The 110,181-nt window shown below is 60.0% G+C and carries 114 protein-coding genes, 1 tRNA gene and 4 pseudogenes (1 of these 119 running past the window's edge); 24 read left to right on the forward strand and 95 right to left on the reverse strand.

Annotated elements, in window-relative coordinates; genetic code table 11:
• On the reverse strand, nucleotides 1-249 hold the 5' portion of the coding sequence (locus tag AFIDRAFT_RS06155; RefSeq protein WP_002718150.1) for a LysR family transcriptional regulator. Its footprint begins 699 nt before the window's first position; only the first 249 of its 948 coding nucleotides appear in the window; it begins with the start codon at nucleotides 247-249; its stop codon lies beyond the left edge, outside the window.
• Between the two features lie 115 nt (nucleotides 250-364).
• On the opposite strand from AFIDRAFT_RS06155, the gene AFIDRAFT_RS06160 reads away from it, so the two are divergent.
• Nucleotides 365-910 carry a carboxymuconolactone decarboxylase family protein gene (locus AFIDRAFT_RS06160; RefSeq protein WP_002718149.1) on the forward strand — a complete coding sequence of 182 codons (546 nt, stop codon included), beginning with the start codon at nucleotides 365-367 and terminating at the stop codon, nucleotides 908-910.
• A gap of 39 nt (nucleotides 911-949) precedes the next feature.
• Nucleotides 950-1,312 carry a DUF488 domain-containing protein gene (locus AFIDRAFT_RS06165; RefSeq protein WP_002718148.1) on the forward strand — a complete coding sequence of 121 codons (363 nt, stop codon included), beginning with the start codon at nucleotides 950-952 and terminating at the stop codon, nucleotides 1,310-1,312.
• On the opposite strand, the gene AFIDRAFT_RS20510 is transcribed toward AFIDRAFT_RS06165, so the two are convergent.
• Together AFIDRAFT_RS20510 and AFIDRAFT_RS20180 are read right to left on the reverse strand one after the other, a co-directional pair.
• Nucleotides 1,236-1,643 carry an OsmC family protein gene (locus tag AFIDRAFT_RS20510; RefSeq protein ID WP_430642169.1) on the reverse strand — a complete coding sequence of 136 codons (408 nt, stop codon included), beginning with the start codon at nucleotides 1,641-1,643 and terminating at the stop codon, nucleotides 1,236-1,238. The two genes, AFIDRAFT_RS06165 and AFIDRAFT_RS20510, sit on opposite strands and share 77 nt — an antisense overlap.
• The gene (locus tag AFIDRAFT_RS20180; RefSeq protein WP_002718147.1) at nucleotides 1,579-1,806 is read right to left on the reverse strand and encodes a hypothetical protein; all 228 of its coding nucleotides are present in this window, start codon (nucleotides 1,804-1,806) and stop codon (nucleotides 1,579-1,581) included. Before AFIDRAFT_RS20180 ends, AFIDRAFT_RS20510 begins: the two co-directional genes overlap by 65 nt.
• Before the next feature lie 251 nt (nucleotides 1,807-2,057).
• On the opposite strand from AFIDRAFT_RS20180, the gene AFIDRAFT_RS06175 reads away from it, so the two are divergent.
• Both AFIDRAFT_RS06175 and AFIDRAFT_RS06180 read left to right on the forward strand, forming a co-directional pair.
• On the forward strand, nucleotides 2,058-2,657 hold the full coding sequence (locus AFIDRAFT_RS06175) for an MFS transporter (RefSeq protein WP_002718146.1): 600 nt from the start codon (nucleotides 2,058-2,060) through the stop codon (nucleotides 2,655-2,657).
• A 468-nt stretch (nucleotides 2,658-3,125) separates the two neighbouring features.
• The gene (locus AFIDRAFT_RS06180; protein ID WP_040297853.1) at nucleotides 3,126-3,407 is read left to right on the forward strand and encodes a hypothetical protein; all 282 of its coding nucleotides are present in this window, start codon (nucleotides 3,126-3,128) and stop codon (nucleotides 3,405-3,407) included.
• A gap of 270 nt (nucleotides 3,408-3,677) precedes the next feature.
• Here AFIDRAFT_RS06180 and AFIDRAFT_RS06185 read toward each other — a convergent pair whose 3' ends face one another.
• From AFIDRAFT_RS06185 to AFIDRAFT_RS06225, 9 genes are all read right to left on the reverse strand, one after another.
• Nucleotides 3,678-4,463: an ABC transporter ATP-binding protein gene (locus AFIDRAFT_RS06185; protein ID WP_002718145.1), complete on the reverse strand. Its 786-nt coding sequence runs from the start codon at nucleotides 4,461-4,463 to the stop codon at nucleotides 3,678-3,680.
• The gene (locus AFIDRAFT_RS06190; RefSeq protein ID WP_244597787.1) at nucleotides 4,463-5,323 is read right to left on the reverse strand and encodes an ABC transporter permease; all 861 of its coding nucleotides are present in this window, start codon (nucleotides 5,321-5,323) and stop codon (nucleotides 4,463-4,465) included. The genes AFIDRAFT_RS06185 and AFIDRAFT_RS06190 overlap by 1 nt, the downstream gene beginning before the upstream one ends.
• On the reverse strand, nucleotides 5,307-6,272 hold the full coding sequence (locus tag AFIDRAFT_RS06195) for an ABC transporter substrate-binding protein (RefSeq protein WP_002718143.1): 966 nt from the start codon (nucleotides 6,270-6,272) through the stop codon (nucleotides 5,307-5,309). The genes AFIDRAFT_RS06190 and AFIDRAFT_RS06195 overlap by 17 nt, the downstream gene beginning before the upstream one ends.
• 36 nt (nucleotides 6,273-6,308) lie before the next feature.
• Nucleotides 6,309-6,692 carry a cupin domain-containing protein gene (locus AFIDRAFT_RS06200; protein ID WP_002718142.1) on the reverse strand — a complete coding sequence of 128 codons (384 nt, stop codon included), beginning with the start codon at nucleotides 6,690-6,692 and terminating at the stop codon, nucleotides 6,309-6,311.
• A 97-nt stretch (nucleotides 6,693-6,789) separates the two neighbouring features.
• Entirely contained in the window at nucleotides 6,790-7,788 is a 999-nt protein-coding gene (locus AFIDRAFT_RS06205; RefSeq protein WP_002718141.1) for a carbon-nitrogen hydrolase family protein, read from the reverse strand.
• A 57-nt stretch (nucleotides 7,789-7,845) separates the two neighbouring features.
• Nucleotides 7,846-8,541 carry a GntR family transcriptional regulator gene (locus tag AFIDRAFT_RS06210; protein WP_002718140.1) on the reverse strand — a complete coding sequence of 232 codons (696 nt, stop codon included), beginning with the start codon at nucleotides 8,539-8,541 and terminating at the stop codon, nucleotides 7,846-7,848.
• Between the two features lie 119 nt (nucleotides 8,542-8,660).
• Entirely contained in the window at nucleotides 8,661-9,719 is a 1,059-nt protein-coding gene (locus tag AFIDRAFT_RS06215; protein ID WP_002718139.1) for a tartrate dehydrogenase, read from the reverse strand.
• Nucleotides 9,719-10,660 carry a ketopantoate reductase family protein gene (locus AFIDRAFT_RS06220; protein ID WP_002718138.1) on the reverse strand — a complete coding sequence of 314 codons (942 nt, stop codon included), beginning with the start codon at nucleotides 10,658-10,660 and terminating at the stop codon, nucleotides 9,719-9,721. The genes AFIDRAFT_RS06215 and AFIDRAFT_RS06220 overlap by 1 nt, the downstream gene beginning before the upstream one ends.
• A gap of 82 nt (nucleotides 10,661-10,742) precedes the next feature.
• Nucleotides 10,743-12,077, reverse strand: coding sequence for an MFS transporter (locus tag AFIDRAFT_RS06225; RefSeq protein ID WP_002718137.1), 1,335 nt, complete (start codon nucleotides 12,075-12,077; stop codon nucleotides 10,743-10,745).
• 90 nt (nucleotides 12,078-12,167) lie between these two features.
• On the opposite strand from AFIDRAFT_RS06225, the gene AFIDRAFT_RS06230 reads away from it, so the two are divergent.
• Nucleotides 12,168-13,220, forward strand: a complete 1,053-nt coding sequence (locus AFIDRAFT_RS06230; protein WP_002718136.1) for a molybdopterin-dependent oxidoreductase — start codon at nucleotides 12,168-12,170, stop codon at nucleotides 13,218-13,220.
• A 139-nt stretch (nucleotides 13,221-13,359) separates the two neighbouring features.
• Here the strand turns inward: AFIDRAFT_RS06230 and AFIDRAFT_RS06235 are convergent, their stop codons facing one another.
• From AFIDRAFT_RS06235 to AFIDRAFT_RS06255, 6 genes are read right to left on the reverse strand one after another with little or no spacing between them, the layout of a single operon-like run.
• Complete coding sequence (locus AFIDRAFT_RS06235; protein WP_002718135.1) at nucleotides 13,360-14,055, reverse strand: glutathione S-transferase N-terminal domain-containing protein; 696 nt, start codon at nucleotides 14,053-14,055, stop codon at nucleotides 13,360-13,362.
• Between the two features lie 15 nt (nucleotides 14,056-14,070).
• Nucleotides 14,071-14,313, reverse strand: coding sequence for a hypothetical protein (locus AFIDRAFT_RS06240; protein ID WP_156786851.1), 243 nt, complete (start codon nucleotides 14,311-14,313; stop codon nucleotides 14,071-14,073).
• Entirely contained in the window at nucleotides 14,294-14,569 is a 276-nt protein-coding gene (locus AFIDRAFT_RS19375; RefSeq protein ID WP_349509552.1) for a DUF2798 domain-containing protein, read from the reverse strand. Before AFIDRAFT_RS19375 ends, AFIDRAFT_RS06240 begins: the two co-directional genes overlap by 20 nt.
• Nucleotides 14,570-14,616: 47 nt before the next feature.
• Nucleotides 14,617-15,921 carry an MFS transporter gene (locus AFIDRAFT_RS06245; RefSeq protein ID WP_002718134.1) on the reverse strand — a complete coding sequence of 435 codons (1,305 nt, stop codon included), beginning with the start codon at nucleotides 15,919-15,921 and terminating at the stop codon, nucleotides 14,617-14,619.
• Between the two features lie 54 nt (nucleotides 15,922-15,975).
• Nucleotides 15,976-17,178 carry a pyridoxal-phosphate-dependent aminotransferase family protein gene (locus AFIDRAFT_RS06250; protein WP_002718133.1) on the reverse strand — a complete coding sequence of 401 codons (1,203 nt, stop codon included), beginning with the start codon at nucleotides 17,176-17,178 and terminating at the stop codon, nucleotides 15,976-15,978.
• Between the two features lie 33 nt (nucleotides 17,179-17,211).
• A complete protein-coding gene (locus AFIDRAFT_RS06255) occupies nucleotides 17,212-17,904 on the reverse strand; it encodes a glutathione S-transferase family protein (RefSeq protein WP_002718132.1) in 693 nt (230 codons plus the stop codon).
• 91 nt (nucleotides 17,905-17,995) lie between these two features.
• Here AFIDRAFT_RS06255 and AFIDRAFT_RS06260 point away from each other — a divergent pair, with 91 nt between their 5' ends.
• Nucleotides 17,996-18,928, forward strand: a complete 933-nt coding sequence (locus AFIDRAFT_RS06260; RefSeq protein ID WP_002718131.1) for a LysR family transcriptional regulator — start codon at nucleotides 17,996-17,998, stop codon at nucleotides 18,926-18,928.
• A 74-nt stretch (nucleotides 18,929-19,002) separates the two neighbouring features.
• Here the strand turns inward: AFIDRAFT_RS06260 and AFIDRAFT_RS06265 are convergent, their stop codons facing one another.
• The 5 genes from AFIDRAFT_RS06265 to AFIDRAFT_RS06285 all read right to left on the reverse strand — a co-directional run bounded on the left by AFIDRAFT_RS06265 (nucleotide 19,003) and on the right by AFIDRAFT_RS06285 (nucleotide 23,004).
• On the reverse strand, nucleotides 19,003-19,230 hold the full coding sequence (locus AFIDRAFT_RS06265; RefSeq protein ID WP_002718130.1) for a DUF2798 domain-containing protein: 228 nt from the start codon (nucleotides 19,228-19,230) through the stop codon (nucleotides 19,003-19,005).
• Between the two features lie 8 nt (nucleotides 19,231-19,238).
• Nucleotides 19,239-20,309, reverse strand: a complete 1,071-nt coding sequence (locus AFIDRAFT_RS06270; RefSeq protein ID WP_002718129.1) for a ketopantoate reductase family protein — start codon at nucleotides 20,307-20,309, stop codon at nucleotides 19,239-19,241.
• A 58-nt stretch (nucleotides 20,310-20,367) separates the two neighbouring features.
• Nucleotides 20,368-21,099 carry a haloacid dehalogenase type II gene (locus tag AFIDRAFT_RS06275; RefSeq protein WP_009338381.1) on the reverse strand — a complete coding sequence of 244 codons (732 nt, stop codon included), beginning with the start codon at nucleotides 21,097-21,099 and terminating at the stop codon, nucleotides 20,368-20,370.
• 67 nt (nucleotides 21,100-21,166) lie between these two features.
• On the reverse strand, nucleotides 21,167-22,690 hold the full coding sequence (locus AFIDRAFT_RS06280; protein ID WP_009338382.1) for a solute symporter family protein: 1,524 nt from the start codon (nucleotides 22,688-22,690) through the stop codon (nucleotides 21,167-21,169).
• Nucleotides 22,687-23,004 carry a DUF485 domain-containing protein gene (locus AFIDRAFT_RS06285; RefSeq protein ID WP_002718126.1) on the reverse strand — a complete coding sequence of 106 codons (318 nt, stop codon included), beginning with the start codon at nucleotides 23,002-23,004 and terminating at the stop codon, nucleotides 22,687-22,689. The genes AFIDRAFT_RS06280 and AFIDRAFT_RS06285 overlap by 4 nt, the downstream gene beginning before the upstream one ends.
• A gap of 205 nt (nucleotides 23,005-23,209) precedes the next feature.
• Between AFIDRAFT_RS06285 and AFIDRAFT_RS06290 the strand changes: the two genes are divergently transcribed.
• Nucleotides 23,210-24,130: a LysR substrate-binding domain-containing protein gene (locus AFIDRAFT_RS06290; RefSeq protein WP_009338383.1), complete on the forward strand. Its 921-nt coding sequence runs from the start codon at nucleotides 23,210-23,212 to the stop codon at nucleotides 24,128-24,130.
• Between the two features lie 203 nt (nucleotides 24,131-24,333).
• On the opposite strand, the gene AFIDRAFT_RS06295 is transcribed toward AFIDRAFT_RS06290, so the two are convergent.
• The 6 genes from AFIDRAFT_RS06295 to AFIDRAFT_RS06320 form a co-directional block, all read right to left on the reverse strand.
• On the reverse strand, nucleotides 24,334-25,239 hold the full coding sequence (locus AFIDRAFT_RS06295; protein ID WP_002718124.1) for a halocarboxylic acid dehydrogenase DehI family protein: 906 nt from the start codon (nucleotides 25,237-25,239) through the stop codon (nucleotides 24,334-24,336).
• Between the two features lie 36 nt (nucleotides 25,240-25,275).
• Nucleotides 25,276-27,411 carry an acetate--CoA ligase family protein gene (locus AFIDRAFT_RS06300; protein ID WP_009338384.1) on the reverse strand — a complete coding sequence of 712 codons (2,136 nt, stop codon included), beginning with the start codon at nucleotides 27,409-27,411 and terminating at the stop codon, nucleotides 25,276-25,278.
• A 295-nt stretch (nucleotides 27,412-27,706) separates the two neighbouring features.
• Nucleotides 27,707-27,940, reverse strand: a complete 234-nt coding sequence (locus AFIDRAFT_RS06305) for a DUF2798 domain-containing protein (protein WP_002718122.1) — start codon at nucleotides 27,938-27,940, stop codon at nucleotides 27,707-27,709.
• A gap of 96 nt (nucleotides 27,941-28,036) precedes the next feature.
• Nucleotides 28,037-29,440, reverse strand: coding sequence for an NAD(P)(+) transhydrogenase (Re/Si-specific) subunit beta (locus AFIDRAFT_RS06310; RefSeq protein WP_002718121.1), 1,404 nt, complete (start codon nucleotides 29,438-29,440; stop codon nucleotides 28,037-28,039).
• A 14-nt stretch (nucleotides 29,441-29,454) separates the two neighbouring features.
• On the reverse strand, nucleotides 29,455-29,775 hold the full coding sequence (locus AFIDRAFT_RS06315; RefSeq protein WP_002718120.1) for a proton-translocating transhydrogenase family protein: 321 nt from the start codon (nucleotides 29,773-29,775) through the stop codon (nucleotides 29,455-29,457).
• An 11-nt stretch (nucleotides 29,776-29,786) separates the two neighbouring features.
• Complete coding sequence (locus tag AFIDRAFT_RS06320; protein WP_002718119.1) at nucleotides 29,787-30,914, reverse strand: Re/Si-specific NAD(P)(+) transhydrogenase subunit alpha; 1,128 nt, start codon at nucleotides 30,912-30,914, stop codon at nucleotides 29,787-29,789.
• A gap of 139 nt (nucleotides 30,915-31,053) precedes the next feature.
• Between AFIDRAFT_RS06320 and selD the strand changes: the two genes are divergently transcribed.
• Nucleotides 31,054-32,127, forward strand: a complete 1,074-nt coding sequence (gene selD / locus AFIDRAFT_RS06325; RefSeq protein WP_002718118.1) for a selenide, water dikinase SelD — start codon at nucleotides 31,054-31,056, stop codon at nucleotides 32,125-32,127.
• A gap of 34 nt (nucleotides 32,128-32,161) precedes the next feature.
• Here selD and AFIDRAFT_RS06330 read toward each other — a convergent pair.
• From AFIDRAFT_RS06330 to selA, 3 genes are all read right to left on the reverse strand, one after another.
• Nucleotides 32,162-32,257, reverse strand: a tRNA-Sec gene (locus AFIDRAFT_RS06330).
• A gap of 1 nt (nucleotide 32,258) precedes the next feature.
• On the reverse strand, nucleotides 32,259-34,199 hold the full coding sequence (selB, locus tag AFIDRAFT_RS06335; RefSeq protein ID WP_002718117.1) for a selenocysteine-specific translation elongation factor: 1,941 nt from the start codon (nucleotides 34,197-34,199) through the stop codon (nucleotides 32,259-32,261).
• Entirely contained in the window at nucleotides 34,196-35,569 is a 1,374-nt protein-coding gene (gene selA, locus AFIDRAFT_RS06340) for an L-seryl-tRNA(Sec) selenium transferase (protein WP_002718116.1), read from the reverse strand. Before selA ends, selB begins: the two co-directional genes overlap by 4 nt.
• Before the next feature lie 510 nt (nucleotides 35,570-36,079).
• On the opposite strand from selA, the gene AFIDRAFT_RS06345 reads away from it, so the two are divergent.
• Together AFIDRAFT_RS06345 and AFIDRAFT_RS06350 are read left to right on the forward strand one after the other, a co-directional pair.
• Nucleotides 36,080-37,186, forward strand: a complete 1,107-nt coding sequence (locus tag AFIDRAFT_RS06345) for a transglutaminase-like domain-containing protein (RefSeq protein WP_002718115.1) — start codon at nucleotides 36,080-36,082, stop codon at nucleotides 37,184-37,186.
• Nucleotides 37,187-37,229: 43 nt separating this feature from the next.
• Nucleotides 37,230-37,805 (forward strand): carboxymuconolactone decarboxylase family protein, encoded by a 576-nt coding sequence (locus tag AFIDRAFT_RS06350; RefSeq protein ID WP_002718114.1) that lies wholly within the window; start codon nucleotides 37,230-37,232, stop codon nucleotides 37,803-37,805.
• A gap of 102 nt (nucleotides 37,806-37,907) precedes the next feature.
• On the opposite strand, the gene AFIDRAFT_RS06355 is transcribed toward AFIDRAFT_RS06350, so the two are convergent.
• The 6 genes from AFIDRAFT_RS06355 to AFIDRAFT_RS20185 form a co-directional block, all read right to left on the reverse strand.
• Nucleotides 37,908-39,437 (reverse strand): solute symporter family protein, encoded by a 1,530-nt coding sequence (locus tag AFIDRAFT_RS06355; protein WP_002718113.1) that lies wholly within the window; start codon nucleotides 39,435-39,437, stop codon nucleotides 37,908-37,910.
• The gene (locus AFIDRAFT_RS06360; RefSeq protein ID WP_002718112.1) at nucleotides 39,434-39,802 is read right to left on the reverse strand and encodes a DUF485 domain-containing protein; all 369 of its coding nucleotides are present in this window, start codon (nucleotides 39,800-39,802) and stop codon (nucleotides 39,434-39,436) included. Before AFIDRAFT_RS06360 ends, AFIDRAFT_RS06355 begins: the two co-directional genes overlap by 4 nt.
• A 124-nt stretch (nucleotides 39,803-39,926) precedes the next feature.
• Nucleotides 39,927-40,907, reverse strand: a complete 981-nt coding sequence (gene trxB, locus AFIDRAFT_RS06365; RefSeq protein ID WP_002718111.1) for a thioredoxin-disulfide reductase — start codon at nucleotides 40,905-40,907, stop codon at nucleotides 39,927-39,929.
• Nucleotides 40,908-41,153: 246 nt separating this feature from the next.
• Nucleotides 41,154-41,906 carry a haloacid dehalogenase type II gene (locus AFIDRAFT_RS06370; RefSeq protein WP_002718110.1) on the reverse strand — a complete coding sequence of 251 codons (753 nt, stop codon included), beginning with the start codon at nucleotides 41,904-41,906 and terminating at the stop codon, nucleotides 41,154-41,156.
• A 54-nt stretch (nucleotides 41,907-41,960) separates the two neighbouring features.
• A complete protein-coding gene (locus tag AFIDRAFT_RS06375; RefSeq protein WP_002718109.1) occupies nucleotides 41,961-42,188 on the reverse strand; it encodes a glutaredoxin family protein in 228 nt (75 codons plus the stop codon).
• Between the two features lie 15 nt (nucleotides 42,189-42,203).
• Complete coding sequence (locus AFIDRAFT_RS20185) at nucleotides 42,204-43,562, reverse strand: glycine/sarcosine/betaine reductase selenoprotein B family protein (protein WP_240679513.1); 1,359 nt, start codon at nucleotides 43,560-43,562, stop codon at nucleotides 42,204-42,206.
• Between the two features lie 269 nt (nucleotides 43,563-43,831).
• Between AFIDRAFT_RS20185 and AFIDRAFT_RS06390 the strand changes: the two genes are divergently transcribed.
• Both AFIDRAFT_RS06390 and AFIDRAFT_RS06395 read left to right on the forward strand, forming a co-directional pair.
• Nucleotides 43,832-44,533, forward strand: coding sequence for a Crp/Fnr family transcriptional regulator (locus AFIDRAFT_RS06390; RefSeq protein WP_245258127.1), 702 nt, complete (start codon nucleotides 43,832-43,834; stop codon nucleotides 44,531-44,533).
• A gap of 103 nt (nucleotides 44,534-44,636) precedes the next feature.
• Nucleotides 44,637-45,710 (forward strand): hypothetical protein, encoded by a 1,074-nt coding sequence (locus AFIDRAFT_RS06395; RefSeq protein ID WP_002718105.1) that lies wholly within the window; start codon nucleotides 44,637-44,639, stop codon nucleotides 45,708-45,710.
• 384 nt (nucleotides 45,711-46,094) lie between these two features.
• Here the strand turns inward: AFIDRAFT_RS06395 and AFIDRAFT_RS19730 are convergent, their stop codons facing one another.
• From AFIDRAFT_RS19730 to AFIDRAFT_RS06415, 3 genes and pseudogenes are all read right to left on the reverse strand, one after another.
• Entirely contained in the window at nucleotides 46,095-46,823 is a 729-nt protein-coding gene (locus AFIDRAFT_RS19730) for a hypothetical protein (RefSeq protein WP_147293865.1), read from the reverse strand.
• A gap of 18 nt (nucleotides 46,824-46,841) precedes the next feature.
• Complete coding sequence (locus AFIDRAFT_RS20190; RefSeq protein ID WP_244597782.1) at nucleotides 46,842-47,306, reverse strand: glycine/sarcosine/betaine reductase selenoprotein B family protein; 465 nt, start codon at nucleotides 47,304-47,306, stop codon at nucleotides 46,842-46,844.
• Between the two features lie 304 nt (nucleotides 47,307-47,610).
• A pseudogene (locus AFIDRAFT_RS06415) lies at nucleotides 47,611-48,171 on the reverse strand (hypothetical protein); the annotation flags it as partial.
• A gap of 237 nt (nucleotides 48,172-48,408) precedes the next feature.
• On the opposite strand from AFIDRAFT_RS06415, the gene AFIDRAFT_RS06420 reads away from it, so the two are divergent.
• A complete protein-coding gene (locus tag AFIDRAFT_RS06420) occupies nucleotides 48,409-48,576 on the forward strand; it encodes a hypothetical protein (protein ID WP_244597780.1) in 168 nt (55 codons plus the stop codon).
• Nucleotides 48,577-48,628: 52 nt separating this feature from the next.
• On the opposite strand, the pseudogene AFIDRAFT_RS20195 reads toward AFIDRAFT_RS06420, so the two are convergent.
• Nucleotides 48,629-48,820, reverse strand: a pseudogene (locus AFIDRAFT_RS20195) (hypothetical protein); the annotation flags it as partial.
• Between the two features lie 347 nt (nucleotides 48,821-49,167).
• On the opposite strand from AFIDRAFT_RS20195, the gene hemA reads away from it, so the two are divergent.
• The 3 genes from hemA (at nucleotide 49,168) to ccmB (ending at nucleotide 52,364) form a co-directional block, all read left to right on the forward strand.
• Nucleotides 49,168-50,403, forward strand: coding sequence for a 5-aminolevulinate synthase (gene hemA / locus AFIDRAFT_RS06425; RefSeq protein WP_002718101.1), 1,236 nt, complete (start codon nucleotides 49,168-49,170; stop codon nucleotides 50,401-50,403).
• Nucleotides 50,404-50,944: 541 nt separating this feature from the next.
• Entirely contained in the window at nucleotides 50,945-51,574 is a 630-nt protein-coding gene (ccmA, locus tag AFIDRAFT_RS06430) for a heme ABC exporter ATP-binding protein CcmA (protein ID WP_002718100.1), read from the forward strand.
• A 127-nt stretch (nucleotides 51,575-51,701) separates the two neighbouring features.
• Nucleotides 51,702-52,364, forward strand: a complete 663-nt coding sequence (gene ccmB / locus AFIDRAFT_RS06435) for a heme exporter protein CcmB (RefSeq protein ID WP_002718099.1) — start codon at nucleotides 51,702-51,704, stop codon at nucleotides 52,362-52,364.
• 99 nt (nucleotides 52,365-52,463) lie between these two features.
• On the opposite strand, the gene AFIDRAFT_RS06440 is transcribed toward ccmB, so the two are convergent.
• From AFIDRAFT_RS06440 to AFIDRAFT_RS06490, 11 genes are all read right to left on the reverse strand, one after another.
• Nucleotides 52,464-52,943, reverse strand: coding sequence for a cytochrome c-type biogenesis protein (locus AFIDRAFT_RS06440; RefSeq protein WP_002718098.1), 480 nt, complete (start codon nucleotides 52,941-52,943; stop codon nucleotides 52,464-52,466).
• Nucleotides 52,940-54,934, reverse strand: a complete 1,995-nt coding sequence (locus AFIDRAFT_RS06445) for a heme lyase CcmF/NrfE family subunit (protein WP_002718097.1) — start codon at nucleotides 54,932-54,934, stop codon at nucleotides 52,940-52,942. Before AFIDRAFT_RS06445 ends, AFIDRAFT_RS06440 begins: the two co-directional genes overlap by 4 nt.
• Nucleotides 54,931-55,422, reverse strand: a complete 492-nt coding sequence (gene ccmE / locus AFIDRAFT_RS06450) for a cytochrome c maturation protein CcmE (protein ID WP_002718096.1) — start codon at nucleotides 55,420-55,422, stop codon at nucleotides 54,931-54,933. The genes AFIDRAFT_RS06445 and ccmE overlap by 4 nt, the downstream gene beginning before the upstream one ends.
• A 3-nt stretch (nucleotides 55,423-55,425) precedes the next feature.
• Nucleotides 55,426-56,541 carry a c-type cytochrome biogenesis protein CcmI gene (ccmI, locus tag AFIDRAFT_RS06455; RefSeq protein WP_002718095.1) on the reverse strand — a complete coding sequence of 372 codons (1,116 nt, stop codon included), beginning with the start codon at nucleotides 56,539-56,541 and terminating at the stop codon, nucleotides 55,426-55,428.
• A 212-nt stretch (nucleotides 56,542-56,753) separates the two neighbouring features.
• Nucleotides 56,754-57,377, reverse strand: a complete 624-nt coding sequence (locus AFIDRAFT_RS06460; protein WP_002718094.1) for a DsbE family thiol:disulfide interchange protein — start codon at nucleotides 57,375-57,377, stop codon at nucleotides 56,754-56,756.
• 159 nt (nucleotides 57,378-57,536) lie between these two features.
• Entirely contained in the window at nucleotides 57,537-58,310 is a 774-nt protein-coding gene (locus AFIDRAFT_RS06465) for a heme ABC transporter permease (RefSeq protein ID WP_002718092.1), read from the reverse strand.
• Nucleotides 58,311-58,458: 148 nt separating this feature from the next.
• A complete protein-coding gene (locus tag AFIDRAFT_RS06470; protein ID WP_244597776.1) occupies nucleotides 58,459-59,073 on the reverse strand; it encodes an acylphosphatase in 615 nt (204 codons plus the stop codon).
• Nucleotides 59,074-59,104: 31 nt separating this feature from the next.
• Nucleotides 59,105-60,154: a DUF7482 domain-containing protein gene (locus AFIDRAFT_RS06475; protein WP_245258128.1), complete on the reverse strand. Its 1,050-nt coding sequence runs from the start codon at nucleotides 60,152-60,154 to the stop codon at nucleotides 59,105-59,107.
• Nucleotides 60,155-60,261: 107 nt separating this feature from the next.
• A complete protein-coding gene (locus AFIDRAFT_RS06480) occupies nucleotides 60,262-60,837 on the reverse strand; it encodes a cytochrome P460 family protein (protein WP_002718089.1) in 576 nt (191 codons plus the stop codon).
• A gap of 9 nt (nucleotides 60,838-60,846) precedes the next feature.
• Complete coding sequence (locus AFIDRAFT_RS06485; protein ID WP_002718088.1) at nucleotides 60,847-61,485, reverse strand: cytochrome P460 family protein; 639 nt, start codon at nucleotides 61,483-61,485, stop codon at nucleotides 60,847-60,849.
• A gap of 580 nt (nucleotides 61,486-62,065) precedes the next feature.
• Complete coding sequence (locus AFIDRAFT_RS06490; protein ID WP_244597774.1) at nucleotides 62,066-63,325, reverse strand: sensor histidine kinase; 1,260 nt, start codon at nucleotides 63,323-63,325, stop codon at nucleotides 62,066-62,068.
• 1,237 nt (nucleotides 63,326-64,562) lie between these two features.
• Here AFIDRAFT_RS06490 and AFIDRAFT_RS06495 point away from each other — a divergent pair.
• Nucleotides 64,563-65,114: a cytochrome b gene (locus AFIDRAFT_RS06495; RefSeq protein ID WP_009338385.1), complete on the forward strand. Its 552-nt coding sequence runs from the start codon at nucleotides 64,563-64,565 to the stop codon at nucleotides 65,112-65,114.
• Nucleotides 65,115-65,872: 758 nt separating this feature from the next.
• Here AFIDRAFT_RS06495 and hemC read toward each other — a convergent pair.
• The 6 genes from hemC to AFIDRAFT_RS06525 form a co-directional block, all read right to left on the reverse strand.
• Nucleotides 65,873-66,850, reverse strand: coding sequence for a hydroxymethylbilane synthase (gene hemC, locus AFIDRAFT_RS06500; protein ID WP_002718085.1), 978 nt, complete (start codon nucleotides 66,848-66,850; stop codon nucleotides 65,873-65,875).
• Nucleotides 66,851-67,303: 453 nt separating this feature from the next.
• Entirely contained in the window at nucleotides 67,304-67,738 is a 435-nt protein-coding gene (locus AFIDRAFT_RS06505; RefSeq protein ID WP_002718084.1) for an acyl-CoA thioesterase, read from the reverse strand.
• Nucleotides 67,739-68,371: 633 nt separating this feature from the next.
• Nucleotides 68,372-70,906, reverse strand: a complete 2,535-nt coding sequence (locus AFIDRAFT_RS06510) for an SPW repeat domain-containing protein (RefSeq protein ID WP_002718083.1) — start codon at nucleotides 70,904-70,906, stop codon at nucleotides 68,372-68,374.
• Between the two features lie 465 nt (nucleotides 70,907-71,371).
• Complete coding sequence (gene cueR / locus AFIDRAFT_RS06515) at nucleotides 71,372-71,836, reverse strand: Cu(I)-responsive transcriptional regulator (RefSeq protein WP_244597773.1); 465 nt, start codon at nucleotides 71,834-71,836, stop codon at nucleotides 71,372-71,374.
• A 2-nt stretch (nucleotides 71,837-71,838) separates the two neighbouring features.
• Nucleotides 71,839-74,241 (reverse strand): heavy metal translocating P-type ATPase, encoded by a 2,403-nt coding sequence (locus AFIDRAFT_RS06520; RefSeq protein WP_002718080.1) that lies wholly within the window; start codon nucleotides 74,239-74,241, stop codon nucleotides 71,839-71,841.
• Complete coding sequence (locus AFIDRAFT_RS06525; protein WP_002718079.1) at nucleotides 74,228-74,494, reverse strand: heavy-metal-associated domain-containing protein; 267 nt, start codon at nucleotides 74,492-74,494, stop codon at nucleotides 74,228-74,230. The genes AFIDRAFT_RS06520 and AFIDRAFT_RS06525 overlap by 14 nt, the downstream gene beginning before the upstream one ends.
• A 450-nt stretch (nucleotides 74,495-74,944) precedes the next feature.
• Here AFIDRAFT_RS06525 and AFIDRAFT_RS06530 point away from each other — a divergent pair, with 450 nt between their 5' ends.
• Nucleotides 74,945-75,394 (forward strand): DUF6789 family protein, encoded by a 450-nt coding sequence (locus AFIDRAFT_RS06530; protein WP_002718078.1) that lies wholly within the window; start codon nucleotides 74,945-74,947, stop codon nucleotides 75,392-75,394.
• 299 nt (nucleotides 75,395-75,693) lie between these two features.
• The gene (locus tag AFIDRAFT_RS06535) at nucleotides 75,694-76,020 is read left to right on the forward strand and encodes a hypothetical protein (protein ID WP_002718077.1); all 327 of its coding nucleotides are present in this window, start codon (nucleotides 75,694-75,696) and stop codon (nucleotides 76,018-76,020) included.
• Between the two features lie 127 nt (nucleotides 76,021-76,147).
• Here AFIDRAFT_RS06535 and AFIDRAFT_RS06540 read toward each other — a convergent pair whose 3' ends face one another.
• The 12 genes and pseudogenes from AFIDRAFT_RS06540 to AFIDRAFT_RS06600 all read right to left on the reverse strand — a co-directional run bounded on the left by AFIDRAFT_RS06540 (nucleotide 76,148) and on the right by AFIDRAFT_RS06600 (nucleotide 85,646).
• The gene (locus AFIDRAFT_RS06540) at nucleotides 76,148-76,816 is read right to left on the reverse strand and encodes a hypothetical protein (protein WP_002718076.1); all 669 of its coding nucleotides are present in this window, start codon (nucleotides 76,814-76,816) and stop codon (nucleotides 76,148-76,150) included.
• Between the two features lie 105 nt (nucleotides 76,817-76,921).
• Nucleotides 76,922-77,650, reverse strand: coding sequence for a cytochrome c biogenesis CcdA family protein (locus AFIDRAFT_RS06545; protein ID WP_002718075.1), 729 nt, complete (start codon nucleotides 77,648-77,650; stop codon nucleotides 76,922-76,924).
• Between the two features lie 22 nt (nucleotides 77,651-77,672).
• Complete coding sequence (locus AFIDRAFT_RS06550) at nucleotides 77,673-78,071, reverse strand: thioredoxin family protein (RefSeq protein WP_002718074.1); 399 nt, start codon at nucleotides 78,069-78,071, stop codon at nucleotides 77,673-77,675.
• A 181-nt stretch (nucleotides 78,072-78,252) separates the two neighbouring features.
• A complete protein-coding gene (locus tag AFIDRAFT_RS06555; protein ID WP_002718073.1) occupies nucleotides 78,253-78,915 on the reverse strand; it encodes a TIGR04282 family arsenosugar biosynthesis glycosyltransferase in 663 nt (220 codons plus the stop codon).
• A 2-nt stretch (nucleotides 78,916-78,917) separates the two neighbouring features.
• Entirely contained in the window at nucleotides 78,918-79,577 is a 660-nt protein-coding gene (locus AFIDRAFT_RS06560; RefSeq protein WP_002718072.1) for a TIGR04283 family arsenosugar biosynthesis glycosyltransferase, read from the reverse strand.
• On the reverse strand, nucleotides 79,574-80,281 hold the full coding sequence (locus AFIDRAFT_RS06565) for a TVP38/TMEM64 family protein (RefSeq protein WP_244597769.1): 708 nt from the start codon (nucleotides 80,279-80,281) through the stop codon (nucleotides 79,574-79,576). Before AFIDRAFT_RS06565 ends, AFIDRAFT_RS06560 begins: the two co-directional genes overlap by 4 nt.
• Nucleotides 80,281-81,735, reverse strand: a complete 1,455-nt coding sequence (locus tag AFIDRAFT_RS06570) for a dihydrolipoyl dehydrogenase family protein (protein WP_002718070.1) — start codon at nucleotides 81,733-81,735, stop codon at nucleotides 80,281-80,283. The genes AFIDRAFT_RS06565 and AFIDRAFT_RS06570 overlap by 1 nt, the downstream gene beginning before the upstream one ends.
• The gene (locus AFIDRAFT_RS06575; protein ID WP_002718069.1) at nucleotides 81,722-82,660 is read right to left on the reverse strand and encodes a radical SAM protein; all 939 of its coding nucleotides are present in this window, start codon (nucleotides 82,658-82,660) and stop codon (nucleotides 81,722-81,724) included. The genes AFIDRAFT_RS06570 and AFIDRAFT_RS06575 overlap by 14 nt, the downstream gene beginning before the upstream one ends.
• A 386-nt stretch (nucleotides 82,661-83,046) precedes the next feature.
• Nucleotides 83,047-83,704: pseudogene (locus AFIDRAFT_RS20200) on the reverse strand (phosphorylase family protein); the annotation flags it as partial.
• Between the two features lie 39 nt (nucleotides 83,705-83,743).
• Nucleotides 83,744-84,346 carry a TlpA disulfide reductase family protein gene (locus tag AFIDRAFT_RS06590; protein ID WP_002718067.1) on the reverse strand — a complete coding sequence of 201 codons (603 nt, stop codon included), beginning with the start codon at nucleotides 84,344-84,346 and terminating at the stop codon, nucleotides 83,744-83,746.
• Nucleotides 84,343-85,014, reverse strand: coding sequence for an NrsF family protein (locus tag AFIDRAFT_RS06595; RefSeq protein ID WP_002718066.1), 672 nt, complete (start codon nucleotides 85,012-85,014; stop codon nucleotides 84,343-84,345). Before AFIDRAFT_RS06595 ends, AFIDRAFT_RS06590 begins: the two co-directional genes overlap by 4 nt.
• The gene (locus AFIDRAFT_RS06600; protein ID WP_002718065.1) at nucleotides 85,011-85,646 is read right to left on the reverse strand and encodes a sigma-70 family RNA polymerase sigma factor; all 636 of its coding nucleotides are present in this window, start codon (nucleotides 85,644-85,646) and stop codon (nucleotides 85,011-85,013) included. Before AFIDRAFT_RS06600 ends, AFIDRAFT_RS06595 begins: the two co-directional genes overlap by 4 nt.
• 376 nt (nucleotides 85,647-86,022) lie before the next feature.
• On the opposite strand from AFIDRAFT_RS06600, the gene AFIDRAFT_RS06605 reads away from it, so the two are divergent.
• The 5 genes from AFIDRAFT_RS06605 to AFIDRAFT_RS06625 all read left to right on the forward strand — a co-directional run bounded on the left by AFIDRAFT_RS06605 (nucleotide 86,023) and on the right by AFIDRAFT_RS06625 (nucleotide 89,675).
• Nucleotides 86,023-86,370: a BufA1 family periplasmic bufferin-type metallophore gene (locus AFIDRAFT_RS06605; protein ID WP_002718064.1), complete on the forward strand. Its 348-nt coding sequence runs from the start codon at nucleotides 86,023-86,025 to the stop codon at nucleotides 86,368-86,370.
• Between the two features lie 64 nt (nucleotides 86,371-86,434).
• Nucleotides 86,435-87,325, forward strand: a complete 891-nt coding sequence (bufB, locus tag AFIDRAFT_RS06610; RefSeq protein ID WP_002718063.1) for an MNIO family bufferin maturase — start codon at nucleotides 86,435-86,437, stop codon at nucleotides 87,323-87,325.
• Nucleotides 87,309-88,109 (forward strand): HvfC/BufC N-terminal domain-containing protein, encoded by an 801-nt coding sequence (locus AFIDRAFT_RS06615; protein WP_002718062.1) that lies wholly within the window; start codon nucleotides 87,309-87,311, stop codon nucleotides 88,107-88,109. Before bufB ends, AFIDRAFT_RS06615 begins: the two co-directional genes overlap by 17 nt.
• A 1-nt stretch (nucleotide 88,110) precedes the next feature.
• Complete coding sequence (locus tag AFIDRAFT_RS06620; protein ID WP_002718061.1) at nucleotides 88,111-88,635, forward strand: DoxX family protein; 525 nt, start codon at nucleotides 88,111-88,113, stop codon at nucleotides 88,633-88,635.
• Nucleotides 88,636-88,757: 122 nt separating this feature from the next.
• Nucleotides 88,758-89,675, forward strand: coding sequence for a LysR family transcriptional regulator (locus AFIDRAFT_RS06625; RefSeq protein WP_002718060.1), 918 nt, complete (start codon nucleotides 88,758-88,760; stop codon nucleotides 89,673-89,675).
• Here AFIDRAFT_RS06625 and AFIDRAFT_RS06630 read toward each other — a convergent pair.
• The 24 genes and pseudogenes from AFIDRAFT_RS06630 to AFIDRAFT_RS06745 all read right to left on the reverse strand — a co-directional run bounded on the left by AFIDRAFT_RS06630 (nucleotide 89,672) and on the right by AFIDRAFT_RS06745 (nucleotide 110,121).
• A complete protein-coding gene (locus tag AFIDRAFT_RS06630; RefSeq protein WP_002718059.1) occupies nucleotides 89,672-89,899 on the reverse strand; it encodes a DUF2274 domain-containing protein in 228 nt (75 codons plus the stop codon). The two genes, AFIDRAFT_RS06625 and AFIDRAFT_RS06630, sit on opposite strands and share 4 nt — an antisense overlap.
• Nucleotides 89,896-91,092: a TraB/TrbI/VirB10 family type IV secretion system protein gene (locus AFIDRAFT_RS06635; RefSeq protein ID WP_002718058.1), complete on the reverse strand. Its 1,197-nt coding sequence runs from the start codon at nucleotides 91,090-91,092 to the stop codon at nucleotides 89,896-89,898. The genes AFIDRAFT_RS06630 and AFIDRAFT_RS06635 overlap by 4 nt, the downstream gene beginning before the upstream one ends.
• A complete protein-coding gene (trbG, locus tag AFIDRAFT_RS06640) occupies nucleotides 91,089-92,162 on the reverse strand; it encodes a P-type conjugative transfer protein TrbG (protein ID WP_002718057.1) in 1,074 nt (357 codons plus the stop codon). Before trbG ends, AFIDRAFT_RS06635 begins: the two co-directional genes overlap by 4 nt.
• On the reverse strand, nucleotides 92,159-92,848 hold the full coding sequence (gene trbF / locus AFIDRAFT_RS06645) for a conjugal transfer protein TrbF (RefSeq protein ID WP_002718056.1): 690 nt from the start codon (nucleotides 92,846-92,848) through the stop codon (nucleotides 92,159-92,161). Before trbF ends, trbG begins: the two co-directional genes overlap by 4 nt.
• Before the next feature lie 3 nt (nucleotides 92,849-92,851).
• Nucleotides 92,852-94,212: pseudogene (gene trbL, locus AFIDRAFT_RS06650) on the reverse strand (P-type conjugative transfer protein TrbL).
• Nucleotides 94,209-94,535: a putative entry exclusion protein TrbK-alt gene (gene trbK-alt / locus AFIDRAFT_RS06655; RefSeq protein WP_002718054.1), complete on the reverse strand. Its 327-nt coding sequence runs from the start codon at nucleotides 94,533-94,535 to the stop codon at nucleotides 94,209-94,211. The pseudogene trbL and the gene trbK-alt overlap by 4 nt, the downstream one beginning before the upstream one ends.
• 9 nt (nucleotides 94,536-94,544) lie before the next feature.
• Nucleotides 94,545-95,282 carry a P-type conjugative transfer protein TrbJ gene (gene trbJ / locus AFIDRAFT_RS06660; protein WP_002718053.1) on the reverse strand — a complete coding sequence of 246 codons (738 nt, stop codon included), beginning with the start codon at nucleotides 95,280-95,282 and terminating at the stop codon, nucleotides 94,545-94,547.
• Complete coding sequence (gene trbE, locus AFIDRAFT_RS06665) at nucleotides 95,279-97,717, reverse strand: conjugal transfer protein TrbE (protein WP_002718052.1); 2,439 nt, start codon at nucleotides 97,715-97,717, stop codon at nucleotides 95,279-95,281. The genes trbJ and trbE overlap by 4 nt, the downstream gene beginning before the upstream one ends.
• A 7-nt stretch (nucleotides 97,718-97,724) precedes the next feature.
• Nucleotides 97,725-98,000 (reverse strand): VirB3 family type IV secretion system protein, encoded by a 276-nt coding sequence (locus AFIDRAFT_RS06670; protein ID WP_002718051.1) that lies wholly within the window; start codon nucleotides 97,998-98,000, stop codon nucleotides 97,725-97,727.
• The gene (locus AFIDRAFT_RS06675) at nucleotides 98,000-98,341 is read right to left on the reverse strand and encodes a TrbC/VirB2 family type IV secretion system protein (RefSeq protein ID WP_002718050.1); all 342 of its coding nucleotides are present in this window, start codon (nucleotides 98,339-98,341) and stop codon (nucleotides 98,000-98,002) included. The genes AFIDRAFT_RS06670 and AFIDRAFT_RS06675 overlap by 1 nt, the downstream gene beginning before the upstream one ends.
• Nucleotides 98,338-99,351, reverse strand: coding sequence for a P-type conjugative transfer ATPase TrbB (gene trbB / locus AFIDRAFT_RS06680; RefSeq protein ID WP_002718049.1), 1,014 nt, complete (start codon nucleotides 99,349-99,351; stop codon nucleotides 98,338-98,340). The genes AFIDRAFT_RS06675 and trbB overlap by 4 nt, the downstream gene beginning before the upstream one ends.
• Nucleotides 99,352-99,569: 218 nt before the next feature.
• Nucleotides 99,570-100,439 (reverse strand): helix-turn-helix domain-containing protein, encoded by an 870-nt coding sequence (locus AFIDRAFT_RS06685; protein ID WP_002718048.1) that lies wholly within the window; start codon nucleotides 100,437-100,439, stop codon nucleotides 99,570-99,572.
• 4 nt (nucleotides 100,440-100,443) lie between these two features.
• Complete coding sequence (locus tag AFIDRAFT_RS06690; protein WP_002718047.1) at nucleotides 100,444-101,034, reverse strand: ComF family protein; 591 nt, start codon at nucleotides 101,032-101,034, stop codon at nucleotides 100,444-100,446.
• Between the two features lie 98 nt (nucleotides 101,035-101,132).
• Nucleotides 101,133-101,579: a hypothetical protein gene (locus tag AFIDRAFT_RS06695; RefSeq protein WP_002718046.1), complete on the reverse strand. Its 447-nt coding sequence runs from the start codon at nucleotides 101,577-101,579 to the stop codon at nucleotides 101,133-101,135.
• 7 nt (nucleotides 101,580-101,586) lie between these two features.
• Nucleotides 101,587-103,569: a conjugal transfer protein TraG gene (locus tag AFIDRAFT_RS06700; protein ID WP_002718045.1), complete on the reverse strand. Its 1,983-nt coding sequence runs from the start codon at nucleotides 103,567-103,569 to the stop codon at nucleotides 101,587-101,589.
• A 41-nt stretch (nucleotides 103,570-103,610) separates the two neighbouring features.
• Entirely contained in the window at nucleotides 103,611-105,350 is a 1,740-nt protein-coding gene (locus tag AFIDRAFT_RS06705; RefSeq protein WP_002718044.1) for a relaxase/mobilization nuclease domain-containing protein, read from the reverse strand.
• Nucleotides 105,351-105,704: 354 nt separating this feature from the next.
• On the reverse strand, nucleotides 105,705-106,421 hold the full coding sequence (locus tag AFIDRAFT_RS06710; RefSeq protein WP_002718043.1) for a lytic transglycosylase domain-containing protein: 717 nt from the start codon (nucleotides 106,419-106,421) through the stop codon (nucleotides 105,705-105,707).
• A gap of 4 nt (nucleotides 106,422-106,425) precedes the next feature.
• Nucleotides 106,426-106,761: a DUF736 domain-containing protein gene (locus tag AFIDRAFT_RS06715; RefSeq protein WP_002718042.1), complete on the reverse strand. Its 336-nt coding sequence runs from the start codon at nucleotides 106,759-106,761 to the stop codon at nucleotides 106,426-106,428.
• A gap of 35 nt (nucleotides 106,762-106,796) precedes the next feature.
• Complete coding sequence (locus AFIDRAFT_RS06720; protein ID WP_002718041.1) at nucleotides 106,797-107,342, reverse strand: S26 family signal peptidase; 546 nt, start codon at nucleotides 107,340-107,342, stop codon at nucleotides 106,797-106,799.
• Nucleotides 107,339-107,857 carry a DUF2840 domain-containing protein gene (locus AFIDRAFT_RS06725; RefSeq protein WP_002718040.1) on the reverse strand — a complete coding sequence of 173 codons (519 nt, stop codon included), beginning with the start codon at nucleotides 107,855-107,857 and terminating at the stop codon, nucleotides 107,339-107,341. The genes AFIDRAFT_RS06720 and AFIDRAFT_RS06725 overlap by 4 nt, the downstream gene beginning before the upstream one ends.
• Nucleotides 107,854-108,108, reverse strand: coding sequence for a hypothetical protein (locus AFIDRAFT_RS06730; protein WP_002718039.1), 255 nt, complete (start codon nucleotides 108,106-108,108; stop codon nucleotides 107,854-107,856). The genes AFIDRAFT_RS06725 and AFIDRAFT_RS06730 overlap by 4 nt, the downstream gene beginning before the upstream one ends.
• On the reverse strand, nucleotides 108,105-108,743 hold the full coding sequence (gene parA, locus AFIDRAFT_RS06735; RefSeq protein WP_002718038.1) for a ParA family partition ATPase: 639 nt from the start codon (nucleotides 108,741-108,743) through the stop codon (nucleotides 108,105-108,107). The genes AFIDRAFT_RS06730 and parA overlap by 4 nt, the downstream gene beginning before the upstream one ends.
• Entirely contained in the window at nucleotides 108,740-109,855 is a 1,116-nt protein-coding gene (locus AFIDRAFT_RS06740) for a replication initiator protein A (protein WP_002718037.1), read from the reverse strand. Before AFIDRAFT_RS06740 ends, parA begins: the two co-directional genes overlap by 4 nt.
• Before the next feature lie 14 nt (nucleotides 109,856-109,869).
• Nucleotides 109,870-110,121, reverse strand: a complete 252-nt coding sequence (locus AFIDRAFT_RS06745; protein WP_002718036.1) for a helix-turn-helix transcriptional regulator — start codon at nucleotides 110,119-110,121, stop codon at nucleotides 109,870-109,872.
• Between the last annotated feature and the right edge of the window lie 60 nt (nucleotides 110,122-110,181).

Consider the following 110,181-nt stretch of genomic DNA (forward strand, 5'->3'; position numbering starts at 1 on the left):
GGCCTGAGATTCCGCCTCGTCAACTTGTTCCAGGATGCGTTTGCAGGCGGCAATGTAGGCGAGACCCGCTTGGGTCAGTGACAGTTTCCGAGTCGATCGGACCAGTAGCCGGGTGTTGAGGTGTGCCTCCAGTTCAGCGACCTTCCGACTGACGGTTGGTAGGGGAACGCCAAGCTGCCGCCCGGCCGCGGAAAAGCTGCCGGCCTCGGCCGACGCTACCAAAATCGACATTGCTTCAAGCCGGTCCATCTTCTCTCACATTCCGAGAGGTCGTTTCTCACGGTTATCGGATTATGCCGCCGAACGATAGGGGCTATCAGTGTGGTTCAAAGACCAAGCTGGCCGGCGTGCAATGGAGAGGAACATGTCCCGCATCGATATCCCGGGGCGCGACGACGCGCCCGCGGAATCCCAAGCAATTCTCGACAACATCAACAAGATGCTCGGCTTCGTGCCGAATCATTATCGCTTGATGTCAATCAGTCCGAACGCCCTCGGCGGTTGGGCTGGCCTGATGGGGCCGGTGTCGAAGACCCTCGACCTGAAGACCAGGGAGGGGATTGCGCTCGCAGTCTCGGAGGCTAATGGTTGCGACTACTGCCTTGCCGCGCACAGCTACGTCTCGACGAACATGGCAAAGATCCCTCCGGAGGAAATCGACCTGAACCGGCAGGGCCTCTCCAGCAACCCCAAGCGCCAGGCTGCGGTCGCCTTCGCGAAGGCGCTTATCGAGACGCGCGGCAAAGTCACCGACGCCCAGTTCGCAGCGGTCAAAGACGGCGGGTGGACCGACGCCAACATCGTCGAGATGATCGCGCTGACTGCTCAGTTCCTGTTGACCAATTTCATGAACAACGCGATCCAGACCCCGATCGATTTTCCTGCGGTCAGTCCCGCCAAGGAAGCCTAACGGAAGTGCCCTCCTTGGAGGGGAGAGCTGGAGAATTCAATGTCTCGACGGTCAATGCGGCCTGGTGTGAAACGCGTCTACGAGCAGCCCGAGGCCTCCGACGGCATGAGAGTACTCGTCGACCGCATCTGGCCGCGCGGGCTTACGAAGGAGCATGCCAGCGTCGACGTGTGGCTAAAGGACATCGCCCCGAGCGCCGGCCTCAGGACCTGGTTTGGCCATGACCCGAAACGCTGGCGCGAATTTCACAATCGATACTTTGAAGAACTCCGCGCCAATCAAGTCGCGGTTGAAGAGCTGACGGATCTTATATCAGCTGGCAAAGTCACGTTGCTCTTCGGTGCACACGACACGGAACGTAACAACGCAGTGGCGCTCGCAGACTATCTCGCGGCATACTAGTCGGGGTCGATGTTCGGGATTGAAGCTCGCTCAAGTCGTCTTCATATCTTGCCGCTCGCCCACCGCTGATTTTGTCGTTCGTACGGATGTCAGCGCTGAGGCCCAGCATTCGTCCGACGGGACACATGTCCGCGGCCTGCATCAGTTGGGCCCGCTCCTCATCGCGCAGCTTTCCTTCGAGCCTGATGGAGCGCTCGAACGAGTCCCGGCCGCCGTCCGCTCCGTGGTGATAGGACACAGCGACCTCGACATGAGAAAGCGGGAACTTACGCCTTCGCGCCTGAAACCGTATCGTCATTGCCGTGCACGCAGCGAGCGAAGCGCTCAGCAACTCGTAGGGATTCGCCCCCGCCGCCGTGCCCCCCCTTGCCGTCAGGGCCGCCGATCGAGAACACCGATCCGCCGGCACGGCCGTTGAGCCTGCCAGCGCCGTCAAGATCGTCGGCCACCTCAGCATGTGGGCGGGGAGCGCCATCATTGTTCGAATTTATCATCGTGCTTTCCTTTCAGACTTTGACAGAGCTCTTGGCTGGCTCGTCAGAGCAGGTCGCGGCAGTCGATCAGTTTACACGGCACTTTGCGGGAGCCTCCGTGACGCCGCTCGTCATTTCGCCGGGGCTCCTTGATCGTATGTCGTCGCTACCGTCTCGCGAGGGTGACCCTGGCCCCTCCACGGCTCGCGTCTGGGTGAACGCTCGGTCGAACTCACAAATGGTCGGGCCTTGCTGACGGAGCCGTGTCAGGCGTGGAGGGTCTCGCCGCCCTTGGCGTCTGCGTGGTACTGATGGGCGCGCTCTTTCGCCTGCCTTTCGTGCTGATTTACACGCACAACTATTCTGCCGCTGCGGCAGGAGCAGCATTCCTGCCATTTTCCGTAATCATGGCCGCTGGCTCGCGTGCGGCTGGAGGTCTTGCGCAACGCCTCGGGAACCGCACGATGCCTGCGGCAGGAGGCGTGATCACTGCCTCCGGCTACGTCGTATTCGCATTGTCCGCCGCGCGACCGGAGTACTGGCTCGGGTTCCTACCTGGCCTTGTCTTGACAGGGATAGGTAAGACGGCGCGTGTGGCGCCGCTTACAACCGCAGTCTTGGACGCCGCGCCGAGCGATCTGGGCGGATCGGCGTCCGGCATGAACAACGTAGCCGCGCGTCTTGGCGGCCTCCTTGCGGTCGCAGCCCTCGGATTAGCCTTCGGCGGGACCTCCGCCTCGAATGTCGCGTCGGTCGCAGTTGTCCAGACGTACGGGCGCGTGATGTGGACCGCAGCAGCTCTTGCCGTGGCCACCGCGTTGATGGCAATCGCGTGCCTTGGAAGTGATCCTCCCAAACGTCAGGCAAGCTGAGCCTGCCCGTCCCAGCGGACGACGGCGCAGAGGTCGCCCATCATGACCGATGCCCGACGAGTTGAGCCGATCCTTAAACGCGGACGAACTAACCTTGCCGATCTATCATGTGCACCTGTTCGACGAAGAAGACTTCTTCGTTGTTCTGCGTATCCCCTTCCCTTTTCGACGATATGGTCAAGGACGGTCGGATGCCTTCACCGCGTGTGATTAATACGGACACTGTCTGGGATCGAATTGAAGTCGATGAAGCTTTCGAGGCATTGCCGCAACTTTTGCGCTCGGCTCCGGTGGGAAAGTCACCACGATGTCCGATGCCGGATTGAGGCGTGCCATCGCCGAGGCAGCGAGTACTTTCTGAGCAGTACATCGGGACCATTCCTCCTAAGAAGGTAGGTTCGAGACCGCAAATCATCCCCCATTCTGTCGCCGTCGAGCAAAGCGGAGAAGCGGCCGATTAATCTCCAGGTGACGTTCGAACAAACGATCGAGGTGCAACTCCCGACAATCGACGCGAAAGACGAACTCGATGATATCGACTTCTCGGATCTGACGCGTGCCGAACTCGCCAAGATGCCAGCTCTTGAAAGCGGGTGGAGTAATTCGCCAGCGTCCCAGGTCGTCAGTTTTCTGCGCGAGACGCGGGAAGCACTTGAAGATCATGTTTCCCAAGCTGGTTGGCATCAGACTCTTGGCGGTCTGGCCGAAAGTGACCAACACCGATCCGACATTTCCGCCGAGCGTTGCTGATGGATGAAAAAACAGCTATCTGAACCGGAGGAAACGTCTCGGGACGGCAATAAGGAGGGCGCCAAGCGGCCCCTCACCGCCGCGTGCTAGAAAGTCCGCTTTGTGGCGCAGAGCTGCCGTCCGCAATTTGAAGAATGGATGTCGTCTTCGGGTCGATATCTGTCATTCGCACAGAGGTAACTGATGAGCTTACTCTGAGAAGCCGGTCAGTCGGCGCACTGGAAAGGCCCAGCTGATAATTGCCGAAGTGTTAGAGCAATGAATTGCCGACTACGATGTCATAGAATGAGCCGACGTAGATCTGGCGGATTTCATGCTTTCACGAATTTCGGAGGCAACATCGGCATGTGTTCCACCGTGGGCAATCAAGTCTTTGGCTCTAATCTCTGAAAGAACCCGCCCCGGTCTCCCAAATACCAAAATTCGTTCGGCCAACTCGGCAGCTTCAGTGACAGAGTGAGTGATGAAGATCGTCGTCTTTTTCTCTTCCCCGATCATGTTCAGCAAATCATTACGAAGCGCGGTCGCAGTAATTTCATCGAGCGCTGAAAACGCTTCATCCGCAAGCAAGAGGGGCGAATTGAGTGCAAATGTCCTTGCAATCGATACACGCTGGCGCATGCCGCCTGATAATTGGTGCGGATACGAATTTGCAAACCTCTCCAGTCCGACGCGGGCAAGCCAGTGCATGGCACTTTGTATACGCTCGGACTTCGAGATATGCAGAATTTCCATTCCGAATGCGACATTCTCGATCGCTGTGCGCCACGGAAGCAGACGATCATTCTGGAAGATAATACCGAGCCTGCCCTTCAAGGCATGGAATTCCTTGAATGGATCGATCGCGAGAACTTGTACCGAGCCGCGACTGGGTTCCTGAAGGCCGAGCAACAACGACAAGGCGGTCGACTTTCCACAGCCAGTTTCACCGACGATGGCAACTACCTCTCCGGGCTGAACTGTAAAAGACAAATCGGAACATGCTGTGAACGACACACCATCTTTGACGAAGGTCTTTGTTACGCCGGAAAATGCAACGATTGGATTCTCAGTCATCACGCCACCTCGCTTCGCGGACGCCAGGCAAGCAGGCGGCTTTCGACCAGACTGATAATGCCCTGATAGACGAACAACACGGCGACGAGGCTGAGCGTCCAGGCCACGGCTCCCGCCATATCGAATACGGCCTGTGCTTGCAGTAGCTGGAAGCCAACACCCGTGGTAGACCCGATCAATTCGGCGATCACGGCGACGCGAACCGCATTACCCAGATTCACTGTCCACGCGCTCATGATCTCAGGAACGATCGCCGGCATGATGATTTTGGTCAAAATCTGAAGACGATTGGCACGGAGCGCCTGACCCAAATGGATCAGATCCAGATTCACCGATTTGACCGCACTGTCGATATACAGAGCAAAGGCCGGGAGCGTGCCGATAATCAGAATGAAGGCAATGCGAATTTCAACCTGCGCAAACCAGATCACGGCAAACACGACCCAGGATAGTGCTGGCACACCTTGAATCATATGCAGCAACGGCCGCGCATAGGTTCTGATGCCGCTAAAGAGTCCCATTGTTACTCCCAACGCCGCTCCTAGGACGAAGGAGATGGTCAGACCGGCAACAACACGCAGTGACGTTGCCAGAAGACTGACAAGGTTGTCCCCTTGGGAAAATATCTTCCAGATCGCATCGCCGATATCCTTGAGCGGCGGCACGATGGCAGGGGAGAAGTAATGGGTAGAAATCTGCCACAGGGCAGCGACCGCAATAAGATCAATGATCGCGGGTCGATGCTGGGCCAGTCGCGACCACAGAGTCCTTCGCTCAACTGGCTGTATGGCAACTGAGCCGGTTATCTTACCGTGCATGATATCGACCTCCTGGTGCACGTCATCAGTTTCGGGGGTCATACAAGATGCCGTCAGTGGGTTTGGTTTTCAGATAACCTTCGCTAATCGCGGCGTTAAAGACTTCATCAGCTGCGTGCTTGTTGTCGGAGGCCCAATACAGGTTCAAGCGGAGCCGATCGGATGAAAGCAAATCCTCGATAACCGGGGCGCTGACCTTGAGGCTCTTTGCAATCAATGCAGACGCCTCTTTGGGGTGACTTTTGATGAACTCTGCCGCTTTTTGATAGGTGGCAAACAGCTTCGGAATGACGGCTTTGTTCTGATCGACCCAGGCTTCGTGGGCGGCGATGCCAAGATAAGGAAAGGCATTCTCGTTCGTTTTTTCCTTCCACCGCGACATTACGTCGATGCTACGGAAATCATGATTGCCGTAGGTAAGAATGGTGTAGGCCGGCTCCCACAGTTGAACGGCATCCGAACGCTTGCTTTTCGCCGTCGGTACCAACGATGACGAATCCGCATTGCGGAGCTGCACGGAATTCACGTCAAGACCGCCGAGCTTCGCCAGATAACGAAACATCGGAAAATTTGCGGTGGGTAGGGACGCGGTAAGCGTCTTTCCCTTCAGATCGGTGATAGCGCGAATGCTGCTCTCCTCCGGCACCACCACAGTGGCCCAGAAATCGAAGACATTAAAGAGATAGGTGACTTTGAGCCCCTTATCTCTCAGCAGCGCAGCGTCGGCCAGCAACGTCCCACTCCCTCCCAGTTGGTCCGTACCAGCCGCGAAGTCGGTTCTATAGGTCGCGGTTGGCTTCTGCTGGAAGGTAAGATCGAGCCCGTTTTGCTCGTCAAACTTCTGTGCCTTGATCACCGGGCCCATAAAGGCACCGAGCGAAGGTGCAGGCAACGTAGGGATCGTCAGCTTGACCAAATCCGCCTTTGCCGTTCCAACGGAGAACACAAAAGCTGCGGCAAGAATCGCACGAGCGTACTTTGGAAAAGTCATCAGTTGGCCTTTCGCTTGTCGATGAAGGAAAGTTCCTTAGCTCTTGTTCGTCTTCACAAAGTCGTAGCCAGTCCACGGCGCATGAATCAGCAGAAAGCTGAAAGGCTCTGTATCGCTTAGATTGCAGACTTCATGTTCGTAGCCGGGAGGCATTGCGCAGAACGCGCGCGCCGGCATCGGCACCACACCTTCGCCCTCCTCGCCCTTGTAACGAATTTCGCCCTTCCCCGAGATCACCATGAATAGATCCCAGGTCCTGGTATGGATGTGGCGCGCGAGCTTTTCACCCGGATGCACGCTGAACAGGCTGGTTTCAGACTCAGGAACCTGATGCAGGACAGCCTTGGAACAATTGCCGTGCGCATTGTGACCGACGGATTCCAATACGTCTTTGACAGAAACAAGTGACGGACCGCTCATATATTCCACTCCCCGTGATGAGAACTGCTATCTCAATTTGTCATGTCAGTTACAAGCCGATATTGCGAGCATCAGCAGCTTCATTTTCAGGCAGGCCTCAATCAATGCCCGCGACGACTGAATTAACTGCACGCTTCTCATTTTTGTCGACGTTCAATGAGAAAACGTCGGGACGGCTGTAGTGTCCAACTGGATCGAAATCGTAGAGAGCGCGCGTCACTTGTGCGACGTCGATCTCTGCGGTGATGATGCCCTCCTGATCCCATAAGGGCCCAGCCAATATGTTTCCCAACGGATCGACGATGCAACTTCCGCCACGCGAGACGATCGCATCAGCCTCCATCGGCAGGTCGGACGGATAGTCGACAGGATAATCGCTGCGGCGGCAAAACTGGTTACTCGACAGCACGAAACAGCGCCCTTCGAGCGCAATGTGCTGCATCGAAGGAGCCCATGTCGGACGGCCATCCGCCGTGGGCGCACAATAGATCTGGATGCGCTGCGCATACATAGCGGCCCGCATCATCGGCATGTAATTTTCCCAGCAGATGACCGAGCCAAGCTTTCCGATTTCAGTGTCGTAGACCGGAAGCGTCGAACCATCACCGAAGCCCCAGACCAACCGTTCCGATCCTGTCGGCATTAGCTTGCGGTGCTTCCCAAGAAAGCGTCCATCGGGCGCAAACGTGAGAACGGTACAATACAAGGTGCCGCCATCGCGCTCGATTACGCCGATGACCAGATGAATGGAATTTTGCTTGGCTATACTTGCCAGCACTTCCACCGCCGGCCCCGGCACATCGATCGACGACGCATGATAGCGCCGAAACATCTCCCGTCCTTCGGCGGTGCGAGCGCCAATTGTCGCGCCGAAATTCGCACCGCGCGGATAGGCCGAGACGAATGCCTCGGGAAACAGAACAAGTTTCGCGCCTTGCCGCGCGGCATCGGCGGAAAGATCCTGCGTTTTTTCGAGAGTTTTCTGCAGGTCGAAAGCCACCGGCGCAGCCTGAACACAGGCCGCCAAGTACTTCGGCTCGGCCTGCATATTTAGGCGGTTCAGCGCCTGCGTATCGTTGTCTGTCAATTTATTCATTGTCATTCACCTAGCGTAACATTTCAACCTGACATGTCAATTTAGATAAACGCAACGCTATTTGCGCCGCAATGTTCTTTCCCGCTTCTCGCTGTCAGTCAGCGTAGCCAGGATGGCGCTCTCGGTCGTCATTACATGCGTACGCAAAGCATTTTTCAGCACCTTGGCATCACGCTTCTCGAGCGCCTTAACAATCGTCTCATGTTCACGATGACGCGCATCGGCAGCTTTCTTGTCAAATCCTCTACGCAAAAGATATGTGACGATTTGCAATTGAATTTGAAGTTGTGAAAAGAATCGAACCAGAAACGGATTTCCTGCGGCCGCGACAATCAGCGAATGAAATTCGACGTTCGCACGCACAAATTCCGCAGTGGTGTTCGATCTTCCCAATTTCTGAAGACACTTCCTGATCTCGGAAATATCCTTAGTGGTCGCATTCTCCACCGCCCCCTCTGCTGCAAAATCTTCAAGCGCGCGACGCAGGGCGAAAAGCTGCTGGGTCTGCTCGCGGTCAATGCGATTGACCATGGTTCCGCTTCGGCCCGCTACCGAGAGCAGACCTTCCGTTTGCAGACGCGTAATTGCCTCCTTTACGGGGGTACGGCCAATATCCAGACGCGCGGCGAGAAGGTTGACAGAAGTGCGTTCGCCTGGCCGCAATTCGCTGTTCAACACCAGATCGATAATGCCACCGTAAGCAAGGTCAGCCGCCGATAAGTCCCTTTCGCTATTTGGGGCTCGCTGCAACATCTGGATCCTACTGCCTCCGTAATCCCGCCAGCTTCCTGGCTACAATTCGATATGAATTCATTTTCGAATAAATCCTACCGTAAGCCAATCGCCGGATTTCGGGAAGTGGCGAGTTAACCTCAAGAAATCGCAGCCGCGATTGCCGAACCCACCTCTTCGGTCGAGGCCTTGCCCCCCAAGTCAGGATTATGTGGCCCTTCGCGCAGAACCGTCTCGATTGCAGCCACCACAGCCGCACCAGCCTCCGGATGACCGAGATGCTCAAGCATCATAGCCCCGGACCAAATTTGGCCAATCGGATTGGCGATTTTCCTGCCGTAGATATCCGGTGCCGAACCGTGAACAGGTTCGAACATCGATGGGAATTTCCGCTCCGGATTGATGTTGGCCGCTGGCGCGATGGCAATTGTGCCCGCACAGGCCGGACCCAGATCGGAAAGAATGTCCCCGAACAGGTTGGATCCCACCACAACATCAAAATATTGCGGATTGCGAACAAATTGCGCAGTCAAAATGTCGATATGGTACTGGGCGGTCTTGATGGCTGGGTATTGTTCGGCCATAGCCGCGAACCGTCGGTCCCAGTACGGCATAGTGATCGCGATGCCGTTCGACTTCGTCGCTGACGTAACGTGCTGACGCCGTTTTCCTGCAGCCTCAAAGGCATATTTCAGGATTCGATCGACGCCTTTGCGGGTGAAGACGCTTTCCTGAACCGCGCGCTCATTCTCACCGCCCTCATCCTTGACGCCGCCGATCGACGAATACTCGCCTTCAGTATTCTCGCGGACGATCACCATATCGATGTCCTTAGAGGTACGGTCCGCAAGCGGGCTGCGCACACCAGGCATCAGGCGCACCGGCCGAACGTTGGCATATTGATCGAATTCACGACGAATCGGAATGAGCAGCCCCCAAAGGGAGACATGGTCAGGGACGCCTGGATAACCGACGGCTCCCAGGTAAATAGCGTCATGCTCCTTGATGAGATTGAGTCCATCCTTCGGCATCATCTGCCCGGTCTTATTAAATCTCTCGCAAGACCAGTCCAGTTCGTCCCATTGGAAACCTATGCCGAATTTACTTGCGGCAGCTTCCATGACCTTGATGCCTTCCGGCATCACTTCCTTGCCAATTCCGTCCCCAGCGATGACCGCGATCCGATAAGTCTTGGCCATTACGCCACCGCCTTTGCCTGCAGTGCCGCACGGCGCTGTTCGTAAGCCTGAACATGAACGAAGATGAACTGATGGAGCACGAAATCGACGCCGTGGTGCTTGGCTTTGTTCAGCATGAAACCAAGAATATGATCAGCCTCGATCGAGCCGCCGCGCTCGATGTCACGCAGCATCGAGGCCATGTAGAGCGACGACGTGTCATGAAACAACTGACGGTACTCGGCCAGAAATGCCTCTGATGGTGCATGCCCTTCGCGCCCTGCGATTTCAGCATTCCGCTCAAGAAGCTGTATCATCATTGCAGTGCCATCCTGCGTGCGCGCAATATCGCCGACACTGGCGCGCATTGCACATGTCATCCCCGCGACGGTCGAGAGATGGACCACTTTCTCCCACATCATCTGCATGATGTTTGGAACTGCCGTCGCAAGGACGGAGGTTTTATCGAAAGCCGCCTTGAGACTGAGAACGCGGTCGCTCATCTCCCCGTTTTGCTCACCCATCGTGATGTAGCGCCAATCGTTGAGATGCTTGATCGTGCCGTCGGACGCGAGTGTCGCCGAAATCTTCGCTACGCCACCTAGAACTCGTTCGCGTCCAAATTTTTCGTTCAGAACTTCCATATGCGCAACGCCATTCAACAACGGCAGCACGGCGGTGTTCGACCCGACAAATGGAGCAATGGTCGCAATCGCGCCAGGCAAATCATACGCCTTGCACGTCAGCAGAACTATGTCGTACTGGCCCTTCGCTTCATTCGCGGTAACCGCTTTGACATTCAGATGGCAGTTTCCATACTTGCTCTCTATCCGGAGTCCATCGGTCGTAATTCGCGCCTTTCGCGCTTCACGTACAAGAAATTCGACGTCAGCTCCACTCTCTACGAGTCTACCGCCGAAATAGCCGCCGAGGGCGCCCGCGCCTAAGCAAAGAATGCGCATAAAAACAACTCCTGAATTCCGTTAGCTAAGCTGATCTATATCGTGGATATTAACATGTCAATTTGGCATGTTATTGAAAAGCTCACTCGTCCAGTCTCGCGCCCTTTGTTTCGCCAGCAGCAAGCGCCCCGACCACAAATAGCGCACAGGCCCCACAACAAAATATCGCGAGTGACATAGGGATATTCGCTGTCTCGCGGCTCACGAGCGAGACGACCGTCGGCATCATCCCCCCTAGCGCAAAGCCGATATTCCAGGACAGGCCCGTGCCACTCGCTCGGAGCGCCGTTGGGAAGCGCTCATTGAGAAAGATCGGAACCGGCGCGAGCACCGCGTTACCGAAGAACGAAATGACGAACGCATAAATGGCGATCGTGGTGACGTCCTGTGTCTGGGCCATCCACAGATACATCAGCGGCAGCAGAATAAGACCCGGCAATCCGACTGCGAGGAACGTCGCCCTTCGTCCGATCAAATCGCTGATGAAGCCGACAATGGGTCCACTGATTGTCGCAATGAGGGCCGAACCGATCAAAATAGCCGATATCGAAGAATTCGGTATTTTGCTGATCACCTTTAGGAAGGTCGGCAAATAGCCGGACGTTACATAATACGCTGAACCAGCGCCCGTAGTAATAAGGAGGTTGATCAGCAAGGTGTTTCGAAGCGGCCCTGAAAACAGTTCCCCGACCGGGGATTTTGCCTTTTGCGATCCTCGCGCCGCTGCGCGACGCGAGCTTGCGGCAAGCCAAACCGGCGATTCCTCAAGGTATTTGAAGATCAGAAGACCCAAGGCAGAACTGAGAATGCCTGAATAGAACATCACCCGCCAACCCCAGACATCGAAGTCCGAACCGGGAAAAAGTGTCGTGGCAAACCAGAATGCCAGAGACGCCATAAGCGCACCCAAGCCGGCGCCGCCCCCACCAACCAATCCGGAAACCGCACCGCGCCATTGCTCAGGAACCGATTCCGTCCCAACCGTATGAGTCGTAGCAACGACGCCGCCGACAAAAACGCCCTGGACAAGGCGCAGAACGAGGAAAAGGATAGGAGCGAAAACGCCGGCCTGGGCCAGCGTCGGAAGCAGACCGAAGGCCGCCGTTGCAAGGCCGACGCCGGACACCGCGACGAACATCGCAGATTTTCTGCCATGCCGATCAGCGTAGTTGCCAAAAATTGCCGACCCCACCGGACGCATCAGCAGTGTTACCGTAAAGGACGCATAAACTGCAGCCAGCGAAAGCGTCGCGTGAGTGGAGGGAAAAAACAACTTTCCGATCACCGGCGCGACATAAAGCAAAACGAAAAGATCGAAAAGATCCAGCGACCAGCCAAAACAGGACGCGAATACGGCCATTAGTCGCTGCCGATCCGTCACCCTAACGACTTCGGCCCCATCCGTTGCACTAACCATGCTCATACCTCCCTATTGGCAATCGATAGCTAGACATGAGGATCCTTCAATGTCAAACTAACATGTCAGATTTTAGGTAAGGAGCATATATTGAAGGGGAGAAACCCCACCCCGGACGAAATCAGGGCGGCTCAGCATGACCGGCCGGTTATCGAAGAGATTCGACCAGACCGCACAATTCGCCATATTCCATTGCAGCCCCATCAACTTACGGAGCGGATAACACCGAACGACGACGTATTCATATTAGGCCATGTTGGCGTACCGCGCGCCAAAGCTCAGGACTGGTGGCTTGATATTGCTGGCCTTGTGGAGCGTCCACGGCGCTGGAATCATTCAGAGCTTTCCGCCCTGCCTAAGCGCACGGTGACAGCACTGCATGAATGCGCAGGATTTCCATTGAGACCAGACATTGCAACCCGTCGCTACGCCAATGTCGTATGGGGCGGAGTCGATTTGGCTTCCCTCCTCCACGAGACAGGAGTCAAGCGGGAAGCCAGCTTCCTGTGGTCGTTCGGAGTCGATAAGGGTGTTTTCGAAGACGTGATATCGGGCGTGTATTTGAAAGACATGCCGCTCCACAGACTCGCTGCGGGCGATATCCTTCTTGCTTATGAAATGAACGGAAAACCGCTGGACCAAGAACACGGCTTTCCGTTGCGACTCGTCATTCCCGGCTACTACGGCACGAACTTGGTGAAATGGCTCTACAGGCTCGAGCTCTCAGACCGACGGCCCGACGGTCCTTACACTACGAAATATTATAATGATCCTATACCCCCAAACGCTGATTACCCGTTGGGTGGCACCACACCGCTTTGGGAGCTTCCGCCAGAATCCGTCATCGTATCGCCATCGCCACAGGATAAGCTGGAAAGAACCAACATAGCGATTTGGGGCTGGGCCTGGGCCGGTGCCGGTCTCGCGCAGGTGGAAGTCAGCGTTGACGGAGGAAACCACTGGGCTGCAGCCGAACTTGAGCCTGAAGCCGGCTGGGCATGGCGCCGCTTTACATTTTCATGGCGCCCCGCCAACGTCGGATCTTATTCTCTCGCCTCACGCGCGTTCGATAAACGAGGCCTCAGCCAACCGGTGGATAAGGCACGCAATGCAATTTATTATGTGATGGTGGCGATAGGGTAGTTTTCTGCCGACGTCTTGCGCGAGCCAAGAACACAAGGAGTCGAGCCTGTGACACCGCCAGAGAGAAATTGCGCCGGCAGGTTAGCTCATCAACATCTTGAAACCAGCAGAAGATAGGCTCGCTCTTCGCCGAGGTTCATCATTTCAAGGCGGTCTGTCCGAATAGAATTTTCTTAGACTGCTCATTTACTGTCGGCGCATTTGTGGGATTTATTCTCTTCGCAACATCATACGCCCGGATAGTTGCGGGCCGCGCCTTGATCGTTTCAAACCATCGCCTCAGATATGGAAAATCGTCGAGTTTCTGGCTCTGGCGCTCATAGGGAACGATCCATGGATAGATTGCCATATCCGCAATCGAATATTCTCCTGCGACGAACTTTCTCTCAGACAAGCGCTTGTTTAAGACTCCGTATAGTCGATTAGTCTCGTTCACGTAGCGGTCGATCGCATACTGAATCCTTTCAGCAGTATATCCTGCGAAATGATGGTTCTGCCCGGCCATGGGCCCCAGCCCACCCATCTGCCACATTAGCCATTGCAGGACATCGAAACGTTCGCAGGTCCGAGTCGGCAGAAATTTGCCGGATTTTTCTGCAAGATAAATTAAGATCGCGCCAGATTCGAACAAGGCCAATGGCTCACCGCCATGAATCGGATCATGATCGACAATGGCTGGAATTTTGTTGTTCGGTGAAATCGCCAAATACTCAGGCCTGAATTGTTCACCCTTCCCGATTTCTACGGGCTTCACCAAATAACGCAGGCCCATTTCTTCAAGGCAAAGCGAAATTTTATGCCCGTTTGGCGTGGTCCAATAATAGAGATCGATCATCGTCGCCACCTGCAGTCAATAGTCCCAGATTGGATCAGTTGATATTTCGGCCAAATCAATCACGTTCTGTCCGCCTTGTTCTGATGAGACCGAAGAAACGACACGTAGCCGCCGCGTCGTTTCGTTTTTGATTGGCGAGTCGCAAATATCCATTTTCATCGACTGCTCCATCCCAGCCTCATCGGCAGCTTTAACTAACTTCAAATAACTCACTCGTCTCATTTGCAATACTCGTAAATCAAACTCGAGGCGCATCATCAGCAACAACGAGAAGAGTCAGGCGTCTGATCAGAGGGGCCGCAAGTAACACGAATGGCACCATGATTATCCAGGATATCAACCATGCTTTAGACCACCGAGTGAAGAAGCCCCCTTCTTCAAGTGCATTCAAACTCGCAATACCGCTCGCGACGCCGCTGGTTATTCCAGATTGAATCATCCCGTAGACGAAATGACCAAGCCCACTCGACAACTTCCTCATGTAGTGCGCAACTCGGCTTCTGCGAAACAGCATGCGGGCTTCATTTTGTAGAGAGCGGCCAGGCCGTTTGACACCAGCATCTATTCCTTCGACGGAGAGATAATAAGCGGCACATCAGGCCGCAGCAGAATGACCGCTAAACTTCCGGCAAGCAGGATCCCAATGCCCGACGCAAAAGGCACATTCCAATTTCCCGTACGGTCGATAAGCCAGCCAAAAACCACTGGCGATACGATACCGGAAATGCCAACGCCCATGATCACGTAAGCACTTCCAAGGCCCGCGTAGTCTTTCGAGATATCCATCGGAATGGCGTACATTGGTGCAATCGTCAGCTCGAGAAAGAACATTGCACAAGCTAGCAATGGGACGACGTAGTACAAATCGTTGATGAACATCGTTGGTGTAATGAAAACAGCGGCTCCAACGAGAGATACGGCGATCACGCTGCATCGAGCCAACCGATTGCGTCCCGTTTTTCGTAGGATTCGATCTGATACGACGCCTCCTACGGTGTTACCGATGAGCCCGGCGAAGAACAAAGCGCTCGTCAGAAGTGCTGAGTTTTTTAGATTGGTCCCGTGCTGGTTTACGAAGTAAAGCGGTAGCCAAGATACAAACACCCAGTACGTCCAACCGTACGCGAACATCACCAGCGTTACCGGAAACATACGCTTGGTGAGAACCCATAACGGCGTTTTGGCGCGACGATTGGGCAGTGAGACTGTGAGACCTTCAAGACATCGGGGATCTACACGCGGGTGAGTTCTGGGATCATCCTGGAAAGTCGACCACCAAAAAAAGCACCAAATGAGCGCGCTGGTCCCGCACACGACGAAAGAGACCCGCCAGTCTGCCCAAATGATCAGCGCAGCCACGATGGGAGGAGCAAGTGCCGCTCCAAGGCGCGAAGCGCTATGCGTAATGCCTTGGATATAGCCGAAGCGGTCGGGGGGATACCAATTCCGCATAGCCTGAGTTGCCGCGGGGAACGCAGGACCCTCGCCCAATCCAACGACAAGTCTGGCCACGAAGAGAGTTATAAGACCGCCTGCGAGTCCCGTCGCGATCGTTCCGATGCCGACGACGATCACGCAGACAATCAGAGTTGATTTGGCGCCGAACTTTCTCGCGCCCCAGCCGCCAAATAGGACCGATGCCAAGTAGGCCCAAGAAAATCCGCTGAATATGATGCCCATTTCCGCATTCGTGAGGGAAAAATGATCCTTCACAGAGGCGGCGGCAGCAGAGATATTCACCCGGTCGAGATACATAATCGCAAAGAGAATGCAGAGAAGCGTCGTAACCAGGGTATGAGCACTTATGGATGAGCTTGGTGATGCGGCATTTGCCGCTACACCTTCCGCCTCCCGCGTAATAGCCATTGTTTCTCTCCCGACATATTTTTGATTTTCAAATGCATTGCAGAAGGTGGCCGACTACTCGGCCGCCTCTCCCATTTTGTTGCTCGGAGGAAGATTTCCGTTGAGAGTCTCGATGGCGGCATCGAGACCTCCAGATCGGTAGGGAATTCCGGTCGCCTTCAGACCGACTTCAACGGCCGCAAGTGTGCCCAGCACCGAGGCCGCATTGAAGTCGCCAAGGTGGCCGATGCGGAATACTCGATCCGCAAGAATTCCCAGTCCATTACCCAGCGAAGTATTGGTTCGCTCCAAAATTTCCTTGCGTAACCGGTCAGCGGAATGACCCTCAGGCAGTCTCACCGCCGTTAGCGACGATGAATACTCGGCCGGATTGCGGCACTGAATTTCGAAGCCCCAATGCTCAACCGCGCGGCGTGTCGCCGATGCAGCACGGTCATGCCGAGCGAACACTTCGTCGAGCCCCTCTTCTTCGATCAGGTCGAGCGCGACCTTCAACCCCTGAAGGAGGTTCGTGGATGGTGTGTAAGGGAAATAGCCGGTTGCGTTGGCTGCGAGCATCTCGTTCCAGCCCAAAAAGCTGCGGGGCAACTTTGCCTGCTTCGACGCCTCCAGCGCTTTGTTCGAAATCGCATTGAAGGCAATGCCTGGCGGAAGCATCAATCCCTTTTGCGAACCACCAACTGTGACATCCACACCCCACTCATCATGACGAAAGTCGATCGATCCAAGCGAGGAGATAGTGTCAACCAGTAACAATGCCGGGTGCTTGGCGTTGTCGATGGCCCTTCGTACCGCCGCTATATTAGACACAGCACCCGTGGAGGTTTCATTGTGGACGACTGCCACCGCTTTGAACTTGTGCGCTGTATCGGCGAGAAGAGCAGATTCGAGCGCCTTTGCATCAACGCCGCTTCGCCAATCACCTTTGATAAACTCGGGCTTCAAACCAAGAGCCAAAGTCATCTTGCTCCATAAAGTGGAGAACCATCCGGTTTCATACATCAGCACGTGGTCGCCAGCGGACAACGTATTGACGAGTGCCGCCTCCCAAGCTCCAGTTCCAGAGCAGGGATAAATAATGACGGGCCCCTTCGTCTTGAACACGCCGCGGATACGTTTCAGAACATCCAGGCCGAGTTCACCAAACTCTGGACCGCGATGATCAATCGTTGGTTTTGCAATCGCTGCAAGAATGGGTAGAGGCGTATTCGTCGGCCCCGGAATTTGTAGAAAATGACGTCCCGGCATATGTTTCATGTTTTCCTCCCAGATCGCTGATAACCACTACGCTTACGGCAGCCCGTTTCGGCCGTGCTTGCGGAACGCTGGCCGCTCCGTCATCAGTTCGTAATAAGCAGCGACAGCGGGGTAATCCGGCCGTTTCAAACCGGGATGGGTGAGGTTGAACCAGCGGTTGACGACTAGGCCCACGGGAATATCTGCGATCGTAAAGCGATCGCCCATCACATAGGGCCCGTTCTCCGAGAGGTGCTTGTTCAAGAGACCCATAACGTGAATGAGCTCTTTCTGGCCTTGCTCGATGTACCAAGGATGATCGTACGGGGCTTCCCTTAGTTGACCGCCAAGAAATGCTCCGCGAAGTGCATGCGTGACGTCGTATGCGACCCAATCCATCCACTCCTCGATCGCCTGCCGACCAGCCGGATGTTCTGGGTACAGGTCGGTGGCGCCATGTTTGGCGGCGAGATAGCGAACGATAGTGTTCGACTCCCGCATCACGCGATCGCCGTCGATAATCACCGGGACTTGACCCGTCAGATTAAGCTCGAGGAACTCCGGCGTGTCAGTCGGCATGAAGCCGCGGCCGTAATCCTCTCGCGTGAACGGGATTCCGATTTCGTCGCAGACCCACAAAACCTTGCGAACGTTGAAGGAGTTTGAACGTCCAAGAACGCGAAGAGGGGCTGCTGATTTTGAATGAGAAGTCTGAGGAGACTTACTTGGAGTCAGTGTATCGATCATGAGGTATCTCGCTTCGTTGAGAACCTCCATTGAATGATGAGGTCATTTCAATGTAAAATTGAAAGATCGCATCAACTCATGAGTTTTTATTATGAATGTCGGATTACGTCAGCTGAAGGTGTTTTTGGCAGTTGCCAGACACCGCAGTTTCAGCCGCGCAGCTGAAGACATTGGCTCGTCGCAAAGCGCCGTAAGCCTTGCGATCCGGCAAGTCGAAACCGAACTAGGTGTTAAACTGCTCGACCGCACAACACGACAGGTCCGGTTGACGTCCGTTGGTGAAACATTAGTGGCAACAAGCGCCCGCTTACTCAATGAACTCGACACTGTTTTGCGGGAATTGCGCGATATTGGGGTTCAGCACCGAGGCACAGTTGCAATGGCCTGTGTACCCTCAATTGCACGCAGCTTAATGCCAAGGTGCATCGAATATTGCTCGACGAAATGGCCGAACGTCTCTTTTTCAATAGAAGACGTCGCTGCCAAGGAAGTCGTTCAAAAGGTAGTACGCGGAGAGATTGAGTTTGGAATCTCCAGCGGCTTCATTGCAGAATCTGATCTTGAGATTCATACGCTCATGAACGATCCATTCTTAGTGGTTTGTCGTCGCGATGATGTTTTCGCAAAAAAGCGCGCTATTCCGTGGCCTCGACTGGGCGATCGTCAGCTTGTTATGCTGAACAATACCTCAGGTAGCAGACAGCAAATTATTGACACTCTCGCGCGCCTGAAGATTAACGCGCATATCGTTCTGGAACTTGCTCAGCCGAGCTCCGTCCTGGGAATGGTGGAGGCTGGCCTTGGCGTAGCTGTCGTCCCAGAGATGGTGGCGCCCTACGACAGTCACCCTACCTTAACCACCCGACCGCTGATGCGCCCTCAAACGAGTCGGAATATTCTGCTTTTCAAAAGAAGGGACCGATCACTGTCTCCAGCTGGGCTGGTGGTCTGGCAGACACTCTTTGAGCTCTTTGGAAGCGACACGAAGGGAAAAACAAAAGGAGGCATGGCCCGGAAAAAATGAGGCATGGTGTTTAGCGTTAGAAACGTCGCGGTCGGGTTAAAAATTTGTCCCACGGTTGAGCCTGCCAATGTCCGCTAAGGTCTCTCCCGCGTCAGAGTCAAAGTAAGACGCTGAATAGCCGGTGCAGCGAATAGCACCAAGGGCACCATCAGGGTCCAAGAAATCAGCCAAGACTTCATCCAGTGCGCAAAGAGTCTTTCTCCCTGATAACCGAACGTGGCCACGCCGGCAGCCAAGCCACTCGTGACCCCCGACTGAATCATCCCAAAGACGTAATGACTGTATTTACGTGGGACCAACATCGCTTGCCCTAAGCCGCAGCCTTCTTCCGATTCGCCTCCAAACGCTTGTCGACAAGGGCCACGATGGCGTCGAGCACGGGGTGGCTCATGCCAATCTCGCGGGCCGTCAACTGCACCAGCTTGTCGGCCCGTTCGATGTTCGGCGCGCCGTTGTTGAGCGCGCGCGCGGCGGAGGCCGGGCGTGACAGACTTTCCGCCGCCGCGGCATATTTCTCGAACGGCACCATATCGTCGCGCGAAGCCCCGAGCTTCACGCAGACATCCACCACGAAATTGTAGATCGAGCGCGATTCCTCGAGATTGGAGTGAACCGCCTCCTGCGCGGTGCGCATGCCGTCCGGCGTGATGCAGCGATAGTTGCCCGCCATCAGCATCGCCCATTTCGCGAGCGGCACGAACAGCGAATCGTGGAAGCGCAGCTTCACCGGGAGCTCGATCTTGCCCTCCGGTGCGTCAAAACGTATCGCCTGGATGTCCCGCTCCAGATTGCGGAGGATTTCGTTGCTCGCCTCGTCATCGAAGCGCGCGACCTTGAAGTTGGTCGGCAGCGTCACTTGCAGGACGTTGACCTTCTCCTCCGGCGGGCGGATCGCCTGCGGGTCGGGACTGCACAACGTCAGCCTACCCGGATCGAAATTCGCCCAGACCTCGGGCGCGGTGTAGGCCGGCTTCAACGGCCCGGCGTCGAGGTTTGGGATGCGCTGCATGTAGGGCAGCGGCGGCATGTTCATGATCGACATGCACGGCACCCGCGACTTCGCGACGGCATCGAGCAGTTCGCGCACGCCCGGAGAACCGTATTGCGGCTCCTGCATCGCAAGACCGATCAGGTCGTAGTCTTTGGGGTTCACGTCGGCGGGACCGGCGGCCGAAACCTTGCCCGGCAATTTCCGGGAATCGATCTCGATCTCGTCCTTGCGGCCGCGGATCGGCATTCGCACACGAAAGCCTTCCGCGTTGATGAGATCGGCCTCCGCCGGCAAGCACACCAGCGTGACGTTATGGCCGCCGAACAGAAGTTTCGAGGCCAGCAGTGAGCCGTAAGAGGCTCCGAGGATCAGGATGTTGCGTTTAGACATAAATATTTCCCAGAATACGTCGTTTATTTTGCAACCAGGGCTGCTAGTTCGTTTGCGCTTAAACTACAGTTGCTAGTTCCGACAGCGTATGGATGCGATGGTCTGGTTGAAACCCTAGCTCATCCATCTGGGTACGGATCGCTTTGAACATCGTCACAGGATAGATTGGCGCATTCGGTTTGACTTCCGCCGCCATCGCCTCCGGCGTCACCCTCTCGATCCATGCAACGTTAAGACCGAAGGCTTTGGCGCCCACAACGTCAAACGGATTTGATGAAACGAAGACCACTTCGCTCGGCTGCACCCTGAGTCTTTTTTCAATTAGCGCATAAGCTGCAGGGGCCGGCTTGAAGATTCGCTCGCTGTCGATGCTAATCGTGGCGTCAAGTATGCGGTCAAGGCCCGTATTCTTCACAAGAGGACCCAGCATATCCGAACTGCCATTCGATAGAATAGCGAGCTTGTTCGGCTTTAACGCATCGAGAGCAACCTTCGCATCCGGATAGAGATCAAGATGAACGTACTTGTCCATGATGCGGTCAAACACCGCCTGATCGTAGTTGAGGCCAAGAAGCTTTAGTGAGTAGACCAAAGACTCCCGCGTCACTACAGAGAAATCCACATAACGCTGCATCATGCTGCGTTGCCACGTATATTCGAGCTGCTTCATACGCCAGACTTGCGTAATGACCTCACCATAGCCAGGGAAGGACTCATCCGTTACGGCGGCGACGGATTGGATATCATAAAGTGTGCCGTAGGCGTCGAATACGAAAGCTTTGATAGTCACGGGCAGACCCCTTTTTTTGTTAGGAGCAGGATGGAATGCAGCCCGACGAAATCCGGGCCGCACGGTGTTATGAGGTGGGATCAACGCCGGTGTGGACGCGGACCGTAAAATCCTCAAAACGCGTTTCATTGGCTTTGTCGCGACCGGCGATCAATGAACCGATAACGGCACCGAGGAAACCGAGCGGAAGTGAAACTACCGTTGGATTAACCAGCGGCCACAAAGCATCTGCGCCACGCATTGCCGGCCCTATCATCGCCAGCACGACCGACGAGATAAGACCAAAGCTCATGCCACCGATAACTCCCCCGGTGTTGAACCGCTTCCAGAACAGCGAAAGGATGAGGACTGGGAAGTTGGCGCTGGCCGCAACGCAAATTGCAAGAATCACCAAGACGGCGACGTTAATGCCTTGGGCTAGAATGCCTAGCACGACAGCAAGAATGCCGATCACCACCGCCGAGATGCGAGCAACCATGACTTCGCGCTTAGGATCGATTTTCCCCTGGTTGAGCCAGTTAGTGTAAAAGTCGTGCGCCACAGTGCTTGATGTCGACAGCGTAAGGGCCGAGACAACGGCCAGAATCGTCGCAACAGCGACAGCTGCGACCAGCCCAAGCATCACCTCGCCACCTAGCGTGCCTTTTCCGCCCCCGAGATATTGGGCCAGCAGAGGCAGTGCAAGATTGCCTCCCTTATCTGCTGCGCGAATAACGTCCTGACCAACGAAGTCAGCTGCTGCGAGACCAAAAAGTGTCGTACCCGCGAAGAACAGACCGGCAAGGAACATCACCCAAACGACTGACCGTCGCGCCGTCTTGGCATCCGGCACGGTATAAAACCGTGTCATAACATGAGGGAGTCCCGCGAGACCGAGCACATAGCCAAGTCCAAGGGAAATCTGGTCAAACGGATTTTTAAGGTAGTTGCCGGGCAAAAGGTACTTCGCGCCGTATTTGGCTTCTGCGTTGTCGAACAGGGTCAGCGGATTGAAGTTGACTAGCCGCAGTGCCATTCCCAGCACGAGTGCCCCGGTCGCAAGCATAAAGACGGCCTTGATGATCTGAACCCAAGTGGTGGCGAGCATGCCGCCGAAAGCGACATATACAATCATCGCGATACCGACAAAGATGACGGCCCAGTCATAAGGAATGCCTGTCAACAACCGAACGAGTACTCCAGCGCCCGCCATCTGAGGCATTAGATAGGCGAAATTGACGACAATAGTGCCGGCGATTGTGGCAAGCAGTGAAGACCGCGTCTGCATTCGGCTTCGGATAACGTCACCCAATGTATAGCGGCCGGAATTGCGAAGTGGCTCCGCAACTAAAAAGAGCACAGTGCAGAAAGCGACGAGAGGCCCGATCGCATAGAACGCTCCGTCCATGCCATAAAGCGCCGTCAATCCAGAGAACCCGAGGAAAGCCGCCGCGCTGCACCAGTCGCCAGCCAAAGCAAATCCGTTTTGCGAAGCCGTCAGGCTACTATCCGCTGCGTAGAAGTCCGCGGTTGTCGCTGTACGTCTCCCGGCCCAGTAGGTTATGCCCAGCGTGATAAGGAGAATGAGCGCAAAAATACCGAGGGTAATCATCGATGTTTCCCTGCCGCTTTGAGTTGGGAAACAGCCTTGGCAGCAAGAGGATCAAAGACATCGTTTGCGACGCGAACGTAAATCAGCGCCAGGACCCACGATAGCAGATAGTTTAATGCAATCAGGAGGAAGCCGAGATTGAACGCGCCCCACACGCGCATTCCCATCGTTTCCCTTGCAAATCCGGCAAGTATGACCGGTCCCATGAACGCCACCATGAAGGTGATCGTCATCGGGATCAGATACTTTTTCTTCTCAGCTATCAAAACTCGAATAGAGGCATACGCAGCCCCCGTCAGCGTTATGTCACGCATTGCGCTTCCCCTCGTTGTTCTCTTTTTGAACGAATTATTCGAGTTGCGCGCAGCGGAACATCCGCGCCTCCCGTTTCGCGATTTGATCCCGCTTGTGCGGGTTGGCCGGACAGCGCCGACATTGAACTGTACGAAATCCCCCAAAAGTGACAAAATTGATTAATTCGATGTTCAATATCATTATTTCCGATAGAGAGAGAGTTCCATGAATTTCGACATAGATTGCCTCCGCACATTCCTGATTATTGCTGATACGATGAGCTTTTCACGTGCAGCAGAGTCGGTGGGGCGCACCCAATCGACAGTCAGCCAGCAGATCAACAAGTTGGAAGCTCAGGTCGGCAAGAGTGTCCTCGAGCGCCGCAAGGGCAGAGTCCTTGAGCTAACAAGCGAAGGTACTAAGCTGGTGCAATATGCGCGGCGTATTTTGCAGCTCAACGACGAGGCGTTCGGCTCAATGTCGGATGCGGCTCTCACGAGCTTTGTTAAGCTCGGTGTACCACTCGATTTCTTTGGCCGTGATTTCACCGCTTGGCTGACAGCGTTTAAGCGTTCACATCCGATGGTAGGACTGGAGGTGGAGGCTAACCAGTCAGAGAACCTGCTCAAACGTACAGAGCGTAGCGAGTTCGATCTTGCCTTCTTCAAGCAAGATGCAGGAGCTTCACACGGCACGGTGGTACTCAAAGAACAATTGGTTTGGGTGAGCGGACCATCTTTTGTGCCCGAACGCGAAGGATCGCTGCCCCTGATTCTCTTTCCGGAAGGCTGTGCTTATCGTCGTTCGGCGCAAACAGCTATGAAGAGAGAAGGACGCACCTGGCACAGGAGTTTCGTCGGACCGAGCTTTGAATGTCTGCGGGCCGCTACTATTGAAGGAATGGGAGCCACTGTATTAGCTAGAGCGCTGGTCGAAGCGCCTCTGCGCGTTCTAGGACCTCGTTCAGGACTTCCGCCATTACCGAGCGTGGAAGTAGTTTATGCTTATGGCCGCCGCGCCAACTCACGGGTCGTTTCTGAATTAGCTTTGTTTTTGGCCGACTGCCTCAGTAATTCGGGAGTAAGCAGACCCCCCCAACGCCCCCTCCAACTATCAAGAGCACGAAACACCGCGGCGCGACTGTAACGAGTTGCGTGCGCATTAGAAACATTGCTTACCAAGGCAGCGTTTTGTCGGTGTCTACTCTTGTGCCTTCGCGCGTAAGATTTTGCTGGATTCACACTTGATGTTGGTGGCGGACACTCAGGGAATGAGTCTCCTACATGACCCTTTCTTAAGCTCGCATGCATAATTGATGAGTTCGTGCAAACGAGGGATGTTCGTTGTCATTATTTGGTGTATTTATTTTGGGTCGCGTCTTCAGCGTTCGTGAACGCCTGCTTCAGCCGAATAATGGCGATAGTGATGTCTGCAATGAAGCGGTTGTACAGGAATAGAAGTCCGGTAAGCCCCGCAATTTGCTCCGCTGAGAGCTTCTCCGTCATATTCCGCCAGGCCACGCCAGCGACTTCATCAAAGCCCTTGACGTGATCCCGCGCGATTTTACGAATGCGGCGGGCCGTTTCCTCATATTCGGCGGACAAGACGACCGGTTGCAAAGAGTCCTTGAACGCCAATTCCAAGTAGTCCGGCCAACGCCCCAGCACACGGTAGTCGCTGGCGGGACCGTGATGCAAAGACGCATCCCGAAGATTTCGTAGGATTGTCTGGGTCCGCTCATCGGCTTGATCGGGATCGAGGAGGTTAAACTTCTTCACTCCGGCTGGCAGGCCGTAAGGAATTTTTTGGGCGTCGCGACCGCTCAGCTTTGCAAAATTTCGCCCGCCTGCATTACGCTCGTGCCAGGCCTCGTTGAAGGCGGTGATGAGGATGAGATATTTCGGATTTCCGTAGTTCAGCAGATCGAGTGACGTTTTCAATTCTTCGATGTCGGCTTCTTTCCAACCCATCGCCAGCAACTTGGGCGTCGGATTCGGCATCACGGGACCGGGCACGATCGCGTTCAGACGAACGAGATCAGCGCCGTCCTCAGCATAGCGGGTCGAAATATGTGGCTTGAGAGCGGCCCACGCGTCGGGAATGAAATCAGGAAATTGCGACATCACCCGAATGGCGAAGGCGACCCATGGCACGCGAAGCGTTTTGTGAATGTCCTCGTAAACGTCGGCGAGTGCTCCGGATGCCTGACCATGGTCGACCTGAGGAAACTTGGCCAATATCGTTTTGACTGACATCTTCATCTCCTGTGCGAACGACGATGAATTGGTGCCTTACTTGATGAGACCGGCGCCGCGCGCCCACTTGTACTTCGCACCGAGCACTTCCACGGGAAGTTCGGTCGAGTACGCATAGGCCGGGATGCCATTCTGGTAGAGATATTCGGAGGCTTCCTCGACTTCGACGTCGCCTGCGAGCGATGCGACCATCGGCTTCTCGAAGCCTTGGGCCTTCATCTCATTCTTGATCTGAACCATGTTCTTCGCGAACACCATCGGCGGGGTGACGATCGTGTGCCAGTAGCCGAGGATCAGCGAGTGGATGCGATCATCGGTGAGGCCGAGCTTCACGGTGTTGACGTAGGTGATCGGCGGCTCGCCACCAGTGATGTCAACCGGGTTGCCCGAAGCGCCGAACGGCGGAATGAACTTCCGGAACGCCGCGTCGAGATCGGCAGGCATGGCCATCAGCGACAGGCCGTTGTCCACCACAGCGTCCGACAGCAGCACGCCCGAACCACCGGCACCCGTGATGATGAGGACGTTTTCGCCCTTCGGGGTCGGCAGCAACGGTACGCCGCGTGCGAACTCGAGGAGCTGGCGCAGCGAACGGGCGCGGATAACGCCGGACTGCTTGAAGACATCCTCGTAGATCTTGTCGTTACCGGCAAGGGCGCCGGTGTGCGACGCCGCTGCCTTGGCGCCCGCTGACGTGCGGCCACCCTTCAGCACGATGACCGGCTTCTTCTTCGACACGCGCTTGGCGGCGTTCGCGAAGGCGCGACCATCCTTCAAGTCTTCGCAATGCATCGCGATGACGTTGGTGTTCTTGTCCTGCTCGAAGAAGGCGAGCAGATCGTCTTCGTCGATGTCCGACTTGTTGCCGAGACCGACGATCGCGGAGACGCCCATCTTCGCCGAACGCGAGAAGCCGATGATCGCCATGCCGATGCCGCCGGACTGCGACGACAGCGCCGCCGAACCCTTGACGTCGAAGGCGGTGCAGAAGGTCGCGCAGAGGTTGGCCGGGGTGTAGTAGAAGCCGTAAATGTTCGGCCCCATCAGGCGGATGTCGTACTTCTGGCCGATCTTGACGATCTCTTCCTGAAGCTCAGGCTCGTTCGCTTCGGCGAAGCCCGACGGAATAAGAACGGCGCCAGGAATCTTCTTCTCGCCGCACTCGGTCAGAGCGCCGGCCACAAACTTCGCTGGGATCGCGAACACAGCGACGTCGACGACGCCAGGGATGTCCTTGACGCTCTTGTAGGCCTTGTGGCCGAGAATTTCGGCTGCCTTCGGGTGGACCGGATAGATCTCGCCCTTGTAGCCGCCGTTGATGAGGTTCTTCATCACGGAGTTGCCGATCTTGCCGTCTTCGGCCGATGCGCCGATGACCGCTACTGACTTTGGCATCATGATGCGATTCATCGCCTTGACGATTTCCTCGTCCGAACGAGGAGCAGCCTTCGGCTTGTAGTTGAAGTCGACGACGATGCGCACGTCGGCGGCAATCGCGTCCTTCTTGGTGGCGAACACCGGGTTGAGATCGAGCTCGACGATTTCAGGGAAGTCGGTCACGAGCTGCGAGACGCCGACGATGATGTTGGCCAGCGCGTCACGGTTCACCGGATCGCCGCCACGAACGCCGTGCAGCATTTCCTTGGCCTGGATGCCGTCGAGCATCGACAGGGCGTCTTCCTTGGTCGCGGGAGCGAGGCGGAAGGTAATGTCCTTGAGCACTTCGACGAGAACGCCGCCGAGGCCGAAGGCAACGAGCTTGCCGAACGAATCGTCGGTGATCGAACCGACGATGACTTCGGTGCCGCCCATCAGCATCTGCTGAACCTGAATGCCTTCGATCTTCGCATCGGCCTTGTACTTCTTGGCATTCGCGAGAATCTGGTCGTACGCAGCCTTCGCAGCCGCGTCGTCCTTGACGCCGACCACGACGCCGCCGGCTTCGGTCTTGTGCAGAATGTCGGGCGAGACGATCTTCATGACGACCGGATAGCCCATCTTGCTGGCGAGCTTGGTCGCTTCGTCGGCCGACTTGGCCACGCCTTCGCCGGGGACGGCGATGCCGTACGCGTCACAAACCAGTTTGCCTTCCGGCGCGGTGAGGCTGTCACGGCCATCAGCCTTGACCTTGTCCAGAACCTTGCGAACGGATGCTTTGTCGATTGCCCCCATAGACGAACGAACTCCCTGGATTGTTTGATGTTTACTTCAATGGATTATGATTGTTTTTCAGTGATCCCAGATCGGATCGACTAAAGCTTCCGCCCTCCGCACGACCTCCAATCTATCCTCCTGAGTTGAAAGCATGGCAAATGCTCGAAGAAGACGAAGACGAAGATCAGTCTCAGCCGTGGAAGGCTTTAAATCAACAATCCCGCTTTGCTTAGAATTTGAAAAAGAGCTTATGAGACGTAGATGTGTCACTGCTAACAGCCGCACGTCAGTGCAGTCCTCCTATAGGTGATGATCAAGGCTCGTCGTGCGCTATAAGAAGCGTCAGCCGGTGGATGAGAGGCGCCGCAAGCAACACCAACGGCATCATCAGCGTCCACGAGATGATCCAGGCGTTGACCCAGCGCGTGAGAAATAGTCCATGTTCCAGATAACCAACGCTTGCAATACCGCTCGCCACGCCGCTCGTGAGTCCGGACTGAATGGTGCCATACACAAAATGACCGAATCGGCGAGGCAACTTTTTCATGTAACTTCCGCTTGTTGTTCGCTTGTAAACCTGATGGCGTTTTGAAGAAGCCAATTAGTTGACAGCCTGTGTCGGTATTCCGTTAGTGGTTTACGCCTACATTCCCTTGACGATGTTCTCGGCCATCTTCTTGGCATCGCCGAGCAGCATCATCGTGTTGTCACGATAGAACAGCGGGTTGTCGACGCCGGCATAGCCGGAGGCGAGCGAGCGCTTGATGAACATCACTGTGCCGGCCTTCCAGACCTGCAGCACGGGCATGCCGTAGATCGGCGACTTCGGATCTTCTTCCGCCGCCGGGTTGGTAACGTCGTTGGCGCCGATCACGAAGGCCACGTCGGCCTGCGCGAATTCCGAGTTGATGTCCTCGAGCTCGAACACCTCGTCGTAAGGCACGTTGGCTTCCGCCAGCAGCACGTTCATGTGGCCTGGCATGCGGCCCGCGACCGGATGGATGGCGTACTTCACTTCGACGCCTTCTTTCTTCAGCGTATCCGCCATTTCGCGAAGCGCGTGCTGAGCCTGCGCGACCGCCATGCCGTAACCCGGCACGATGATGACCTTCTGCGCGTTCTTCATGATGAAGGCCGCGTCGTCGGCCGAGCCGAGCTTGACCGGACGTGCCTCTCCGCCGCCTGCGGCAGCCGCTGCTCCGCCGGAATCGCCGCCGAAGCCGCCGAGGATGACCGAGATGAAGGAGCGATTCATCGCGTGGCACATGATGTAGGACAGGATCGCGCCCGACGAGCCGACCAGCGCGCCGGTGATGATGAGCGCCGAGTTGCCGAGCGTGAAGCCGATGCCGGCCGCGGCCCAACCCGAATAGGAGTTGAGCATCGAGATCACCACCGGCATGTCGGCGCCGCCGATCGGGATGATCAGCAGCACGCCGAGCACCAGCGCGATGATGGTGATGAGCCAGAAGTCCACCGCGCTCTGCGAGACGATCAGACCGTAGATGAAGAACACCAGCGCCAGCGCCAGCGCGATGTTGATGATGTGACGCGCCGGCAGGATGATGGGCGCGCCGCTCATGCGGCCCGACAGCTTCATGAATGCGATCACCGAGCCGGTGAAGGTCAGCGCGCCGATGGCGACGCCGAGGGACATCTCGATGAGGCTCTGGGCGTGGATTGAACCATGGGTACCGATGCCGAAGGCGGTCGGCGCGTAGAACGCACCGGCCGCGACCAGCACCGCGGCCATGCCGACCAGCGAGTGAAAGGCAGCGACCAGTTCAGGCATCGAGGTCATCGGCACGCGCTTGGCGATCACCGCACCAATGCTGCCGCCGATGGCGACGCCGAGGATCACCAGGATCCAACCGGTGGCGCTGGTCGGCGGATGCGCCGCAAGCGTGGTGGCGACCGCAATCGCCATACCGATCATGCCGAAGAAGTTGCCCTGGCGCGAAGAGGCCGGACTTGAAAGTCCGCGCAGCGACAGGATGAAGAGAACACCTGCCACCAGATAGAGCAGCGCCGAAAGATTAGCGTTCATGGCTTAGCCCCTGCTCACTTCTGCTTTTTCTTGTACATCGCCAGCATGCGCTGGGTGACAAGGAAGCCGCCAAAAATATTGATGCATGCAAAAACCAGCGCGATGAAGCCGAAGGCACGCGCCCACAGCGGGCCGTTGTCGTCGCCGACAAGTGCCACGCCGACCGCGAGCAGCGCACCAACCACGATCACCGAGGAGATCGCGTTGGTCACCGACATCAGCGGCGTGTGCAGCGCGGGCGTCACCGACCACACCACGAAATAGCCCACGAACACCGCGAGCACGAAGATCGACAGCCGGAACACGAACGGGTCGACAATCTCAAGACCATGCATGGCTGGACTCCTTACGCCTTCGGCTGGAAGTTCGGGTGGATGACGGCGCCGTCCTTGGTCAGCGCGGTGGCTTTGACCAGTTCGTCGTCCCACTTCACGGCCAGTGATTTGGTTTCCTTATCGAACATCGTCTCGATGAACGACTGCAGGTTGCGTGCGTACAGGCTTGAGGCCGAAGCCGCGACCTTACCCGCGAGGTTGGTGTACCCGATGATCTTGACGCCGTTGACCTCGGCGATCTCGTTCACCTTCGCGCCCTCGACGTTGCCGCCGCGCTCGACCGCGAGATCGACCAGCACCGAACCGGGCTTCATCGACGCGACCATGTCGGCGGTGACAAGCTTCGGAGCCGGACGGCCCGGGATCAGCGCCGTGGTGATGATGATGTCCTGCTTCTTGATGTGCTCGGCGGTGAGCGCGGCCTGCTTGGCCTGATACTCCTTGGACATTTCCTTGGCGTAGCCGCCCGCCGTCTGCGCGTTCTTGAACTCTTCGTCTTCGACCGCGAGGAACTTGGCGCCGAGGCTTTCGACCTGCTCCTTCGTCGCGGGGCGAACGTCGGTGGCGGAGACGACGGCGCCGAGGCGGCGCGCGGTCGCGATCGCCTGGAGGCCGGCAACGCCGACACCCATCACGAACACCTTGGCGGCCGGCACGGTGCCCGCAGCGGTCATCATCATCGGGAAGGCGCGGCCGAAGGATTCGGCGGCCTCGATCACGGCGCGATAGCCCGCTAGGTTCGCCTGAGAGGACAGCACGTCCATCACCTGCGCGCGGGTGATGCGCGGCATCAACTCCATCGCAAAGCCCGACACGCCGGCGGCGGCCATCGCCTTGAGCGCGGCTTCGTTGCCGTACGGATCCATGATCGCGAGTACGAGCGCGCCCTTTTTATAGGTCGCGAGTTCGCTGGCTTCCGGACGCTTCACCTTGATGACGATGTCGGCGTCCTTCACGGCGTCTGCGCTGACCACGGCGCCCATGGCTTCGTAGTCGGCGTCCAGCAGGCCGGACTTGATGCCCGCGCCCGGCTCGATCGCAACGTCGATCCCCAGCGCCTTGTACTTCTTCACGGTATCCGGCGTCGCCGCAACACGCGGCTCCCCACCATCAACCTCATGAGCTATCCCTAACTTCATAAAGCCTCCCGCCGCAAGGCAACCCTCGCTGACACGATCGGCACTATCGGCGTGAACCGGCCGGCCGCTATCTAGATATTGACATTCCGATCCACGGACGCCGCGCTATAGTGAACGCGACCAGTATGTGAGGATGCACATGACGCAAAAAGCCACCAAACCCGTTATCGAGACGCCGCCTCGGCTGACGAGCCTCGCTCACGGCGGAGGTTGCGGCTGCAAACTCTCGCCCTCGGTTCTCCATGACCTGCTCTCGGCATCGCCGCTCGCTTCGCCGTTCAAGAACCTGCTGGTCGGAAGCGAAACAGGAGATGACGCCGCCGTCTGGCAGATCGATGACCGGACATGTGTCGTGGCAACGACCGACTTCTTCATGCCCATCGTGGATGATCCAACTGATTTCGGTCAGATCGCCGCGACAAACGCGGTCTCGGACATCTATGCGATGGGAGCGAAACCTCTCATGGCGCTGGCTATCCTCGGCATGCCGCTAGGAAAGCTGCCGATCGAAACCGTCCGCGATATTCTGGCGGGCGGCGCGCGAGCCTGCGCGCAGGCGGGAATTCCCGTAGCCGGAGGACATTCGATCGATTCCGCCGAACCGATCTACGGTCTGGCCGTAATTGGCACCTGCCGCCCGGATCAAATCCGGCGCAACAGCGGCGCGCAGGCCGGCGACAGCCTGATTTTGACCAAGGCTCTTGGCGTGGGCTTCTACTCCGCAGCACTGAAGAACGGCCAGCTCGACGCGGACGGCTATCAGGACATGCTGGCCTCGACCACCCAGCTCAACGTGATCGGCACCAGCCTCGGAGAAGACAAAGATGTGCATGCCGTGACCGACGTCACAGGCTTCGGGCTGCTCGGGCACGCGCTGGAAATGGCACGCGGCTCCGACCTGCGCCTGAAGATCGATTGGCCTCGCGTGCCGCTCCTCAAACAGACGGTGGAACTCGCAAAAAAGGGCTTCATCACCGGTGCTTCAAAACGTAACTGGAGCAGCGTCTCCGAAGGGGTCGTCTTACCGGACGACCTGCCGGAATGGCGCCAGCATCTCCTCACCGATCCGCAGACATCCGGTGGGCTGCTGATCGCCTGCACCGCATCCCACGCACAAACCCTTCTGGATCGGATAAAGGTGGCCGGCTATCGGTCCGCATCTATCATCGGCTCCGTCGAAAAGGGGCAGGCCGGTATCGACGTTCGGAGTTAGGCGCAGCGCCGGGGTCGGCCGGATGCGCAACGGATGGCGGAAGAGAGCGGGAGTCGAACCCACCAAGAACCGTCCGACGGTCCTTCCCGGATTTGAAGTCCGGACGTCCCACCAGGGACGATTCTCCTCCATTATCCGGCCGTTGCGAATTTCGGCGATTTGAAAAGGCCGAGTTTTGGCTGATTCAAAACGCGAAAGTCGCCGCGCCTGATCGTCACGCCGTGCCGATCGAAGAATTCCAGCAAGTCGATGGCGAGCTTGCGTCCGCTGTCAAGACGATCGCGCAGATCCGCCACCGTCACGCGGCCTGAATTCTTTTCCGCAAGCTCTATCACGACGTCAAGTATTTCGACGACGGTTTCGCGCATAAAAAAATGATCCTGCGAAACCTCCTGGACCTTTCCCATCTTGGCAAGCGCTTTCAGCAGCCGGCGAATGTCGTACTCTGTCAGTGCAAGCCGCTCGCTGAGTTCTCTCACCCGCGATGGCCGGAAACGCTCCGTCCCCTCCAGAAGGGGTGAAAGCTTGCACCATACCCGCTCGTCGGGAACCGACAAATGCATCGCATGGGACGCAAGCCGCACCCAGGCACCTTCGATCACCACGCGCCGCGCGCTCACCAGTTGCTGAAGAAATCCCTTGAGCGCCGGCGCCGGCAATCTTGGATTCAGCCCGATCCTCAGCTTCTCGAACCCAAGACCAATCATCTCGGCATGATTCCGGTGATGATCCTCGAGAACCGCAAGAATATCGGCATCGAGCTTCTGGGCCGTTTCCCGTGAGATCGCAAGACGATCCGCTCCGTGTGGAAGCACTGTCAATCCCAAGTCGCGCACAAGAGCGTCTGTCTGAGTTTGCGACAAAGCACGGTCGCGCCCGAACGCTGTCAATGCAACGTAATAGGGGTGGACTGCGAGCAATCCGGCAAGCGTTTCCTTGAGGGATGGCTTCAGCAAGGCGTTGAGCTGCGAGACGCGCTGTGGTGAGCGCCGTTTGCGCGTCGGCCCCCGCAGATCGAGAAACCGCCCGCCCCCGATCGTCCGCTGATCCGATATGTCCCGGACGACGAAGCGTTCGCCGACGGTCGCGGCTGTCGGCCGATCGAGGACGAGCTGCACAAATCCATCGCTGCCTGGCGGCAGCGGACCGTCGGCCAGAATGACGGTACGAGCTACCACCTGCGCGGTGCCGTGATGAAGCTTGACCGGCGTCCAGTGCGGCAGAGGCCGCCGTTCGCTCGCCAACAAATGTAGATGGACGTCGAGACGGTCCGCGGGACAATGCAGGCCTGGATCCGCAATTACGTCGCCGCGCGAAATCGCCTCGCGGCTGACATCGGAGCCTACGAGATTGAGCGCGCAGCGATCGCCGCGGCGACCGATCTGTGTCTTGCGGTTTTGCGCATGAATGGAACGAACCTGTGCTCTAATTCCGGACGGGGTGACGACAACGTGCCCGCCTGTTTCGATCTGGCCCGACATCACGGCGCCAGTTACGATCGTTCCCATTCCGGTCAAGGTGAAACAGCGATCCACCGCCATGCGAAACCGGCCATCGCCGTGCGGCATGGATTCGACATCATACGCATCGAGGATCAATCGCCTTAATTCGTCGATGCCGTTTCCGGTAACGGTTGAAACCGGGACGATCGGAATATCGCCAAGGCTGGTGGATTCCAGCCGCTCTGCAATCTCGTCCGAGATCAAGGCCAGCCGTTCCACCTCCACGAGGTCCGATTTCGTCAATGCAACAACGCCGCGCGACAGGCCGAGCAGGTCGAGAATCTGCAGATGCTCCTCGGTCTGCGGTTTGATGCCCTCATTGGCGGCTACGACCAGCATAGCGAAATCAATGCCAGCAATACCGGCCAACATGTTGTGAATAAAGCGCTCATGACCGGGCACGTCGACGAAGCCGACCACACCACGCTCGGCCGTAAGGTAGGCGAAGCCGAGGTCTATCGAGATGCCTCGCGCTTTTTCTTCCTTCAGGCGGTCGGTATCGACGCCGGTGAGCGCCCGCACAAGGGCCGTCTTGCCGTGATCGATGTGTCCGGCGGTGCCGACGATCATTCCAGCGTCCTTGAGTCCAGATCGGTGCCCCCCCGCGCCAACTGCATGAAGTTCATCGAGAAGGCCGTCACGTCCTCCAGGCAACGCATGTCAAGAATGAGTGCATCGCTTTCAATGCGTCCGATGACGGGAATCGGCAGTCGTCGCAAAGCTGCCGCCAATTCGATCAGGGCTCTTCCGCTCCCCCGCGTCGAGCGGATCGCAAGACCAACACTTGCGATCTTTTCCGTCGGCATCGCGCCGGAACCGATCTCGCCATCACAGTCCGATATCTCGACTTTAAATTCCGCACCCAGTTGCTGGCGGGCGAGGGACAAAAGCTGCCGGGCGACGTCGCGCAACTCATCGCAAGAGCGGCGGATTAAACGATAGGTCGGCAGCCGCTGCGCAAGCCGGTCGGGATCGCGATACAACCGCAAAGTGGCCTCGAGCGCGGCCACGCGCATCTTGTCGATACGCATCGCGCGTTTCATCGGATTTCGATTGATCGCCGCAATCAGATCCTTGCGACCGGCGATAAATCCAGCCTGAGGGCCTCCCAACAATTTGTCTCCGGAAAAAGTCACCAGATCGATACCCTCACGGAGAATTTTGGAAACGGTCGGCTCGTGCGCCAGGCCGAATCTTTCAAGGCCGAGCAGGATGCCGGACCCCATATCGTACACGCTCGGCAGTTTCGCTTGCTGCGCAATGCACGCCATATCCGATGTGCCGACGGCCGTCGTGAATCCCCTGATCACATAGTTCGAGGTGTGAACCTTCAGCAGTAAACCTGTTTGCTCGTTGATGGCAGACGCGTAGTCGCCGGCATGTGTGCGATTGGTGGTCCCGACCTCATGCAAAATCGTTTCGGCTCTCTCCATGATCGCAGGCAGTCGGAAAGAGCCCCCGATCTCGATAAGTTCGCCACGCGACACAATTGTTTCACGTCGATGCGCCAGCGTATTCAGGACAAGGAAAAGAGCGGCAGCATTATTATTAACGACGGTCGCGTCCGCGGCGCCGGTCAATTCGCAGATCAGATCGCGGACGTGATCGTCTCTTTCCCCCCGCTGACCGCTGTCCAGATCGAATTCAAGCGAAACCGGATGACGCATGGCATCCGCGGCCGCCGCGATGGCCTCTTCGGCCAGGACAGCGCGACCGAGATTCGTGTGAAGAACGACGCCGGTCATATTGAAGACATGCTTCAGATGCGGCATCGCCATGGCCGTGGCATGCGCGGAAACTCTTTCTCCAAACTGCTCTGCGCTCGGCATCGCGCCTTCACCGCGGCCTCGCCTGACCTCGTCCACGACGACGCGCGCAGCAGCCAGGGTCGATGGCCGTCCGTACAGCGCGCAAGACTCCACGGCAGGAGCAGTTTTCATGATTTCATCGACAGATGGAATGCGACCGTGCGTTTCTCGACTCACGATTGGAAGTCCCGATCGTTCGGGATGGGTTCTTCATCTGCTCGCAGCGAGAAAATTTTCATCACGAACCTCACGGGCCACGTGTTCAGATCGATCAAATCCGGGTTGAACGTCACATCCTAAGCGAACTATCTCTGTCAACTAATCGACAGTACTTTCAAAGCTTGAGAAATTTTTGTTGACCTTGTGCAAGAGCCGACGTTCTCATAAGGGCGTGACATTGAAATCGGCTCCCGAGTCTCGGGGCTTGTGATACGGCGCTCGCACTCCAGTGACTGGGAGGGACTACGGCGCACCCGCTCGTGGCGGAACGTTTTGCAAAAGCCCGGTCCAAACGGATGTTTGGCATGGCTATTTCAGTGGTGGTGTCATCTCCGCTCGCACAAGCGGAGGAATATCCAGGCAAGGGAGCGATGACGGCTTCCACAATGACCCTCCACCTGACGTAGACAAGGATTTGCAACAATGATGTGGACTAGACGCAAGGTTCTCGGCACCGGATTAATGGCCGCCACGGCCGCAACGCTGACAACACCCAAAGCCATCGCAGGCGTGGTCTTCTCTCCCAAGCCGGGCGAGTGGAGCACCTATGAAGTGACGACCCGAATGGCGGTGCCGACCCACGGGAGCCCAGCGCAGGCATGGCTCCCGCTTCCCTCCATCCATGAAGAAGCCTGGTTCCGGTCCGGCGGCGACAGCGTAACTTCTAACGGCCATCATACGGACTGGCACGATCCGCAATCGCAGGCCAGAATGTTTCACGCGACATGGACCGGTGCCGAACCAGTCGCCGTTCTCGAGGTGACGAGCCGGTTGTCCCTGCGGGACCGCGCGATCGATTTGTCAAAGCCGATGGGCGCCTACAAGCTGTCCGAAGACGAACAGCGGCGCTACACCACCTCGAACGATCACATTCCGCTCGAAGGAATTGTTCGGGAAACTTCGGACAAGATCATTGCCGCAAGCGGCGCCAAACAACCGATCGAAAAGGCCCGCGCGATCTATCAGTGGATGGTCGAGAACACCTATCGCGAAGGCAGCGTGCGGGGCTGCGGCACCGGCAACATCGTCGTCCTGCTTCGGAGCGGCGATATCGGAGGCAAATGTGCCGATCTCAACGCCCTTTTCGTCGGCCTTGTACGGGCGCAAGGAATCCCTGCGCGCGATCTCTATGGAATCCGGATTGCGCCTTCCGCCTTCGGATACAAGAGTCTCGGTGCGAATTCGAGCAACGTCACCACGGCGCAACATTGCCGCTCGGAGGTGTTCCTGGCTGAATTCGGCTGGGTGCCGATGGATCCCGCCGACGTCCGCAAGGTCGCGCTCGAGGAGTCGACCGGCCATCTGTCCATCGACGACCCACTCGTGGTCGCCGCCCGGAAAACGCTTCTGGGCGCCTGGGAAGGCAACTGGATGCCATACAACACGGCCGACCTGATCGCCCTTCCCGGAGCCAAGTCCGGCACGCCGACATTCGTCATGTATCCAGAGGCGGAAACCGTCGCCGGCCGGCTGGATTGCCTCGACTCGCAAACATTCGCCTATACGATCACTTCAAAGAGGATCGCCTGAATTCCGCCCGGCGCGTCGTGTGCCGCTATTTGAGGAAAATCAGATGTCACGCCTTTCTCTCCATACGGTTGACGACGCGCCGGAAGCGGCTCAAGCAGGTCTTGAACTTGTCGTCAGCAGGAACGGCTTTCTGCCGAACTTGTTTCGAATCCTGGCGAACTCACCTGCGGCACTCGAAGCATACCACTCGCTGTCTGCTATCCTGACCAGGGGCAACTTCAACGTCGGCGAACGCGAAGCCATCCAGATCACCGCGGCGGCGACGCAGAAATGCGGCATCTGCGTCGCCGGCCACACGGCGCTGGCCTACCGCAAGGCTGGGCTGGAGCAGCAGGTGGTCGACGCGTTGCGCGACAGCAAGGACGTTCCTGATGCCCGGCTGGATGCGCTGGCTCACTTCACGCGCGCCATCCTGCAGCGACTCGGGAATGTCACGGACGACGAACTCAAAGCATTCTACGCAGCCGGATATGATGAGGGGGATGCAGTCGAGGTCATTCTTGGCATCAGCCTCGCAACGCTTTGCAACTTTACCAGCAATCTCGGCCGGCCCTCGCTCAACCCCGAGCTTGCGCCTTACGCCTGGAAAGACACCGCCGCGCAACCCGGCCGCTCCTAACGGTCATAGCGGGCGGATCGGCGTCTCGCCCCGGCATCTGCAACAGGAAGAGCCGCTCCTTCGGGCCGAAGGAGCGGCTCTTCTGTAGCCTCATGCGATGTCCTAGATCTCGGCTCCCAACCCGGTATGGGCGCGGACCGAAATCTCCTCGAAATTCTTGTCGTCTTGCGGATTCTGACTGATCATCAGCGATCCTATCACAGCACCGAGGAAACCGAGCGGCATAGTCACGATCGTTGGAACGACAAGCGGCCATAACGCGTGGGGACCCAAGAACGCAGGCCCGATCAGCGCCAGCGTCACCGAACTAACCAACCCCACAACCACAGCGCCGACCACGCCGCCGACGTTGAAGCGCCTCCAGAACAGCGAGAGGGCAACCACGGGGAAATTAGCGCTTGCGGCGATCGAAAAGCCGAGAATCACGAGAACCGCAACGTTCACGCCCTGCGCCGCGATCCCAAGAATGGTCGCAAACGCGCCGACGCACAGCACGGAAATCCGCGCGACGCGGACCTGAAACCTTTCCTCCACATGTCCGCCCTTGATCGCATTGACGTAGATATCATGCGCCACGGCTCCCGACGTTGCCAGCGTCAAACCGGCAACAGTGGCCAGGATGGTCGCCACCGCCACCGCAGAAACAAAGCCGAGCGTCATGTCACCGCCGAGTGTGTTGGCGCCGCCGCCAAGATATTGTGCGAGCAAAGGCATCGCCAGATTTCCTCCCTTGTCCGCCGCCCGGATGGCCTCGGGTCCGATGAAGTGTGCCGCGGCCAAGCCGAAGATCGCAGTCGCGATGAAGAAGGCGCCGGCAAGGAACATGACCCAGATCACAGAACGGCGCGCAGTCTTGGCGTCCGGCACAGTATAAAAACGTGTCATGACGTGCGGAAGACCGATGATGCCGCAGATGTAACTCAGCCCGAGCGACACTTGATCGAACGGGTTCTTCAAGTAGTTTCCAGCCTGCAGAAACTTCGGACCGTGCTCCCTTTCCGCGAGATTGAAATACTCGACAGGATTGAAGCCGACCGCCTTAAGGCAAAGAACAAGGACGACAAGACCGGCCGTCATCAGGAGAACAGCCTTGACAATCTGCACCCAAGTCGTCGCCAGCATGCCACCGAAGGCAACATAGACGATCATCGCCACGCCCACGAATGCGACTGCGAGGTTGTAGGGCAAGCCGAGCAGCAATTTGATAAGCACACCCGCGCCGGCCATTTGCGGAACGAGATAGGCCAAGTTCACCACAATGACCCCGATAGCTGTCATAATCAGGGCGGTACGACTTTCCATGCGGCACCTGACAATATCGCCCAGAGTGAACTTGCCGGCGTTCCGCAAGGGTTCAGCGAACAAGAGAATGGCGGTGCAAAATGCGACCAGAGGTCCGACCGCATAAAGTGCGCCATCCATTCCATAAAGAGCCGTCAGGCCGGTGAAGCCGAGAAAGGCAGCGGCGCTGCACCAATCGCCGGCAAGCGCCAGACCATTCTGGGAGGCGGTGAGAGAGCGTCCTGCCGCGTAGAATTCGCCCGTCGTTTTCGTTCGCTTGGCCGCCCAATAGGTGATGACGAGCGTCATCAAGATAACGGCGCCGAACATCCAGATGGTGATTGCGCTCATCGCAGCATCTCCCGCATATGAATTGACTTCACTGCTGCGTCTTTCAGAGGATCGAATTCCACCTCCGCAACACGCACATACCAGAGCGCCACGCCCCATGCGACGAAATAGGTCAGAAGAATAAGGGCGTAACCGATGGAGAACGAGCCGATGAGCTTGGCGTTCATGATTTGCGGCGCAAATCCCGCGAGGCCAGACAGCACAATGTAAGTGAGAAAATATAACAAAACAGCCGGACGTATTCGACTCGCCTTGGTTCGCAACAGATGCTGGAAATTTTGGTCATGATAGGCCGCCGACCAATTCGAATCCTTGTGATAGGCCGGAACGTCGATCGGGTTCGCCGCAGTCACACTGATATCCATTTTGTTTCCTCCCGCTGCCCCCTTTTGTCCGGCATCTTTTGATGCACTTCTGGGGGCAGCTTTCTGATTGACGACAGTCGTAAGTAACCTCGCTTCCCTGAAATCCTTTTTGCGACACGCCGGTTCAGGAGGCGATCGCAACCTCTTCATCAAAATTCTTAAGCGGCAGCGCCGCCAGGTATTTTTCAGCGTCGAGCGCAGCCATGCAGCCGCTGCCGGCGCTCGTAATGGCCTGCCGGTACACATGATCCTGAACGTCTCCGGCTGCGAACACGCCGGGTACGCTCGTGCAGGTGCTCCCGCCAGTGGCCCCTGCGCGCGTCACAAGATACCCGCTGGGCGTCATTTCAAGCTGGCCCTTGAAGATCCCGGTGTTCGGCTGATGGCCGATCGCGACAAACACGCCACGCACGTCAATAGTTGAGGTCGCATCGGTTCTTACATTGCGCAGCCTCGCCGATGTCACCGATACATTGTCACCGAGAACCTCGTCCAGCACGGTTTCGCGCATGATGGCGATCCGGCCTTCCGCTTCGGCGGCCAGCAGGCGATCTATCAGAATGGCCTCAGCACGGAATTTCTCCCGGCGATGGATGACCGTGACGCGCTTTGCTATATGAGACAGATACAGCGCCTCTTCGACGGCCGTGTTACCGCCGCCGACGACGCAGACATTTTCGTCCTTATAGAAGAAGCCATCGCACGTCGCGCAGCCCGAAACGCCGCGTCCGAGATAAAGCTGCTCCGACGGCAGACCGAGATACATCGCGGATGCGCCGGTCGCGATGATCAGCGCGTCAGTCGTATAGGTCGCCTTGGCGCTTCGCAGCACAAAGGGGCGTTTCTTCAGGGACACAGACGTGATCTGGTCCGTTATCATTTCCGTGCCGAACCGCTCGGCATGCTCTGCAAAACGCTTCATGAGTTGCGGGCCCTGCACGCCGAAGGGATCGCCGGGCCAGTTGTCGACATCCGTGGTCGTCATCAGCTGCCCGCCGCGCGCGAAACCGGTAATCAGGCGGGGCTTGAGATTGGCGCGAGCGGCATAGACTGCAGCGGTGTAGCCGGCGGGGCCCGAGCCAATGATCGTCAGTTTTGAATGCACTGTCCTATTCCTTAGCTTCGACGACTTGAGTGTGATGGAGAGCTAGGCCGATAGCAGTCAAATGTTTGACATGCCGAACAGGAGATAAGCCGGCGGCGGACCTGATCGCCGCCATCTTTCGCTGCCTATGGGTATCGCGCCGCAACACGCGAGTCGGACTATCGCTAACAATCTGTCAGCGCTCACAAAAAAGGACGTCTTCTTGCGAAGACGCCCGAGGCTTGGGGGATTCTCGGAACGGGGGATTTAAGCCGCGTTCTCCATTGTTTCGAGAACCGTCGGTAGTTCCTTCAGGGAAGCCACGACATGATCCGGGCCATGGCCGATGTCCTCTATCCGCATCCTGGTTGCCTTGAACATGGTGCTCGGGGAGATGACCGAAGCGTCGCGAATCTCCTTGTTGAGCGCCTTCGGCGTCACACGCTCGATCCTCGCGACGCGGAATCCGAAGCGCTTCGCACCACAGACGTCAAAACCGTTGGACGACACGAACAACACTTCGTCCCGCGCCAATCCCATCTGCGCATGCACCGGCTCATAGGCGCGCATATCTGGCTTGAATGCCTTCACGGGATCAACGCTGATCCAAGTTTCGAGATGCTTGTCCAAACCGCTGTTTCTGGTGAGCGCATCAAGCATTCCCGGACTGCCGTTGGACAGGATCGCGAGACGATAGCCTTGCAGGGCCATCAAGGCTTCCTTCGCGTCCGGATAAGGCTTTAGATTATTGTACGCTTCGGCGATCTCATCGAAATGCTTCTGATCTGCCGTCAATCCGATAGTCTTTAGCGTGTAGGAGAGCGCATCTCGCGTACAGGCCCAGAAATCCTGGTAATCGCCCATCATGGTCCGGAGCCAAGTGTATTCGAGCTGCTTCATGCGCCACACTTGCGTTATGTAATCCCCGAATCCTGGGAATGCCTTATCGGTGACTGCTGAAACTGTTTGGACGTCATACAGTGTCCCGTACGCGTCGAATACGATTCCCTTGATGGACATTGTTCGGCTTCTCCCTATTCCTCGTTACTATCTTCGTGTCGCACAGCTCGCGCCTCACAGGCCGATCAACTCCTTGATGCGTTCGATTTCAAAGCCCACGATGACTTCGCCGTCGATTACGGTCGTCGGGATGGTTTTCGACCCTAGCGAGATCAACTCTTTCCGAGCGTCAGTGTCCTCGTGGACGTTCTTCGGGATAAAATTGACATTGTTGTACTTCAGATACTCCATCTCCTCGTGGCAGGCGTTGCAGTTGTTTCCGTGATAGAGGGTGATATCCATAGCCGCCTCCTTGCTTCATACTTTATTCTGCGAGTGCATCGTGTAGCCGCTCTCGCCATATCCCCGCGGCACCATTGCGCGGGCGATCATCCAGTTCGGATCCTTCTTCCGGTCGGTCGTTTCGATCACACGGCCTCTTGCCGCAACGATGAGACTTCCCATTCGCGTTTCGTACCAGAGCCAATCATTGTACTCGGTCGAGTTTTCAGAACTCTGCCCTTTACGCTCCGACAGCTTCGCTTCGAGATAGTAAGCCTTCAGGTCGTCGGCGCAGAGCCTGACGAACGCATTCTGCGCGACCGCGCCGTTGTCCGTCCCCTGCGAAAGCCCGGCCGGAACTGCGAGTTCCTTTCCGTTCACGTAGTCATGCAGCCTCTTCGCCGCGATCTCGATGGTGCCCGGCGTCACCTCCGAATAGCCGACCTGGGTCCGCCCGCTGTGATCGCGCATGTAATCGTCGTGATGTGCCTTCAGCGCGGCGATCTCCGCACAGACACTCACGAAGTCTCCATCATACCTAGCGATCTCCCTTGCCGCCGGCTCCTCTTCGCTCGCCAGAGCGTCGTCGAAGTTGCAGCCTTTCGTGCCGCATTTCTGCCCAATCTTCTGATTGCGAGCGTCGAGAGGTTCCTCATCCTTGGTCAGGACAAGGTCTTCGAGCACGGGTCCTTCCGGCCTGCTCAGCAGATCCAGCATCGCAAAAATGACCTTGCGCTGAATCGCCTTGTTGTTCGGCGCACCGAGCGGGCGTCCGAAGGGAAATGGCACCCACAATGCGCGCGGCGGCTTCACCTTTTCCGCGAACCCGCGGAACAGGCTGATGGACACGGTGCTGACACCCTGTGCTTCGATCTGACGCTGGATCACACTCACGGTGTGAGGACAGAGTGGTCAGGTAGGGACCATCAGGGCGATGTCGACGCCCACCTCTTTCAACTGACGCCCGACGTCGGGCGCCGAATTTTCGATCAACGGGTCAACATTGAAGATCGCGCCCATAAAGGCGAAATATTTGTCGGCCAGCGAGCCGATCACGCCCTCGGCCACAAGCTCGCGCAGCCGGTCGGCTGGGAAAATCACGTTCACGTCCATCGCGAAGCCGGAGCGGTCCCAGTTCGTGCTGGTATGCGAAAATGTCAACTCGCGCGCCGGCGTATCGGAAGGAATCACGCGATAACTCGTATCGCCTTCCGCATTTGAAAGGTCGAACGGCTTGTCCGACTTCCGGATGAGGCCCGAGGAGGTGACGATCGCAACCTTGCACTCGCGCAACGGCTTCGTCAGTGGCGTCCAAGGCGGCGGGCCATCTTCGCGGCATTTGAAATTCGCGAAAAACTGCTGGGAATCCGGATCGAGATCTTCAAAACGAGGCATTTATGGCTCCGCATTGACGCCGCAACGATTTCAACCCGAACGGTTTAGGTGAACGGCTGCGTCATAGCTGTCTTTCAGTTGACAGCCCGAAACGGAGCGCCGAATACAATAAGGTGCATGTATTACTGGCATGCCAGTCTGGCACCTGCGTTCGGCTTCGGAATGCTGGAGCGGCCATATCGGTGCAAGGAAAGAGCACGAGTCGCATGGCAAGCCGTCCTTTCCCAACGTTCCATCTGGCTGCATCAAACGGTAGCCCGAATGAGGCTGTGGCTCACGACATTCTCGATCGGCTGAGCTGGAGGGAAGACATTCTTGGCAATATCGGCCCACAGGAGCGGGACGAGTTGATGAAGCGTGGAGTTGTGAAGAAATATCGCAACGGTGAGCTCGTCTTTTCCCAGGGCACCGCCCACCAATATACCTACTTCATCCTTCGCGGCGTGATCCGATCGTCATACATCTCTCACAATAGCAAGGAATACACCGTCGCCTACTGGTCGAAAGGTGACGTCGTGGGCGGGCCGTACTTCATCAACGATGCCACCACCTATCTGTGGTCGGGTTATGCCAACGAGCCGACGGAGGTGCTTGCGATATCAGGTGCGCGCCTGCGTGAACTCGCCCTCGAGATGCCGGCGCTTGCCATCGCCATGCTCGATGCGATGAGCTTCAAGCTGCACTGGTTTTCGCTTCTCCTGCAGGTGATGGGCACACAATCGGTCGAGGGCCGGCTCGGTATCCTGTTGCTGGGCCTCGCCGCGGCCTACGGCGCCGAAACCGAGGAAGGCTTGCTAATCCGGTACGCATTTACCCAATCGGACCTTGCAAAGATGATCGGCGTGAGCCGCCAGTGGGTCAACAACGCCTTGGGGCATTTCCAGCGCAAGGGTGCACTCTCGATCGTCAAGGGCCGCTTCCTGATCCGTAACAAGACAGTCCTCAAGGAGTCGCTGGGGCCTGTCGAATAATTGATAGCCATGCCGTGCATGGCGTTGTTCGATCCCTCATCGCCATGCAGATGTGTCGTTGCTGTTGCTGACGTCAGCATCTGCTCCCCTGATGGAGTAGGAAATGTCCAACTACAATATTCTCATTCTCGGCGCGTCATATGGCTCGCTGCTTGCGTCGAAGATTTTGTTCGGCGGCCATTCGGTCAAGCTTGTGTGCCTGCCCGCGGAAGCGGACCTGATCAACTCGGAAGGTTTTCGTGTCCGCATGCCGGTGCGTGGCCGCAAGGATCAGGTGGAAATCGATTCGCGCAAGCTGCCCGGCAAGGTTTCCGCTGCTGGCGCTGGCGATGTCGATCCGAAGGATTACGACTTGATCGGGCTGGCGATGCAGGAGCCGCAATACGGCTCACCGGGCGTGCGCGAACTGCTCGATGCGGTCGCGAAGTCGGGCGTGCCTTGCATGTCAATCATGAACATGCCGCCGCTGCCCTACATGCAGCGCATTCCCGGACTGAACGCTACGACTTTGAAACCAGCGTTCACCGCTCCCGAGGTCTGGCAGAATTTCGATGCCGGAAAATTGACGCTTTGCAGTCCCGACCCGCAAGCGGTGCGTCCGCCGGAGGAGAAGATCAACGTGCTGCAGGTGACGCTGCCGACCAATTTCAAGGTTGCGCGCTTCGACGATGAGAGAAGCAATGACATCCTGAAACAGTTGGAAAAGGACATCGATTCGGTGCGTTTCGATACGCCGAAAGGCAAGATCGAGCTGCCGGTAAAGCTGCGCTTCCACGAATCTATCTTTGTCCCTCTCGCCAAATGGGCCATGTTGATGGCTGGCAATTATCGCTGCATCACAGATGACGGCATGCGCACCGCGCAGGAAGCCGTTTACTCTGATCTGGAAGAATCACGCTCGGTCTACAACTTCGTGGTGGACGTCTGCGTCAAGCTCGGCGCTGCGCCCGGAGACATGGTGCCGTTCGAGAAATATGCCGCCGCGGCCGAGAGCCTGAGCCGCCCGGCATCAGCGGCGCGTGCAATCAACAACGGTGCGCCGAACATCGAACGCGCCGACAAGCTGGTCCAGCTGGTGGCGAAGGACAAGGGCATGATTCATCCCGTTCTCGATGCCATCGTTGCACGCGTCGACCGCCGGCTGGAAGCCAATCGCAAGGCCAAAGCGGCGGCATAAGTCAGACACCGTCGAGTCGTTCGTTGTACAGACAAGCGGCACCGTCGGACGGAGCAGAGGCTTTGTCCGACGAATCTCGTAAATCGACCATTACATTTGACACCCACGCCGTATCCGGTAGCGCAGCGTTATCAACGTAAAGACATCCACCGGAGTCTAGCGCTAAAGTTGCTTCCGGACCACTACAGCTTCGTTTGGTAATTGACGCGGGGATACACGTTCCGAAACTCAGTCCAGTGTGTGTGCCCTTGCCATTACATGGTTTGAAACAACTACAACGCGGCGAAATTGGTTCATGCTAGAACATAGCTCATTGCTATGGCATCCGAAGGCACCTGCCATCTCGGAGACCGCCGACACAGAGCACGTTGGTGTCACGTCAGATTAGTCGCCCGGCCTTATTTGCGCGGCAGGAACCATGAAGGTACTAACGATACGGCTTAATCGTTCGTCATCGCTCGCCTGTAAGACTTTTCTCAACATCCGAATCGCACTTCCGGTTGCCGTGCTGTTCCAGAACCAGTCCCTGAGCTGTTTGCTCGACGGCTTTCTTTCACCTGCCGCCGCCTCTAAGCAATAAGCTTTTAGATCGTCCACGCAGAAACGCAGCATCATTGGCGCCGACAGATCGCTCCATGGGCTTGGCCTCGCATCCCCCGTCATCCAGCCTGCGACGTAACGGGCGCATTGACCAATAGGCAATCTAGCAAGTCCGACCGTAGTGCGATTGTGCCGAGCGATCCATCGTTCATGCACATGTGCTAGCCTCCGAATTTCTTCCTCCATCAGTTCGGCAAGCCTAGCGTTCGGTCTTCCCGCGGCAAAACTGTCGGTCGATGGAGGCTGCCAAGTTCCATCCGCAACGCTACGCGGATCTTCTTCGCGAAAGTCTTCAAGAATGCCCGGACCGTCCTCGCGCTCAAGCAACCGTAGGGCGGTTCGAATTACTTGCTTCTGAAAAACTGGATCGCTTGGCGGTCCAATGGGGCGGCCGAGTTCGAACGGTACCCATAACGCGCGTGGCGGTCTGGTGTTTTCCGTTTGCGGTCGAATAAGACTAATCGCAACCGTTGCGATGCCTTCCTCTTCGAGATAGTGAGCCAGCGCGCTCACGGCGCGCGAACAGATGGGTCAGACAGGACAGAGCAGGATTGCTTCGACGTCTTCTTGCTTCAATCTGACCGCCAGCTCACGAACATGACCTTCGGCTTCGGTCGGATCGATCGCCCCCATAAACGAGTAATGCGTCTCGGCAACTGAGCCAATGAAACCCTCCTCCGCAAGCTCCAGCAGGCGGTCCAAAGGAAAGATCACGTTCCAGTCTTCCTGAAAAGCGGTGCGATCGAAATTAATCGAAATATGGCTGCACAGAACGTCGGCAGCGGACGTCCCTAAGGGGATAGCTCGATAATCGGCGTCACGTCCACGAAATGGAGCAGCTTCGCCTTTGACAAAAAGTCCGGCGGAAGAGATGGCTGCTATCCGACGTAAGGCGAGCGGCGGCCCGCTTACCCATGGCGTGGTCTGGAAATCTGGACATTCCAAGTCAGCGAGACGTTTGGCTTGTCCTTCAGGTAGATCCGTCAGCCGTACCAATTCTCAACTCCCTGATTACCTACCGGTCGCCTAACCATCAAGCGCCTGGACTACGATGAACACCTTTTGCCACCACGGACTTCGCTAGTTTGGCAGCAAAAGTACACGGCATGAAGTAATTTTCCGAGCACATCGGCGAATTTGTTCTTAGATCTCGGAATAACGACCGCCTTTTTACCGAGCGCTTCAAGATAAACTTGCGCCGCGCAGATGGCGGCGTCCGTCGCACGAGATCAGCTAAGCCGAAGACCATCGCGCGAGAAAAGAGATTCGGAAGCTAACTGCCCCGTACCGGTGCTGACGCTTAACTGCAGAGCGCTATTAACGAAATGGCTGTATTTACGTGGGACCAGCATCGCCTGCCCGAAGCAGCAGCCTTCTTCCGATTCGCCTCCAAACGTTTGTCGACAAGGGCCACGATGGCGTCGAGCACGGGGTGGCTCATGCCAATCTCGCGGGCCGTCAACTGCACCAGCTTGTCGGCACGCTCGATGTTCGGCGCGCCGTTGTTGAGCGCGCGCGCGGCGGAGGCCGGACGCGACAGACTTTCCGCTGCCGCAGCGTATTTCTCGAACGGCACCATGTCGTCGCGCGAAGCCCCGAGCTTGACGCAAACATCCACCACGAAATTGTAGATCGAGCGCGATTCCTCGAGATTGGAGTGAACCGCCTCCTGCGCGGTGCGCATGCCGTCCGGCGTGATGCAGCGATAATTGCCTGCCATCAGCATCGCCCATTTTGCGAGCGGCACGAACAGCGAATCGTGGAAGCGCAGCTTCACCGGCAGCTCGATCTTGCCCTCCGGTGCGTCAAAACGTATCGCCTGGATGTCCCGCTCGAGATTGCGGAGTCGCGTAGAGCTGGCGGACCAGAGTGATTGCGTGATCACGCACTAGCGCGCGAGATTGGTGCCATCGTTTTTTTAGTTGTGCGCGTACCGATGTTGCTGCTTGCATTCCTTGGGCCAGATCGAAGAAGTTTGTGCCAAAATCCCTAATGCGCGCGGTAACAGAACGGATACCCATATCTGAGATGTCCAGACTAACTGCCGATGCGACTGTCACCCGCATGGTTTCCCCGCCCATCGAAACCGGACCAGTCGTTGCATACGCTCTGGTTCTTCAGCTTCGAGCCCGAGCTTTTCTGGATCGACGACAATCGCCTCGGTATCCAGCAGAAATATGCGATCACCGATCTCTACCAAAGCCATCGCACCCACGCCGGCATCGCACGGCTTACGAGTAGAGGGGAATTACTCCACTGTACGTAGGTAATGAGGCGGAGATTAGCTGGATCATTAGCATCGACCGGAGTGATCACCGTTACGTCGTGACGATCTTCGAGACCCATAGCAAATGCTGATGCGCGAGCAATCTCATCAAGCGTCTGATTTCCAGTCCCGATCTGAGGTGGATTGGATCGTATCTGAATCGCTCGGGGTTGTCCGTCCAAGCTTTGCAGATGGCCTCATATGGCGTGAGGCCTTGTAAAGTCTCCAATCGCTTGGCGAAGTTTATCCGCTTCTTCGTGTTGCGAAGCAGGGATGCATTCGTCGGTCATTTGGATTGGCATTCTGTCGGCGGCGACAGAACGTTCTCTCCATCGACACGCGGCCGTCCGGCACGATACGCAGCTCGTGCGGCCTTCAGGGCACCTTCTGTCATAACCAAAGGACATGCAAACTATAACTAACGCGAGTGCGAGGTGATCTGAGCGATGAGCTACAATCAGGAACTATCGGGGCAAGCAAAAAGTGGTGCAACTGAACATGTTGGCAGGATGGCAAGCAAGGCATCCGACGAGCGGAAGTGTCGACAAGGCACACTTCTGCTCGGGTATGGTATCGGGGCAAAGAGCTTTAATGGCGCCCCTGTCCAACAGTGTGGGTGCGAGTCAAGCATACGAGTGCCATTTCCGCGACGCGCTGGAGCGTCTGCACGGCGAGCAGCGCTACCGCGTCTTCGCTGACATCGAGCGCATCGCCGGTCGCTTCCCGGCCGCCAAATGGCGCCGGTCCGACGGGACGGTCACCGAGATCACGGTATGGTGTTCGAACGACTACCTGGGCATGGGGCAGCATCCTGAGGTCGTTGCTGCAATGACGGCGACGGCACACCGCTGCGGTGCAGGAGCAGGCGGAACCCGCAACATTGCCGGGAATCATTCACCGTTAGTCGACCTGGAGAGCGAGATTGCCGACCTGCACGACAAGGAAGCGAGTCTCGTCTTCACCTCCGGTTACGTATCGAACCAAGCCGGCATCTCAACAATCGGTAAGCTGATTCCAGACTGCGTAGTCTTGTCTGACGCTTTGAACCACAACTCGATCATCGAGGGCGTGCGCCAATCAGGCTGCGAGAAGCGGGTTTTCCGGCACAACCATCTCGGTCACCTCGAGACGTTGCTGCGTGAGGCCGGTGACCGTCCCAAGCTCATCGTGTTCGAGTCCGTGTACTCGATGGATGGCGACGTGTCGCCGATCGGCGCAATCTGCGACCTTGCGGATCAGTACGGCGCGATGACCTACCTCGATGAAGTTCACGCGGTCGGCCTCTATGGTCCTCGTGGAGGAGGGATTAGCGAGCGCGACGGGCTGATGCACCGTGTGACTGTAATTGAGGGCACTCTCGCCAAGGGATTCGGTTGCGTCGGCGGCTATATTGCGGCCTCGCAGGTGATCTGTGATGCGGTGCGCAGCTTCGCTCCCGGATTCATCTTCACCACGGCGATGCCTCCGCCAGTTGCAGCCGCGGCTCTTGCTTCCCTGCGTTACCTCAAGCACTCAAGTGCCGAGCGCGAAGCGCATCAACGACAGGCCGCTGCAACGAAGGCTGCACTACGAGCCGCCGGGCTTCCGGTTCTGCCTACCGAGACCCACATTGTTCCGATTGTCGTGGGTGACGCAAAGCTTTGCAAGGCTGCCGCCGACCACCTCTTGGAGCGCCATGCTATCTACATCCAGCCGATCAATTATCCGACCGTCCCCCGAGGCACAGAGCGCCTGCGCATTACCCCCTCGCCATTTCACGGTGAGGAGCACATAGCAAAACTCGCAGCTGCGCTCGCCGAGACCTGGGATACTCTCTCTCTTGCCTGAGAGCCGTTCTATGGGAGCGCCTCCTTCGCAGCCATCTCCTCCCGGGCCGTGCATCGAGCGAGCGACAGTTACTTGGCGGCGCAGACCATGCTCGGAATGCGTCGCGCGTCCCAGGTTGCGGCTGAGCAAGCGAAGGCCGACGGTGTCGATTCCAGAAAAGCTGACTGGCGGCGTCCGCGCCACTTTTTCGGCACGCCTCTGGAAAAAAATGTGATGTCCCTCGATCGAGTTCCTTTTCGCGCGTCCAATTTGCGTGACTCATTCCATAACACACCTTGTTGGCCTCCTTGCCACCGGGTGCTCACAGTTTTGGCCTTCTACGTGGCCCCCGCCATCCTGATCTGGAGCGTCAGCGCTCCCATGACATGGTCACGCACAGCACCATGGTTGCTGGGTCGACGAATTACAGACCTGGGCAATTCTTTCAAAGGCGCGCGCTTACACTTCAATGCTCTGGCCAAGAGCGCTCTCTCGGACGAGCCACGGGCCACACGTTGGAAAAAAGCGACCTGAACGCGACAATGACTAGCCGGAAACGAAAATGGACATCAAGCAGTCGTGCCGTCTCCTGATCGAGGATCTGTCCGTCGCGCGCGGTGAGCGCGTGGTTCTCGGCGACGTTTCCTTGCGACTGGCCGCTGGGGAAATTGCCGAAGTGACGGGCTCGAACGGCGTAGGCAAATCTACTCTTTTGCGTGCGATTGCCGGCTTCTTGCCGCTGGCATCCGGCCGCATGTGTTGGGAGGAGGAGACTGGAGCCAAAGATCCGGCGCCTCTCGCAGAGCGACTCCACTATGTCGGCCATCTCGATGGGCTAAAATCTGCGCTGACCGCGCGCGAAAATCTTCAGCTCGGCCTAACGATCTTAGGGGGGAGCCGCCTGACCCCGTCAGAGGCGCTGGACCGGATCGATCTGGCCCATGTTCTGGACCTGCCGGTCGGCTATCTCTCGGCAGGGCAGCGCCGCCGGGTTGCATTGGCCCGACTCTTGGTCGCCTATCGTCCCCTATGGCTGCTCGACGAGCCACTGACCGCGCTCGACCGGCACGCGCGGGCCTTGCTGAAAACTATTGTAGCCGACCACCTCGGAAGCGGCGGCTTGATGGTCGTAGCAACGCACGAACCGCTCGGTCTGCCGGGAACACTCGAAATCAGGCTCGAGGCGAAGTGAGCAGCGTGCCGTTGGAATATGTTCGTCCGCTGGGCGCCGGTTCATCCGGGAGCCAAGATGAAGATCGCGTCCCACCTCCCATTCCGTGGGTGCAGTCGCGCCGCGATGGCGACACCAGGTGGAGACCATGACCCGCATCCTCCTTGCCGTTTTTCTTCGTGACCTCATGCTGGCGCGGCGCGTTGGTGGCGGCGGGGTCCTCGGCATAATCTTCTTCCTCAGTCTCATCACGATCGTGCCTTTCGCGATCGGACCCGACTTGAATTTGCTGGGGCGCATTGGTCCGGCCATTCTGTGGATAGCGGCGCTACTCGCGAGTCTTTTAGGCCTTGACCGCCTGTTCCAAGCCGATCACGAGGACGGTTCTCTAGACCAGATGCTGCTGTCGCCGGCGCCCTTGGAGCTCATTGTCCTCGTAAAGTGTCTGGCCCACTGGTTCGTCACGGGGCTGCCGCTCGTGATCCTCTCTCCCTTGTTCGGCCTGATGTTGAACTTAGACGGCCCGGCGCTCCGAGCAGTAGCAATAACTCTGTTGGTTGGTACGCCGGCCTTGACCTTTCTGGGCGCAATCGGAGCCGCCCTCACCGTCACGTTGCGACGCGGCGGCCTTCTGCTCTCGATCCTCGTCGTGCCATTAGCCGTACCGGTTCTGATCTTCGGCGTCTCGGCGGCGGAGAGCGGCACAGTGCCTTTTTTAACCCCCTTGGTGATCCTCTGCGCGCTCAGCCTCGCATCCTTCGCGCTCTCTCCAATTGCCGCCGCCGTCACGCTTCGCGGGGCGGGAGAATAACGAGCGCCGCTTCGAAAAAGGCTCGTTGTTAAGGAGGGGCGGTTCAGCCGAAACGACATCGCGTCGGCCTCCCACAGGTAATTCGACCGTCCGGGATGGCTATGGGGGAGCATCGGCGTTTAAAACAATCGCGAGCCGGTCGCGTTCGGCTTGGCTCAAGGGGGCGGACGGTGCTGGCTGCTGCCGGCGGCGCAATCCGAAAAGAAGAGCGATCGCGCCGGCCGCGAACACAAGAGCCGGCATTCCCCAGAGTAGAGCGGTTTCCAAGTCGAATGGCGGCTTCAACAGGACAAAATTTCCATAACGCCTCACGAAAAAGGCGCGTACCTGCTCGTCGCTCTCGCCGAGATTCAGCCGCTCGCGAACGAGCAGCCGGAGATCCCGCGCGAGCTCCGCATTCGAATCATCGATCGACTGGTTCTGGCAAACCAAGCAGCGCAGTCCGGCGGAAATCACCCGCGCCCGCGCTTCGAGTTTCGGATCGGCCAGAACCTCGGCCGGTTGCACCGCGCTCGCGAGTTTCGGCGCGAGGCCTATCAGCACGATCAAGAGCAGGAGAATGTAACGAAGTGCAGTCATTCTGCAGGCTGCGGCGCTGCGGGGTTGGCACCGAGGACACGAGCTGCACGGCGCGCAAAGCCGATTCTAAGCCGCCTGTCGGACAACGAGACAATCCCTCCGAATGCCATGATGACGGCGCCAATCCAGATGGCCGTGACAAGCGGCTTCCAGAACATGCGCGCGTCGATCGAACCATCTGGGTGCTGCTCCCCGAGCGAAATGTAGACCTGGCCAAGACCCAGCGTCACGATGCCCGCTTCGCTGACGGTAGTCTGTCGTACCGGAAAACTGCGCTTCGCGGGCTGGACGGAGGCCACGGTCACGGCGTTCCGCCTGATGATCGTATCGGCCAGGACTTCGGAATAATTTGGCCCCTCTTGCGAACGAAGACTCACAATGGTGACTTGATAGGGACCGAGATCGACCCCCTGGCCCGGCTTGACAGCCTCGATCCGCTCCGTCCCCCAACCAGTTGCCGCCAGGCCCATGAGTGCCACGCCTAGGCCGGCGTGAGCGATTGCCGCACCCCAAGCGGAGCGCGGCAGCCCGACCGCGCGAGCGAGCATCACCCTAGCGGGCTGACCACGAGTCCAGACGCGCGACGCCACATCGCCGAACGAGCCGATGATGAGGTAGGCCGCGAGGCCGAGACCGACCACGGCAAGGACGGGGCCGCCGCGGTTGACAGCGACCAGTACAATCGCGACCACGAGGCCCCCCATAGCCGCGAACGTCATCCGCTGAGCCGCGCCCAGCAGGTTGCCGCGCTTCCAGGCCAGCGATTGGCCGATCGGCATCAACAATAGCATCGGCACCAGGAGCGGACCGAGTGCTAAATTGAAGAATGGTGCGCCAACCGAGATCTTGTCTCCGGTCAAGGCCTCGAGTGCGAGCGGATAAAGCGTGCCGGTCAGCACCGTCGCGCAACAGGTAGTGAGAAGCAGGTTGTTGACGACGAGTGCCCCCTCCCGTGACACGGGCGCGAACAAACCACCGCGGCCTAGAGATGGGGACCGCCAAGCATAAAGCCCGAAGGAGCCGCCGATGAACAGGGTCAAGATGATCAGGATGAAGACACCACGCGCCGGGTCGCTGGCGAAGGAATGGACCGAGGTCAGCACCCCTGAGCGGACCAAAAACGTGCCGAGCAGTGATAGCGAGAAGGTGAGAATCGCCAGGAACAGCGTCCAAACCTTGAGGGCCTCACGCTTCTCCATGACGGCGGCCGAATGCAACAGCGCGGTGCCCGCGAGCCAAGGCATCAGCGACGCGTTCTCGACCGGATCCCAGAACCAGAACCCGCCCCACCCCAGCGTGTAATAGGCCCAGTACGAACCCATGGCGATACCCAAGGTGAGAAAGATCCAGGCGATCAGCACCCAAGGTCGAACGTAGCGGGCCCAGGCCGCGTCCAGTCGGCCGCTGATCAGGGCCGCCACCGCGAAGGAGAACACGATCGAGGAGCCGACATAGCCGAGGTAAAGTAACGGCGGATGGATGGCGAGGCCCGGGTCTTGAAGCACCGGATTGAGGTCTTGCCCCTCAAGGGGTGCGGGAAAACGGCGCGCGAAGGGATCGGAGGTGAACAGAATGAAGGATAGGAACGCAAGGGAGATCCAGCCCTGGACCGCGAGCGTGTTGGCGCGCAGCTCCTCCGCCATACCGCGCCCAAGAGTCGCCACCGCGGCCCCGAAAGTCGCGAGAGTCAGAACCCAAAGCAGCATAGATCCTTCATGATTGCCCCAGACGCCGGCGAACTTGTAGACGAGCGGCTTGGTGGTTAGCGAGTTCTCGACGACCGTCACGAGACTGAAGTCGGAAACCACATGCGCGTAGGTTAGCGCCGCGAAGGCAAAGGCCAACAGTAAGAACTGGGTGATCGCAGCTGGGACCGCGACGGAGGCGAGTCGGGGATCACCGCGGTGAGTTCCCCAGATCGGCAGAACTGACTGAAGCAGCGCGACTGCCAAGGCCAGGGCAAGCGCGTAATGTCCGGTTTCGACGATCACTCTGTTAATCCCATAGGCCGATTTGGTTGATATTCTTGCGCCTGCGCGGATTTTTCGTCGTTGCGCCAAGTGCCGGTTCGCTTGAGCTTGTCGGTTACATCCTTGGGCATATAGCGTTCATCATGTTTGGCGAGCACGGCATCGGCATGGAAGAGGCCCGGCCCTTGCACCGTGCCCTCGGCCACGACACCCTGCCCTTCCCGGAAAAGATCCGGCAGCAATCCGGTATAGCTGACTTTGATATCTCTCTTTTGATCGGTGACCTCGAAGGTCACAGTGGACGACCCGCCACGGATGAGAGAGCCCCGCTTTACCAGGCCGCCGATGCGCAGCCGGGTCCCCGGCGGCGGTGCCTTTTCGGTCATTTCGGTCGGCCCGTAGAAGAAGACGATGCTGTCACGCAACGCAAACAGGATGAGCCCCACCGCGATCGCCAAAGTAAAGCCTGCCGTGCCGATCAGAGTGAGGCGCCTGTGCTTTCTGGTCAAAGTCTACCCTTTCAAGCCGAGCTGTCTGACGAGTTCATCAATACGCGTCGCCGCTCGCGCGTCGGCTGAGAGCTTGGTCCGCGCCATTGCGACGGCCGCCTCGGCCTTCTCGTGCTCATTCAACATTGCGTAAGACCTGATCAGTTTCAGCCACCCCTCGAGATCGTGGCCTTCCTTCGCGAGCTTTTCGGCGAGCCCATCCACCATTCCGCGGATCGCTTGGGTCCGCTGCTCGGGAGAGAGCGCTGCAACGTTAGCCGCCGCCTGGCCCGAATGCGCGGCTTCCGCGTCCGATTGCGGCACTTCAGAAAGACTAGCCAGATGTTGAAGGATGGCATCCATCCAAGGCGCATCAGATGGCGTGTCGGCCTTCAACGCTTCCCAGAGTTGTCTCGCTTGATTTTTGTTGCCATCTCTCTCAACCGCGATCGCCTGGAAGAAACGCGCTATGGGCTGTTTGGGGTCTTCCACGAGCGCCTTGTCGAAGGCGGCGCGCGCCTCCGCTGTCACGACGCCGTTGGCCGCCATCACCAACGCCTGCCCGAGAGACGCGCGCTCCTGTGCATTCTCACCGAGCAGGCGTAGCGCCGCCTCGTAGGCGCGCGCCGCATCGTGAAAACGTCCCATGCGCAGATAGATAGGCGCAACCGCCCGGAGGCCGCCGCCGTCGTTGGGATCGATCGCGAGGTGCGCTTCGATCTCGGAGATTGCAGCAGCCGGTGTAAACTCCACCGTCCGGCGCGATGCGATGGGCATGTCCGGATGACCGGGAGCGCCAACCCTGAGATAAGACGCGAGCGCGAGAATCGGCAGCACCACGACTGCCGCCGTCGCGGCGGCAGCGCGCCTCGGCCAACGGCGCTGCGACACACGCGGCCGGCCCCCGGACGCAGAGTCAATCGACGCGAGTAGCCGGCGTTCGAGCTCGGCCCGGGTCGTCGCCGCGTCCTCGGGCGCGACTAGACCACAGCGGACGTCATCATCTGCCTCGGTCAGGAGGCTGCGATAGAAGGTGATGTCGGAAGCGCGGGCGTGAGGCTCTTCGTGCCGCGCAAAGAGTGGCCAGATCAGCGCCAGCACGACGGCGGATGTCATCATTGCGATGGCGACCCAGAGCATGTCTCAAGGCCCCCAGTTTGCTTCTGCGATCGCGTGACGCTCCAAGACATGGGGCATCCGCCGACCTCGAAGTTCGAATTGTTTCGCGCAGTTTTGCCTCCGCGGTCCGATCCGTCGTCCGCGAATAGCGCGGACAAGCGATGACCCGTGCAGATGTGAGAGATTGCTTGTCGAATCCGCTGCGAGGAAATCGGCGCGTTGCAGGGCGGCTGTCATGGACGCTCTGCCTTCGCGATCGCGGCCATCAAAGCAGGTCGGGTTGCATCCGAGATGCCGCCAACAAGCTTGTACACGATCGTACCATCACCTCTGACCACGTAGGTCTCGGGGACCCCGTAGACGCCGAAATCGATCCCCACTCGCCCGGACCGGTCAGTACCGACCTGTGCAAAAGGGTTTCCCTTTGCAACGAGATAGGCCAGCGCCTTCCCAGGGTCGTCCTTGTAAACGATGCCGGCAACCTTCACTCCCCGCTCCTGCAGCGCCCGGTCGCCTGCCAATGTCAGAAGCGCCTGGTGCTCGTTGTGACACTCGGTGCACCAGGAGGCGAACACATTCACGATCGTCACGTGCCCCGACCGCAGGTCGGCGCTCGACAGGCCGGGCCGGCCGAGTGTGGAGAGCCCGTCGAGCGGCGCCAACGCAAATTGCGGCGATGGCCTGCCAACGAGAGCCGAGGGTACGAGCGACGGATCGCCGGCGCCGAGTCGCACCAGGAGTAGCGCCGCGATCCCGAAGGAGACCAGCAGCGGGATTGCCACGCAAACGCGGAGCAGCGCGTGCCGAGGCGCCGTTGCGTTCGATGGGGAATGCATAGAAGTGGGGGTGTCGGTCATGAGTGATTGGGCCGATCCGAACGGTCGGGAGCGAGCCGACGTAAACTACGGAGCTGAACACCATAGTTGATGAAGGTTGTCACGATCATCCCGGCCAGGACCATACCCGTCACCAGAAACGCCGCGATGATCGATCCGCCATGCTGAACCATAATCTGCTCAGCGCGCCGCTTCGAGCGGCCGCATGCCGGCCATCGTGGGTTCACCGCCCGCAGCCAGTGTGATCGCAAGCCGCCGGACGCGGCGCCGCATGATTTCGTTGCGGACCGCCATTACGTGGAGAGTCACGAACAAGAACGTATATGCGAGCGCCATAACTATCAGTGGCCACAGCATTGAACTGGCGATGGCCGGGCCTTCCATTCGGAAGACGGAAGCCGGTTGGTGAAGGGTATTCCACCAATCCACCGAAAATTTCACAATTGGGATGTTGACGAACCCTACGAGCGTCATGACCGACACGGCCCGCGCCGCCTTACTCGGATCTTCAATCGTCTGCCAAAGCGCGATCAAACCCAGATACACCAGGAACAGAACCAACACAGAGGTGAGCCGAGCATCCCACACCCAATATGTACCCCACATCGGCTTGCCCCACAGCGAACCGGTGACGAGGCAGATAAACGTGAAGGCAGCGCCAAGAGGCGCAGCTCCCTTCTGTGCTGCATCGGCGAGTGGATGACGCCAAACCAAAGATCCGAGCGCGGATACGGTCATTAGAGTGTAAGCAAGCATTGCTGCCCAAGCAGCAGGGACGTGAATGTACATAATGCGTACAGTCTCGCCCTGCTGATAATCGGACGGCGCGATGAACGTTCCGAACAGACCGAGCGCGAAGGCAAGAATCGTCAAGCTCCACAGCCACGGTAATAGCCGCGCTACGACGCGCAGGAAATTGCCCGGATTGCTGTAGGCGGTGAGAGACGCCCTCAATTTCTGATCTCCTCAGGTGCATCCGTGGGGCCGGAGCTCGGTCTTGCGGGAAATCGACGGCGTGCCGAGGACGCCGCCTCTAACCCGCCACTGTACGTTGCTTTACAATACCTTACATTGAGGCAATTCGGCCAATAACCACCGGTTATCATTTCAATGCTGGGTCGCCTATCAACGCTACGTCACTTGAGTGATCAGCTATGCCTTCTGGCTCGATCGACGAGCAAAGATATCTGCTTCTGAATTTCTTGCGCGTAGCGTGCAATTGGCCCGACATGCTGACATCGCCAGCAACGAAACGATCCGCGCGTCGTGTGGCTCTGTGAAGCGAGGCTATGAAGGCTTCGGCAGCCTCTGACGTGGCGTGAGCGATGACTTCGCGAGCATCTATCGAACTAGAAAACTCAATGTCGACAGTTTCGCATTCATCGCCCTTTGCTCTTCGTTCATCCTGGCTTCCCTCTTTTGTGTACCTGCGATCAGACGCACCGTTCAGGCAGTCGAAGAACCTAGCCCATAGTGCGTCCTTTAATTCGGAGGACAAGGACGCCCCATAAAACGCGGAATCAGACAGCGCCTTCTGGACAGCGACAGAACACGCTGCACGTTGCGTGCTGAACTGCCCTTCGCGGATGGACGCAAGTGCAAGAACGACCCTCCGCCCGCATTCGCCAAAACCACGCCGAACTCCAAGCGGCTTGCTTGATACATCGTAGACATAGTCGAGATCGGTGAGATTGCTTGAATCCACCTGAATACTCACGGTGCTGGCGCCGATCTCCTTCGTCGAAGAATCATTCGTTGGTGAAACCCACGACTGGGCAGTTCACCAGAATTCCAGTCGTTTTAACCGGACCTCCGACAGGGCTTACCAACAAGCCAGCTTCGCTTTTTGCTACAATGTCGTTACCGTCAGTAATCAGCTTCCGTTGATTGTTCTTAACAGCCTCTTTGGCCCACTCGGCCAGTTGAACATCCCACATCGGTGAATATCCGGCACTGATCTCCTTGAAATGCGCAAGGATGTCGAGTGAAGGGCCTTCGCCACTGAGCGCGCTGTTAAGCCCTTGGCGCTCAGGATCCTTCGGCCCGGTCCGACCATTTACGACTGTGTAGATAATCTCCGTTGCGCCGCTTTGGAGGACGTCGCTTTCGGCAGGCGCAAAGGTAGATGCCTCGAGTGCAGCTGATTCCTCGGAGTTGGCGTCGAAACTGAGGTACCGCAGGTGCTTGCCGTCCGCAAATCCGAAGCGCAGCTTCAAGTCGACGGTGCCATTGTCAGGGCAGATGCTTGCCACGGAGTCGGTCACAACCGAGTAATCGGGATTGCCGCCGCAAAACGAGATTTTCTCTGATCCGACGTTGAAGGCGATCATGGGGGCATTGAAAACAATGTCATTACGGTTTGCCACCCGGACCAATGGGCTGTAGTGCGCATCCCCGACAGATCCGGCCCGCGCCAATCTAGGCGGGAAGAAATTTGGCGTCTCTCCAGCAGTCAACGTTTGAACTGGTGAGAAATCAACTCGCCCCGATTTGAAGACGAAGTTATTGGACTCATCCATTTCCGCAACCCGCGTGCTCGCGAGGTCTTTTGCCTGACTGAGGCTTGGCGCCCATGTGAGGCCCATCTTTTTGGAAGTGGCGAAATCGCTTACGTCGGTGAGAACGAACCAAACTGTCTCTCCGGAGGAAAGGCGACCGCGATGAAGCGGCAATCTTACCACTTCTTTTGCAAGATCGACTTGGCCTGACGTGAGGAATAGCTTGGTGATTCTCTTTTCGACCGATGTATCCGCCGCCGAACTCCCCTCAGTCGCGAAAAAAGATACGAGAAGAGCCATCATCAGTCCGTAAACGCACTTCCTAAGACGGTTGTTCATAATCGCTCCGATCACTGGCTTTCATGGCCGGCCTTTGGCCGGCCCTCCCCATTTTGGCGATTTCGCACCTACTTCTTCAGCCCGGGATAACCGGAGACATAGATCCAGTCAGTCCCCTTGGCTGGAATGTGACAGCCCAGACAATCAGTACGAAAATCCTTCGAGGTGGTCTTGACCCGATTGTCAGCATCGAACCAGGACCAGCCCCAGCCGTTACCCCACAGCTTGTTGTCAGGGTGGCTGTTCTTGCTGTCCTTCACCATCATGAACCAGCCCTTGAGACGATCTACATGGCTGACGGTGCCCGTGGTCATTACTGCAGTTGCTGTGCTCTGGACCTCTTTTACCAAGATCGATCCATCAGGAAACTTGCCCGTAGCGCGATAAGCCTCCGCAGCTCCCGGCGAGGCGTAAACAGTGTGCATCTCTTTCGCACCCTTCTCGTCGCCCGCGACAGACCAGCTTCCCAAGTATTCATAGCTTGTGCGGTAATTGTCCGGTATGCGCATATTGCCAGCCGCGTCGACGGGTTGGACTTTCCCAGAGGCGGCCTGACTGGCCGCTGGCAGTGACACAAGGTATCCAACGCCCATCACAATTATTGACGCCGACAAAGCCGCCATCGTTGACTTGAGGATCTTCATCGCAGCCTCCTACTTCTTTTTCTGGTCGGCGGGGACGGGTACGTTATCAAGCAGGGTATAAAACTGTGTCCAGACATCATCGCGTTTAGCACTAGCGATATGACAATACGCGCACTCCTCCAGCGGCCTGACTTTGGCGGTGGCGGCCTTCGGCTCGAAGTGGTTGAAGTTGTAGTAACCCCAGCCATTAGTCGCGGGGTACCGTTTGCTGTCTTTGACGGTCACGTCGGCGCCGTTAAAAGGCCCCGGAAAAAATCCCCGGCCAGAGGGCTCTTGCCTCGAACCGTCCGCACGATCGGCGGGCAGCATAAGTTGTAGCTCCTTGACGAATATGGTTCCTTCGGGGAAGACGCCCGTCTTCTTATAGATTTCATAGGAACCAGGCTCGATGTATACGTTGTGGAACTCCGGGAAGTTTGCCTTCCCATTGTTCAATACGTTTGGTGTCAGAGGCGAGCCAACATAAACCCATTCATGGAAGTTTTTCGGCAGCAGGAGAGCACCATCACTCGTGTATTCCGGAAGATAGCGCCCAGTTGCATGCCAGTCGTCCGGCGGAGGAAGCTGTGGTTGCTGCGCGAATGCCACCGTCGCGATCGCGCCGACAGCAAGAACGCTGGAAAGGAATACTGACACCTTGTGCTTCATGATTGTTTCTCCAGTCAAACCGCGATCCGCTCGCGTCGGCGATGAGAATGACTTTCCTCGGCCGGAACAGCCAGACTTAACCGAGGTACCCCGCGTCGCGAAAGTGACATGTGGGCATCGAGTCGATGCCCATTGGGAATGCGGAGCCTGGGCACCTTGCTGCCTTGCAAGGCGGTGGCAATTATGTTGCAGTTCGACGAGGCGATCTCTGCGCTCAACGTCGCGAGCGTGCACCTAGTCCAGCACTCACTAGCAGTCTGCTGAAAAACCCCTCGCCGTAGCGAGATTTGCTGATTCACTTTTTTATCACGAATTTTTATCAGAATTGGCGAAGGCTCGTACGCGGGCACATTTGTGGATCAGGGCCGGCTGTTTTCGTGCATCTCGCCGAGATGTTGGAGCCGCAGAACCATCCGCTGAGAAGGATTCGCGCGCTTGTCTGTGATTTGCTGCGAACTGAACCATAGCTTTGGTAAGCTCTATTCGAATGAAGGATGCCCCTCGATCCCTCCGGAGCAATTGCTGCGCAGGCAAACAGACGGAAACACTGTAACGCGCCCTGAGCGCTCATGGCTCTTTCTCATAGCGGCAGCGCTAACCGGATAGTCAGGCCGCAATCCTCATTCCTTTCTGCCCAGATCCGTCCACGATACGCCTCTATGATGCTCCGGCTTCTGAATAGGCCTAAACTCATTCCAGAGTCTCTTGTGGTGAAGAATGGATCGAACAAACGATTCATATCGTTCGTGTTTGTTCCTGAGCCACCACCGCAATCGCGAAGTGCCGTTAACATTTCGACATCGTCGGCATGGCACGATATTTCCAGCCTTCTCGGCCGGCCGTGCACACCCTTCATCACATCGATGACGTTTCGCAGCAGGTTGAAAACAACCTGCTGTAGCTGCAAGCGATCTCCCCTCAACTCCGGCAACCCTTCATCGATATCGGCACGCACGGAAATGGATGACTCCTCCAACGCGTCACGAAACATGCCTAATACTTCCAAAATGACGCCGTCGATCCTGATGAAGCTGAGGTTTGCCTGCGCCTCCTCGGCCAGCACTTCCAATCCACTCACGATCGCAACATCCCGCTTTCTTTTGTTTACAACCTGGTTAGCGGCTTCGACCGCCTCGGATATCTCCACTGGATATCTTGACAGCCAACGGCGGCAGGCCTCCGCGCTGGTTTTCAGCGCGGTCAGAGGTTGATTCACCTCGTGCACGATCGAGCCGGCAAGCTCGCCCAAAGCCGCCATGCGCGAAGCGGTCGAAAGCTCGGCCTGAGTTTCGGCAAACAACCTTTCGGCGGCCTTCCCTTCTGTAAGGTCGATGACGATTCCCCGATACAGGAGATCTCCATCCCCGTTCGTCTCCGGATGACCTTCCGAGTAGACATGACGCACCCTACCATCTTTCATGATCCGGTATTCCAGCTGAAGGGTGCTCCCGGTCGCGACGGCAATGGAGGTTTCGCGTTCGACACGATCTCGATCGTCCGGATGCAGTTTAGCGATCCAGATTTCCAGATCGAGCTTCTCCGCCTCGGGTGAGACACCGAATATCCGAAAAAACTCTCTTGAACCCATCGACGCTCCCGTCGTGGGGTTGAACTTGAAATGACCTATCTTTCCGATGCACTGATGCCGAAGCATCGAATCATAAATTTCGTCGCGACTTGCCTCTGCGTGCTGCCTTAGCCGTGTTTCTCGCGCGAGATCATCGGTTAATCGAAAGTTTGTCAGAACCGCGGCAGCCTGGATTGCGATGGCGCTGAAGCTTTCAATGGAGGCTGCTCCGAAGCTCCCGCCTCGATCCGCTTCCAGGTAGATCAGACCCACTGTGTCCCCTCGATACCTTAGAGGTATCCACAAGACGGAAAGGTCGATGCTGGTGCCATCGAGCCTAGAAAGAACTTCGTTCATCGAAGTGGGATCGGGCATCCTGGCAGCATGCTCAAGAGCCCCAAGGTCCAACGCAAACCGCGAGGAGGAAAACCGAACACCCCTCACAGCATTCTCGGCCCAGTTCGACGTGGCGAACGGTACGAACTGACCGTTCTCGTTGAATAGCACAGCCCCAGCTGACGCTCGTGACCGATGAAGAGCGATCCCGAGTAGTGCCTTTGCAAGTTCTTCTCGGCTTCTCGCCTCGAGAAGAGCGAAGGTCGCGTTTTGCTCTTCCTCGGCTCTTTCGCCCCGCACACTTATCGGCATGGCCAATTTGGTCTCGCAGGTTTTGCGGAACACATCATTGCTGAAGATGACTCATGAGAAGTTTCCAGGTGATCGAGCGATCTCGTCGGACTTTTCATTGAGAGCGAAGTGTCTCGCATCCAGGATGTCACCATCCCAGAGTGCGAGCACATGCTGAAATGAGGATTGGGAATGCTACCGATAATGACTGGTTATGCACTTCCAGGAAACGCGTTACATCATGCATAAATGCGCGGTGACCAGCTCCAGATCCGCAGCGCGGACGAGCGCGCTCACCGGCAGGCGAGCGGGAATGAAACCTCGATTTATTCATTTCCCCTTCCTGCGAGAGCACTCTCCTGCTCGATTAATGTCGCCCCTGAATTTATCTAATTTGACTGCGAGCTACGCGAGCCGGAGCAGCTTCTTCCGCGCCTTCCGACAGGTCTATGGTCACGATCCTTCAGGTTACCGTGCTGTGGCACGCCAATTGCCGGACGGGCAGCAGGACTGACGATCCATGCACTGGCCTGGTCCGCCCGAACGAATGTACGGTCAAATCCCATGCGATCGGCGATAGCGCACCGGTGGCCGACAGGTCGGTCGGGCCGCGATTGAAGCAGGCCAAGTTCGGTATCCCGGGCCCGCAATCTCGCCGGGCGCATGCCCCCCAATCTCCGCCGCCGCTGCGATGATCATCTCCCTCTTTCAGTCCGGGTCGAAGAGTGCCGGACGCTCGGACACCGATTGAGGACCCCTGGGCAATGGGTTCGCCATAAGGTAAGAGGGGCGCCGGGGGAACCAGCCAGCTTATCAAGCGCTCAAATCTCTGGCGACGCGCCGCCACCGTTCATCAACCGCTGCGGCGGGCTCAAGATCGGAGATGATCGGTTTGCGCAGCACCTCCTCTCGCTACGGCGCCGCCGCCCAAGCCTTCCATTGGCTGACCGTCATGCTGGTTCTCGCCGCCTATGTGCTGAGCAAGGGCGACCAGGATTCGCTCTATTCCGCCGCCGCGGACGGGCTCCGCAGGATTCACGAGGCGCTCGGGGTGCTCGTCTTCATTGTCGTCGTGCTGCAGCTGCTATGGCGGCTGATCGACAGCGCGCCCGCGAAGCAGCCGATGCCGCGATGGATGGCTGCGGCCGCGAAGCTCGTCCACTTCGCGCTTTATGCGCTCCTCATCGCGATTCCAGCAACGGCAGTGCTCGGTACCTGGCTCGAGGGGATTCCCCTCACCCTTCCTGGATTCGACATCGCCCCCCAGATCGCGAAGGCGCATGGACTGGGGCAGCTGATCATGGAAATACACACCACCCTCGGCGATGCAATCCTCTGGGTTGCAGGCGTGCATGCAGCCGCGGCTCTCTTTCACCACTTCTATCTGCGCGACGAAGTCTTTCAGTCGATGGCTTCCGGGCGGATGAATGATTAGTCCGAGCCACTGCGGCGAGGCGTTTTCCCTCTGAATGTCGCGCTGCCCTTCAAGGAACGGTAGTTCCTTGGACGGCTCACCCACAATTGGTCTTGCCGATGGTCCAGCCCATGCCACCTTGCAGGGCGGCGCGTGCGGTCTGCAATCTCCCCAGTGCCGCCCGCAACCGACCGCCAAGCGCCAGGCCGAGGTGATGAACAATAGATCCATCCTGAAATCGAGAGAGCGATTGAAGTCAGCCGCCCTGTGGATCATTGCGAGGTTGCAGTGCGCGCCGGTCACCAAATCTTGAGGAGCACCGCATTTGAACTCGCGGCTGTCTTTTACGAGGGCAAATGTCCGCGCTCTGCACATGAACGGCGGCGCTTCACTTAGTCTACCGGTGCGCGGATCATCCCTCGATGATCACTGTTGCGGGATTAGAGCATGTTCGCATCAGGACGGGCGTTAGATCGCGTATCACATTTTTCACGTCGAGCGAACCGATCCGCGGATGAATGGCAAGGATGACTTCATCGATGCCGTGTCGCCGCGGGGCCTCTATCTGATCTCTTACATCCTTCGGGCAGCCTGAGAAGGCAAAGCGCCAAACCAATTAGTCGGGAATTAGCCAAGCAAGTTCCGCCAACCAGCCGCGGTTGGCGTTCGTCGTTGTCCGGTGCTATTGCCGCCGTAATTGCGAGCGAAGCGACGCAATCCGAGCCTCACCTGTGACTCTGGATTGCTTCGTCGCTTCCGTTCTCCACAATGATGCTCTGTCACACCGGCCGGCCGCGCTCGATGATCTCGGCAGCGCCTCTGGCGAGCAGCTCCATTCCCACTGCGCGGCCGAGTTCGCGCGGACGGCTTGCGCAGCCAACACGCGAGGCCTCGATGATGCGACTGCCCGCATGATCGAGCACGGATGCGGCGAGCTGCATCTCCGTGCCCATGATTTCCGCAAATCCCGCAATCGGCGAGTTACAATGGCCGTTGAGCACCCACAGCACCTCGCGCTCGGCGTCGGCGCACGCGTGGGCCGACGCGTCGTCGATCGCTGACAGGATATAGCGCGTCTCGAAATCACGCGCGGCGCATTCGACTGCGACGATCCCCTGCCCTACTGCCGGCAGCATCTCGGCAATCGAAAATTCGTACGCGATCCGGCTCTTAAGCCCGACGCGCTCGAGGCCTGAGCGCGCCATGATCAACGCATCCGCGGGCCCCACCGCACCGCCATCTGGCAGCTTCTGCTTTGCGCGCTGGTCAAGCTTGCGCACGCGGCTGTCGGCGGCGCCGCGGAAATGGATGACCTCGATCTCCGGAAACAGTCGCCGCACATAGGCCGCGCGGCGGACGGAGTTGGTGCCGATCTCGAATCCCTTGCCACGCGTGCGTTTGAGCTCGTCGACCGAGGTGCCCGGCCGCAGCACTAGGACGTCGCCGGGCGGATCGCGCGAGAGCGCTGCGCCGATCACAAGCCCGGGCGTGTCCTCATTGCCCGGCACGTCCTTCAGCGAATGCATCGCGGCGTGGAGCCTTCCGTTAAGCACTGCCTCGCGAATCTGCGCCACGAAGGCCCCACCTTTGCCGCCATGCGGCGAGAGCTTGCCAGCCTGGTCGATATCGCCCATGGTCTCGAACTTGACGATTTCGACCTCGGTGCCGACGGCTTTCAGGCGTCGTGCGATCTCCTCAGTCTGGGCGATCGCCATTGCGCTTTTGCGCGTGCCGATCCGCAATCGATCCGATGCCATAAGTATCCCCTTCAAGGCCGCGGGCCTCACACCCGCGCCTGTTCGGGCCTTCTAAACTCCGCGTGAGCTTTCTCAAAGTCCTGGAAGATCTCTCGCCTCTGTATAATCCGACTAAACAGGGGAGCCGGATGTGCGGCTGCTCCGTTGGTCTCGGCCGGCGGCTACGGTCTCGGAACGCTGTGCGTCATCGACGTGCAACCGAGACGGTCGACCAAGCGCTCATCGATGATTTGTCGGACTTGGCATCTTGCTCTGTCCAGAGCCGTCTGCGCGGAAAAACGGAGCTCCAGTTGGTCCAACATGTTCACGTGGGTGAACTTCGCTTTACCGACGTGCCATCAGGTGTTCGTTCAGATCGTCCGATTGCTCCCAAAAGATGTCCACGCGGACGTTGCGCGCGCCCGCCCAGCAGAAGACTAGCCTAACCGGTCCTCAATTAAATCAAGCGAGCTATCAGGCTGTAGCCGATCCTGAGGATTGAACACGTAGTAGCGCCATATTGCGAATTTCCGACGGAAGCGACGTCGCCTTACGCGACTTGCTGTCCATATGAGCGGCGGTCATTTCACAAGTCGCGGTTAGTTCGCCAGTCTCTGCATTACGCATCTCATGGAGGAAACGGACCGTCTTGTCGCGGACTTCGAGGAGCCGGGATTTGATCTCGATCGTATCGCCGGGGTGCATCTCACGCTTGTAGGTTAGATTTTGCTGTACGCCGCCTATGCCATTTCCGGTCTCGCGGAGGTATCGCGGACTTAATCCCAATCTTGCTAGGAAATTCCAGTTAGCCTCATCGAATTTGCCGACATACCACATGATGTTCATGTGACCCATATGGTCGCATTGCCAAGGATAAACGACTCCGCGATAGTTCACTTCAGACTCCATTCGAGTGTCCCCGCCTTTATCTTAAGTTGATATGTTGAGGTAATGCCCGCCCGCGAAAGCGCGCACTGCCGCTGGCAAAAATCGGCGGAGACGTTATTGAAGCAAAATTCTAATGGCGAACCACTATGCATGCACAATACCGTACTGAAGGCATCCGCGAGCTAACAGCCTACACGCTATTCATTGCGGCTGAGGAGACGTCCCACATGACCGACGCACTAACAAGACGCACCGAATCCGTCAACTTGAAAAAATCCGCATCCGATGTATCCTTTTTCTCAGACTAGCGCGACGTTCTTCATCTCCAAGGAACGGTTCATCTCTCAATGCAGCAAGAGATGTATGACACGCAAACATCAGCGTGTGCTCATCGCCAAGAGAGATAACGAGTACTTAGAGCACTTAGCGCGAGGCTCTATAACCCATTAAGAAGACGACGTAGCCCGTTAGTTAAAATCTATCGCGGCGGCGCGATGGTCTTCAGCGGTAGCACAGACCAATGCAGCTTCCATCACTGCTCCTACGTTACCCGGACGCCCAAGATTGATCTTACAAAAGACGCCCAAACCGGAACCTACCGGGAAATCTGATTCACTTCTGGCTTCATGAGTTTGAAGCCGAGTCCCAAGCGGCCTAGACGACATATCGGTCCCACGACCCATAGTGCTCCGTGCTTCTTCTTCCGCGACGGAGGCTAAGACCGATAACGGCAAGCCCGACCACGACGTCGTTCCAAGACGAGGCTGGGCCGGCGCCACCGAGCAGCCACGGCGCCGCGATCAACCACAGCCCAAACAACAGATTCAGGAACCGCAACGGCCGCGCCACTTCGGCCATAGCACAGACAGCGATCGTGATGATCAATGCACCGACGAGATGATCGTTGTTTGCGATGGTTTCCCCAGTGCCGAATATCAGGCGCGAAAACATCAGCCACGCACCGAACAGGCAGCTCACGGCCAGTGTCCAGGGTACCGTGACGCCGCGGACCGCGGCGACAGATTGAGTCATAGGCCCGGCAGAAAAACCCGGATCGCACTTGTCTGCGCTTCCATTCGACTCAGGCCCGCCTTGGAAAAAAGTGCGCCAGAACGGCCGGCCCTCTCGGACGCTTCGCTGCATGTATTGGCCCATCGCGACCACCTCATCGAGCGCCAATGGGATCATGATCAGCATGGCGAGCGCGGCAAGCAGGCACAGCGTGCAATAGGTGCCGATCACGATCGGCTGAATGATGATGAAAAAGATCGAGACACCGCCGAGGGGCACGACCAAGATGAAGAAAAAGGTCACCATCCATGGCATCGTGCGCCAACGCGTGGCGGTGCCCATGGCGCCCATCAGCGCTTCGATCATATAGGCTGCGGCGCCAAGCCCGGCATCGGGAATCGGCCAGGCGCGGGACACCGCGGACGTTATGATGAACTCCGCGCCGTTCCTCCCACCACCTCCGGAGAAGAACGGGTCCCAGACGCCGTTTATCTGCCCCAGCTGGTAGGCGGTAAGATAGCGGGCGATAAGAAAGCCGAAGAAGCCGAGCGCGATCATCGGAAGACGTTGCAGCCAAGATGACGGCGAATAAGTCCAGCCAGGCGGAACGGTGCTCTGATCCATCATTCCTTCGTGGCTCATGCCCGGCATCATCGGAACGAGCACCGAGAAGGCGATTGCCAGCGCGCCGACGATCGTGTCGTTCGTGGTGGCGGCGACACTCGGCGTCCAGAAGAAAAGGGGGGCGAACAGAAGCCAGAGACCGACGGCCGTCGAGCCCCATTGCGCCCAGGAAAAACGCCGCGACAGTGAAAGCGCGCCAAAGAGCACAAGCAGCAAGCCCGATATGATGTCGCTCCACCCCGTAAGCGCATTGCGTAATACGGGCTCCCACAGTCCGCGCTCCTGCGTGATATCGTGCACCGCGCGGGCCGCCGCCGGATCGAAAAGCGCAAACTGAAGCGGACTAGTGAGAAGCCAGATACCGAGAGTGAGCACCAAAAAGTGAGCCCAGAGCATCCGCCGGCTCATCCCCGCCATATCGAGCATGCGCCCTGACTCCATCTTTTCATGATTGGCATGAAGCGCCTCGGATCGCTTATGCGCCTCTGCTCCCTCACCTGCCACCTTGGCGGCATTGAGCTTGTTTGCCTGATACCAGCCAGCGGGGTCTGCCTTGAGCGCCTCGATCATTTGCGGCAACGTCTCGCGCAATGAATGCACCGGCTCCCAGCCGAGGAGATGACGGGCGCGACTGATATTGATGGCATAGTGGTCATCGGCAATATCGACCATCCAGGACCGAATGAAGGAATCCTCGCCGAGAACATCCTGTTGAACCCAGGCTCCTGCCTTGGCGAGGGCCTTGGGAATCTCGTGGGTCTCCCAACTCTCACCACGGATCAGCCGTCCGATCTCGGCCTGAAGATCGCCGTAGCCAATAACCTCAGGCTCGCCGAGAAGCAGCGCCACCTCCGGGGGAAGCGCGCTGCGTCGCTCGATCAGGCGCGCGACCGCGTCGGTGAGGTCTTCCAGGTGGAGGAAGGACTGCCCAGTGCGCAGGTCGCCCGGATAAACATGTCCCGTCGGATTGTTCTCGTAAATCCGCGCAATCTGATTGGCGAGAAAAGCGTTGCGGCAGAGCCCGTCGTAGATGCCGGCCGGCCGGATATTGACAACCGGGATCGGCCCGTGCTGCTCGCGTATCAAGCGCTCCGCCTCGATTTTTGAAGCCCGGTACGGCAGGTTCGCTTCCAGCGGCGAATCCTCGCTGATCACATCGCCCGGCCGGCCCGCTTTGTGCGCCAGCATCGAACTCGCAAAGACGAATTGCTCGACCTCGAACGACTGAAGTGCGCGCAGCAGGTTTGCGGTGCCGCGAACCGTTATCTCATCGTAAAGCGGGTTCGGCTCACCGGTGAGATCGAAATAAGCGGCAAGGTGAATCACCGATGCGATGCGGGTGCCATAAGCCGTCCGGACACGTTGCAGACCGGCTGCGATCGCATCGTCCGATGTCAGGTCGATGCAAATGCATTCGGCGGCCGATGGCGGTTGGCGTGTGGTCGCCCGATCCAGTCCGACGAGGGCGAATCGCCCGGCGAGTTTCTTGACGACGGCCGAACCGATGAAGCCCGTACTGCCGGTGATAATGACCGTATCCTTACGCTCTGCCATTCGAGTTTCAAGCTCCTCGTGTCGGGTCGGTAGGTTCTGCCCCTCGACCGTCCCTGCTCACCGGGGTGGTCAGGAATCTGCCGCGGAGCTTTAATCGGAGCGAGCCTTTACGACCCTTGCTGACGCCACCTGCACCGATCATGACGTGTTTCCCCTAATGAGGGGAGCACTCGACATCACGCCGTACTGACTTTCTAATGCCGTGTGGTTATGAATGCGATTATCTGCCGTCTGCCCAGGTATTGGCGTCGTATCCGCGTGCGCCTGCCGCGGCCAGAGCGCGCCTAGCTTGTGGCGGTGCCGGGAAGTCTCACTTCGAGTCTCAGTGACGCGCTGCATGCGCTGAGGATGGCGGATTACGTCAAAGGTCACGATTCCCGCCGTCGCAAAACCGGTAATGATGGAGACCCACGAAACAACGATCAACCAATGCGGCATGGGACACCTTCTCGCGCTAACGATACGTCACTGGCTCCTGCGGCTTGCGCCACGCGGTTGATCGTGTTGCCTGCTTCCAGCCAACGCAGGAGTCTCCAATTCTTCCAAGATCGGGCACTCCGGGCGATCATTGTCCTGACATCGCCGTGCGAGATCGTCGATCGTGTTCTTGATTGCCCTTAGATGAGCGATCTTGCGATCGAGATCGGCTAGGTAGCGAAGTGCGATGCGCCTGACGTCCTTGCTCGCGCGGTTCCGGTCCCGATAAAGCGAGAGCAGTTCGCCGACGTCCTTCAGCGAAAAGCCAAGGCGTCGCGCCTGCGCGACGAAACGCAAGGTTTGGACGTCGACCTGCGAATAGGTGCGGTAGTGATTTTCATTCCGCCGCGCACTCTCGATGATTCCGCTTTCCTCGTAGTACCGGATGGTTTTGGAAGGCAGGCCGGACAGTACGGACACCTCGCCGATGGTGAGTTCCTTATCGGATTGCATCATTAAATCCCTTTCTTTGCAGCCGGCCGCCAGCGACGTAACAGCAACGCATTGGACACGACGCTCACTGAGGACAGTGCCATGGCCGCGCCGGAAATCATCGGATTCAGAAGCCCAAAAGCGGCCAGCGGCATGCCAATCACGTTGTAGAAAAACGCCCAGAACAGGCCCTGCCGGATCTTGTTGTGGGTGGCCCGGCTGACTGCGATGGCGTCGCCGACCAGAAGTGGATCGGACCGCATCAAGGTGATGCCGGCCGTTTGCATCGCCACGTCCGAGCCGCCGCCCATGGCGATGCCGACGTTCGCGGCGGCGAGCGCCGGCGCATCGTTGACGCCATCCCCGACCATTCCGACGGTGCGTCCTTCCGCCTGGAGACGGCGAACCTCGTCGGCCTTCTGACCGGGAAGTACAGAGGCGATCACCCTTTTGATACCGAGCTCCGTCGCGACGGCGGCAGCGGTTCGTTCGTGGTCGCCAGTCAACATGATGATCTCAAGGCCAAGCCGCTGCAGGCTCTGCACGGCAGCCTTGGCGGTCTCTCTGATGGGGTCCGCGACCGCGATGGCGCCCAGCAACAGCGGCTGGGGTTCAAGCGCGGCTACCCACATCACAGTGCGTCCGCGCTCCTCTAGGGCAGCCACCTGAACTTCCAAGCTATCGTGCGGCACACGCTCCCGCGCAAGCAGGCGGCGATTGCCGATGGCGATCTGTCGCCCGGCAACGCGAGCGGTGAGGCCCATACCCGGATGGCTTTGAAAGTCCTCGAGGCGACCCAGCTTGAGGCCTTCCGCCTTTGTCAGGACAGCATGGGCGAGCGGATGCTCACTACCGGTTTGGGCGGCGGCGGCAAGCGCAAGCAGTTCGCTCTCCGAAATTCCCGTAGTGAGCATTTCCGTCACGGTGGGCTTGCCCTCCGTCATCGTGCCCGTCTTGTCGAGAACCACGGTGTCGAGCTTGTGGGCGACTTCGAGAGCTTCCGGATCTCGAATCAGGATCCCGGCCTTGGCGGCCGCACCGGTGCCGACCATCAAGGCCGTCGGCGTTGCAAGGCCGAGCGAGCAAGGGCAGGCGATCACCATCACCGCGACGGCTGCTACGATGCCGGAGTTAAGGTTTCCTGCGATCAGCCACCAACCGAAGAACGCGGCCATCGCGACAACGATCACGATCGGAACGAAAACCGCGGCGACACGATCGACGAGACGCTGGACCGGAGCCTTCTTGCCTTGCGCATTCTCGACGAGCGCGATGATCCGCGAGAGCGTCGATTTTTCCCCGACAAGCGTTGTCTTGATGCGGAGCAGGCCGCTACCGTTGACCGAGCCGCCAACCACAGCATCGTCCGCTTGCTTTGACAACAGCTGGCTTTCTCCGGTCAGAAGGCTCTCGTCGACCTCGCTGTGTCCCTCGACCACCACGCCGTCGACTGGAAGTTTCTCGCCCGGCCGGACGACGACGATATCTCCGGGCGAAATGGCTGAAATCGGCACCTCGATCTCCGCGCCGTCGCGGATGACGCGCGCGTTCTCCGGCCGCAGTGCCATGAGCGCCTTGATGGCCGAGGTCGTCGCTCGCTTGGCGCGGGTTTCGAGCCATTTGCCGACAAGGATCAAGGTAACGACGACGGCAGCCGCCTCGAAATAGAGATGTTCGCCGGCGTGCCCTGCGAAAAGCATGTAAAGGCTGTAGAAATAGGCAGTCGATGTGCCGAGCACGACCAGAAGGTCCATGTTGCCGGTACGTGCCCGCAATGCCTTCCATGCGCCAACATAGAAACGTGCGCCAAGGATGAACTGGACGGGCGTCGCCAGCGTGAGCTGTAACCAGGCGGGTACTTCGACGCCAACCATTGGCAACAGCAAAGGGGCGCTGAGCACGGCGGCCCCAAACATCCGCCAGGCTTCCTGCTTGAGCCGCTTTTCTTCCGCGGCGAGGATTTGCCGATCGCGCTCGACGTCGCCTGTCCGAAGTTCGGCATCATATCCGGCGCGACGCACGGCTGCGATGAGATCGGCCGGACGCAAGAGACCGGCGACGCCCTCGGCGGTGGCGTTCTCGCTGGCAAGGTTGACCTCTGCCCGGATCACGCCCGGCACCGCAAGAAGAGCCTTTTCGACGCGGCCCGCGCAAGTCGCGCAGGTCATGCCCGAGATGGCAAGTTCCCGCGTCTCGTGAGCGACGTCGTAGCCGGCGCGCGAGACCGCCTCCACTAACGCGTCCGGCTGAACCTGAGCCGAATTGAACACCACATCGGCTTGTTCGCTCGAAAGGTTGACCGAGGCTTCGACGCCGGGAACGGCCTGTAGCGCCTTCTCGACCCGGCCCGCGCAGGTCGCGCAGGTCATTCCTTCGATCGGAATGATGGCGCGTGTACGATCATCGAGGACTTCAGGCGCTTCCATTAGAGCCTCCCGTCTGGGCATCAGAGCCGGCGTCCTTGGCTCCATAGCCGGCCGCCTCGACGGCCGCGATGAGCACTGCAGCCGGTGCCTCTCCCTTGATCGTCGCGAGCCCGGTCGCGAAATCTAGCTTTGCATCGACGACCCCCGGAACTCGAGACAGGATGCGTGTCACCGTGTTGGCGCATCCGCCGCACGTCATCCTGGAGACCGTGAGAACGATCTCGCGCACTTCATGTGCACCTTGCTGATCCATGGAATTCACTCCTTCCAGGTTACTGGAAGGCAAGATGGGGCTTCCAGTTACTGGAAGGTCAAGCCCGGCGCACAAAATTTCGCTTTCAGGGGAAAAGCGCCGGAGGGTGAGCAAACAAATGAGGCGGCGGCGTCGACAGTCGGTGAAGCTGATGCGGCTTTTCGATCGGCCTGCTGCGATGACCGCACCGTAACCTTCTGCCACGACAGGCCGAACTCAATAAGGGGATCACTAGCCGTCGGATTGCCGCGAATGATTGTCCCGTCAAACGTCGTTCTGGACCAAGCTGAAGGAGGCCCCGAGCCGGCTCAAAACGGTTAGTCCCCTTGCGAGAAAGCGGCGGGCGTTGTCTCGGACTATCAGCGCAAGACGCCTCGCGTTGATCAGACAGCCGTCAGCGCACCCCATCCTCGACTATGAGTTTCCATCCATCCTTTCCGGAGCCCAGCTATGAATAACGCCGAGAAATACGGAAAAGGCCTCCTCGCCGGACTGGCCGCGACGGTCGTGCTTTCCGCCATCATGATGATGAAGCAAGCCATGGGGCTCATGCCCGAACTCAACCCCATCGCGATGATCACGAAAATGTCTGGTTCCAGCATGCCGCTGATGGGCTGGATGGGGCATTTCGTGATCGGCACGGTCCTCTGGGGTCTCCTCTATGCTGGGCTGGACGCCAAGCTGCCCGGACCCCACTGGTTGCGCGGCGCAATTTTCGCGACTGGCGCCTGGTTCATCATGATGATCATGCTGATGCCGATGGCCGGGGCTGGCCTGTTTGGACTGGGCCTGGGTATGATGGCGCCGGTCGCCACCCTCATGCTGCACTGGATCTATGGGGCCGTGCTAGGTGGCGTCTACGGCGCCTTGACGCAACGGAACCAAGCAGTTGCGGCCTGATCGCCTCGCGAACGGAGTCGCCGCATCCCTTGAATTGGGCATCAATCTCTCTGTGTCCGATGTGACAGTCGCAATTTGCTGACGGAGGATCGAGGAGCGCAGCACGCCGATGATGGCAATAGCGATGCAGATCGTCGGGAGGACCGAAACGGATTGCTACTGTTTGTAATTCCAAACTTCGGCTACGGATTTCCGATCTCTGTGGGACTCAGAACACTGCTGCTGACCATGTGCCTTCTCGCTTGGCGCAAGGTAGCCGTCACGAAGTTTGCGAAAATTCTGCATTGGTGAGGCGTCGCATGTCACGCATCCAGATCTATCACGAGCCAGATGGAGAACTCCTTGCCGAAGGTCCACTCGGATTCCTTGGCATTACCTCATTTGAGGGCAACTACTACATCAGCAAGGGCTGTCTGAAGACCGAAGGATTCCGCACGAACTGGATTCCGGGATTCTGCGTGTACAAATTCTTCTATATCTGGCTTGATTTTCTCGATCGTGATGGCGGCCGAGATCACATGGTTGGCTGGCGTTATTTTCTACCAAACCCAATCTTCTTCTTTATTTTTCTCAGGGTGGCTGTGCCACAGCATGCAACCAGCATCAGTGTACGTAGACTCGATTAGATGTCACTCCGGACGGAATGAAGAGCTCGGGAAAGGCAGCAAGCCGGTTCGAACGGTTGAATGATTTTATCAGCCGTCTCAGTGGATCGGGAACCCGACGTGGCCGCCTTTCCCAAGCGTATGTATGTCATGCTGGTATTCGGACGATGATCTGGTGATGCGCTGTGACGCCGATCTCTCCACGTTCCAATCCGTGGGTGACGCCGTCGCTATGGTAGACGAGCAGCACGGCATTGTCGTGTGTCAAAGGGTGCGGTGACGTCATGCTGATGGCGGCGCTTCCGTTTACGCCGGCAGTAAAGCTGTTGCCCTTACCGCGACCGTCCGACGGCGTAAAGCCTATTGGCTTTTGATCGAAATGGTTCTCGAACAGACTGTAGACTCCGTTCGGTCGCAATTGAGTGAAGCGGCAGTCAAGTCGCGCTCCCGCGTCGCTCGGCGTGATCTTGACGGACCCTTTGGCGGCGAACCAATCCGCCAAACTGAAGCCGAGACTCTTGCCTTGCGCATTGAAGGTTTCGACATCCAATGGCCCAGCCACGAGCGCGGGCCGAAAGCCCGCGATGTGCGGAATGTTTTGCGGCCCGATGCCGGCTGGGGCCGAGGGGTCTTTGACGAACGCATGGGGATCAAGCGGCTGGGCCTGATGGGTCTCATCGGAGAAAAACACCGCATGCAGAATGAATTGGAGATCGCGGGCTGTCTCCGGAGCAGCCCACGCCTGCGTGCGCCCTGCCGCGGCAATACCAAGAGTTACTCCAGCACCAAGCAGGCATCGACGGGTCAGTCTGTTCATGGCTACGTGTCCTAACGAGTTGCGGTGAATAGTCGGAAGCCGTTTACGACCCACGCTGTTGCATCAGCATGGGTGCATTCGAGTGGGATCGCCACACCGCGACCATCAAAAGCGTGTCGTGAGATCAACCAGCCAAGTGGGAGATGCAGCGACGAGCGCGGCCTCGAGTGTGTGATCGAACCCGCTAAGAATCATCGTTGCTACGGCCAACGCTCCTACGCCGAGGATGACCTTACCGAGCTTCCCCGCTCCTATGAGATTGCCCCGCCAGCGACTGAGCGCCTGGCGTGAGAGCGAGCCGACGACGAGCAGCGGGATGGCGGTCCCAAGACCGAACGCCACCATGACGATCGCCACGCTGGCAAGATCGCGTCCCTGAGCCGCGAGGACGGAGGCTGCACCGAGGGTCGGCCCGACACAGGGGCTCCAGATCGCGCCGAGCAGCAATCCGAGAACGAATTGGCCGCGAAGCCCACTCGGCGAGATTCGCGCGATCAACCGATTGCCGGCATTGCTGATCCCTCCGGCGGCGATTGCGAAGCGCTGTTGCAGTGCGCCGCTGAGCAGCACCACCCCCAGGAGACCCAGGAGCACCGCGGAAATCGAACGGAAGACGCTGCCGTCGAGGCCAATAGAAAAGCCGACCGTCGCCACGAAGAGCCCGACAGCGACGAATGAGGTGACCAGGCCGGCGGCCAATGCCGGCACACCCAGGCGGTGTGCAGCGACCGCCGGTCCGAGGACAAGCGGTAGCAGCGGAAGAATGCATGGGGATAGTGTCGAAAGGATTCCGGCCACGAAGCCGAAACCGATACTGCCGATTGGGAGGGCCATGCTTCCGATTCCGCGAACGAGTTCAGTTCGCTTTCAGGAGAAGCGCCTTGATCGAATCGGGATCAGTGTCGCCGACCGACCGTCCCTTTTCCTTGGGGCCACGAAACACGATCAGTGTGCTCTGCGTTTGCGCACCAAACGAACGGACCACATCTTTCTGCGTGTCGAAATCGACCTTGTAGATTACGAGATCCCCGAATGCCGGGTTTTCGACCAACCGATCGATGATAGGACGCTGCTTCGCGCAGGTCGGGCACCAGCTTGCGGAGATGTCGACGAGGATCGGCTTGCCCTCATGCTGGGACGCCGCAAACGCCTGTTGCGTGTACGGCGCTTCTGTCGCTGCCAGGGCGGTCTGGCTGATTGCTATTGATAAGCTCATCGCGAGCATGACGGTGGACAAAAGCTTGATGGGTGACATCCGGATCTCCCGATGACGGTTAAGCGGGAGCAGCCGGTTTCTACTGACGCCGACCGTCCCTAATTCAGAGTTCGGCGCCCACCGCCCGAGGTTACCTCGCCAGCTCAAGTAATTTGGCAGCGGGACGCGGAAAATTGCTTGCTTGCGAAGGCGGGCTGCCGCTCGAGCGCCGGTCCTGCAGTCATGGTGACCGCACCGAACAGGTTTGATCGACTGTGTTCGAGCGACTCGAGGCGATCCGGTTTCTGCGGGCGAACGTGCCTATTGTGGGAAGATGGCGTTTCAGGGCTGTGGCGTCGTCGACATCTTCAAGTGTCTGGACAAATCCGACGCAGTAACTCGATAGATTGGCAAGAGTATCTTCGAGCGCGTGCTGAGATGACCACCGCACGTCGACGAACGGGGCAAGGAATCTCGGACGACGGCGCAGGCCGACAAGCCAATAGCCGCCATCCAGTGCCGGACCGAAGACGGCGTCCTTGCTTCCCAGCAGGCGGAAGGCTGCGGCAACTGAAGCCGCGGAAATTCCCGGAATGTCGCTGCCGACGATGACGACGGGACCTGGTGGCATCGCACGGGCCACGGTGGCCATCCGATCGCCCAAAGAGCCGCGCCCTTGAGGGATGGTACGTACCCCAAATTGTCTCGCACGCCGTGGCGTCGGCGTCATCGCCAGCCAGGTGATCCAACGCTGATCGCCCGACAGGCGGCGGAGCGTGATGCCCAGCATGGTACGCTGAAACCTGAGAGCTTCGACCGCGCCGACGCCCTTGGCGAGGCGTCGTTTTCCTGCGCCCAAGCGGGGAAGACGGGCGAAGATGACGAGATGACACTTAAGCGCCATGTTCAGCCATAAAGTCGATGAATGAGGCGTGGGCGGACGCCCAGGAAATACAGGGTCAGGCAGCCGAGATTGCGGCCGCTTCGCCGAAGCCAGCCGTCCCGGCGCCAGCGAGCGGCCGAGGTCAGCGCACGTGTTTGCAGGACCACGAGCCGCCGGCGTCCGATGCGTCGGATCAAATCGACGTCCTCCATGAGGGGGATGGGGCGGAAGCCCCCCAAAGCCTCATAGAATGCCCTCCGGATCAAAAGGCCCTGATCGCCATAGGCGAGGCCAAGAGTCCGTACCCGCCACGCCACCCAACGCTCCAAGCGGCGGGCTTCGGTGGAGGCGTCGTCCAATGCGAAGCCGAAGACGGCGGCGCGTTCGGCATTGTGGGGCGCCGCCATGAACGCGTCTGTTTCGTCCCTCCAGCCGTTCTCGAGGAGCGTGTCGCCGTGCAAGAATAGCAGCCATTCAGTTTCTGCTGCGGCAGCGCGGAGCTGGTTTCCCCGACCGCGTAACGCTTGCACGACACGCGCGTTTCGGGCCCGGCCGACATCAGCGGTGTCGTCCGTCGAACCGCCGTCCGCGATCAGCACCTGGTCCAGGCGCCCGAGCGCCGCGAGGGTTGCTGGCAGACTCGCTCCCGAATTGAGCGCGGGAATGATGACGGTCAAAGTCATCGCGTCCCCCGCTTTCTGAGCCAAGTGACGAGCAGGGGCACGAGCGCGAGCAGAGCGAGACCGATGCGGAGCGCGATCATTGTGGGCCCTAAGATCTCGTCATTCGGACCGCGCGAGCTCGCACCCGCGGCGATGGATAGGCCGTCGCCGATCGAGGTGAAAGCCAACGTGCCGGGAATGATTCCGATCAGTGTCGCGAGAGCGAAAGACCGCAGTGGGGTGCGAAATGCGGCCGCCGCCAGATTGACAGCCCAGAACGGAAAGAGAGGTACGAGCCGCAAGAACATGAGATAGGTGAAAGCATTGCGGGTGAATCCGGCCTCCATCCGCGCAATGAAAGCGTTGCCGCGGGCCTGCAGCATTCCGCCGAAGGCGAACCTCGCGATGACGAACAGAATGATCGCCCCGGTCGTCGCCGCCAGAATGTTAAGTGCAGCGCCCAGCCAGAGCCCGAAAATCAGTCCGCCAGCGATCGTCATGAAGACGGCGCCAGGCACGGACAGGGCGACGACAGCGACGTAGGTCGCGAAAAACACGGCTATCGCGACGAAGCGGTGATCATCCGTGAACTGGTGCAACCTTTGTGCGTTGGCGCGCAGATGATCGAGCGTGAGGTAGTGGTTCAGGCCCAGCAGAAAATAGGCCACGACAGCCGCAACGAGAAAGCCGACCGGAACGAGGCGCTTTGTGAGTGAGGCGGCCATCATCCGAACCACCCAAGGACCCGCACCAGCCAGCGGGTCCGGGCGCTAAACAGTGCCGGCGTATAGAATGCGCTGGCCGCGCGCTTCGTGATTTCACTGAGGCTGGGATAGGGCACGATCACACGCGCCAATGCGCCGATTTTGAGATTTCCGCCGACGGCAAGACCCCAGGGCACCACGAGTTCGCCAGCCTGCCGGCCGACGATGGTCGCACCGACGACCCGCCCGCGCTTGGTCACGAGGATCTTGGCGAATCCACCTTGAGCGTCGTCCGTTTGCGCGCGGTCGACGTCCGCGAAAGGAGTGTTGAGGACCCTCAGAGCCGAGCCATGGGCTTCGCGCGCTTGCGCTTCGGTCAGCCCGACCTGGGCAAGTTCGGGATCCGTGTAGGTGACCCACGGAAGCGCTGCGAGATTCGCCTTGGCGGGAAGTCGAAACAGCGCATTCCGAAGGACGATCCCGGCGTGGTACGCGGCGAGGTGGGTGAACTGAGGACCACCGGCAACGTCGCCAGCAGCGTAAATGCGGCGGTTGCTTGTGCGCAGGCGCGCATCGACCTCTATCCCCTTTTCGCTGTAGCGGACGTCGGCCGCCTCGGGGTGGAGACCTTCGATATTCGGCCGGCGCCCTGCCGCGACCAACACGTGGCTCGCTTCAAGCTCACGTCGAGCCCCGTCCCGGCCGACGAACGAGGCTAAGATGCGCCCACAGGCCCATGTGACGCTCAGCTCGTTGGCGAACTCATGCAGCGCGACGCTGTCTTCGTGGAGTGCTTGGCGCAGCACGTCGACGGCGTCTGGATCGTCGCGTGGCAGAAGGGCACCGCGCGACAGCAAGGTGACCTCGGCTCCAAGGCGGCGATGCGCCTGGGCCATCTCCGTGCCAACGGGACCGCCACCGATAATCAGTAAGTGCTGCGGGAGGACCGTGTTTTCGAACAGCGTTTCCGTAGTGAGATAGGGAACCTGGTCGAGACCGGGGATCGGCGGGACGCGCGGCCGGCTTCCGGTCGCGATGACGATCCTGCGGGCGCGGATGCGCTGGCCGGCGGCCTCGACCGTCTGTCTGTCCAAGAAGCGCGCGTGCTCCCGGATCACAGTACAGCCGAGCCGTGTGAAGCGTTCCTCGGAATCGTTTGGCGCGATAGCTTTGATGACGCTCTGCACCTGGCCATGCACCTTGTCGAAGTCGAAACGTGCTTCGGCCGGTAGGCGGCTGTAGGGGGCCAACTCTCGGAGCGAGTGAGCAAGCTTGGCGACCGCCAAGAACGACTTCGAAGGCACGCATCCGGTGTTGAGGCAATCGCCGCCCATGCGATGGGCCTCGATGAGGACGGTGCGCGCGCCCATCTGCACTGCGCCCGCGGCAATCGTCAGGCCCGCGGAGCCCGCGCCGATGACGCAGAGATCGGTATTGATTTCGGTGGAGCGCCGGATTGATCTAGTGCTGCGCACTACACGACGCTCCGCCCAGGACGCAGAACCGCGCGCATAAGGGGTGCATGAGCGGGACGGACCGCACCGTCGCCGCCGCGAGCGTCCCACCGAGATCGAACAACGGATCGTAAGGAAGAAGGGTGCAAGCTGCGACCGTCGGCGAATCCGCGCCCTTGTGCTTCACGACCATGCGCGAGCTTGCACACATTACAGAGGAGGGACTGCGCCCGAGAATTGACCAGCATTGCTCGGTGATCTCCGGCACGTCTTCGCCAGCCCGCATCTCCGGGAAGAGGACGAGGGCCGCGGGGTCGGCGGAGTCAATCGAAAGGCCCAGCTCCGCGAATAGCCGGCCGTAGGCCGCTCTGATCTGATCTTCGGCCTCCTTCCAGACCATGCGACCAGCTACGGATATATTGAATCCGGCCTCAGCCAGCCACAACAGACCTGCGATGGTCGGCTTCCAGCTTCGCGGGCCGCGCAACTGTTCGTGGCCGGTTCTTTCGTAGCGGTCGAGGGAGACTCTTACAGCGAGCCTGCCCGGAAACTCGGCGTTAAGGATCGCGAGCGGCGTCTTGAGCCTCTGCATCGGCTTCATCGCGTTCGTCAGGACCAGCGCCCTGAAACCCGCGCTCAGACTGTCGGCGATCATCTGGAGGATATCGGGATTCATGAAGGGTTCGCCGCCGGTGAATCCGATCTCTGCCGGCGGATGGTCGCGCTCCCTCGCCTCGTCCAGGAAGCGCCGTACTTCCTCTCTGGTCAAATAAACGAGACGGTCATTTCGCGGGCTCGACTCGATATAGCAGTTGTCGCAGGCGAGATTGCACAGCGTTCCGGTATTGAACCAGAGCGTTTCAAGGGTGCCGAGCCTGACGCTCGCACGCGGAGCGCCGGTTGCGGTGACAAATGGATCAATGAATTTCTGCGTTACATGGACCATGGCACATCCGACGTCGCGTCCCCTCTATGATAAGTTCGCGGACAGGCCGAAAAGGTTTCGTCCTCGCGAATCGCGAGGCGTAGCACGGCGAGGGTTGGCGACATCGGCCGCGGCGCCGCGGCGATTCCGTGAATGAAACGAGCGTCGCCGTCGGACGGAGGCCGAGTTCAGGACCGCCTCAGAGCGCGGCCGGCGACAGCATCGAGTTTTGCCACCATGCTTGGGTCGCGCGCACCGGGCGCGGTAACAAGGGCGACATCCAATGCGCAGTCGCATTCATGGGGACAGAGAGTGGGTCTGTCGTCCCTCAGCCGCAGCGCAAGCAGGCGAATGAGCCGCTTGGCCTTCTCGGCGTTCTCGTTCAGCACGCGGATGACATCGGCGACTTGGACGTGTGCGTGATCGGGATGCCAGCAATCGAAGTCGGTGACCATTGCGACAGTGAGAAAGCACATCTCGGCCTCGCGGGCGAGCTTCGCTTCCGGCATGTTGGTCATGCCGATGACGTCGCACTCCCATGACCGATAGATGCGCGACTCGGCCAAGCTGGAGAATTGCGGTCCTTCCATCGCGAGGTAGGTGCCGCCGCGCCTGACTGGTATACCGGCCTCGGCGGCGCATTGATGCGCAAATTTCGCAAGCCGGTCGCAGGTCGGATGCGCCATTGAGATATGAGCGACCAACCCCTTCCCCGAAAAAGCTGCTCTGTCGTGCGATCGTGCGATCGACGAATTGATCCACGACGACAAAATGGCCTGGTGGAAGATCTTCGCGAAGCGAGCCGCAGGCCGACACCGACAAGAGATCGGTAACGCCGGACCTTTTCAAGGCGTCGATGTTTGCGCGGTAGTTGATCGAACTGGGCGAATGGCGATGGCCGCGGCCATGGCGCGGGACAAAGACGACTTCTAGACCGTCGAGCGTACCGAAAAGAAATTCGTCGGATGTCTCGCCGAAGGGCGATGCGACCCTCCGCCAAGTTGGATTCTCAAGCCCGGCAATGTCGTAAACGCCGCTTCCGCCAAGTACGCCTAAAATGGTCATTCTTACTTCGCCCTGGTTCGTGAGCGGACGGCGAAGCCGTCACTTTAGATTGATGAAATAGTCGATGAACGAACGTGCGAGTGGAGAGTCCCACGTCGTGGGACCAACCAGAAACCCTGTGACCAAGCCCCGCTTGTCCAAGACGTAGGTGGTTGGATATCCATAGACGGGCATAACCGGTTCCGGCTTCCCCTCACTGGTCAGCGCACCGAACTCGTGGTCGGGATCAAGCACCACGGTCAGGTGCCGAAGATTGTGTCGATTGATGAACGACTGCACCTGCCGTCCATCGCCGCCGTCAAGTGAGACCGCGACGACGACAAAGCGGTCGGGAGGAAGACTGGCCGCAAGCGCCTCGAGAGACGGCATTTCCTCCACACAAGGAGCACACCAACTGGCCCAGAAATTAAGAAGGACGACCTTTCCGTAGAACTTTTCCATGCTCAGCATGCGGCCGTCGAGGCCGCGGAGTCGCATGAGCGGCGCAGGTTTCAGCGGTTCCTCTAAAATGAACTGGCTTATTCCGTTGCGCAGCGTTGGCGGATTGAGCGATTCGGGGCGTGCATTCGCGCTAGAGATCATTGCCGCCGCAGAAACGAGAACCAGTGTTGCAATGAGCAGGAACGGGCGCGTCCACATCATGTGAAACGGTCCAGCGGCTGGGGCGCCACCCAGGACAGCATTCGTCGTCCAAAGATCCTGCCAAGGGCGATGATCAGGATTGCGGCCCCGAGGTTCCACATGAGGATCATGACAGTTGCGTCAATGTCGTGGAACAGAGACAGGGCGCTTGCGGTCAGCGCTCCAACGGCGACACTGCCCATCCAGATTACGGCAATCGGGCGCAGCCGAGCGGTGTAACGCAGCATGACAAGCAGCGCTAAGGACAGCGGCAGGCTGGTCAACACCAGCGTCGCGAAGCACGATACCGCCTCGCCCATTTGCATGCCCGCTGGGCCTACGGAGACCCAATCGGTCAGGCAACCGACGCCGACGGTCGACATCCAGACCAGCAGGCTCGGCAGAGGCAGGAGGCTGTACAGGCGTGAACGATCGGGGAGGCTGAGCATGAACGCAGCAACGGCTGCCAGCACACCTGTCAGCAGAGAGGCAACAAGTCCAACCACGTAGACGCGATCGGCGAGCTGCTTTGCGAAGTCCGGACGCAGGCCGTGGCTGATGCCGAGCAGGACGAGAACCAGGGCCGCCAGGGCGAGCCAGAAGCACGCGCGCAGAACCGGCGGTCGCAGGCGGCGCACGGGCGTCGCATTCGCGCTGAGAGAGGCAATGAGGTCTGGGGTCGTGATCACGTAATATCACCCTTGCCAAGAATCGCGCGGAGACTCTTGAGAGCCCGATGCGTCGCGACCTTCAACGCCGCGATGGACATACCGCTTTGATCCGCAGCCTCTTTCAACGACATCTCCTGGAGCTTCAGGAGCGTGACGGCTTCTCGTTGGCCTGGCGGCAGTTTCTCCACCGCTTCGCGCACCGATCGTCCATCAGCTCTCGTCTCTAAGTTCGTCTCAGCGTCAGCAATGGTTTCATGGTCTTCGTTCAATGGCGTTTCGCGACGAGCGGAACGTCCTTGTTGCCGCAGCCGGTCAATGATCCGTCTACGGCTGATTGCCACAAGCCAGGGTGTGAAGGGACGTGTCGGGTCATATATCTGGCGAACGGAGTGGATGGTGAGCAAGATGTCTTGGATCGTGTCTTCGACATCTTGAGGAGAGCGATGATGGCGTCCCACCAAAAGGCGCAGATAGGGCGTGATCTCGGTCAGAAGCCGTCGATAAGCCTCACCGTCGCCGGCCTGCGCCCGCGCCATGAAGATCGACCATTCGACGTCGCGCTTCGCCGAAGTACTATCAGCATGGCGACTGGTCTGGCTTCCACCAACGACTCTCAATAGCGGGTTACCCTTCTGGTTGCCCGATGCCATCGACCGTCTTCCTCGTAACTTCGGTGCCGCGATTCGACATGACGTCTGGCGCGTTGTTCCATCGTATCTCCGAGGAAGGCTTCTGGCAGGGGATTTCTTTTTGCCGACTGATAGTAACCTTTAATGCTGAGATGCGAACGCATGCGTGACCGCCGCGGGGCCGCGTGACGCCAAGGCCGGGCGGAAGATCCGCCGAGGTCAATGGCGCTGTGACGTCGGGCGAAGCCTCGTCGTGATGAGTGGGCCGAAATGTGCCGCGCCTGCTGAACGTAACCATTCTACCCCAACAGCCGAACTTTGAATTGAGCAGGCTACAACAGCGTGCTCGCTAGCGCACGATCTCCGTCGCTGGCTCAACCCGTTCGGAGGTTTCTACATGAAGGTCAATCATTCGACGTCCACGCTCGTGGCGAGCGCTTTCGCCCTTGCTCTGGGTGGTCTCGCTGCGGCGCCCGCGATGGCGCAGAGCTCCGGCATGATGACCAAGGAGCAGATGATGCAGAAGCAGGATATGACCAAGAAGTCGGTCATGTCCGGCAAGATGGAGATGTGCTACGGCGTCGCCCTGAAGGGCCAGAACGACTGTTACGCCGGGGCCGGCACGACCTGCGCCGGCACAAGCACCGCCAACTACCAGGGCAACGCCTTCAAACTGGAGCCGAAGGGGACCTGCACCTCGATCAAGACGCCGAATGGCGTGGGCAGCCTCACCCCGAAGGCCTGAAGCGTCGATGGGCGGATGGCGCATGCGTCCGCCCAAACCTTCACCCCGTTGTTGAGAGGCTCCCATGTCGACAGAACTCTGTCCGGCGGATAAGACCGCCATACCCCGGCGCGCCGGCGTCGGCCTGAAGGCGGAGCACTATCAGCGCATTCTCTCCGAGACGCCCGATGTCGGGTTTTTCGAGGTTCACGCCGAGAACTACATGGGGGCCGGCGGCCCGCCTCATCGGTATTTGACGCGCATTCGCGAACGGTATCCCCTGTCGCTGCATGGAGTTGGGTTGTCGATCGGTGGCACGCGGCCGCTCGATCGAGAACACCTGACCAGGCTCGCCGACCTCATCCGTCGATACCGGCCGGGACTGTTCTCCGAACATCTCGCCTGGTCGACGCACGATACTGGCTTTTTGAACGACCTGTTGCCGGCCCCCTATACCACCGAGACGCTCGTGCGCGTCTCGGACCATATCGATGAGGTGCAGACGGCGCTCGGCCGCCAGATGTTGCTTGAGAATCCGTCGACATATGTTTGGTTCGAGGAGAGCACGTGGGGGGAAACCGAATTCATCAGCGAGGTTGTGCGGAGAACCGGCTGCGGCTTGTTGCTGGATGTCAACAATGTGCATGTCTCCTGCACAAACCAGCTTTGGGACGCGGAGCGCTACATCGCCGATTTCCCTCTCGCCCATGTACGGGAGATCCATCTCGCGGGCCATACGCGCGAGATTGACGATAAGGGGCGCCCGCTGCTTATCGACACCCATGACAAACTCGTCGACGAGCTGGTGTGGAATCTCTTCCGGAGGGTCATCACGCGCACGGGGCCCATCCCGACGCTGATTGAATGGGACGCCAACATTCCCCCGTGGCGCGAACTCGCGGCCGAGGCCGCTATGGCTGACGTCCTGATGGGCGCGCTCGAAACGAAGGAAGTTCGTCGTGCTGCTATCGGCTGATCGGCAGCGGGAATTTGCGGCCGCTCTGCTCGATCCAGAGCGCCCGACGCCGAGCGGGATCATTGGTCCCGATGGTGACGTCTGTCCGAAGCGCTTCGCGGTTTACCGAAACAACGTCGTCGTGGGCCTCACCGAGATACTGAAGGCTGCTTACCCCGCGGCACGGCGATTGGTCGGGGAAGAGTTCTTCGACGCAATGGCGGGGATTTATGTCCGCGCCGAGCCGCCGCGGTCGCCGATCCTTCTCGAGTACGGCGGGACATTTCCTGCGTTCGTTGAGACGTTTCCCCCAGCCGCAAGCGTGCCCTATCTGGCCGATGTGACGCGCATCGAATGGGCTTGGGTCTTAGCCTACCACGCGGCGGAGGCCTGCCCGCTCAGTTCGGGCTCCTTCGCCAACATAGCGGCTGACGAGCTTCCTGGCCTTCGCCTCCTGCTTCACCCGTCCGTCCAGGTTTGCCGTTCCAGCATGCCGGCACTCACGATATGGCGCATGAATGCTGAGGAGGGTGAGCCTGGACAGGTGACGTTGGATGATGAAGGCGAAGACACCTTGGTCGTTCGGCCGGACGCGACTGTCGAAGTTCGATCTCTGCCGCCGGGAGCTGCGGACTTCATCGGCGCGCTCGACGCTGGGCACACCGTCGCGGATGCGACCCAGTTAGCCACCGCCTGTGATCGCCGTTTCGACCTTACCGCGAACATCGCCGGTCTTATCGACGCCGGCGCGCTCTTCGCCTTTCAGACGCGCACGGGCATCTGCCTTGATGCGCAAGGATCCTAATATGAGCGCCAGCACATTACATGCACTGTCTTCCCTTCGATCGGGCTGCATCGGTCGATTTGCGGAGATGTTGCAATCCTGGATCGGCAGAATTGGTGTGATCGTGGCGCCGCCGATTCTGCGGATCGCGCTCGCCGTTCCATTCTTCAAGTCAGGGCTGACGCGCTGGGACGGTTTCCTGTCCTTGTCACCGAGCACCGCTTTCCTCTTCGAGAACATGTTCAAGCTTCACATCTTCGGCAGCGAGTATCCGTTCCCGATGCCAATTGTCGTTGCGCATCTGGTGGGGATGGCGGAGATCACGCTGCCGATCCTGCTAGTTCTCGGCCTGGGCACCCGCTTCGTCGCGCTCGGGCTTCTGACGATGACAGGCGTCATCCAGCTTACCGTCCCCGAAGGCTGGGCGAACTTCCATCTGCCATGGGCCTCGATGGCGCTCGCCATCATGGCGTTAGGGCCGGGCCGTCTATCCCTCGATGCGACCCTCTCCGCCGTTGCAAAGCGCGCATTCGGGAAAACGAAATGACCTAACTGCGCCCTCGTGGATCCACCCTGCAAACATGGCAGGCCCAACGCTGAGACCGGCTCGAGATCGGATATCGCTCGGTGACGCGCGTCGGAGTCTGCCGCTGAGGCTGACTTTCGAAGATGCCCATAGAACTGCAAGATCTCAGATGGGCCATCATCGCGACGCAGCACCGGAGTCTGCGTCAGGCAGCGGAAGCACTCAACATCCGTCAATCCACGCTTAGCCGCCGCTTGCGCGGTTTGGAGTCCATGCTTGGTGTCCAACTCTTCCAACGAACGAACGGCGGCACTCGGCCGACAACTGAAGGCTTGGAGTTCCTAGACGCCGCGCGCCGGATAATTGGTGAGGCAGAAACAATCACGGCTCGCCTCAAAAGCCGCTCCCGGGGCGAGAGTGGACGCCTGACGATCGGCATCCATGCTTCTCTTTCGGCCGGCAATTTGCGCGCCACGCTCATCGAATATCGCAAGCGCTTTCCGGATGTAGAAACGCACTTGGTCGATGGATCGAGCGACCAGTTGATAGCTGATCTCGCGAGTTCAGCGGTTGACATTGCATTCGTTGCAGAAGGCCATGCCCGATGGGAGGGAAGGTCATTGCCGGTTTGGAGCGAACGGGTCGTGGTTGCGCTTCCGGAGGATCACCCGCTCAGCCGCCGAGAGACGATTCACTGGGCCGACCTGAAAGCCGAGGTTCTGCTGGTGCCGTTGCGTGGGCCTGGTCCGGAATTCATCAAACTTCTCGCTAACAAACTCGGATGCCAAGACGCCGGTCGACTGAACCACCACGAAGTTGCGCTGGACCGGCTTCTGACAATGGTCGGCGCTGGTTGGGGTATCTTGGTTGCGTTAGAGGGCGCAACGGGCGCGACATATCCCGGCGTCACCTTTCGGGAAGTCCACGAGAGCGATGGGCCAACACGTTTGAACTTTTGGGCGTACTGGCGGAAGACGAATAGCAACCCCTCTCTCCGCCCGTTTCTCGACATGGTCCGCGAACGTTATCCAGATCTATCGAGCGATTCTGATCCAAGTTAAGGCTGGGCACGATCGTTTCGCGCCTTGGCGAAGGCGCGATCAGTGGCCATGAAGCGCTGGATCATCGGCGCGATCAGCTTGGCGGGATCTGAGACAGGGCGTCCGGTCGTCCGTCCCAGCACCTCGGCATAGGCAACCAGGTCGCGATGCACGGAGGCGGGTAATTCGAGGCTGACCTTTACTGGCTTGTCATCCGGGAGCGTCCCGAGTTTGAGCTTCGTCACGGCGTTCCTCCCTGCGCATACGGGGCCAGCACCAGATCGCGCGTTACAATGACGCGGACGGGGAAGCCCGGCCGGATCGTGAGAGTTGGCTGGATGTTGAGCTGGCGTTGGACGATCTGCTGGCCGGTCTGGCTAATGCTGTTGGAGGCGCCGCTGCGGATCGCCTGAACAAGGTTGTTCTCATTCTGGCTCGTGCCCGCTTCGGCACCCACGCTGAGCAGGGTCGAGAGGACGGCAGCCTTGAACAGCATGCCCCAATGGTTGTCGACCTCGTCCTCGAGGCCAGCATAGCCCTGCGTGTCGGCGCCGGGCTGGCGTTCCAGCACGATCGAGTTGCCATCCGGCATAATTATGCGGGTCCAGATCAAGAGAACTCGGCTCTGGCCAAAGGCGACGGAGCTATCGTATTGGCCGATCAGCTTTGCGCCCTGCGGGATCAGAAGATATTTGCCGGTCGGGCTGTCGTAGACCGCCTCGGTCACCTGCGCGGTGATCTGGCCGGGCAGATCGGAACGAATGCCCGTGATGAGCGCGGCAGGGATCACAGTGCCGGCCTGCACGATGTAAGGCGAGGCCTTGGCGTCGAGCCGGTCCGTGCGCTTGTCCGTCGAAGCGTTGAGGAAGGCCGTCTTGCGGTCCTGCATGTTCTGCGCGGCGCCGGCTTCGACCGGCGGTGTGGGCGGCGGGCCCGCCGTGGTCCCCGTTGCAGCCGGCGCGGCGAGCCCGACCGGCCGAGGCTGCTGACTGGTCTGGGCGAAGAGACGGCTGAGCCGCGCCGCCTCGATCTCTTGCGCTCGGCGCTGCGCTTCCGGATCGGGCGTCGTTGCGGAAGCGACGGTGTTCGGCGCAGCACCGGCATTGAGGATCGGCTTGCCGAGATCGCCGGGCAGTGGCGGCCCAAGCGGCGGAGCCTGCCGCGGCAGGCCGGTATAGTCTTTTGGGAGTCTTGCCAGGCCTTCAGCCGAGGGACGGCTCTGCGTTGAGAGTAGCTCTTGGCCGCTCTGCGCCGCGTGGCGAGTCTGGAGCGCGTAGCCGAGCGCGCCCGCGACGGCGAGCGCCGAAACGGCGCCCAGACCAATCAGCACCCTGCGCGACAAGCGCGTGACGCGTGGCCGTTCGCCCCGAAGCCGCAGGTCAGGCGGTACGACGGGCGTTGGCGACGGCGGTTGTTCTTCAGGGCCTTCCGCCGTCATGACCGCGGCCTTCCGTCGGTGCGGACGATGCGGACGCGCCGCTCGCTATCCTTGTCGCCGAGACGCAATTCGGCGGCGGCGAACAGGCGGTCAACGATGTAGTAGTTGCGGTTCACCCGGTAGTTCACCAGCTCGGAGCCGCCGGCCGGACCGATGACGAACAGCGGCGGCATCTCGCCCTGGGCAATGCCGCTCGGGAATTCGATATAGACCTTCTTCCCGTCGTCGAAGGCGCGCAGCGGCCGCCAGGCCGGGTTGTCGCCCTGGATCGCGTAACGGAAGTTGATCGAGGCGAGATCGACGCCGGCCGCGATCGGTGCCGCGGCGGCGGCCTCCTGGTTCTGCCGCCGAAGCGCGATGAGCTGGTCTTCGGGATACTGCCAGGAGACTGAGGCCATATAGGTCTTCTCCGTCGAGCGCAGCTCAAGGAGATAGGTCCGCCGATCCGTGTTGATCACCAGATTGGTGAGCAGCTGCGGTCTCGTCGGCTTGACTAGGATGTGGACCTTCTTGGTCGCGCCCGCGCCACTCCCGGTATCGCCGATGATCCACCGCACGGTGTCGCCGGCTGCCACGGGGCCGGAGCCGACGAGCTGCTCGCCGTCCTGCAGTGCAATATCGGTGATCTCGCCGGGCGCCGTATAGACTTGATAGAGCGCTCCGCCGGAGAAGGGATAGACCTGAACCGCGTTGATGAAGCCGTTGCGCACCGGCTGGATTCGCGCCGCGGCATTGGCTTGGTTGACACGCACAGTCGGGTCAGCGGCTTCCGGTGTCGGCTTTCCACCTTCGATCGGCTTCAATTGTCCGGGTAGCGGAAGTGGCTTGGGAAGCTCGACGATCCTGATGGGCGCCGGTGGATCGACGGTGAGCTTGGCTGGCGCGGCGCTGTCGTAATTGATGTCGGGCGGAACGAAATTGTTCGCACAACCGCCAAGCGCGGTGACGGACATCAGCAAAGACATGAGGCCGGCCTTACGGAAAGCCGCATTTGCTCCCCTCCGGCTTTGCGGATTGGCGGAGAAACGTGAAGCCGGACCGCCGGCCTCCTTAGAAATCGGCGGGGTCATTGTCCCAGCTCCTTCGACCAGTTGATTGCGGTGACGTAGATGCCGAGTGGGTTCTTGCGGAGCACGTCGGCGGAAGCTGGCGTCTGAATCGCGATGGTGAGGATCGCGGTCCAACGAGTGTTGTCGGCGAGCGCGCCGTCCTGATAGCGATGCTCGACCCATTCGACGCGGAAGCTCGAGGGCGAGGCGCGGATCACGCTTGAGACGTCGATGGCGATCTGCTGCTTGCCGAGCTTGGCGAACGGGTCGTTGGCGCGGGCATAGTCGTTCAGCGCCTGGGAGCCCGAGGTGGTGGTGAAGTCGTATGCTTGCAGCCAGTTCTGCCGCACGATGATCGGATCGGCCGGCAGAGCGCGGACCATCTGGACAAAGTGGGCGAGATACCAGGCGATTTGTGGGTCGCTTGGCGTGTAGTCGGCGGCGGCGGGGGCGACAGCCTGCGCTTGGCCGAGCTTGTCGACCTGCACGACCCAAGGGACGATGCTGCCGTGAGTCGATTGCCAGACGAGGCCGCCGGCGAGGCCCATGGAGAGCGCGAGCGAACCGAAGGCCATGAGCCGCCAGTTCTTCGCTTGCACCCGGGCCGAGCCGATGCGGTCGTCCCACACCTGGGCGGCGCGCTGATAGGGGGTCTCAGGCTCGGGCGTCCGGCCGTAACGAACCGTGGGGCGGCGGAACAGCGCCATCTCTTATTCTCCTCCTGTGAGATCGACGGAATGGCCGCCGCCATGGCTGTCGCCGGACTTGAGGCCTTGTGCGGCCGTCTGCGCCCCGTGGACCATCGACTGGTTGCGCTTCATGCGTTGTGCCCAGGCCGGCGGGCCGAAGTCGGCTGACCCACTCCCGGCCGGCGCTGGCCCGCTCGGCGGATTGCCGCCGACCGTTCCCGCGGTCGACGGGCCGCCCGTGGCGGCGAAGCTGGAACGCGCGCCGGCTGCGAAGCTTTGGCGCATGGAGCTAGCGGCCTGGGCGGCAGCGCGCCGCATCGGGCCTGATGCAGCTGAAGCCGCCGCGCGTCCCACCCCGCCAAGACCCGCCGCGACGCTCGACGCGCCGGATCGTCCGGCCGAAGCCAGGCTGTAGGCGGAGGATGCGCCACCGGCCATCGCCGCGCCGCCGCGTGCGGCGGCGGCCGTACCGGAAGCGGCGGCCATCGCCCCCTCCCGGCCACGCCGAGCGCACCGGCGCCGGCCATTGCCGTGCCCGCGACGGCGAGACCTGTGCCGACAGCCGCGCCCGCACCGAGTTGAGGCGCGCCAGAGACCAGGCCCGTCGCGATACCCGGGCCGAAGATGCCGAGGCCCAGCATGGCGAGTGCGGCGAGCACCACCGACAGCGCTTGTTCGACCGTAGGCTGACCGCCGGCGTAGGTCTGAGTGAACTGCGAGAAGAGGCCGGTGCCGATGCCGACGATGACGGCCAACACCATCACCTTCACACCCGAAGCGACGATGTTGCCGAGTACCTTTTCGGCGAGGAACGCGGTCTTGTTAAAGAGGGCGAAGGGAATGAGGATGAAGCCGGCGAGCGTCGTCAGCTTGAACTCGATCAAAGTGACGAAGAGCTGTACCGCCAGGATAAAGAAAGCGATCAGCACCAGGACCCATGAGACCATCAGCACCGCGATCTGCACGAAATTCGCGAAGAAGCTGGTGAAGCCCATCATCTGGTTGGCCGCGTCGAGCAGCGGTTGACCGGCGTCGAGCCCGACCTGGGCGAGCTTGCCCGGCCGCAGGAAGTCGGCGGTCGAGATCGAAGAGCCGCCCGCTTTCAGGCCGAGGCCGGCGAAGCTGTTGAAGACGATGGCCGAGAGATTGTTGAAGTTGTTGATGATGAAAGCGAAGAAGCCGATGTAGAGGGTCTTCTTCACCAGCCGCTGCAGGATGTCCTCGTCGGCGCCCCAAGCCCAGAACAGGCCGGCGAGCGTAATGTCGATCACGATCAGCGTGGACGACAGATAGCCGACCTCGCCCTTGATCAGGCCGAATCCGGAATCGATGTAGGTGGTGAAGGTGTTGAGGAAGGTGTCGATGACGCCGACATTGTTCATCGCGCGTCTCCGATAGCAGGGGTGGCCGGCGCGGCGGCGCCTGGGGGCGTTTGTGGCGACAGCGGCCGCGCCGGCCTGCCGAAGAAGCGCTGGCGGTTCTCCTCCCAGACCGCGACGCAATGCGGGTCTTCGGCATCCTGAGGACCGAGCGCGCTGCAACGGCGCAGCTCGGCCGAGAGGTCATCGGATGCTGGATTGATGGTCGGAGACGTCTCGACGACGGGCGCCGAGGGACGCCAGTTGACCGCGACGAGGGTCGCGATGAACACCGCGACCAGGGCGACGATCGCGGCCGCGCGGAAGATCTCCGATCGTCCCAGCATCGCGACGCCTCAGTTGCCGCTGAACATGGCGACGTTGCCGGGCTGATAGCCGGTGCGCGTCGAGAAGGTCTTGTAGTTTTGCTGGCCCTGCGCTTCTGCGGCGGCGCTGCGCGCTTGCTCGAGCGCATCGGCCCGACTCTTGGCCGACAGCACGGCGACGAGGTCGGAGAGCTGCTGGGATTGCAATGCCAGGAGCTGGTTGCCGGCCTGCGCCGCTTGCAAGGCGCCCGTGGCGCTCTGGCTCGCCGAGACGAGCGAGGTCATGGCGCTGGAGTTGGTCGGGATGTTGCCGACAACGCCCGCCTGGATCTTCAGGCTGTCCTCGAACGCGCCGACCGAGTTCTGCCAGCGTGTTTGCGCGTTGGCGACCATGGTGTTGGTCGAACCTGTGCCGGCAGCCGAACCGTAGCTGGTCGAATAGGCCTGCTCGATGCGCTGGACGTTGAAGGCGATGTTCTGCGCCTGACCGAGCAGCGACTGGGTCTGGGCGATCGACGACTGAAGCTGGGTCAGCGTCGACATCGGCAGGTTGGTAAGATTGCGCGCCTGGTTGACCAGGCTCGTTGCCTGGTTGGTCAACATCTGAATCTGATTGTTGATCTGTTGCAGCTCGCGTGCGGCGGTCAGCACGTTCTGGCTGAAGTTGGTCGGGTCGTAGACGATCCACTGCGCCGAGGCGGGCGGTGCGGCGACGGCCAGGGTGAGCACGACGGCGCTTGCCGCCGCCAGATGGCGCAGCTTGATCATGATGACGTCTCCAGGTGGGTCAGGTCAGGGATGAGATCGGCGGCCCAGAGGAGTTCGTGGTCCGCGAGCCAAGCGGGCGTGAAAGCGTCGCGCCCGTACTCCGCGACGACGCGCTCGATCGCCGCATGGTCGGTCTTCGAAGAGGCGGCACAGAAGGCGAGCGCGACCGGGCCGAGGCCCAGCTCGAACAGGCGGTTGCCGCGACGGGACTGGCAGTAGTAGTCGCGCTTCGGCGTCGCGCGGGCGAGGATCTCGATCTGTCGATCGTTGAGGCCAAAGCGGCGATAGATCGTGGTGATCTGCGGCTCGATCGCTCGCTCGTTCGGCAGGAAGATGCGCGTAGGACAGCTCTCGATGATCGCGGGCGCGATGTTGCTGCCATCAATGTCGGACAGCGACTGCGTGGCAAAGACGACGGAGGCGTTCTTCTTGCGCAGCGTCTTCAACCACTCGCGGAGCTGCTGCGCGAAAGCAGGATCGTCGAGCACCAGCCAGCCCTCGTCGATGATCAGCAAGGTCGGCCGGCCGTCGAGGCGGCCCTCAATGCGATGGAAGAGATAGGTCAGCACGGCGGGCGCAGCACCGGCACCGATCAGCCCCTCGGTCTCGAAGGCCTGCACCGGAGCGGAGCCGAGCTGCTCGGTCTCGGCGTCGAGCAGCCGGCCGGAAGGGCCGCCGACGCAATAAGGTTGCAACGCTTGCTTCAGCGCTGTCGACTGCAACAGGACCGCGAGGCCCGTGATGGTGCGCTCCTGCACCGGCGAGGACGCCAGCGAGGTCAGCGCCGACCAGACATGCTCCTTGGCGGTCGGGTCGATGGTGACGCCTTCCTTGGCCAGGATGGCCGTCACCCACTCCGCCGCCCAGGCACGTTCGGGCTGATCGTCGATGCGCGCCAGCGGTTGCAGCGACACTGAATGCTCCGAGCCGGCGGACAGGCTACCGCCGAGATCATGCCAGTCGCCGCCCATGGCGATCGCCGCGGTGCGGATGGAGCCGCCAAAGTCGAAGGCGAAGATCTGGTTGTTCCGGTAACGGCGGAACTGCATCGCCATCAGCGCCAGCAGCACCGATTTGCCGGCGCCGGTGGGACCGACGATCAGCATATGGCCGACGTCGCCGACATGGAGGCTGAGCCGAAATGGCGTCGAGCCTTCCGTCTTGCCGTAGAGCAGCGGCGGCGCCTGGAAATGCTCGTCGCGTGCCGGCCCAGCCCAAACCGCCGAGAGAGGGATCATGTGCGCCAGATTCAGCGTCGAGACGGGCGGCTGACGGACGTTGGCGTAGGCGTGGCCGGGGATAGACCCGAGCCAGGCCTCAAGCGCATTCACCCCTTCCGGCATGCAGGTGAAGTCGCGGCCCTGGATCACCTTTTCCACGAGGCGGAGCTTCTCGGCCGCAAGACCGGCGTCCTCGTCCCAGACCGTGACGGTCGCGGTGACGTAGGCTTGGCCGACATCATCCGAGCCCAGCTCCTGTAGCGCCAGGTCGGCGTCGGCCGCCTTGTTGGCGGCGTCGGAATCCACGAGGGTCGAAGCCTCGTTGGTCATCACCTCCTTGACGATGGCGGCGATCGACTTGCGCTTTGCGAACCACTGGCGCCGGATCTTGGTCAGCAGCTTCACCGCTTCGGTCTTGTCGAGCAGAATCGCGCGGGTGGACCAGCGGTACGGGAAAGCGAGCCGGTTGAGCTCGTCGAGGATTCCGGGATGGGTCGCGGTTGGGAATCCAACCACGGTGAGCGTACGAAGATGGTGGGCGCCGAGGCGCGGCTCGAGGCCCCCGGCGAGTGGCTCATCGGCGAGCAACGCATCGAGGTGCATCGGCGTCTCGGGCACGCGGATGCGCTGCGCCCTCGTCGAGATGGTCGAGTGAAGGTAAGTCAGCGTGTCGCTGTCATCGAGCCACGCGACCTCGGGCATGAAGCCCTCGACCAGCTGCAGGACGCGATTGGTCCGGTCGACGAAGCCGCGCAGCAGCTCCCACGGATCGACGCCGGTCTGCGCCCGGCCCTCATAGAGCCAGCCCTCGACGCGCGAAGCGTCCTCGGCGGGCGGCAGCCAGACGAACGTCAGGAAATAGCGGCTCTCGAAATGCGCTCCGGCTTCCTCGAAAGCGGCCTGCCGCTCGAGATCGACCAGCGCCGACGCAGGATCGGGAAAGCTGCTGTGCGGATAGGTCTGGGCGGCGATCCGCTGCGCCTCGACGAAGATCGCCCAGCCAGAGCCGAGGCGGCGCAGCGCATTGTTCAGCCGTGCCGTGACGCCGACCAACTCGGCCGGTGTGGCGCTGTCGAGGTCCGGGCCGCGGAAGCGCGCGGTGCGTTGGAACGAGCCGTCCTTGTTGAGGATGACGCCATTCTCGACCAGGGCCGCCCAGGGCAGGAAGTCTGCGAGGGTCGCTGGGCAGTTGCGGTATTCAGCGAGGTTTAGCATTGGAGCCTCAGACGCCGAGGTGGGCCGGGTAACGAAGGTGCCGGCGCACCACGTCGACAAACTGCGGATCGCGCTTCGCTGCCCAGACGGCCGCGGTGTGACCCACAGCCCAGATCAGCGCGCCGGGGATCCAGAGCCGGAGGCCGAGGGCGATCGCCGCCGCGAGTGTGCCGTTGGCAATCGCGACGGTCCGCGGCGCGCCGCCCATCAGGACCGGGTCGGTGAGCGCGCGATGGACCGGCGCGAAGAAGCCGGGCACGTCGGGATCGACGATTGCCGCCATCAGATCAGCGCTCCGCCGGAGAACGAGAAGAACGACAGGAAGAAGCTCGACGCGGCGAAGGCGATCGACAGGCCGAACACGATCTGGATCAGCCGGCGGAAGCCCCCGCTCGTGTCACCGAAAGCGAGCGTCAGCCCGGTCACCGTGATGATGATCACCGAGATGATCTTCGCGACGGGCCCCTGCACTGACTCCAGGATGGAGTTGAGCGGGGTCTCCCATGGCATGGAGGAACCGGAGGCGTAGGCCGCCGGGGCGAAGGCGAGCGTCAGGGTGGCGAGTGTGACAAGCTCGGCCAGGCGGCGACGCGAAGAACATGCGACAGCGCGAACGAGGATCATGATGGGTCTCCGAGGGGCAAGGGGTCGCCGCCCGCCCCGGCGGACTGGACGCGGTAATCACCGGTGGCGGGATCGAGACCGGCGACGAAGGCGAGTTCGGAAAGGCGGCGTTCGCTGCCGCGGCCGCGCAGCACCGTGACGAGATCGATCGTCTCGGCGATCAGAGCCCTGGGGACGGTGACGACGGCTTCCTGGATGAGCTGTTCGAGGCGCCTCAACGCACCGAGCGCGGTGCCGGCGTGGATCGTGCCGATGCCGCCGGGATGGCCGGTCCCCCACGCCTTTAAGAGATCCAGCGCTTCGGCGCCGCGCACCTCGCCGATCGGGATGCGATCGGGCCGCAGGCGCAGCGAGGAGCGGACGAGGTCGGAGAGCGAGGCGACGCCGTCCTTGGTGCGCAACGCCACCAAGTTCGGCGCCCGGCATTGCAGCTCGCGGGTGTCCTCGATCAGCACAACGCGGTCGGTGGTGCCGGCGATCTCGGCCAGCAGCGCGTTGGTGAGCGTGGTTTTGCCGGTCGAGGTGCCGCCGGCGACGAGGATGTTCTTGCGATCTGCCACGGCGGCGCGGAGCGCTGCCGCCTGGCCGGCCAGCATGATACCGGCGGCGACATAGTCGTCGAGGGTGAACACCGCGACGGCAGGCTTGCGGATCGCAAAGGCCGGGGCGGCCACCACCGGTGGCAGAAGTCCCTCGAACCGCTCTCCCGTTTCGGGCAGCTCGGCCGAGACACGCGGCCTCTCGGCATGGACCTCGGCGCCGACATGGTGCGCGACGAGGCGCACAATCCGTTCGCCGTCGGCGGCGGACAGTGTCCGCCCGCTATCTTCCAGCCCTCCCGACAGCCGGTCGATCCAGAGCCGGCCGTCGGGGTTCAGCATCACCTCGACGATCGAGGGGTCTTCGAGGAAGATCGCGATGGCCGGGCCGAGCGCGGTGCGCAGCATGCGCGCACCGCGGGAGAAGGCTTCTGAATGAAGTGGTGTGATCGCCACGATCGTCCCCGTCATTGGCCAATCGCGACACGCGATTAGCGACGGGGACGATTAGAAGAGGCAAGAAATAGTACAGTTCAACAAGTATTCAGACGGCGTAGGGGCCGAGCGCAGAGCAGAGAAAAAAGACTTGCTGGATGCGGGAAAGAGTAAGCGGCGCGGCGACGCATCTTTCACTTTGGGATAGGATGAGGACGACTCGCCCTAGCAGGCCCGTCAACGTGCGCGCGTCATCATTCCGCGGCCGGACCTGCTTGGCGCACGTGCATCTCCACTCGCAGGCCGGCGGTCGCGGCCATGTTCACCAGGGCATCCAGCCCGAACAGATCGACCTTACCGCGCGTGAGATCGGAGATGCGCGGCTGGGTCACGCCGAACACCTTGGCGGCCTGCGACTGACTCAGGTGCGCGCGCGAAATATGATCCTTCAGAGCCGACATGAGCGCCGAGCGCAGCTTCATGCTCTCGCTAGAGATTGCGCTTTCCTCAATCGGCTCGGCGGTGCTCGGTTCTGCCTCCGGCTCTGGCGAAGGACGCCCGTTCCCCGCGATATCGAGCGAGAACTGTTCCTGCGAGATGCTGGCGATCATGGAGGAGAGCCCGATCTTCTCTTCCGCCTTGGCGCGGGCGTGTTCCGACATGAAGCTGAGGAGATTATCCAGGCCACTCTTGTCGGATATGGTGACGAAATCTTTACCCTTGTTCACGAAGACGACGGACTTCTTTTTCTCTCGCAGAAGCTCGATCACATTGCTCAAGGTGCCGGTGCTTTTGCAGTCCCAGACCATCAGCCCGTAATCGCTGGTCCGCGCCATCTCCAGGTCCTTCGCGGTGAAATACGCGCGGCTGCCCGCCTTGGCTTTCGAGACGACCCGGTGCACCGGCCATTCGGCGACGTTGTTCCGGGGCGCGTTCCCCGTGCAGAACACAGTCACCTTGCCAGCGTGAAATCGCTGGAGACATTCCTGGATCGACGTGTCGGCGCCATCGGCGTCTCCGACGACGACATCGAAGTCGGAAGACACGATCTTGTTGATCCGCTCTTGCACCTTCTCGTGCAGGCGGCTGATGGAAATCGATCCAGCGATGAAGACGGTCGTCATCGGTCTATTTCCACGTTAGCGAGGCGGCATAGACCTGGTTGATCTTCTTGTACGTCCGTAGCGTCTTGGAGACGGCGTCCATGGTCGCGCCGGTGTCGAACAGGTCGTCCAGCAGGAGCGCATTCCAGCACCCCTCGTTGGTGATGGCCGGATTGATACTGAACCGGCCCTGCAGCGCCGCTTCTTTTTCCTCGCGGCTATGCAGGTTCTTGAGTTGCGGGCTGCCCTGCGGGGCCGGCGCTTTCACGATGATGCTGTCGAACACGGGCGTGTCGGTCAGCCGCCCCAGCTCGGTGGCGATCTCATTTACGGGCTGGCGCGCCCGGGCCGTCGAGGCGGGCATGGGGATGATCAGCCCAATCTTGCCGAACAACGGCAACAAGCTGGTTTTCACCTGCGCTGCCAGCGGCTTTACCTGGTCCCAATCCCCTCGATATTTCAGCTGATAGAGGCACTCGCCCGGTTCGGAGCGGGTCGTGTCGAAGCGGGGATGGCCATATTCGTCATCCCCAAGGTAAACGCTCGAAAGGGTATGCTTGTGCAGGGCGTAGCCAAGATCCCACCTTCCTTCGAGTTTCTTGAGCTGAACTTGCATGACAGGGCTTCCTCACGAGGGCCCCGGTGCGCACCGACAGGGACGCATGGATCATATACAAAATCTTGTATGGGGCGCAATATGCCCGTGTCACAGTCCTACAGACTCCTCTCAGGCCCCTCGGATTTCTCGGGCATGTCCTCGGGAATCTCTTGTCTAAGCTTCGGGCCCTGGCTGAGGCGCCGACCAAGTGCGGCGACGAAGTTGTCGTAGCGTGTTCCGGCCTGCGCCCGCGCCGCCTTGGCGGCCGGCTCTGGCAATGACGGCGTGGTCGTAAGCCAGAAGCGGATAAACAGCGCGAGCGTCTCGATAGCGATACCAACATCGCGCTCGAGCCGCGCCAAACGCCTGTCCTGTTGATCAAGCCGCTTCGCGATTGCCGCCTCACGTCGCTCATCGGCATCGGGTGACAAGAACGATGCGATAGCGGCTTCAGCGATCAGCGACATCGGTTGCTCCCGGCGCGCCGCGTAGGCCGCAAGAGACCGCATCACGTCCGGATCGAGGTAGACGGAGATCTGAGCTTTCTTCTTCGGCGTCGGCATACGTGCCTCACAGTCCCAGGTCGTCGCCCGGATCGAGCGACGCCTGGCACGCCAAACCCTGCATGAGGTCGTTCATCCGGCCGACGCGGGGCGCGTCTTCCTCCAGCTCGTCGGTCGGATCGAGGGCGAATTCGTTGTCGATCGGCTGCTTCTTCTCGACCGTCTCCTGGTTGAGTTCAGGCTGGCGACGGCGGTCCGCGTTCTTCGGATCTTCATCGTCGGCCTCTTCGCCGTCACGCACGGCGGGCGCCGGGGGCCGCGGCGGCAATGGCCGTGAACTCCAGTCGTCGGAACGACTCACTTTCGGCTGCGTCGGCACGGGCGGCGGCAGGATGCGCTCCTGCAAGCGCGCGTCCTCGTAGTAGCGCGCCTTCTTCGCGCGGATTGGATGGACGCCAGACACCATGACGATCTCGTCGGTAGGCGGGAGTTGCATGACCTCGCCCGGCGTGAGCAGCGGGCGCGCCGTCTCCGATCGAGAGACCATCAGATGGCCAAGCCAGGGCGAGAGGCGGCTGCCGGCATAGTTCTTCATCGCCTTCATCTCGGTCGCCGTCCCAAGCGCGTCACTGACACGCTTGGCGGTCCGCTCGTCATTGGTGGCGAAGCTCACTCGCACATGGCAGTTGTCGAGGATCGAGTTGTTCGGCCCATAGGCCTTCTCGATCTGGTTCAGCGACTGGGCGATCAGGAAGCTCTTGATGCCGTAGCCCGCCATGAAGGCGAGCGCCGACTCGAAGAAGTCGAGCCGCCCCAGCGCCGGGAACTCGTCGAGCATCAAGAGGAGCCGCCGCCGCCCGGCCTTAGCCTGCAGGTCCTCGGTCAGTCGCCGGCCGATCTGGTTGAGGATCAGGCGGATCAGCGGCTTGGTGCGGTTAATGTCCGAGGGCGGAACTACGAGGTAGAGCGTCGTCGGCCGCTCGCCGGCCACGATATCGCCGATCCGCCAGTCGCAGCGCCGCGTCACCTCGGCGACCACAGGGTCGCGATAGAGGCCAAGGAACGACATGGCCGTGCTCAAGACGCCGGAGCGCTCGTTGCCGGATTTGTTCAACAACTCCCTGGCGGCGCTGGCGACGACAGGATGAACGCCAGCCTCGCCGAGATGCGGCGTCCGCATCATTGCAGAGAGCGTGGACTCGATCGGCCGCTTGGGATCGGACAAGAACGACGCGACGCCAGCGAGCGTCTTGTCCCCCTCGGCGTAGAGGACGTGAAGGATGGCGCCGACCAGAAGCGCGTGACTGGTCTTCTCCCAATGGTTCCGCTTCTCCAGACTACCTTCCGGGTCGACTAGGATGTCGGCGATGTTCTGGACGTCGCGCACCTCCCATTCGCCGCGGCGGACCTCGAGCAACGGATTGTAGGCTGACGACTTGGCGTTGGTCGGATCGAACAGGAGCACGCGGCCGTGCTGGGCGCGGAAGCCGGCGGTGAGCTGCCAGTTCTCGCCCTTGATGTCGTGGACGATCGCCGAGCCCGGCCAAGTCAAGAGCGACGGGATGACGAGGCCGACGCCTTTACCCGATCGCGTCGGCGCGAAGCACAACACATGCTCCGGCCCGTCGTGACGCAAATAGCTGCGCTGGTAGCGGCCCAGCACGACGCCATCGGGTCCGCTGAGCCCAGCGGCTTCGATCTCCTTCGGTTGCGCCCAGCGGGCAGAGCCGTAGGTCTCGGCATTCTTCGCTTCGTGGGCGCGCCAGACGGACATGCCGATCGCGACAGCCGCGGCGATGATCCCGCCCGATGCGGCGATGTAAGCGCCCTCGATGAAGATGTCAGGCGCGTAGGCGTCGTAGGCGTACCACCACCAGAAAAGGGCCGGGGGAAGGTAGAACGGGAAATGCAGCAGCTCGAACCACGGGTGGCCGAGCTGGGGCTGGAAGCCGAGGCGCCAAGCCGTCCACTCCGTCGCGCTCCAGATCGCCAGCAGGACGATCGCGAAGACGGTGATGACCTGGCCCCAGAGAATCTTGGTCGCGGACATAGAAGACGTCCTTTCCTGAGGTCGATGATTGGAGGGATCGCTCACAGACCGAGCCCCCGGTTGCGGCCGAAGCCCCAGTCGATCCCGCCATCCGCGCGGGCGACGCCGGAGACGTGGCGGCCGAGATGCTTTTGGAGGGAGGGCGTCCAGGGCACGAGTTGGAAGCCAAGACCGTCGTCGATCATGGCGAAGCGGCCGGAGGCGAGCGCGAAGCGCTGCCGATAGGTCCCGGCGACATACTCGCCCGCCTCCGCACCATTGAACGGCTGGCCCGTTTCGGCGGCGAGCCGCTCGCCCAGCTCCTCCACCTCCCTCCGTCGAAGCGTTCCGATCAGGCCGGAGGCGAACACGATCCTCCGCGCCTGTTGCTCAGCGAGGCCTTGCTCGATGAGCTGGTCCGCCCGGCGATCCATCGCCTCGCGGACCTCGGCGCCGAAGCCGGCCTGGCCAAGCGCCACCGGATCGCGCGCGACGGCCTGGCGATCGAGCCAGGTTGCGCCGCTCGCCGTGACCTGGTTTTCGATGGCGAGGTCGGAACGCACGGCAACGGCGACGCGACGGCGGCCTTGCGCGTCGTCGAATTTGCGTAGCTCGACGATGGAGCCCGGCGCGCTGTCGCCGGCGGCGTCGAGATCCGGGAATTTGATGTGATGGGTTCGCCCGTCGACGCCGTCGACGACGGCGTAAGCTGTGCCCTTCAACTCATCGTCGAGACCGCGATCAACCAGGCGGCCGATGATCGGGACATCCAAGGTCTCGCCAGCGAGCACATAGCTCGCCGCGGCCCGCTCAATGCCACGCTCGGTCAGGCTGCGGTGGATACGCTTGATGATGTCGCCGCGCTCGCCGAGCTCGCGCAAGGTCGTCTCCGCGGCCGGGTCCATCGTCCATTGGCCCGGCCCGAGCTGGTGCGCGAGACCAAGACCCTCCAGGCGCCGCAACCGTCCGACCTTGAGCGCTTCGAACGGATCAGGCTGACGTCCGGCATCTGGTGCGAGATCGAGGACGCCGTGTCGATCGGCATCGCGGGCGAGCTGCCGGTCGAGTTGGGTCCAGCGCTCGGCGTCGACCTGGCGCTCGAGCGCGCGACGGATGTCGAGATCGCTGCGCAGCCCCAGCTCTTGCGTCGCCAGGTCCTGGGCCCGGGCACGCATCCCCTCCTTGATGTAGTCGCGCGAAATGACGAGGTCTTGGCCGTCGTCGGCGACGCCGTGCACGATGATGTGGACGTGGGGATGCTGCGTATTCCAGTGATCGACGGCGACCCAATCGAGCTTGGTGCCGAGATCCTTCTCCATCTGGCCGACCAACTCGCGGGTGAAGCCCTTCAGGTCGGCCATCTCCGGCGCGTCCTCGGGCGAGACGATGAAGCGGAAGTGATGGCGGTCCTTCTCGCCCCGCTCCGCGAAGGCCTTGGGGTCGGCGTCCTCGGTCTCGGGACCGAACAGCCTGGCCTTCTCCCCGTCCCGGGTGACGCCCTCGCGTCGTAGATAGCCGAGGTGGGCTGCGAGCGGCGCAGCGCGAGCGGTATGGCGGACGACGCGAGTCTTCACCGTGACCAGACGAGAGCGGCCCGTCAGCAGATGGTTGGCCCGAACGCTGGCGGCTCGGCCGCGACCGAAGGTGGAGTGCCGTCCGCTGCGCAAGAGACCTTGGCGCGAGACGCCACCGCCGGCGCGTTGCGCTGCCGCGAGCGCCTGGGCGACGAAGGGCTTCGCGCGCTGGCTGCGGGTTGAGCGGATGCGGCCCGGCCGAGGCTGGAAATCGTTCTCGTCAGCCATCGCCGGCCCCGGCAATGTGCGGAAAAGTCAGCTCCGGCAAAGTGTTGTGGGTCCGGCGCACCTTGTGCCCCAGGGCCGCACATTGCCGGATCGCTGAAAAATGCCAATAAAAACAACCGACCGACCGAGCCGCACCTTGCGGCCTTTTATCTCGCCCTCGGTCGGTTGGTTTCTGCGCTCCTCCCCTGCCTGCCCTTTCTTCTTTCCGGAAGAACGCTTTGCCGCGCCTGCCAACGAAATCGCGCCCTGTAGCTGCGATGAGGCCCCTTGAGACGTCGGAGGCCGCCGAGCCGACAGGGAAAGCGCGAGCTGACCGAGGCGACGTAGCAGCACGCCGACGGGAGAGCGGCGCGATCACGGCTTCGACGCCGCTGCGGAAACGTCGACGAACAGCCCAGCGGATTGCGGTGCGATGGCCGACAGGTCGCGCACCGCGATGGCAGCCGACGCATCGCTCGACGGCTGTTTGGATGGCGCGCGATCGACAGGATCAGCGCTTGCCGATCGCGTGATGAAGAGAGGGGCCTGTGTCCAAGACGGCGGACCGGAGGCCGCCACGAGGACAGGCCCATCGGTCGCGCCGTCCCCGACAAAAGGGACAAGCGCCGCGACGTAAGCGACGGTTTCAGGCGGCAGCGGACGATGCCGGTCGCGATAATCTTCGTATCGCCCCGGCCCGGCATTATACGCCGCGAGGAATCCCGGCGAACCGTAGCGGTCGTACATCTCACGCAAGAAAGCCGCGCCTGCCAGGATGTTGTCGCGTGGATCAAAAGGATCACGCCCGAGCCGATAGCGAGCGCGCAGCGCGGCCCAGGTCTCGGGCATGAGCTGCATCAATCCCATCGCACCTTTGGGTGAGACGGCGCGCCGATTGCGACGGCTTTCGATGCGCATGATCACCCGTATCCACGCCGAAGGAATTGCGAAGCGCTGGGCCGCTTCTGCAATTAGACTGGCGTAGGGATCGCTCACCGACCGCATCACGGTGGGCGCGGGCTGGGCGTGGACAACGACAACGGGCATGCCGAGCGCCGCTACGCTGGCGAGCAGAAGAAGCGCGCGCCGCATGCGGTCAGCCCCGATCGCTACGCTTCGGCGGGCGGTTCCAGTTCAGCACCCAGGCGGACTTGTCGTCGCCCGACTGGAAGAGGTTGGCGCGGATCGGCTGCGCGAGTGCGGGATCATCTATGACGAGTGAGACGTATTCGCCGGCCTTCTCGCCGGTGCGCTTCCAGCCCGCGCCGATCTCCAGGCCGTCGCCGTCGCCCATGTGGACCCGATAGTCGGGCGCGTTCTCGGCATCGGAGGATTCGGCCGGAACGAGGGAAAGGTCACGGTGGAAGAAGAGCGTCTGGATGCGCCCGGTGAAGCCGGACTTGTCTCGGGTGAACTGACCAATCTGCGCCATGGGAAACCTCCGTTGTTGGCGGGTTGAGAAGCGGGTCAATCGGTGGCCGCGCGCCACACGAAGCGGCCGTCGCCGGCCTCATCGGTCCACAAGGGGACCGCGCGGGCGACGATCGCGGTGGTGGGAAGCGCGCCGAAATAGCGTCCGTCCAAGCTGTCCGGGACGGTCGGGTTCATGAGGAAGACTTCGCTGGGGCCGAGCGTGTGGCAGCCGCTCCAACGCGGCAGCGGGCGGCCGAGGTGATCGCGCTCACGCGCCGCGCCGACTGCGATGTGATCGACCGTGATGGAGTCGCCTGCGCGGCACACGGTCTGCCCAGGTAGCGCCATCACATGCTTCAGCAGCGGCACCCCCTTGGGCAGGAAGCCGCCATCGGCCAGGTAGCTGGCGATCGGTTCGGGCGCGCGCACGGCGACCAGTTCGAGCGCGTGAAGCTGTCCTGCCGGCCGGAGCGCATAAAGCCCGGTCGGCGTGCTCGCCGTGGCGTTCCAGATCAGGCGCGGCGTCGGATGGACGAAAGCCAAGCCGATGAAGACGAGCATGGCGAAATACGTCGTCATGACGTAGCCGAAGCGGGTCATAGCGTGACGCTCCGACGCTTGAGCCAAGCGGCGTGCTGCTCGCGCGTGTAGGGGCGCGGTTCATGGCCGGCGGCGAGACGGTTGTGGAGGTGGCGCCAGTATTCCGGCGCGGCGTCGGCGGGATCGATGTCGAGCGTCTCGACGGCGTCGATCGCCTGGAGCACGCGCTCGACCTTCGGCCAGCTATCGACGCGCAGCAGGATCTCGCCGCCGGGGCGCACGAAGGGCAGCGTCTGGAAGCGTGCGCCAGGCTCGACGGCCCGCACGATATCCATGCGCGAGATGACGGTGCCGTAGTCGTTCGACGCCCAGCGAACGAACGCGAAGACGCTGCCGGGCTTGAAGCTCGAGATGCTGCGGCGGCGATCGAGGATCTTCTCCTCGGCACGCCGCCCGAAGCGCAGCCAGTGCTCGATCTTCTTCTCGATCCAGGTCAGTTCGACATGGGTGAGCGCGACGGGGCGCCGATGCGATGGCGGTACGACAAGCGTCGGCGACGGCTCGTTGTCGTTCATGCGCTCTCTCCGGGATCGGCGGGGAATTCGCGCGCGAAGAGGTCGCGCAGCATGTCGGCGACGGTGATCCCGCGCTGGAACGCGGCGACCTTGATGCGGCCGCGCAGCGCCGGCGTGACGTCGATCGTCAGTCGCGCGGTGAAGGCGGAGGGCTCGTCACCGCGACGGCTTGAGGCGTCGGGCGCTTTGATCCAGCTCTCGGCGTCGCCGGGCCGGGCGGCGAAGCCGCGTCGGGCGCCACCCGCGCTCATGGCGCAATTCTCGCGACTTCGGCGGCGAGCGCTGCGATCTCGAGCGCCGCGGCGCTCTGCGCGGCCAGCTCGAACACGAGGCGCCCAGATCGCGCGGCGTCGGCGAAGACGACACGCTGGCCGATGGTGCTGGAGAGCACTGGCGGATCGTGATCGGCGAGCGTTTCGGCCGTCTCGCGGGCGATGACCGTGCGTGCCCCGCAGCGATTCAGCACGAAGCGCGCGGCGAGCTGCGGACGATAGATGCGGGCCTCGCGGAGCAGGCTCAGCATCTCGGCCGAAGCCCAGCCATCGAAGGGTGATGGTTGCACCGGGATCAGTACAAGGTCGGCGGCGAGCAGCGCCGAACGCATCAATCCCGCGACGCGCGGCGGCCCATCGATGACGACATGATCGGCGGTGCACGCGATTTCCGGCGCTTCCCGATGGAGCGTGTCACGCGCGAGGCCGACGACGCCGAAGAGCCGTGAGACGTTCTCCCGCGCCCGCTGCTGCGACCAATCGAGCGCAGAGCCCTGCGGGTCCGCGTCGATCAGCGTCACGCGCTTGCCGTCCAGCGCCAGCTCGCCGGCGAGATGAAGCGCAAGCGTGGTCTTGCCGACGCCGCCCTTCTGGTTGAGCAGAGCGACGATCATCTCTTCCCTCCCGGCTTGCGACCGAAGGGCAGCGACGGCTGTCGTCCTGGTGGCTCGGAGGCCTGCGTAGCGGAGGTGGCGGGTTTATCCGCAGACCGCGCGGACCAACAACTAGAGTTAGATTCTGAGTTAGACTCTAAGTTAAGGCCCGGAATCGCCGTTTCCGGCCATAGCGTTAGCTGCGGTTCGTGCGTGCGAAGTCCCGATAGGGCTGCGTGCGGAGTCCCGATACCGTTTGCGTGCGAAGTCCCGAGCGTTTCCACAGCGCCATCCACAGGAACTGTGGATGAGCGGGCCGGCAGGATGCGGAGCGTCTCGCGGCGGCCCTGGCACTCGATGCGCAGGCGATAGCCGGGCAGCGGTTGGCGCGCGGCGATGCGCCGGATCTGGAGCGCGAAATCCGAGACGCGCACCAGGCTTCCGGACTTCTCGTGGAGATGCGCGATCTCGAACAGCCAGCCCTTGGGCTGGCGACCAGCGTGCTTGCGGGCGACGCGATAGAGCCAGCGCTCGATGCCGCCGGTCAGCCGGAAGTAGGCCGGGTCGATGGCCAGGACGAGCGAGCGGTCGATGACGCCGCGGTAGAACCAGTCGGGGAGCACGAACTCCATGCCCTCGACGCGGCCGTCGCGCGTCGTGCATTCCTCCCACTCATTGATCCAGGAGAACTGGTGACGGCGCCAATGTTCGCCGTTGCGGATGGTGGTGTGGATAACGGTCGATTGCAGGCGGGCGAGCGCGCCCTTCAGGAGCTTGTAATCGCGTGCGCCTGTCTGCCGACCGATCGCGGTCAGGAGCTGGTAGGGCGTGAAGCGAAGGAAACGCGAGGTCTTGAAGCCGAGGTTCTCGGCCTCGACGATCTGGCTCGCCGCCCAGATCAGCACGTCGGCGTCCCAGATGGTCGCCATGCCATGCTCGGGCACGGCGTAGACCTCGACCCGAACACCGGCAGCTTCGTAGAGGATCGGCGCCGTGCGCCTGGCTTTGGCGAGCGAGAAGAACGGCCGCTCCATCAAGTCGCGCTGGTCGCGCGGACTTGCGTCGCCGGTGGCGACGATGAACGGATCGAGCTTGCTCCGTTCGCTGGCTGTGATGAGGCGGCGCGATGTCATCGACGAGCGCCGCTTCAGCGATGCGCGTGGCCGGCGGCGCGGGCCTCGACGTATCGAGGATCCGACGTCGAGCTGCACGCGGCCTGGTCGGCCCAAGCTTCGAGGTCGTCGATCGCGTAGACGACGCGCCCGCCGAGCTTGCGGAAGGTTGGGCCGCTACCGTGGCAGCGGTATTTCTCAAGCGTCCGCGGTGAGATGCCGAGGATGCGCGCCGCTTCATGCGTGCGGACGTAACGCGTGGCGAGTTGCGCGGCCCTGTCGGGCATGATGTGCCTCCGTCTTGCCTCGAAGCGCCGCGGCCAAGTCGCGGCATGTCGGGGTGACGG

Source organism: Afipia sp. 1NLS2, from assembly GCF_000178995.1.
Lineage (GTDB): Bacteria > Pseudomonadota > Alphaproteobacteria > Rhizobiales > Xanthobacteraceae > Afipia.

Bases quoted from the DNA above. Each gene is read 5' to 3' on its own strand.
- AFIDRAFT_RS06165 (WP_002718148.1), top strand. From the start codon at position 950: ATGTCTCGACGGTCAATGCGGCCTGGTGTGAAACGCGTCTACGAGCAG.
- AFIDRAFT_RS06720 (WP_002718041.1), bottom strand. From the start codon at position 107,342: ATGACCCGCTTCGGCTACGTCATGACGACGTATTTCGCCATGCTCGTC.
- AFIDRAFT_RS06285 (WP_002718126.1), bottom strand. From the start codon at position 23,004: ATGCGTGACATAACGCTGACGGGGGCTGCGTATGCCTCTATTCGAGTT.
- AFIDRAFT_RS06205 (WP_002718141.1), bottom strand. From the start codon at position 7,788: ATGAATAAATTGACAGACAACGATACGCAGGCGCTGAACCGCCTAAAT.
- AFIDRAFT_RS06370 (WP_002718110.1), bottom strand. From the start codon at position 41,906: ATGTCCATCAAGGGAATCGTATTCGACGCGTACGGGACACTGTATGAC.
- AFIDRAFT_RS06225 (WP_002718137.1), bottom strand. From the start codon at position 12,077: ATGGTTAGTGCAACGGATGGGGCCGAAGTCGTTAGGGTGACGGATCGG.
- trbF (WP_002718056.1), bottom strand. From the start codon at position 92,848: ATGGCGCTGTTCCGCCGCCCCACGGTTCGTTACGGCCGGACGCCCGAG.
- AFIDRAFT_RS06245 (WP_002718134.1), bottom strand. From the start codon at position 15,921: ATGGCTATTACGCGGGAGGCGGAAGGTGTAGCGGCAAATGCCGCATCA.
- hemA (WP_002718101.1), top strand. From the start codon at position 49,168: ATGGCGCCCCTGTCCAACAGTGTGGGTGCGAGTCAAGCATACGAGTGC.
- AFIDRAFT_RS06725 (WP_002718040.1), bottom strand. From the start codon at position 107,857: ATGAACGACAACGAGCCGTCGCCGACGCTTGTCGTACCGCCATCGCAT.
- cueR (WP_244597773.1), bottom strand. From the start codon at position 71,836: ATGCAATCCGATAAGGAACTCACCATCGGCGAGGTGTCCGTACTGTCC.
- AFIDRAFT_RS06730 (WP_002718039.1), bottom strand. From the start codon at position 108,108: ATGAGCGCGGGTGGCGCCCGACGCGGCTTCGCCGCCCGGCCCGGCGAC.
- AFIDRAFT_RS06675 (WP_002718050.1), bottom strand. From the start codon at position 98,341: ATGATCCTCGTTCGCGCTGTCGCATGTTCTTCGCGTCGCCGCCTGGCC.
- AFIDRAFT_RS06190 (WP_244597787.1), bottom strand. From the start codon at position 5,323: ATGACCCCCGAAACTGATGACGTGCACCAGGAGGTCGATATCATGCAC.
- AFIDRAFT_RS06745 (WP_002718036.1), bottom strand. From the start codon at position 110,121: ATGCCCGACAGGGCCGCGCAACTCGCCACGCGTTACGTCCGCACGCAT.
- AFIDRAFT_RS06485 (WP_002718088.1), bottom strand. From the start codon at position 61,485: ATGAAGCACAAGGTGTCAGTATTCCTTTCCAGCGTTCTTGCTGTCGGC.
- AFIDRAFT_RS06710 (WP_002718043.1), bottom strand. From the start codon at position 106,421: ATGCGGCGCGCGCTTCTTCTGCTCGCCAGCGTAGCGGCGCTCGGCATG.
- AFIDRAFT_RS06200 (WP_002718142.1), bottom strand. From the start codon at position 6,692: ATGAGCGGTCCGTCACTTGTTTCTGTCAAAGACGTATTGGAATCCGTC.
- ccmI (WP_002718095.1), bottom strand. From the start codon at position 56,541: ATGCTCTGGGTCGCCATCGCAATGATGACATCCGCCGTCGTGCTGGCG.
- AFIDRAFT_RS20180 (WP_002718147.1), bottom strand. From the start codon at position 1,806: ATGATAAATTCGAACAATGATGGCGCTCCCCGCCCACATGCTGAGGTG.
- AFIDRAFT_RS06345 (WP_002718115.1), top strand. From the start codon at position 36,080: ATGATGTGGACTAGACGCAAGGTTCTCGGCACCGGATTAATGGCCGCC.
- AFIDRAFT_RS06535 (WP_002718077.1), top strand. From the start codon at position 75,694: ATGTCACGCATCCAGATCTATCACGAGCCAGATGGAGAACTCCTTGCC.
- AFIDRAFT_RS06635 (WP_002718058.1), bottom strand. From the start codon at position 91,092: ATGACGGCGGAAGGCCCTGAAGAACAACCGCCGTCGCCAACGCCCGTC.
- AFIDRAFT_RS06235 (WP_002718135.1), bottom strand. From the start codon at position 14,055: ATGATCGATCTCTATTATTGGACCACGCCAAACGGGCATAAAATTTCG.
- AFIDRAFT_RS06555 (WP_002718073.1), bottom strand. From the start codon at position 78,915: ATGGCGCTTAAGTGTCATCTCGTCATCTTCGCCCGTCTTCCCCGCTTG.
- AFIDRAFT_RS06375 (WP_002718109.1), bottom strand. From the start codon at position 42,188: ATGGATATCACCCTCTATCACGGAAACAACTGCAACGCCTGCCACGAG.
- AFIDRAFT_RS06560 (WP_002718072.1), bottom strand. From the start codon at position 79,577: ATGACTTTGACCGTCATCATTCCCGCGCTCAATTCGGGAGCGAGTCTG.
- AFIDRAFT_RS06685 (WP_002718048.1), bottom strand. From the start codon at position 100,439: ATGACGACCGTCTTCATCGCTGGATCGATTTCCATCAGCCGCCTGCAC.
- AFIDRAFT_RS06360 (WP_002718112.1), bottom strand. From the start codon at position 39,802: ATGGATATCAGTGTGACTGCGGCGAACCCGATCGACGTTCCGGCCTAT.
- AFIDRAFT_RS06185 (WP_002718145.1), bottom strand. From the start codon at position 4,463: ATGACTGAGAATCCAATCGTTGCATTTTCCGGCGTAACAAAGACCTTC.
- AFIDRAFT_RS06310 (WP_002718121.1), bottom strand. From the start codon at position 29,440: ATGAACGCTAATCTTTCGGCGCTGCTCTATCTGGTGGCAGGTGTTCTC.
- AFIDRAFT_RS06625 (WP_002718060.1), top strand. From the start codon at position 88,758: ATGCCCATAGAACTGCAAGATCTCAGATGGGCCATCATCGCGACGCAG.
- selA (WP_002718116.1), bottom strand. From the start codon at position 35,569: ATGAAAACTGCTCCTGCCGTGGAGTCTTGCGCGCTGTACGGACGGCCA.
- trbJ (WP_002718053.1), bottom strand. From the start codon at position 95,282: ATGATCAAGCTGCGCCATCTGGCGGCGGCAAGCGCCGTCGTGCTCACC.
- AFIDRAFT_RS06255 (WP_002718132.1), bottom strand. From the start codon at position 17,904: ATGATCGATACACTGACTCCAAGTAAGTCTCCTCAGACTTCTCATTCA.
- AFIDRAFT_RS06480 (WP_002718089.1), bottom strand. From the start codon at position 60,837: ATGAAGATCCTCAAGTCAACGATGGCGGCTTTGTCGGCGTCAATAATT.
- AFIDRAFT_RS06565 (WP_244597769.1), bottom strand. From the start codon at position 80,281: ATGGCCGCCTCACTCACAAAGCGCCTCGTTCCGGTCGGCTTTCTCGTT.
- AFIDRAFT_RS06295 (WP_002718124.1), bottom strand. From the start codon at position 25,239: ATGTCAGTCAAAACGATATTGGCCAAGTTTCCTCAGGTCGACCATGGT.
- AFIDRAFT_RS06605 (WP_002718064.1), top strand. From the start codon at position 86,023: ATGAAGGTCAATCATTCGACGTCCACGCTCGTGGCGAGCGCTTTCGCC.
- AFIDRAFT_RS06525 (WP_002718079.1), bottom strand. From the start codon at position 74,494: ATGGATCAGCAAGGTGCACATGAAGTGCGCGAGATCGTTCTCACGGTC.
- AFIDRAFT_RS06350 (WP_002718114.1), top strand. From the start codon at position 37,230: ATGTCACGCCTTTCTCTCCATACGGTTGACGACGCGCCGGAAGCGGCT.
- AFIDRAFT_RS06540 (WP_002718076.1), bottom strand. From the start codon at position 76,816: ATGAACAGACTGACCCGTCGATGCCTGCTTGGTGCTGGAGTAACTCTT.
- AFIDRAFT_RS06355 (WP_002718113.1), bottom strand. From the start codon at position 39,437: ATGAGCGCAATCACCATCTGGATGTTCGGCGCCGTTATCTTGATGACG.
- AFIDRAFT_RS06700 (WP_002718045.1), bottom strand. From the start codon at position 103,569: ATGTCCGCGACCAAGATTCTCTGGGGCCAGGTCATCACCGTCTTCGCG.
- AFIDRAFT_RS06305 (WP_002718122.1), bottom strand. From the start codon at position 27,940: ATGAAAAAGTTGCCTCGCCGATTCGGTCATTTTGTGTATGGCACCATT.
- AFIDRAFT_RS06550 (WP_002718074.1), bottom strand. From the start codon at position 78,071: ATGTCACCCATCAAGCTTTTGTCCACCGTCATGCTCGCGATGAGCTTA.
- AFIDRAFT_RS06210 (WP_002718140.1), bottom strand. From the start codon at position 8,541: ATGTTGCAGCGAGCCCCAAATAGCGAAAGGGACTTATCGGCGGCTGAC.
- parA (WP_002718038.1), bottom strand. From the start codon at position 108,743: ATGATCGTCGCTCTGCTCAACCAGAAGGGCGGCGTCGGCAAGACCACG.
- AFIDRAFT_RS06600 (WP_002718065.1), bottom strand. From the start codon at position 85,646: ATGGCATCGGGCAACCAGAAGGGTAACCCGCTATTGAGAGTCGTTGGT.
- AFIDRAFT_RS06220 (WP_002718138.1), bottom strand. From the start codon at position 10,660: ATGCGCATTCTTTGCTTAGGCGCGGGCGCCCTCGGCGGCTATTTCGGC.
- AFIDRAFT_RS06475 (WP_245258128.1), bottom strand. From the start codon at position 60,154: ATGGCTCTTCTCGTATCTTTTTTCGCGACTGAGGGGAGTTCGGCGGCG.
- AFIDRAFT_RS06290 (WP_009338383.1), top strand. From the start codon at position 23,210: ATGAATTTCGACATAGATTGCCTCCGCACATTCCTGATTATTGCTGAT.
- AFIDRAFT_RS06250 (WP_002718133.1), bottom strand. From the start codon at position 17,178: ATGAAACATATGCCGGGACGTCATTTTCTACAAATTCCGGGGCCGACG.
- hemC (WP_002718085.1), bottom strand. From the start codon at position 66,850: ATGGCATCGGATCGATTGCGGATCGGCACGCGCAAAAGCGCAATGGCG.
- AFIDRAFT_RS06530 (WP_002718078.1), top strand. From the start codon at position 74,945: ATGAATAACGCCGAGAAATACGGAAAAGGCCTCCTCGCCGGACTGGCC.
- ccmB (WP_002718099.1), top strand. From the start codon at position 51,702: ATGACCCGCATCCTCCTTGCCGTTTTTCTTCGTGACCTCATGCTGGCG.
- AFIDRAFT_RS06695 (WP_002718046.1), bottom strand. From the start codon at position 101,579: ATGCCGACGCCGAAGAAGAAAGCTCAGATCTCCGTCTACCTCGATCCG.
- AFIDRAFT_RS19375 (WP_349509552.1), bottom strand. From the start codon at position 14,569: ATGCTGTTTCGCAGAAGCCGAGTTGCGCACTACATGAGGAAGTTGTCG.
- AFIDRAFT_RS06520 (WP_002718080.1), bottom strand. From the start codon at position 74,241: ATGGAAGCGCCTGAAGTCCTCGATGATCGTACACGCGCCATCATTCCG.
- ccmA (WP_002718100.1), top strand. From the start codon at position 50,945: ATGGACATCAAGCAGTCGTGCCGTCTCCTGATCGAGGATCTGTCCGTC.
- AFIDRAFT_RS06670 (WP_002718051.1), bottom strand. From the start codon at position 98,000: ATGGCGGCAATCGTCGATCCCGACGTGCCCGGCTTCTTCGCGCCGGTC.
- AFIDRAFT_RS06160 (WP_002718149.1), top strand. From the start codon at position 365: ATGTCCCGCATCGATATCCCGGGGCGCGACGACGCGCCCGCGGAATCC.
- AFIDRAFT_RS06495 (WP_009338385.1), top strand. From the start codon at position 64,563: ATGATCGGTTTGCGCAGCACCTCCTCTCGCTACGGCGCCGCCGCCCAA.
- AFIDRAFT_RS06280 (WP_009338382.1), bottom strand. From the start codon at position 22,690: ATGATTACCCTCGGTATTTTTGCGCTCATTCTCCTTATCACGCTGGGC.
- AFIDRAFT_RS06620 (WP_002718061.1), top strand. From the start codon at position 88,111: ATGAGCGCCAGCACATTACATGCACTGTCTTCCCTTCGATCGGGCTGC.
- selD (WP_002718118.1), top strand. From the start codon at position 31,054: ATGACGCAAAAAGCCACCAAACCCGTTATCGAGACGCCGCCTCGGCTG.
- selB (WP_002718117.1), bottom strand. From the start codon at position 34,199: ATGATCGTCGGCACCGCCGGACACATCGATCACGGCAAGACGGCCCTT.
- AFIDRAFT_RS06690 (WP_002718047.1), bottom strand. From the start codon at position 101,034: ATGCAAGTTCAGCTCAAGAAACTCGAAGGAAGGTGGGATCTTGGCTAC.
- trbE (WP_002718052.1), bottom strand. From the start codon at position 97,717: ATGCTAAACCTCGCTGAATACCGCAACTGCCCAGCGACCCTCGCAGAC.
- AFIDRAFT_RS06505 (WP_002718084.1), bottom strand. From the start codon at position 67,738: ATGGAGTCTGAAGTGAACTATCGCGGAGTCGTTTATCCTTGGCAATGC.
- trbG (WP_002718057.1), bottom strand. From the start codon at position 92,162: ATGACCCCGCCGATTTCTAAGGAGGCCGGCGGTCCGGCTTCACGTTTC.
- AFIDRAFT_RS06270 (WP_002718129.1), bottom strand. From the start codon at position 20,309: ATGTCTAAACGCAACATCCTGATCCTCGGAGCCTCTTACGGCTCACTG.
- AFIDRAFT_RS06705 (WP_002718044.1), bottom strand. From the start codon at position 105,350: ATGGCTGACGAGAACGATTTCCAGCCTCGGCCGGGCCGCATCCGCTCA.
- AFIDRAFT_RS06590 (WP_002718067.1), bottom strand. From the start codon at position 84,346: ATGATGTGGACGCGCCCGTTCCTGCTCATTGCAACACTGGTTCTCGTT.
- AFIDRAFT_RS06460 (WP_002718094.1), bottom strand. From the start codon at position 57,377: ATGACCGACACCCCCACTTCTATGCATTCCCCATCGAACGCAACGGCG.
- AFIDRAFT_RS06545 (WP_002718075.1), bottom strand. From the start codon at position 77,650: ATGGCCCTCCCAATCGGCAGTATCGGTTTCGGCTTCGTGGCCGGAATC.
- AFIDRAFT_RS06315 (WP_002718120.1), bottom strand. From the start codon at position 29,775: ATGCATGGTCTTGAGATTGTCGACCCGTTCGTGTTCCGGCTGTCGATC.
- AFIDRAFT_RS06740 (WP_002718037.1), bottom strand. From the start codon at position 109,855: ATGACATCGCGCCGCCTCATCACAGCCAGCGAACGGAGCAAGCTCGAT.
- AFIDRAFT_RS06510 (WP_002718083.1), bottom strand. From the start codon at position 70,906: ATGGCAGAGCGTAAGGATACGGTCATTATCACCGGCAGTACGGGCTTC.
- AFIDRAFT_RS06300 (WP_009338384.1), bottom strand. From the start codon at position 27,411: ATGGGGGCAATCGACAAAGCATCCGTTCGCAAGGTTCTGGACAAGGTC.
- AFIDRAFT_RS06715 (WP_002718042.1), bottom strand. From the start codon at position 106,761: ATGGCGCAGATTGGTCAGTTCACCCGAGACAAGTCCGGCTTCACCGGG.
- AFIDRAFT_RS06440 (WP_002718098.1), bottom strand. From the start codon at position 52,943: ATGACTGCACTTCGTTACATTCTCCTGCTCTTGATCGTGCTGATAGGC.
- AFIDRAFT_RS06240 (WP_156786851.1), bottom strand. From the start codon at position 14,313: ATGATGCGCCTCGAGTTTGATTTACGAGTATTGCAAATGAGACGAGTG.
- AFIDRAFT_RS06265 (WP_002718130.1), bottom strand. From the start codon at position 19,230: ATGTTGGTCCCACGTAAATACAGTCATTACGTCTTTGGGATGATTCAG.
- AFIDRAFT_RS06320 (WP_002718119.1), bottom strand. From the start codon at position 30,914: ATGAAGTTAGGGATAGCTCATGAGGTTGATGGTGGGGAGCCGCGTGTT.
- AFIDRAFT_RS06260 (WP_002718131.1), top strand. From the start codon at position 17,996: ATGAATGTCGGATTACGTCAGCTGAAGGTGTTTTTGGCAGTTGCCAGA.
- bufB (WP_002718063.1), top strand. From the start codon at position 86,435: ATGTCGACAGAACTCTGTCCGGCGGATAAGACCGCCATACCCCGGCGC.
- AFIDRAFT_RS06215 (WP_002718139.1), bottom strand. From the start codon at position 9,719: ATGGCCAAGACTTATCGGATCGCGGTCATCGCTGGGGACGGAATTGGC.
- AFIDRAFT_RS06575 (WP_002718069.1), bottom strand. From the start codon at position 82,660: ATGGTCCATGTAACGCAGAAATTCATTGATCCATTTGTCACCGCAACC.
- trbB (WP_002718049.1), bottom strand. From the start codon at position 99,351: ATGACGGGGACGATCGTGGCGATCACACCACTTCATTCAGAAGCCTTC.
- trbK-alt (WP_002718054.1), bottom strand. From the start codon at position 94,535: ATGCTGGGACGATCGGAGATCTTCCGCGCGGCCGCGATCGTCGCCCTG.
- AFIDRAFT_RS06395 (WP_002718105.1), top strand. From the start codon at position 44,637: ATGTCCAACTACAATATTCTCATTCTCGGCGCGTCATATGGCTCGCTG.
- AFIDRAFT_RS06195 (WP_002718143.1), bottom strand. From the start codon at position 6,272: ATGACTTTTCCAAAGTACGCTCGTGCGATTCTTGCCGCAGCTTTTGTG.